Here is a 112,147-nt window from a genome sequence, read left to right as displayed (position 1 = left end):
TTGGTGGCCGACGAGTGGAACCGTGGCGCGCAGACGCAGCAGCCCTCCGTCCTGCTCCTGCACGGCGGCGGGCAGAACCGCTACTCGTGGAAGCAGACCGGACACGTCCTGGCGGGCCTGGGTCTGCATGTGGTCGCGCTGGACAGCCGGGGACACGGCGACAGCGACCGGGCGCCCAACGCCAACTACACCGTCGACGCATTGAGTGCGGACACGCTTGCGGTCATCGAGCAGATCGGACGCCCGGTCGCGTTGATCGGCGCGAGCATGGGCGGGATGACGGGCATGCTGGCTTCGGCCGCTGCCGGACCGGAGAAGGTCACCAAGCTCGTGCTCGTCGACGTGGTGCCGCGGTACGAGAAGGACGGTAGCGCCCGCATCCGCGAGTTCATGTCCAGCGGCATAGATGGATTCGAGACCCTCGACGAGGCGGCCGACGCGGTCGCTGCGTATCTGCCGTACCGCAAGCGCCCGCGCAACCCCGAAGGTTTGAAGAAGAACCTGCGGTTGCGCGACGGGCGATGGTTCTGGCATTGGGATCCAGCGTTTCTCACCGCACCGATCGACGACCGGTTCGTCCGCGAGGAGAAGCTCGAGCAGGCGGTGATGAGCTTGACCATCCCGATCCTGTTGATCCGCGGGAAACTCTCCGACGTCGTGAGCACCGCGGGGGTCAAGGACTTCCTGGAGAAGGTGCCTTCCGCGGAATTCGTCGAGCTCTCCGAGGCCGGGCACACCGCCGCCGGTGACGACAACGACGCGTTCTCCGAAGTCGTGGTGCAGTTCGTCAGCCGGTGACCGCGAGCCGCCACCCGCGGCGAAACTGCACCTCTGTGTCAAAGACTGTCGAAACTTGGTGCAGAAGTTCAGTTTCGATCACGGCGAGGCCTGCAGTCACGCCAGCAGCGGCACCGACTCCTGGCGGTCGCCCGTCAGGATCTCGAACATCGCGCGCCGGTCAGCCGTCAACTCGGTGCGCTCGAAAGCCTTGCCTGCCACCTGGATTCGGCAGCTGGCGATCGCGGAGTTGTAGCAATACTTCGCCGCGCCGTCGGTATCGGTGTACGTCAGCCCGATGACGTCGGACGGTTCGGTCACGATTTCGCCCTCGATCATCTGCTCCCCCACCCGACCGCCGAACGTCCATGAGAACGGCCGGTAGCGGCCGTGGGTCTGCAGGCTGCCGCGAATCGAGCGCACCGCGAACTCCTGGCCGGCGTGCCGGAACACGAACAGCGTCACACCGGGCAACAACACCGGCCCGAACGCCGCTCGGGCGGTGACGATCTCGAGCGTCGTATCCGGAGCGTCGTCGAAGCCGCAGACCTGTCCGAACGCATACGACGGCGTGTGCCGGGTGCCCCAGTTGTGGTTGACGCTGCCGGTCCAGCCGTCGAGAACGAGGCGGACGTCGTCGAGTTCGAGCATCCCGTCGAAGCGTGCAAGCGGATGGCGCACCGTCGTCTTGGCGGTCGGGAATCGCGCCGCGTAGGCACGGTCGGACAGCAGGCGAACCGGCGCCTCATCGCCCGGGGTGATGCGCAGGTCCCACCGCGCCGAGCGGTGCCCGCCGGTGACCACGCCCTCGGCCGACCGGTCGTCGAGGACGGTCGCGGCGATGCGTGCGGTCCAGTCCTCGTAGCCGTACTCGGCCGACTCGATGGGGTAGGGCTCCTTCAGCGCACGGTTGCCCGCACCGTCGGGGTCGAAGACCATCACCCATACATCGGCGGTCGGTTGCCCTGCCGTCGGGAGCAGCAGCGTTTCCCGGAGCCACAGCGCCTGGGGCAGGTCAGGGTGGTTGGCGCGGATGTATCGACTCTCGTAGTACGGGGGCTCCGCGAACGTCACCGGTTCAGCATCCAATACTTGTGGGGTGACCGGTGCCCAGATCGTGGCGTACGTATTGGCGATTGTGGCGGTGGCCGAAGCCGTCGCGCTCGCAGTGCTGTGGATCCGCTACACGCGCCAGCGCGAGGAACTCGACGAGATCCGGCGGCGTCTCGACACCAGGAACATGCTGTTCACCGGCGGCCGCGAAGCGGTGAAACAGGTGTGGCAGACCGCCAACATCCTGCGCAAGGACGGCCTCGGCGCGGCGGTGCGATCCTCGATCGAGGATCTCGCGGACTGGGCGGAGGTGGAGCGACCGGACCTGGCCCGTCTTGCACCGAGCGGCAAGATGGTGATCCTGTTCTCCGACATCGAGGACTCGACCGCGCTCAACGAACGCATCGGCGACCGCGCCTTCGTCCGGTTGCTGGGCCGCCACGACAAGATGCTGCGTCGACACGTGAAGAAGCACTCGGGCTACGTGGTCAAAAGCCAGGGTGACGGGTTCATGGTGGCCTTCGCCCAGCCGGAGGAAGCGGTGCGCTGCAGCATGGACGTGCAACGGTCACTTCGTAGAACCCCCAACGGTATTCGCGTTCGCATGGGTATCCACATGGGCAAGTCGGTACGCCGCGGCGACGACCTGTTCGGGCGTAACGTCGCGATGGCCGCACGGGTGGCGAGCGCAGCCAACGGCGGCGAGGTCCTGGTGAGCGAGGTGGTACGCGACGCTCTCGCCGATGTCGAGGACATCGAGTTCGGCGACGGCCGCGACGCCGAACTCAAGGGCTTCAGCGGATCACACCGGCTCTATGCCGTCGCGTCCTGACCGCCGGCGTTGGCCTCGGCCACCCGCTGGTGCAGCCGCGCTCTGATGTCGTCGGGGGTGTACGCGTTACGCCGCCGCTGATCGCGCGCGACCAGCGCCCCGCCCGCCACCACACCCGCGACGCTCGCCAGCCCGACCCACTTCCAGATACCGCGCATGACGCTCAGTCTGCCTAAGCTGCGGTGGTGAAACCAACCATCGTGTCGCTGGAGCAGGCGCTCGACGCGACCCGTACGGGCGATCTGTGGCTGTTTCGCGGACGGTCGGGGCCCGATCGGGCGATCCAGTCGCTGACCAACAGCCCGGTCAACCACGTCGGGATGACGATCGCGATCGAAGACCTGCCGCCGCTGATCTGGCACGCCGAACTCGGCGACAAGCTGACCGACATGTGGACCGGGCGCAACCAGCGGGGCGTGCAGCTCAACGACGCTCGCCAGGTGGTGCAGCGGTGGATCACCAACTATCACCAGCGCTGCTGGCTGCGCCAGCTCACGCCGTATGCCAACCGCGAGCAGGAAGACCGCGCGTTGAAGGTGGTCGCCCGCATGGACGGCACCCCGTTCCCGAGCACCGCGCGGCTCACCGGGCGGTGGTTCCGCGGTCGCCTGGCCGTCACCGACTTCACCCGCGGAATTCCGTTCGTGCACAGAAAGGTTCGCGATGCGACGCTACGCAGAAAACGGGAGAGGCTCCAAGTGGGGCTGCAGACCGCGTACTGCGCCGAGACCGTCGCCATCACCTACGAGGAGATGGGCCTGCTGACCTCCGAGAAGCACTACAACTGGTTCGATCCCGGATCGTTCTGGAGCGGCGACACCCTGCCGCTCGCGCCCGGCTATCAGCTCAGCCCCGAAATCGCCGTGGTACTGGACTCATAACGTTCCCCGGGAGCGGCGCTGCCAAGGCAAGGGAAACCCCTGCTTCTATTTCATTCCGGCCGCCATACCGTCATGGGCATGTTGACGTGGATGAAATTGACAGTGACACTCCTACTCGCTGCACTCACGATGCTGTTGTCGGGGTGCGTCTTTGCCACCGGCACAGTCATCAGTACGGTCCCGATTCTGTAGCGCTAGAGGCGGGCGAAGCAGGGGTTGGCGTCCTCCTTGGGGATGGCGGCGTCGCGACTCGAGAATGTGCCGACCACACCGGAGTCGGTGACCTCGACGCTGTCGGCTCGGATCCCGAGCGGGTAGTTGTCGTTGAGCTTCTTGGTCAGGTCGTTGAGCGCCGTTTGCACAGCGTCCTTGGGCAGCGGGCCGGTGACGTCGAGGACCTGCAGGTTGAGGTCGCCGTCGGTCACGACCGGCTTGGCGCTGACGCTGTTGTCGCCGGCCTCCAGAATCACCGTTCCCGCCGCGGGGTCCGTGCGCACGCCTGTGACAAGATTGCCGACACCGGGCAGGTTCGCCGCAACAGTGTCCTTGATACCGGCCGACTTCCACGTGAGGGTCGCATCGAGTGAGCCGATGGTGCCCTTGGAATCTCCGGTGTCCTGCAACCGCACATCGGCGAGGGTGACCTCCGCGGTCATACCGTCGGCGCTCTGCACCCGGTTGCCGTCAGTGGTGACCGAGATGTTCGTGTAATGCCCCGTCATGTGTTGCCACAGGAATGGCGGGTTCACACCGAAGGAGATCTTGACGCCATCCTCGGTCACGCACTCGGCGACCTCGGTCAGGATGTTGTCCGCACGCTGGCGCGCATAGAGCTCACCCGCGGCCAGGCCACCCGCCAACAAGGCGACCACGATCACGGCGATCAGCACGATCGATGTTTTGTTGAAGCCCCGCCGGCGGCGCGCTTTCTCGCCCGCGCCCGGCGCCGGCCGGAACGATGGCGGTGGCGGCGGCGGGAGTGTTTCCGGACGTTCGATCTGCTGGGTCGGCCGCATGTCGGCCGGTGAGGGTGGCCGTGGAAAGCGTTGTGTCGGACCGGCATCCGCAGAGCCTCGTGGCGTGCGGAGCTGCTCGGTCGGCTGCTCGCGGTGCGCCGGCGCCGGTTGCGTGGGTGGCTCCGGCGGTCGCGGCGGGCGCCGCTGCGCTGGGTTGGGTGGCGGCGCGCCACGACGACGCCAGTCAGGCGGGCCCGGGCGGTGCGGCGGCTGCGTCACGTGCGCGATTCTGCCCTATCAGTGCTCGAGAAGCCCCCGCCAGGTGACCGAGCGCGCAGCTCTTGCTGTCAGCGGCCTACTGCTCGGCGCGGAACACGGTCTGGCGGCGCGCGAGGTAGGCCGCGAGGTTCTCCAGCGAGGAGTTCATCCCGTCCGCGTGGTCGGCCGCCGAGATCCCGACCGGCACGTCGTCCGCACGGAACTCGACCCGCGTGCCGCCGTCGACCCGCGTCACCGTCCACGTCATGGTCATCGTTCCGCCGAAAGTCGCGTCAGCAGAAGCGAAGTCGACGATCTGGACAACGCGGTCGTCGGGCTCTATCTCGACGAAGCGCCCCTCAACGGCATCGGAGTCGGCGTCGCTCTTACCACCATGCGCGGGCGGGTCGACGTACGTCAGGATCATTCGGTAGGCGCCGCCGGGGCGGGGATCGAAGTGTTCGAACCGGCCGGTCATCCCCGACGGCGGCAGCCACTCGACAAGCGCCTCGGGGTCGACGAGCGCCTCGAAGACGCGGCTCAGCGGGGCCTTGACCACCAACGATGCGGTATCCGTGCGTGTCATCAACAATATTGAACCCGATTCGCGATCGCCATTCTTGGGATCGGTAGCGCGCCCGCAGTTCTGTACTCATCGCATCGGCGACGCGACTCCCCGCGGAGCCTTCCCGAAAGGAACCACGCAGCCATGAGCACAGGACGCTTCAACAAAATGCTGATCGGGGCGCTGCTGTCGGGCGGTATCGCCTTCACCGCAGGGCTCACCGCGGGTACCGCCAACGCAACCCCGGCACCCCATCCGCAGCTGACCTTCGAACATTCCGACGTCACCGCCCCCGGCGACGGTTCGGTGCGGCCCGCCAGTCCTCAATCGCGGCTGTGCGACGGCTCCGTGCGCGTCACCGGTGCGACCCTTCAGACGTGCGACGGCTCGGTGCGCGTCGCCCTCCCCTGAGCGCGTACTTCGTCAGCGCGGCAGGGGCCGCCTGGCCTGCCACATGACCCCCGGCCCCCGAACATCTTTGTACTACCGAGCGTAGTACTCATACGTCACGACGGTCGTCGTCTGTCCGGATGGGGTCGTCTCGTCTCGGGGACCACCCGTCTGCACGAAGCCGGCTCGTTCCAGCACCCGACGAGATCCGATGTTCTCCGGGGCGGTCCGTGCCGTCAGCCGGGTCAGCCCGGCCTCGGCGGCCAGGCCGGCGACTGCGGACAGGCCTTGACGGGCCGCGCCGCGGTCGCGTCCCTGCGGAGCCAACCAGAAGCCGACCTCTGCACCGGACTCGTGGATGTCGAAAAGAACGATGCTGCCGAGGAAGTCGTCGGACGACGCGTCCGCGATGGCCAGCACGGCAAGCGTGTCGTCGGCCAGGCCGCGAGCGATGACGCCGTCGATCTGCTCACGCACGATCTCTGCCGAGTATTCACGCAGCGGTAGGTGTCCGAACCGTCGTACCGCGGCATCGTCGGCACCCGCGGCGAATGCGTGCGCATCCCCGTGACGCAGCCGCCGAACCGTCACGTTGCCTTCGCCGCGGGGCAACCGGTCGGCGATCCTCACTTGCGGCGCTTCGACGCCTTGTTGGCGCGGTTGACCTCGACCGCCGTGTTGATCAGCGCCTTGAACGCCTCTGGATCCAGTTCGTCGTCTTCGCGTAGATCGATCGATCGCCCGACGGGTGCCTGCAGGCTCGCATTGAACAGCTTGTTCGGATCACTGATGGAGGAACCCTTGGCGAAGTTCACCTTGACCTTGCCCTTGTACATCTCCAGCGTGCAGATGAGGCCGTCCAACGAGAACGCCGGTACGCCATCGGGGTTCGACGGCTTTCGCCATTTGATTTCTTCGACGACATCGGGCTCGGCCTGCTTGATCAAAGACCGGATCTCCTCGACCCGGTCGATGCGCCAATCGTCAGCCATACCTCGAATGTAACGTCTCGCCGCTACCACCCCGGCGGGACTACGTGCAGCAGTTTGGGTCCAGAACGGCGCACAACGCACCCAATGCATCGCGGTGCGGTCGGTGGTACACATTCATTCCGCGCCGATCGGACTCGACCAGCCCAGCGCGTCGAAGCTGCGTCAGGTGATGACTGACGGTCGATTCGGTCAACCCAAGCGCTGTCGCAAGTTCACCACTGTTCTGCTCGCCCGCCGACGAGCTGAACAACATCGACATGATCTTCACCCTGGCCGGGTCGGCGAGGGCCTTCAGCCGCAGCGCGACATGGAGTGCGTCGTCGTCGCTCATGGGGCCGGCGGCAACCGGCGCGCAACACACCGGCGCGGACATGTCGATCACGGGCAGGGCTTTGGGCATGCAATGAAGTCTGCCATGGGTCTTGACATATATCAAAAAGGTGAGGAAGGTGGTCGACAGCCGGCTACTTCGATATATGTCACACAAGTATGGAGGAAGATCATGTCCCGCGTTCAGCTCGCCCTCAACGTCGATGACCTCGACGAAGCAATCACCTTTTACTCGAAGCTGTTCAACACTGCGCCCGCCAAGATCAAGGAGGGCTACGCGAACTTCGCAGTCGCGGAACCGCCGCTGAAGCTGGTTCTACTGGAAAATCCCGGCAAGGGCGGCACGATCAATCACCTCGGAGTCGAGGTCGCGACGAGCGAGACCGTCCACGCCGAAATCGTCCGCCTGACCGGCGAAGGGCTGTTCACCGACGAAGAGATAGGCACCACCTGTTGCTTTGCCAAGCAGGACAAGGTTTGGGTCACGGGCCCGGCGGGCGAGAAGTGGGAGGTGTACACGGTGCTCGAAGACTCCGACACCTTCGGCTCCAGCCCGCAGCACGCCGGCGACGGTGACGCCGGAGGCGGCCTCTGCTGCGGAGGTCCGGTCGCTGGCAGTGACGACAAGGTGGCGGTGACGTCTGCCTGTTGCTAGATGCAATGCGGCCCGCCGCGACCTCGGGGAGACCCGGTCGCGGCGGGCTTCACCCGTAAGGGTGGTCAGCGCCCAGCGACTTTAACGCCAGACGGTCAGACGTTGAACCGGAACTCGACCACGTCGCCGTCGGCCATGACGTAGTCCTTGCCTTCCATCCGCACCTTGCCCGCGGCCTTCGCTGCGGCCATCGAGCCGGCCTCGATCAGGTCGTCGTAGGAGACGATCTCGGCCTTGATGAAGCCTTTCTCGAAGTCGGTGTGGATCACACCCGCGGCCTTGGGCGCGGTATCGCCCTGGTGAATCGTCCACGCGCGCGCCTCTTTCGGGCCGGCGGTCAAGAACGTCTGCAGCTTCAGCGTGTGAAAACCGGCGCGCGCCAACGCATCAAGCCCACGTTCGGTCTGGCCGATCGACTCCAGGAGCTCGGCGGCCGACTCGTCGTCGAGCTCCTGCAGCTCGGCCTCGATCTTCGCGTCGAGGAAGACCGCGTCGGCGGGTGCGACCAACTCACGCAGCTCCGCCTTGCGCTCCTCGTCGGTCAGCACCGTCTCGTCGGCGTTGAACACGTACAGGAACGGTTTGGTGGTCAGCAGATTCAGCTCTCGCAGCGGCGCGACGTCGGCTCCGGCGGCGAACAACGTGGTCCCTTCGTTGAGAACTTCTTGCGCAGCCACGGCGGCCTCGTACGCAGGCCGACGTTCCTTGTGCGTCCTGGCCTCCTTCTCCAGTCGCGGCAGCGCCTTCTCCAGCGTCTGCATGTCCGCGAGGATCAACTCGGTCTCGATGACCTCGATGTCGGATTTCGGATCGATGCGGCCGTCGACGTGCGCCACATCGTCGTCGCTGAACACCCGGACCACCTGACAGATCGCGTCGCTCTCGCGGATGTTGGCGAGGAACTTGTTTCCCAGCCCGGCGCCTTCGGAGGCGCCCTTGACGATCCCGGCGATATCAACGAAGGTGACCGGCGCATGAACGATCTTTTCCGAGGCGAACATCTTCGCGAGCTCCGCCAGTCGCGGATCGGGCAGCGGAACGACACCCTCGTTGGGTTCGATCGTCGCGAACGGGTAGTTGGCCGCGAGGACGTCGTTCCGCGTCAACGCGTTGAACAGCGTCGATTTCCCGACGTTGGGCAGACCGACGATTCCCAGGTTCAAGCTCACAGGGACCAGAGTCTAGGAGACCGAGACGGGCACGCCAGAACCGCGCTGACAGCCACACAGAGCCGGAGCCGGTACGGTCTACCTGTGTCAGCACAGCGCGCACGGTCGGCCGTCGGCGCCGACCACCGCTCCGCGCATCCCAACTTTCCCGGTGTGCCCGGGTGGGGTGGCGTGCTGATCGCGGTCACCTTGACGACCATCGGGTTCGCGTTCGACGCTGGATCGGGCAGCAGGGAACTCAGCTCGGTGTTCGCTGCGTGCTATGTCATCGGCTGCCTTGCGGCCGTTCTGGCGGTCCGCCAGCAAGCGGTGTTCACCGCGGTGATTCAGCCGCCACTGCTGTTGTTCGTCAGCGTGCCGGGGGCCTATTTCCTGTTCACCGGCGGCCAGTTCACCGGGGTGAAGGACCTGGCCATCAACTGTGGCTATCCGCTGATCGAGCGGTTCCCCCTGATGTTCTTCACCTCGGCCGTCGTGCTGCTGATCGGAATGTGCCGCTGGTACGTCGGGATGTCGACCCGTCGCGCCGCTCCAGCCGCCACCGAGGACAGTGAGGCCGAAAAGCCCGCGTGGGCGGCGACCGTCGCGACCGCGGTGGCGGCATCGGTGACCAAGATCTCGTCGCTGTTCGCGCGCCACCCCAGTGACGACGACGACGAGGTCGCTGCCCGGCCACGGCGCAAACGCCCCGACACCGCGCGCCGCGCCGCCCGCGCGGAGCGTACGGCGTCGCGAACCAGCAGAGCGGCCGCCGATCGCGGCGGTCGGCCTGCCAGACGCAGCACCACGTCGCGGTCCCGTCATGTGCGACCTCCGGCCACCGAGATCATCGAGCCGATCGCCGAGCGTCCGCGCCGCACCCGTTCCGGCCGGCACGCCGAGCCGCCATCCGCACCCGAGCCCCGGCGCCGACCGCGCCCGTCGAACCCGCGGCAGCCCGGTCCTGCGCCGTCCGAACGCCGCACGGGCTACGACCGCAGGAGTCAGGACCGGACCGCAGACCGGCCCGAGCGTCGCCGTCGCTTCGACGACTACCAGCCTCGGGAGCCGCACGGCCGAAACGGCAGCAATGGCAACGGGTCGGGCAACGGCACCCACCATCCGATCTCCCGGGTGCGCTACCGCGGTGAGGAGGCCGACGACCGCGCCGAGTACCGCACCCGTCGCCGCGCTCCCCGCGGCTGGGAGGCCGATTCCTGGGAGTACGACATCTAGCCGGGGACGTGCAGCGATCGCACGCCGGAGGGCGTTACGCGCGGGCGGGACGGATCTCCCGGGGCAACGCGAACACGAGCGTCTCGTTGGCCGTCGTCACCGGCTGCACCATGTCGTAGCCGTACTCGGCCAGCCGCTCCAACACACCGCGCACCAGGATCTCGGGCACCGACGCGCCGGAGGTGACGCCGACCGTCGTCACGCCCTCGAGCCATGCGGGGTCGATGTCGTCGGCGTAGTCGACCAGGTGGGCCGCGTCGGATCCGGCGCCCAAGGCGACCTCGACCAGACGCACGGAGTTCGACGAGTTCCGCGAGCCGACGACGATCACCAGCTCGCACTCGGGGGCCATCGCCTTGACGGCAACCTGGCGGTTCTGGGTCGCGTAACAGATGTCGTCGCTGGGCGGGTCCTGCAGGGTCGGGAACTTCTCCCGCAGCCGACGCACCGTCTCCATCGTCTCGTCGACGCTCAGCGTGGTCTGCGACAGCCAGATGACCTTGCTCTCGTCGCGCACGGTGACGTTGTCGACCGAATCCGGTCCGTCGACGAGCTGGACGTGGTCGGGCGCCTCGCCGGCGGTCCCGATGACCTCCTCGTGGCCCTCGTGCCCGATCAGCAGGATGTCGAAGTCGTCGCGCGCGAACCGCTTCGCCTCGTTGTGGACCTTGGTGACCAGCGGGCAGGTCGCGTCGATGACCTTGAGGTCGCGCTCCTTGGCGGTCTGATGCACGGTCGGGGCGACGCCGTGGGCGGAGAACACCACGATCGCGCCCTCGGGCACCTCGTCGGTCTCGTCGACGAAGACGGCACCGGCCTTGGCCAACGTGTCGACGACGTGCCGGTTGTGCACGATCTCGTGGCGCACGTAGACCGGAGCGCCGTGCTTCTCCAGCGCACGCTCCACGGTCTCGACGGCGCGATCCACTCCCGCGCAGTACCCGCGCGGTTCGGCCAGCAGTACGCGCTTCCCGGTCACGCCACCGGCGACCGAGCTCGAGGCGCCCGGAATCCCCATATTGATAGTCGGCGGCATGGCTACCAGGGTACGCACAGTGCCGTTCCAAGGCCGTTCGTCCCAGCCGAGAAGCCGCCCGTAGTCTGTGACCATGGCAACCGCACCGTATGGGGTCCGTCTGCTGGTTGGCGCGGCGGTAACCGCCATCGAGGAAACCCGCAAGCTGCCCCAGACCATCCTGATGTACCCGATGACCATCGTCAGTTCGCTCGCGCATCTGGTGATGAAGGTCCAGCAGGACGTCGCCGACCTGGTCAACAAGGGTGACGAGACGCTGGAGACCATCTTCCCGCCCAAGGACGAGCAGCCCGAGTGGGCCACCTTCGACGACGATGTCGAGGACTCCGAGGCGCAGAGCCCGGCCGTTCCGAGCGACGGCGAACGAATGACGGAGGGCCGCTTCGCGCTGTTCAGCAATGGTGAGCCCCAGTCGTCCCAGCAGAACGGCAGCGAGGACGACGGCGAAGCTGCCGACCTGGCGATCGGCGAGGCGCCCGAGATCGTCACCGAGCTCGACTACGAGTCACTGACGCTGGCTCAGCTGCGTGCGCGGCTGAACACGCTGCGCGTTGCCGACCTCGAGGCGTTGCTGGCCTACGAGGAAGCCACCAAGGGCCGTGCCCCGTTCCAGACGCTGCTCGCCAACAGGATCACCCGCGCGTCCGCCAAGTGAGCACCCCGGCGGGGCTGCGAAGATGACCGACGCCGAGCAGGGCCAGTCACCGGAGAACCCGTTTCCGGTCCGCTCCGTGTCGATGAAGATCAAGGACTGGATCGAGCGACTGGGCACGGTCTGGGTCGAAGGACAGGTCGCCCAACTCTCGACGCGACCGAACTCCAGCACCGCCTACATCACGTTGCGCGACCCGTCGGTCGACATGTCGTTGTCGATCACCTGCCCACGCGAGCTGGTGCTCAACGCGCCGGTGAAACTCACCGAGGGAACCCGGGTCGTCATGCTGGGACGGCCGAACTTTTTCGTCGGCCGCGGTTCGTTCTCGTTGCGGGTCAACCAGATTCGCGCGGTGGGCGTCGGTGAGCTGCTGGCGCGGATCGAACGCCTACGCCAGTTGTTGCACGCCGAGGGGCTCTTCGACCCCCGTCTCAAGCGGCCGATTCCGTTCCTGCCCAACACAATCGGGCTCATCACCAGCCGCGGCAGCCATGCCGAGCACGACGTGATCTCGGTGGCCACCGGCCGCTGGCCCGCCGTGCGGTTCGCGGTTCGCAACACCGCCGTGCAGGGCCCCAACACCGTCCCGCAGGTGGTCGCAGCGCTGCGTGAACTCGATGCCGACCCCGACGTCGAGGTGATCGTCATCGCGCGTGGCGGTGGCAGCGTCGAGGACCTGCTGCCCTTCTACGACGAGACGCTGTGCCGCGAGATCGCCAAGTGCACAACACCTGTGGTCAGCGCGATCGGACACGAACCCGACAACCCGCTGTGCGACCTGGTCGCCGATCTGCGCGCCGCGACGCCGACCGACGCGGCCAAGCGCATCGTTCCCGACGCGGCAGCCGAGCAGGCCTACATCACCGATCTGTGCCGTCGGGGTGGCCGCGCGCTGCGCAACTGGGTGCACCGCGAGCAGCATGCCCTGGATCAGCTGCGCAGCAGGCCGGTGCTGGCCCAGCCGCTGGCGGCGATCACCGCGCGCGCCGACGAGGTCACCCGGCTGCGGACGACCGCCCGCCGCGACGTCACCCGGCTGGTGGCCACCGAGACCGATCGCATCGGGCATCTGTCGGCGCGGCTGAGCACCCTGGGCCCGGCGGCGACGCTGGCCCGCGGCTACGCCGTGGTGCAGACGATGCCCGACGCCCAGGTTTTGCGCACCACCGCCGACGCCGCCACGGGTGTGCGACTGCGCGTCCGGGTGGCAGACGGGGCGATCAGCGCGATCAGCGAGGGGCCGGAAGGGGCAGAAAATGAAGCCCATTAGTGAGTTGGGGTATGAGGAAGCGCGGGAAGAGCTGGTCGCGGTCGTCCAGCAGCTCGAGCAGGGTGGACTCGACCTGGATACATCGCTCAAGCTATGGGAACGAGGCGAAGAGCTGGCTAAACGATGTGAAGAGCACTTAGCTGGCGCCCGTAAGCGCATCGAGGACGCCCTGGCCGCCAAAGACGGCGACGAAAGTTGACAGTGCAATGATTTCCGACCTGAAGGGTCGAAACTGTAACACGTTTCAGTTAGTCTGCTCGCCATGGGTGACTCAACGCTGACCACCGAACTGGGCCGGGTCCTCGTCACGGGAGGCTCGGGATTCGTCGGTGCCAACCTGGTGGCCGAACTGCTCAAGCGCGGACATGAGGTCCGCTCGTTCGACCGGGCCCCGTCGCCGCTTCCGGCGCAGCCCGGACTCGAGGTCGTCGAAGGCGACATCTGCGACTCCGATCAGGTGGCCGCCGCGGTGGCCGGCATCGACACGGTCTTCCACACCGCCGCGATCATCGATCTCATGGGCGGGGCGTCGGTCACCGACGAGTACCGCAAGCGCAGCTTCGCGATCAACGTCACCGGCACCGAAATCCTCGTGCGCGCCGCCCGCGCCGCCGGCGCCAAGCGCTTCGTCTACACCGCGTCCAACAGCGTGGTGATGGGCGGCAAGGCCATCTCCGGCGGCGACGAGACCCTGCCCTACACGGAGCGATTCAACGACCTGTACACCGAGACGAAGGTCGCCGCCGAGAAGTTCGTGCTGGCCGCCAACGGGGTCGACGGCCTGCTCACCTGTTCGATACGCCCCAGCGGCATCTGGGGCCGCGGGGACCAGACGATGTTCCGCAAGGTGTTCGAATCCGTGCTGGCCGGGCACGTCAAGGTCCTGGTCGGAAGCAAGAACGTCAAGCTCGACAATTCCTACGTGCACAACCTGATTCACGGTTTCATCCTCGCCGCCCAGCACCTCGTGCCGGGTGGCACCGCTCCCGGGCAGGCGTACTTCATCAACGACGGCGACCCGATAAACATGTTCGAGTTCTCCAGGCCCGTCATCGAGGCGTGCGGCGAGCGCTACCCGAAGATCCGCGTGCCGGGCCGGCTGGTGTGGTTCGCGATGACCGCATGGCAGTGGTTGCATTTCCGGTTCGGCATACCCAAACCGATGATCGAACCCCTTGGGGTGGAACGCCTTTACCTCGACAACTACTTCTCGATCGCCAAGGCCGAATGCGACCTGGGGTACCGGCCGCTGTTCACCACGCAGCAGGCGATGGCCGAGTGCCTTCCGTATTACGTCGACCTCTTCCACCAGATGAAGAGCGCGTCGAAAGAGCCCACGGTCAGGGTCGTAGCGTCCGCCCCGCCCGAAGGCTGAGTCGCGCGCCGAGCGGCTGGTCAAGTGGTCGCGAGCGCACGGCTACGTACGCTGCTCATCGACTTTTGCGGACATAACCGAGCGCTGAGGTGATGACACCGGGCATGGTGTTGGTGATGGTCGAATCACGGTTCACAACCAATGCCGGTGCTCGCCTGCACTTTCTCGACTCGGGAGGGTCCGACCGCGGAGCCCCGATCGTCTTCGTCCCCGGCTTCACCGACGTCGCCGACGACTACGTCGAAGTGCTGCCGCTGTTCGGCCGACGTACGGTGGTCGTCGACCTACGGGGGCACGGACGCAGCAGCGCACCCGAGGGCGGTTACGACTCAACGGTTCTCGGAGCTGACGTGGGCGCGGTCATCGACGCGGTCACCGACGGTCCCGTCCACCTGATGACGTTCTCCCGGGGTACCCCCTACGCGCTGACATGGGCGCTCGCGCATCGTCATCGGGTCCGCTCGATCTCGATCGGCGACTACGTGCCCGAGGAGATCACGCTGCCGAAAGAGGTCTCCACCTTCCTGCTGGACGGCCGGTGGCGCGGCACCCCAGTGCACGAACGGCTGAACCGGGCCGCCGGCGAGGCGATCTTCGGCGCCGCGCGCAAGCAGTCGTTCTGGGATCCGCTGGCGCGGTGGCAACCACCGCTGCTGGTGGTACGCAGCCCGAACAGCCCATTGATCTCCGACGCCGCCTGGGACCGTTATCGGGAGCTGTTCCCCTCGGCGTCGCTGCATGTGTTCGCCGACTCGCCGCACGACATCTTCCGCCCCGACCGCGAGCGCTATCCGGCGCTGGTGCGCGCGCACATCGACGCCGTCGACACCACCGAGGTCTGAGCCGCCCCACCGGCACGCGTCTAGTGTGCGCTGAGATCGCCGAAACCGTAGTACAGCGGCGATTTGGCGATCTGGTTGCACACTCGACGGGTGTCGGCGTCATCGCGCGACGCGGTCGGATTTCCCGAGGACTCGCTCATCTTCAGATCGCTCACCGGTCGGGCCCGCCGAACCGCTAAGTTGAAACGCGTTCCACTCGCCGTCGAAAGGGCAACTGTATGAGCAACGGGCGACCGGCCAGGACGGCTGTGGTGATCGGCGCGGCGTCGGGCATCGGCTTGGCTACGGCCCGCGCGCTGGCCGCCGAAGGCGACCGCGTCATGCTCGCCGACCGCAACGTCGACGGGGCCCGCGAACATGCCGCCGAACTCGGCGAGCCACACACCGCCGCGCACGTCGAGGTCACCGACGAAGCCTCGGTGCAGGCGTTGTTCGACCAGACCGGACCCTTGGACGTCGTCGTCAACTGTGCGGGGTTCAGCAACGTCGGCATGATCACCGACCTCGCCGTCGAGGACTTCCGCGCGGTCATCGACGTGTGCCTCAACGGGGCGTTCATCGTCGCCAAGCACGCGGGCCGCACCCTGCGCGAAGGCGGCGCGCTGGTATCGATCGGCTCGCTCAACGGGCGCCAGCCGGCCGCGGGGATGAGTGCCTACTGTGCCGCCAAGGCGGGCCTGGCGATGCTCACCCAGGTCGCCGCGCTCGAGTGGGGGCCGCGCGGCATCCGCGTCAACGCCGTGGCTCCGGGCTTCGTGCACACCCCGCTGACCGCGCCGGCCGCGGCCGTTCCCGGCGTCGTCGAGGAGTACGTCGAGAACACCGCGCTGGGCCGCGCGGGCACACCCGAGGACATCGCCGACGCGGTGCTGTACCTGTGCTCGCCGAAAGCGTCCTGGCTGACCGGTGAGGTGCTCGACCTCAACGGCGGCGCCCACATGAAGCGCTACCCCGATGTGATGGGACATGTCATGAAACTTGCTGAGCCGAAATGAGTTTCACTGGGAAGCAGGCCCTCGTCACCGGCGGGGGTTCGGGTATCGGCGCCGCCTTGTGCCGGGCGCTGGTGGCGGCGGGCGCCGAGGTGGTGTGCACCGACGTCGACGGTGATGCGGCCGAACACACCGTGGCCGGCCTCGGCGGAAAGGCCCGCGCCGCGCGCCTGGACGTGACCGATTCCGCGGCGGTACAGGCCGCCGTTGACGATGTGGTGAACCGGGCCGGCCGGCTCGACCTGATGTTCAACAACGCCGGAATCGTCTGGGGCGGCGACACCGAACTGCTGACGCTGGATCAGTGGAACGCGATCATCGACGTCAACATCCGCGGCGTGGTGCACGGGGTTGCGGCCGCCTATCCGTTGATGGTGCGCCAGGGCTACGGCCACATCGTCAACACCGCATCGATGGCGGGGCTGACCGCGGCCGGGCAGGTCACCAGCTATGTGATGACCAAGCATGCGGTGGTCGGACTCAGCCTGGCGCTGCGCTCGGAGGCCGCCGCCCGCGGCGTCAAGGTGCTTGCGGTGTGCCCGGCCGCGGTGGAGACCCCGATCCTCGACAAGGGGTCGATCGGCGGTTTCGTCGGGCGCGATTACTTCCTGCAGGCCCAGGGCGGCAAACCCTACGACGCGGACCGGCTGGCCCGCGACGTGCTGCGCGCGGTGGAGAGGAACAAGCCCATCCTGGTCAAACCGCGCATCGCGCACGCCCAGTGGATGTTTGCCCGGCTCGCGCCGACCCTGATGAACCGGGTGTCGATGCGCTTCATCGCCGACCAACGCGCCAAACAAGCGCAAGCCAGGTCCGACACGCTGTAGACATAGCGGCAATGAGTACCGAGTTCTCGCTGCCGCAACGCCGCGCATTGGCCGTCGCGACCGTCGTCGCCGTCGCGTTCGGCGCATACTTCCTGCGCGGGTTCTTCATCCTGATCGTGGTGGCCGCGGTGGCCGCCTACCTGTTCTCACCGCTGTACACGCGGCTCAACAAGAAGCTGGGCCGGGGGTTGTCGGCGACGCTGACCGTGCTCGCCGCGTTCGCCGCGGTGATCGTGCCGCTGAGCCTGTTCGTGACGTTGGCGGTCGTGCAGATCACGACGATGGTCGAGCGGGTCGCCGAGTGGGTCGGCCGCACCGACCTTTCCGCGCTCGGGGATCGGGCGCTGCAGTTCGTCAACGACCTGTTGCGCCGCGTGCCCTACATCGACACCACCGTCACCCCGGAATCGCTGCGCACTTCGATGGCACGCGTCGCCCAGGAGGCCGGCCAGTGGTTGCTCGGCCTGCTGCAGGGCGCGGCAGGCGGCCTGTTCGGCGCCGTCACCGCCGCGATCCTGTTCGTGTACGTGTTCGTGTCGCTGCTGACGAACCGTGAACGCGTGGTGGCGATGATCCGCCAACTCAACCCGCTCGGGGAGGGGATCACCGACGTCTACATGGCGAAGATGGGCGCGATGGTCAAGGGCACCGTGTTCGGCCAGTTCGTCATCGCGGTCTGCCAGGGCGTCGCGGGCGCCGCGTCGATCTACCTGGCGGGCTTCCATCAGGGTTTCTTCCTGTTCGCCGTGCTGCTGTCGGCGCTGTCGGTCATCCCGTTGGGCAGCGGCATCGTCACGATCCCGTTCGGTGTCGGAATGATCCTGTTCGGCAACATCTTCGGCGGCGTGTTCGTGATCCTGTTCCACTTGATCGTGGTGACCAACATCGACAACTTCCTACGGCCCATCCTGGTGCCGCGCGAGGCGCGTCTGGACGCCGCGCTGATGCTGCTCGCCGTGTTCGCCGGCATCAGCATGTTCGGCGCGTGGGGCATCGTGATCGGACCGGTGCTGATGATCGTCATCGTCACCACGATCAGCGTCTACCTCGAGGAGTACAAGGGCGTGCCGATGCGGCGGCCCGATTCGGCCGACGAAAAACCCAAGCGCCGAAACCCGTTCTGGTGGTTGGGCCGTCGCATCAAACAAGCGCGGGCCACAACGCAAGCCGCAGCCCAGGCCGACGAGAAACCTAAACCAGCCGTTCCTTGAGGAACGCCACCACGCGCTTGAGGGCCGCGTCGGTCGGATGCCCTTGCTGCTGACGCAGTTCCAGCGTCAGCACCGAGTGAGCCATCGCGCTCAGTCCGTGCTCGTTGCCCTTGCCCGAGTCGATCTCGATCACCTCGAACGCGTCGCCGAGCCGGTCCTTGAGCGTCTTGAAGCGTTCCGCGGGCACCAGCGGGTCTTTACTGAAGCGCAATCCCAGCGCGCACAACCCCTCGTCGGCGGCGCGGCGCTCGACGACCTTCAGCTCGGCCTCGGACAAGCCCGGGTCTCGGCGCTGCTTCGGTGTCAGCGGCAACGGCAGCGACGGCTGGCTCAGCACCGGCGCGAGGACGCTGTCGTCGACCGCGGCGGCCAGGGCGAAGCCACCGGTGAAGCACTGGCCGATGACCCCGACCCCCTTGCCAGGGGTCTGCGCGTTGAGGTCGCGGGCCAGCGCACGCAGATAGTGCGCGACGGGGCGGTCGGCGTTGGTGGCGAATGCGGCGAATTCCTTGGCCACGCAACCGCGAACCATGATCGGCACCATGCCCGGCCGCATCGGCGGCGCACCGGGCGTGCCGAACAACGACGGGATCGCGACGGTGAAACCGGCCTCGACGAGGTGGTTGCCCAGCGCCAGCACGCCGGGGTGCGCGCCGGGCATCTCGGGGATGAGTACCACGCCTGGGCCCTCACCCTTGCGGTAGACGTCATGGGTGTACCCGGCGGCGGTGAAGGGGGCGGCGGCCCATCCCGTGAGGTCGGCTACCGGAGCCGCCCCGGCGGCGACATTGGGGTCCGGAGCCGCCCCGGCGGCGACATTGGGGTCCGGTGCGGTCATGGGCGCTCTCCTACGGGACGGGCAGCGGCGTCGCGGTCTGCGTCGCCGCCGCCAGCGTACGAAAATCACCCGCATCCGCGGCGCCGGTCAGCGCGACCTGTGCCGGTCCGGTCGGACCGGCCAGGAGGGTCGTCCACACCGGTTCACCCGGCTTGTCGTCGTCGCCGCCGCCCTCGTAGACCACCCACCTCACGCCGTCGACTTCCTGCACCCCGGTGGGCACGGCATCGGACTCGAGTGACCCGACCAGCTTCTCCTCGTCGGCGTTGCTCTGGGTCAGGCTCACATACATTCCGCTCGGTGCGAGATAACCGACGGTGGAGCTGACGGCACGCGTGGGCTGGCCCGTCGCGGGGTCGGTGCGACCGGCCTCGATGCCGGTGCGGCTGCCCGAGTTCGACTGCCACCCCTCGGGCAGTTGCGGGATCCGGATCGGGATCTTCAGCGCATCGGCGTCGGCGCGTAACGCGGCGGGGGCGTCGAAGGACGGGACCGGGCCGGAACCGGGTCCCGCGCCCTGGAACGAGCACATCCCCAGCATCCCGGCCAGCACGATGCAGGCCACAACCAGCGGCGCCATCGACCAGAACATGTCCCGGCCGTCGTGCAGCAGCCGCGACTTGGCGGGCTTGGGTGCAGGAGCCGGTTGCGAGGTCACCCAGCCAGTATCCCAGCTCCCGGACGCCGACCCGCTAATGGGACAATCTGGCCCATGAGTCCGACCCGTGGTGAAGCCCCAGATCGAAATCTCGCGCTCGAGCTCGTCCGAGTGACCGAGGCAGGCGCCATGGCCGCCGGCCGCTGGGTGGGCCGCGGCGACAAGGAGGGCGGCGACGGTGCGGCCGTCGACGCCATGCGCGAGCTGGTGAACTCGGTCTCGATGCGCGGCGTCGTGGTGATCGGCGAGGGCGAGAAGGACAACGCGCCGATGCTCTACAACGGCGAAGAGGTCGGCAACGGGGACGGACCGGAGTGCGATTTCGCAGTCGACCCGATCGACGGCACCACGTTGATGAGCAAGGGCCTGTCCAACGCCATCTCGGTGCTCGCGGTCTCCGAACGCGGCACCATGTTCGACCCGTCCGCGGTGTTCTACATGAGCAAGATCGCCGTCGGACCCGAGGCGGTCGACGCGATCGACATCACCGCCCCGATCGGGGAGAACATCCGCCGGGTCGCCAAGGCCAAGAACGTGTCGGTCTCCGATCTGACGGTGTGCATCCTGGACCGGCCGCGACATGAGCAGTTGATCGCCGACGTGCGCGACGCCGGTGCCCGGTGCCGGCTGATCACCGACGGCGACGTGGCAGGCGCGATCTCGGCGTGCCGACCCAACACCAGCACCGACATGCTCGCCGGTATCGGCGGCACACCGGAGGGGATCATCGCCGCGGCGGCGATCCGCTGCATGGGTGGCGCCATCCAGTGCCAGTTGGCCCCCAAGGACGACGAGGAACGCCAGAAGGCCATCGACCGCGGCCACGACCTGGACCGCGTGCTGACCACCGAGGACCTGGTCTCCGGCGACAACGTCTTCTTCTGCGCGACCGGGGTCACCGACGGTGACCTGCTCAAGGGCGTGCATTTCTACAGCGGCGGTTGCACCACGCAGTCGATCGTCATGCGCTCCAAGTCGGGCACGGTGCGGATGATCGAGGCCTACCACCGGCTGTCCAAACTCAGCGAATACTCCGCGATCGACTTCACCGGCGACAGCAACGCCGTCTACCCGCTGCCGTAACCATCTGAGAAGTAAGGACATTCATGAGCGTCGACTCCGACAGCGCAACCGGGACCGAGTACCGCATCGAGCACGACACCATGGGCGAGGTCCGGGTGCCGGTCAACGCGCTGTGGCGCGCGCAGACTCAGCGCGCGGTGGAGAACTTCCCGATCTCCGGCCGTGGCCTCGAACGCACCCAGATCCGGGCCCTGGGCCTGTTGAAAGGTGCCTGCGCTCAGGTCAACAAGGACCTCGGCCTGCTCGCCGCCGACAAGGCCGACGCGATCATCGCCGCGGCCGGTGAGATCGCCGACGGTCAGCACGACGACCAGTTCCCGATCGACGTGTTCCAGACGGGTTCGGGCACCAGCTCGAACATGAACACCAACGAGGTGATCGCCGGCATCGCGGCGCGCAACGGCGTGACCGTGCACCCCAACGACGACGTGAACATGTCGCAGTCGTCCAACGACACCTTCCCGACCGCGACCCACATCGCCGCGACGGAAGCCGCTGTGCGCCACCTGATCCCCGCGCTCGAGGTGCTGCACGAGTCGCTGGCCACCAAGGCGCGGCAGTGGCGCACCGTCGTCAAGTCCGGGCGCACCCACTTGATGGACGCCGTGCCGGTGACGCTGGGCCAGGAGTTCAGCGGCTACGCCCGCCAGGTCGAAGCCGGTATCGAGCGGGTGCGCGGGTGTCTTCCAAGGCTCGGGGAACTGGCGATCGGCGGCACCGCGGTGGGCACCGGCCTCAACGCGCCCGACGACTTCGACGAGCGTGTCGTGGCCGTGCTGCGCGAGCAGACCGGCCTGGCCGAATTGCAGGTCGCCGCCAACCATTTCGAGGCCCAGGCGGCCCGCGACGGGCTGGTCGAGGCCTCGGGCGCGCTGCGCACCATCGCCGTGTCGCTGACCAAGATCGCCAACGACATCCGGTGGATGGGCTCAGGCCCGCTGACCGGTCTCGGCGAGCTGCAGCTGCCGGATCTTCAGCCGGGCAGCTCGATCATGCCGGGCAAGGTGAACCCGGTGATTCCCGAGGCGGTGACGCAGGTGGCCGCGCAGGTGATCGGCAACGACGCAGCGATCGCCTGGGGCGGGGGCAACGGTGCGTTCGAGCTGAACGTGTACATCCCGATGATGGCCCGCAACATCCTCGAGTCGTTCAAGATCCTGACCAACTCGTCGAAGTTGTTCGCGCAACGCTGCATCGACGGCCTGGTGGCCAACGAGGACCGGCTGCGTGAGCTGGCCGAGTCCTCCCCGTCGATCGTCACGCCGCTGAACTCGGCGATCGGCTACGAGGAGGCCGCCGCGGTCGCCAAGCAGGCGCTCAAGGAGAAGAAGACCATCCGTCAGACCGTCATCGATCGGGGTCTGATCGGTGACAAGCTGTCCGAGGAGGAACTGGACAAGCGTCTCGACGTGTTGGCGATGGCCAAGGTGAAAGACGACGAGCGCTAAGGATTTTCGCTCCTCGTCCCACTTGGCCGAGCGCCCGGACGAGGAGCAGGCGGTAGCGGACTTCCTCCGATCCGCATCGCAGTCGCCCTCGGCGTTGGTCATCGAGGGCGAGGCCGGGATCGGCAAGACCACTCTGTGGCAGGCGACGTCGGACCGCGCCCGTAACCGTGGCTTCCGCGTGCTGTCGGCCAGGAACCCGAGCGCCGAATCGGTGCTTGCCTACGCGACGTTGACCGAACTGCTCGCCGACGTCGATGCCGCCGAATTCGGCGACCTGCCCGCCGCCCAGCGCAGCGCCATCGAGCGGATCCGCAGCGCCGAGCGCGCCGATGCCGCACCCACCGACCGGCGTGCCGTCGCGGCGGCGTTCCTGTCGGTGGTCGAGGGTCTTGCCTCTCGGCAACCGCTGCTGTTGGCCATCGACGACGTGCAGTGGGTCGACCCGTCCAGCTCGCATGTCTTGTCGTACGCCGCACGTCGGCTGTCGGGGCCCGTCGGCATCCTGGGCACCGTGCGCACCGACGGTACCGGCGCCGACACCTGGCCCCAGCTGCGGCACCCGGACGCCACCCAGCGAATCTTGCTGCGGCCGTTGACGTCCCGAGCGCTGCATGCCGTCGTCACACAGCACCTCGAGCGTCCTGTGTCGCGCGCGAAGATGGCCCGTATCCAGCAGATCTCCGGCGGCAATCCGTTCTATGCGATCGAGCTGGCCAAAGTCTGCGACGACAGACCGGAGGCCCCGCTGCCCGAGACGCTGGCCGCAGTGGTGCAGGCCAGGCTGAGCGGACTGAATCCCGAGACGATGGAGGCACTGCTTGCCGCCGCCTCGGTGGCCAGCCCCTCCGTCGACCTGGTGGCCACCGCGGTCGGCGCCGAACACGAGCGGGCGGTCGAGTTGCTCGAGGCCGCCGAACAGCGCGACGTCGTCGTCATCGAAGGCAGCCGGGTCCGCTTCACCCACCCGCTGTTGGCCACCGGTGTGTATTCCGGCGTTTCCCTCGAGGACCGCAGGCGGATGCACTACAGGTTGGCCGCCGTCGTCGACGAACCCGAGTTGCGGGCACGCCATCTGGCGCTGGCCGCGACCGCGGGCGACGACGCGACCGTCGGCGCGCTCGAGCGGGCGGCCACGACCGCGCACGCGCGCGGCGCCCCCGTCGCCGCGGCGGAGTTGATCGAGCTCGCCATCGCACTCGGCGGTGACACCGCCGAGCGACGAATGCGGTTGGCGGCCTATTGCTTTGACGGTGGAGATCCGGCCAGGGCACGCGCGCTGCTGGAGCGGGCGGTCGACGACCTCAAGCCGGGACCGGTGCGTGCGGAGGCCCGGCAGATGCTCGCGGTCGTGCGGTTCATCGACGACGGCTACACCGAAGCGGTCGAACTGCTCGCGACGGCGCTCGACGACGCGGCCGAGGGCCCGGCCAAAGCGGTGATGCTGACCACGTTGGCGTACGGCCACTATATGACCGGTGACCCTGCCTCGGCCCGACTCCGCGCAGAGGAGTCGGTGGCCTACGCCGAAAAGCTCGGTATCCCCGGCCTGCTCAGCCTGGCACTCGGGGTCCGGGCGACGATCGCGTTCTTCCTCGGCGGCGGCGTGGACGAGGCGAACATGCGCCGCGCGCTCGAACTCGAAGACGTCGAAACCTTCACGCCGATCATGCTGCGGCCCAGCGTCGAACACGCATTGATGCTCGCCTGCACCGGTGACCTCGACACCGCCTATGAGTGCATGCGGCAGATCTCACGCCGCTGCACCGACCGAGGAGAGGAAGGCGAAGTCGTCTTCGTCGACTTCTACGTCGCGTTGACCCGCATCTGGCGCGCGGACTTCGATGAGGCCAAGCGGGTGGCCCGCGGAATCGCCGATCTCGCCAGGCAACTCGGTGGTGAGTTTCCCGCGATGCTCAACCTGGTGCTGCAGGCCTGGCTGGCCGCCTACGACGGCGCCGAGAGCAAGGCCCGGTTGGCAGCGGCAGACGCGATCGACGCCTGCAGGCGCAGCGGCACCGCCTGGCACGAGGACTGGGCGTTGTCGGCGCTCGGCTTCCTCGAGGTTTCGCTCGGAAACTACGGCGCGGCAATGGAAGTCCTCGAAGCACTGCTATCGCGATTCGCGCCGGAGTCCACCGAGATCCAAGCGGCGGCATTCGTGCCCGACGCGGTCGAGGCACTCGTCGAACTGGGCCGCACGGACGAAGCAGAACCGCTGGTGGCCGCGCTGGAACGCAACGGCCGCCGCCTCGACCGCGCGTGGATGCTGGCGGTGGGCGCACGATGCCGCGCCATGCTGCATGCGGCCGGGGGCGATCTGCGCGACGCCGTGAGCTGTGCGCGCCGGGGCCTCGAGCACCACGACCGGTTGGCGATGCCGTTCGAACGCGCGCGAACCCAACTGCTGCTCGGGCAGCTGCAGGCCCGAGCGTACGACCCGCACGCCGGCTCGACGCTGAACGAGGCGCTGGCGACCTTCGAGGCCCTCGGCACGCCGGTGTGGGCGGAGCGCGCCAGGTCCGCGCGGAACGAACTGCGCTCCGCCGCGTCGAGGCCGGCCGCGCTGACCGCCGCAGAGCTCCGCATCGCCGAGCTGGCCGCCGCCGGGCTGACGAACCGCGACGTCGCAGGCGAACTGTTCCTCAGCGCGAAGACCGTCGAGGCCACCCTGGCGCGGGTGTACCGCAAGCTCGGCATCCGATCCCGCATCGAACTGGCCCGCGTGATGGGTCAACCCGGCCGCCAAGGGGTATAGAGAGCTCGCACGCTTGTGGGTCAACTGCAATTCTGGGGGACATGCAGGGGACGTCTTGATCGGTCAGTCGACACATCAGCGCGCCGTCGTTGCCTTCCTGGACGCGATGGCGCTGGGCCCGTCGGCGCTGCTGATCGACGGTGAGCCGGGGATCGGCAAGACGACGCTGTGGCTGGCCGCGGTCGAGCAGGCGCAACAGCGCGGATTTCACGTGCTGTCGACCCGACCGGCCGCCGCGGAGTCGGTGCTCGCATACACCGCGCTGGCCGACCTCCTCGAGGAGGCCGACGCGAGCGCCTGGGCCGATCTTCCGTCGCCGCAGCTGCTCGCGGTCGACCAGGTGCTGCTGCGCGCCGACGACGATGCGGTGACCGATCAGCGTGCCGTGGCCGCCGCGTTTCTCTCGGTGGTCGAACGGCTCAGCGAGGACCGTCCGGTCCTGCTGGCCATCGACGACCTGCAGTGGCTCGATCCGTCGAGCAAGCACGTCATCGCCTTCGCGGTCCGCAGGCTCACCGGGCGTGCCGGATTGCTGGCCAGCGTGCGGACCGAATCCGACGACGGTGCGGTCGAAGCCTGGTTGCAGTTGTCCCGGCCCGACGCCGTGAATCGAATCCAGTTGAGCCCGTTGAGTGTGCAGGATCTGCACCGTGCGGTCTCCGTGCGGCTGCGGCGACCCTTCTCGCGTCCCACCATCGGCCGAATCCACCAGGTGTCGGGTGGAAACCCGTTCTACGCCATCGAATTGGCCCGTTCCCTCGATGAACGAGCGCCGGGCATCGACGCGTCGCTACCCCGCACCCTGGCCGACGTCGTGCGAACCAGGCTGGGCAGCCTCGACACCGATGTCCACGACGCGCTGCTGGCCGCTTCGTGCCTTGCCGTGCCGACGGTTGAGGTGGTGTCGAACGCGACGACGCGCGACGAGGACCGGCTGGTCGAGTTGCTGGAGACCGCCGAGAGCAAGGGCATCATCGCGATCGACGGCAACCGGATCCGATTCGCCCATCCGCTGCTGGCCAGCGGGGTCTACACCGAGGCCTCCCCCGGCCGGCGCCGGTCGATGCACCGCCGACTCGCCGAGATCGTGGACGAACCCGAGCTCCGGGCCCGACATCTGGCGCTGGCCGCCACCAAAGGCGACGAGGTGACTCTGGAGGCCCTGGACATGGCCGCGGAATCGGCGCGGATGCGGGGTGCGCCGGCCGCAGCCGCCGAACTGGTGGACCTGGCCATCGGCCTCGGCGGCGACACCGCCCAGCGGCGGCTGCGCTCGGCGCTGCACCATTTCGACGCCGGGGAGCAGGAGCGCGCGGCGGCCGTCCTCGCGCAGGCCATCGCACAACTGCCCACCGGCGCGTTGCGCGCCGAGGCGTTGAGTCGACTGGCGGTGGTTCGGCTGTACGGGGACGGATTCATCGAGAGCGCGCGGCTGCTGCGCGAGGCACTCGACGAAGTCCACGACAACCACGCGCTGCGCGTTCAGACCTTGATCACCCTGGCGTACACGTTATTTCACGCCAATCAACTGCAGCAGGGTCTGGAGACCGCCGCGCAGGCCGTCACCAACGCCGAACCCCTCGACCAGCCGCATCTGCTCAGCATGGCGCTCGGGATGCTGGTCATACTGCGGTTCGCCGCCGGCGAAGGCTACGACGCGGAGACCTTGCAACGAGCGCTGAGCCTCGAGGATCCCGACGCCTACTCACCGTTGGTCTTTCGGCCCACCATGCAACACGCCCTGCTTCTGGAGTGGACCGGCCGGCTCGAGGAAGCGCGCGGTGTGGTGGACAAGATCCGGGCGCGCTGCCTGGAGAAGGGCGAAGAGGGTGAGCATGTCTTCGTCTCCCAGCACGTGGTGACGAACGCGATCGCGCGCGGCGACTTCGTCACGGCCAACCTGGTCGCCGAAGACGCCGTGGAGAAGGCCCGCCAGCTCGGGGGCAACACCTCGCAGTTCTTGACGCAGAGCTTGCGAGCGCAGCTGGCCGCATTCGCCGGCCACGAGGATCTCGCCCGCCGGGCGATCGAGGAAGCCCTCGAATGTGCAAGGCAGACCGGAACATTGCGCATGGCAGACCGCGTGCGGGCGACCCTGGGCTTTCTCGAGGTCTCACTGGGCAATCACGAAGCCGCCGCGGCCGCGCTTCAACCGATGCTCTCCGAATTCGACCCCGCCACTACGCCGACCGAACTGCCCCACGCCGCCTACTTGCCCGACGCGGTCGAGGCGCTGATCCATCTCGACCGCCTCGACGAGGCCGATCGACTCACCACCGCGCTGGAGAACAACGGTCGGAGGACGAACCGCGACTGGATGCTCGCGGTGGGTGCTCGATCACGTGGCATGCTGCTGGCCGCGCTGGGTGACCTGGATGCCGCACACGACGCCGCGCAGCGGGCGCTCGCCGCGCACCGCCGTCTGCCGATGCCCTTCGAGCGCGCACGAACGCTGTTGACCCTGGGGCAGATCGAACGCCGGCAACGCAAGAAGGAATCGGCCTCGACGCACCTTCAGGAGGCCTTGGAGGTCTTCGAGAGGCTCAATATCCCGCTGTGGGCGGCCAGGGCCCGCGCGGAGTTCTCGCGTGCGAGCGCGGGGCCTCAGCGCAGCGGGGATCTGACACCGTCCGAGCAACGGGTCGCAGAACTCGTCGCGGGCGGAATGAAGAACCGGGACGTCGCGGCCGCACTGTTCATCAGCCCCAAGACCGTCGAGGCCAACCTCGCGCGCATCTACCGCAAGCTGGGCATCAAGTCGCGGGCCGAACTGGGTCGACATGTCGGGCGGCCGAGCGGACCCCAAACAGGGGACCACACATAGGGAAACACCCTATTCCTCCTGTCGGGTCACAGGACTTACCGTCGTAACGCTGTCCTGCCACCTGCCATCGACTGGAGAACCGTGCGTCTCGACGAAGCTCCCGCAACCCCGGCCGACCACGGCGACACCCTGGTCACGACCGCCACCAGCCAGCCGGCCCTGAGCACCGGATTCGCGGTGCTGGGCCTGGTTTCGCTGCTCGACCTGCCGCGCGCCGATCGTGCCGACCTGGTGGTGGCGCTCAGTGGTGCGGCGGCAGCCGGTTGGTACCTCGTCGGTCGCAATCGCCGCCGCTAGCGGGGTTCAGGGCAGGGCGCCGGGGCTGATCTCCTCGAGCATCTCGGTCACCAGCGCGGCGATCGGCGAGCGCTCGCTGCGTAACAGCGTGATGTGGGCGAACAGCGGGTGGCCCTTGAGCTTCTCGATCACCGCCGCGACGCCGTCATGCCTGCCGACCCGCAGATTGTCCCGCTGGGCGACGTCGTGGGTGAGCACCACCCGGGAACCGGCGCCGAGCCGCGACAGCACGGTCAGCAGCACGTTGCGCTCGAGCGACTGGGCCTCATCGACGATGACGAACGAGTCGTGCAGCGAACGCCCGCGGATGTGGGTCAGCGGCAGCACCTCGAGCATGCCGCGCGAGAGCACCTCCTCGAGCACCGCCGGGCTGGCCAGTCCTTCCAGCGTGTCGAAGACCGCCTGCGCCCAGGGGCCCATCTTGTCGCTCTCGCTGCCCGGCAGGTAGCCCAGGTCCTGTCCGCCGACCGCATACAGCGGACGGAACACCACGACCTTGCGTTGGGTGCGACGCTCCAGCACGGCCTCCAGCCCCGCGCACAGCGCCAGCGCCGACTTGCCGGTGCCCGCCTTTCCGCCGAGCGAGACGATGCCGACGGATTCGTCGAGCAGAAGGTCCAGCGCCACCCGCTGTTCGGCGGAGCGACCCCGCAGCCCGAAGGCCTCCCGGTCACCGCGCACCAACTGCACCCGCTTCTCCGGCGTCACCCGTCCCAGCGCGTGCGACGTACCACCGAGAAGACGAATACCGGTGTGGCAGGGAAGATCTCGCGCTGCCTCCAGATCGATCTCGCCCTCGGCGAACAAGGCGTCGATCTCGTCACCGACCACCTCGACCTCGGCCATGCCCGTCCACCCGGACGTGATGACGTCCTGGGCGTGGTACTCATCGGCCGACAATCCGACCGCACCCGCCTTTACCCGCAGCGGGATGTCCTTGCTGACCAACGTGACGTGCTTGCCCTCGGCGGCCAGATTGGCCGCGACCGTCAGGATCCGCGCATCGTTGCTGTCGGTGCGGAAACCGGCGGGAAGCACCGACGGATCGCTGTGGTTCAGTTCGACGTGCAGCGAACCACCCTGTGTGCCAACAGGAATCGGCTGATCGAGCCGGCCGTGTTCGAGCCGCAGATCGTCGAACAGCCGCAGGGCCTGACGCGCGAACCAGCCGAGCTCATGATGGTGTCGCTTGGCTTCGAGTTCGCTGATGACCACCAGCGGGACCACGACCTCATGCTCGGCAAAGCGCGTGCAGGCCCAAGGATCTGACAACAGCACGGAGGTGTCGAGCACGTAGGTCCGGAGAGGCAAATCGATCACGTAGCGCTCCTGGTATCCGCGGGTCCCCCGCGAACCGTCGGCGGACACTGCGGCACCAGGGCCGGGGCCGGCCCTCTCGTGATCGCAACGATCGGGTACCGCCCGGACAGCAAAGCACGTCGCTAGCCATCGAAAACGACGCTACTCCCGTTGCGGGACATGCGCCGTGCAGGCGCGCCGTAGTGTTCGCCGCCGCTCGTTCGCGGTGTCGGCCCTGCGGTTACGCGGAGGTGAACTCGCGCATCTTCGGCTCGTCGGCCAGCCCCCACGCGGAGATCCGGTCGGCGATCACCTGACGCAGTTGTTCTGGCCCGAAGATTCCGGCCTCGGCGACGTTGCGGATCTTGTCGGCATACGCGTCGATGTCGCCGCCGACGACGTCGAGCTCCGCTGCGCGCCGCACGATGGCATCGACGGTTTCGTCACGGCTCGTGGACAGCAGGTGCGAGACCAGGTTGGCGAAGAACTCCTCGTGCCGCTCCTCGTCGCGGGCGATGCGGCCGATGAGGCCCTTGAGCACCGGCTCGGTGATCTTCGCCTCGAGGTTGCGGCAGAAGACGGCGTGAGCGCGCTCGAAGAAGGCCATGAACACCAACCGCTCGATCTGGCTGTAGGTGTCGGCGCGGTAGCCCTTCATCACGTGTTCGACGCGGACGTCCTCGTTGGCGGCCGGGTCGATCTCGCGGGTGACGACGAGGTAGTTGCGCAGGGAGATCGCGTGCAGGTGCTCTTCGGCTGTCCACCGGCCGATCCAGCGGCCCCACTTCTCTTCGAGGATGAAGCTGAAGACGAACTCGCGGTGGAAGCCGGCCAGGTTGTCCTTGGTGATGAGCAGGATCTCGAGCGCGTCGGTGACGTCCTTGGGCAGGGTCACCTGCGACGGGTCCCAGTCCTTACCGCCGAGAAAGGCGAAGTTCTCGCCCTGGTCGAACGGCACGTAGTCGTGCGCGTACCAGAGATCCTCGCTGTCGATGTGACGACGCAGCTCCTGCTGCACGACCGGCTCGAGCTCGAGGATCAGCGCATTCGGTACAGGTTTCTGTGCCATGCAGTTACAGTAACTCAATTCTGTGGGAATCGTAAAATTCCCGCCCAGCGTGGCGCGTGGGTCAGAGCGTCAGGCCCGGATACAGGGGATTGGCGGCCAGCAGCTCGGCCGACGCGGCGTGCACGCGCTCGGCGGTGCCGTCGGCCAGGGTGTACTTCGCCTTCGATACGCCCCCTGCGGCAGCAGGAGAAGGTTGGGTGTTCGACAGGACGTCCACGATCAGCTCGGCGACGCGGTCGAAGTCGTCGGCCCCGAATCCGCGCGTGGTCAGCGCGGGAGTGCCCAACCGGATGCCGCTGGTGTACCAGGCGCCGTTGGGGTCGGCGGGCACGGAGTTGCGGTTGGTGACGATGCCCGCGTCGAGCAGCGCCGACTCGGCCTGGCGGCCGGTCAGGCCGAACGAGGTGACGTCGAGCAGCACGATGTGGTTGTCGGTACCGCCGGTGACCAGCGCGGCGTCCCGCTTGAGGAAACCGTCGGCGAGGGCTTGGGCATTGTCGGCGACGCGCTGCGCGTACGCCTGGAATGCCGGCTGACGAGCCTCGGCCAGCGCGACCGCCTTGGCGGCCATCACGTGTGACAGCGGACCACCCAGCACCATCGGGCAGCCCTTGTCGACGGCGTCGGAGTACTCGGGCTGGGCGAGCACCATCCCGCCGCGCGGCCCGCGCAGCGACTTGTGGGTGGTCGTGGTGGTGATGTGGGCGTGCGGCACCGGATCCTCGTCACCGGTGAACACCTTGCCCGCGACCAGGCCGGCGAAGTGGGCCATGTCGACCATCAACGTGGCGCCGACCTCGTCGGCGATCTCGCGCATGGTCGCGAAGTTCACCCGGCGCGGATAGGCCGAGTATCCGGCCACGATTATCAGCGGCTTGAACTCGCGGGCCGCGTCGGCCACTGCGCCATAGTCGAGGAAACCGGTGTTCGGATCGGTGCCGTAGCTGCGCTGATGGAACATCTTGCCGGAGATGTTGGGCCGAAAGCCGTGCGTGAGGTGCCCGCCCGCGTCCAGCGACATCCCCAGCAGCCGCTGGTTGCCCAGCTTGTTGCGCAGCTTCTCCCAGTCCGCCTCGGACAGGTCGTTGACGTGCTTGAGGCCGGCCTCGGCCAGTTCGGGCGCCTCGACGCGGGTGGCCAGGATCGCCCAGAAGGCAACGAGGTTGGCGTCGATACCGGAGTGCGGCTGCACGTAGGCGTACGGCGCCCCGAACAGCTCACGGGCGTGCTCGGCGGCGATGCTCTCGACGGTGTCGACGTTCTGGCAGCCCGCGTAGAACCGGTGTCCGATCGTGCCTTCGGCGTACTTGTCGGAGAACCAGGAGCCCATGGTCAACAGCACCGCGGGCGAGGCGTAGTTCTCGCTGGCGATGAGCTTGAGCGAATCCCGTTGATCGGCAAGCTCTTTACGCGTCGCCGCCGCGATACGCGGCTCCACCGACTCGATCACCTGCAATGCGGCCCGGTAGGCGGCGCTCGCGGTCTCGGCGTACTCGGCGCCGGGAGCGGCAGCGTGGGAGGTCGCGGGGTCTGCAGTCATGCGGTCCAGCCTACGACGCCGCGATCGTGCACCCACCAGCCCATAGGGGTCGGCTTCACACCCACCCGGGTCGGCCTTGCGCAGCGCCGACCATGCCCGGGACCCGGAGTTGCCCCGGCTGCACCCACGATAGTCACATCAGCCTCGCAGATCACGGCTGCATCATCCGCACCCGGCCGAGATACCTGTGCCGGTGCCCAGCTACGAGCGAAAGATTCGCTGCCAGCGAATAATTCGCTGATAGCTGGGCAGCAACCCGGGTGGTGCCCTGGGGCCCGGCGCGGCGCGGCGCGGCAGGCGGCACACCGTGGTGTCGTGGGCCCCGGCGAGGGCGCGTGATTGTCAGGCGGCCCGCAGCGACGACGGGATCAACGGCTCGTCGAGCAACGTGCCGAACCGCTGGGTCAGGCTGACGTCCTCGGGCCTGGCGTCCAGCCAGCCCCGCAGCAGCCGGTACCCCTCGACGTAGGTGCTGGTGTAGGCGCGCCACAGCGGCGACGACAGGAACCGCAGCATCTGGCGGGCGCGCTGATCGTTGACCAGCAGCCACTGTTTGAGGAAGGCGACGACCTCATCGACGTCACGGTGCTCGTCATGCAGCATCAGAGCCGCGTCCTGACGCACTTCGGCCAGGGCTGCCGTCGCCTCCGACAACGCCTGAGCGCGCTCGCCGTCGAAGCGCAGCCCCAGGTCGGCGTAGATCTCGCCGGCCCACACCCCCCATTCGGGGCCGATCGCCGCGTACAGCGCGAGATCGGCAAGGCCCTCGGCCATCAGGCACTGCGGGGTGTTGACCAGAAAGATGGTCTGCTCGGCCTGTCCCCTGCCCTCGACCAGGCCGGCCTCCTTGCGGCAGTGCTCGGTGTGGTGACCCGGATACGACTCGTGCGCGACCAGCCGGGGCAGGTTCGACATCTGCTGCTTGAGGTCGGCGTTGACGGCCACCGTCGACTTGTAATCCCCGTGGTAGTAGTTGAAACCCGACCACGGCTTGTCCGTGACGACCTCATAAGTGATGGTCTCCGTGTCCGGCAGCGGATACTCGGCGCGCACGCGGTCGCGGAGCGCGCTGGAGAACGCCTGGATGCACTCTTCGAGGCGCGTGGGCGGAATCTCCTCGGCCGCGCGGTAGGCCTGCATCCGGTCGGCGAGCGAACCGGGCCCGCCCAGCACCTCGTCGAGCTGGCGATGGGCCTGCCGGTACCGCTCCGGATCGCTCCTGCTGATGTGCACGTCGAAATACGCCTCGACCTCGTCGACGAATCCGACCTGCTCGCCCGCGAACTTGCGGCCCGCGCACACCAGCGCCCGCAGGTGCGCGCCGATGTAGTCCTTGCGCGCCCCGTCCAGCCCGTCGACCGAGGTCAACTCCCCCAGCAGCCGCTCGGCCTGCCTGGCCAGGTCCGCTGGATCGGGCTGCGGTTCGGCGGCGACGGCACGGCGCAGCGCCGGGTCCCCGGTGTACGAGTCGACGTAACCCTCCTCCACCCGGTCGAAGCGCAGACCGAGCAGCAGATACTCGCGGACGAACGGATCTGAGGTGCTGGCGTCCATGATCTCAACCGTAAATGCAAGACTGGGCGCATGGCGCGGCTGAGTGAACCCAGCCCATATGTGGAGTTCGACCGGAGTCAGTGGCGGAACCTGCGTATGTCGACGCCGCTGAAGCTCAGCGAGGACGAGCTGACAAAGCTGCGCGGTATCGGCGAGAAGATCGACCTGCTCGAAGTCGAAGAGGTCTATCTGCCGTTGGCCCGGCTGATCCACCTCCAGGTCGCAGCGCGCCAGCGGTTGTTCGCGACCACCGCCGAGTTCCTTGGTGACTCGAACGGCGAGTCAGCGCAGAATCCCGACCGGCCTGTGCCGTTCGTGATCGGCGTCGCGGGCAGCGTTGCCGTCGGCAAGTCCACGACCGCCCGTGTGCTGCAGGCACTTCTGGCGCGCTGGGAGCACCACCCGCGCGTCGACCTGGTGACCACCGACGGGTTCCTCTACCCCAATGCCGAGTTGGTGCGCCGGAACCTGATGGGCCGCAAGGGTTTTCCGGAAAGCTACGATCGTCGTGCGCTGATGCGGTTCGTGACCACGGTCAAGTCCGGCGCGGAGTACGCCTGCGCGCCGGTGTACTCGCATCTGCTCTACGACATCGTGCCCGGCGAGAAGCAGATCGTCCGCCATCCCGACATCCTGATCCTCGAGGGCCTCAACGTGCTGCAGACCGGGCCGACGTTGATGGTGTCGGACCTGTTCGATTTCTCGGTCTACGTCGACGCTCGCATCGACGATATCGAGAAGTGGTACATCGATCGGTTCCTCGGCTTGCGCACGACGGCGTTCGCCGACCCGGCCTCGCACTTTCACCATTACGCCACGCTCACCGACGAGCAGGCCGTGTTCGCCGCCCGCGACATCTGGCACTCGATCAACCGGCCCAACCTGATCGAGAACATCCTGCCGACCCGGCCGCGGGCGACGCTGGTCCTGCGCAAGGACGCCGACCATTCGATCAACCGGCTGCGCCTGCGCAAGCTGTAACCGGCTACCGGTTGATCCGGCGGAGGCCCTGATACTGCAGTTCGGCCATGATCAATGTGTAGACGCCGGTGGCCAACGTGAGCACGACACCCGCGGTGGTCAACGGGAAGACATCGGCCAAGACGAACAGGACGGTGGCGACGGTGTACGCCACGTTTCCGACCGCGATCACGATGCCGGTGGCCCTGACCGACGGCATGGCGGCGAATGCCAGTACACCGATCGCGAAGGCGATGAAGAACGCGCCCACCGCATACTCGAATGCGATCGACGTCCCTGAAATCTCGGCCAGCCACCCCGCTAGCAACACACCGGCCAGGCCCATGAGCCCGCTGGCGATCGCGTCGGCCCGCAAGGCGAAACGCAGGAACGAGTCGTTGGACTCGCGCAGTTTTGGCGTGGAGATAGCGGTCATCGTATTTCCTTTCTGGTGGGGGTGAGGGACCGTTCCGGAGCCGACGCCGCAACCTCTGACGACGGCGGCTCCGGACCAGTCATATGGGGATCACGTCAGGCGACGGATCCCGAGGTACTGGGCCCACGCGAACGCGACGGTCGCGATGGTGAACGCGGCGATGCAAACGACGCCGAATTCGGTCAGCGGCAGCAGCCCGGTCGCCAGCACCGCGCTCACGACGACCGCGAACGCGACGTTGCCGGCGAGCACGCCGACGCCGACGCGCCGGACGTCGGGCACCCCGGCGGCCAAGAAGAGCGCGAGACCGTAGCCGACGAGCGCTGCGCCGGCGATCCACTCGCTGGTGGCCGACAGACCGCTCACTCGGGAGAGCGCGTCGGCGGCCATCACGATGATCAGCCCGAGGCCACCGCACAGGGTCGCGTCGGCGCGCAATGCGAAACGCAGTAGGGAGTCGCTTCCGGTGTCGCCGTCGCCGGCGGTGTCCCGTACCGGGTGGGTGGTTGCGGTGGTCATGGCACCGACACTGCTCAGATGCCGCTGCCAGATCGACGCAGGATGCTGCCAGCTACTGCCAACCGCAGGTCACGGGGCGTTGAACTCCCCGCGTTCTGGAACTCAGGGACTCAGGCGTCAGTCCCCAGCGGCCACCAGGTTGCCGCGAAGGTCGGCGGCGATGAGCCGCGCGGCGGCGTTCTGCCAGTTGTGCAGCGATCGCTGCGGCACCTCGGTGACGAACCACTGCCAGGCCTGGCGGGCCACGGGGTCGAGTCCGGCGGCGGTGGCGTTCTGCGCATAGGCGCGCACGCCGACGACGTACGGGAAGTACAGCGAGTTGTAGTGGCGCCACTCCTCAGTGGTGCCGAACTCGCCGCCGTCGCGCGGTTTGAGCCGGGCGATGCGCTCGGCGAGCAGCGCCTTGAGCTCGGTCGCCCGCTCCAGTGGCTGGTCGGGGGCGCCCCGCGCCGCCAACCGCTCGTCGATGATCGGCAGGTTGGTCAGGGGGCTGGCGATCAGCTTGGACAGGTCACCGTAGTGCCCGAGCGCGCGACGGGTGAGGCGGGCGAACGTCTGCTCGTCGACGCCGTCGAGCGGGTTGTCCTTGCGCAGCGGCAGCGCGGCCTCGGTCCTGCGCAGTGCGGCGCGGTCGGCGCGCAGGGCGGGTGAGCGCGAGAACGCCAACCGGTCGAGCGCACCGGCCAGCGGGTCGGCCAGCACGTTGATCGCGATCGCGATCGCCAAGCTGGTGAACAGCAGCACGGTCAGCGCGGTGTCGTGGCCGGTGACCGCCAGACCAATCAACGCCTGACCGCCGAACAGCACCGCCACCACCGTCGTCGCCGCGAACGAGCGCAGCATGTCGGCGCGCAGCGCCTGCCCCTCGTCGAACGCGTCCCCGATCGCCACCGCGACTCCGAGCAGCGCGACGTCGAACCCGGTGCCCGACAACGCCAACCAGCTCGGCACCAGCCCCAGCGGAATGATCAGGATGGCGTTGCCCAACGCGAAGAACAACGTCGCCACCACCACGAAGCCGACCACCGGTCCCGGCTGCGACCGGCGCAGCACCGCGTACACCATGGCGCCGAGCGAGGACAGCGAGACCGCCGCGAACATCACCCAATGGCCGAGGCGCAGCGGTCCGTCGACACTTCCGGCCATCGCGGCGCCGACGAAGGCGGTCACGGCCACCACTGCGACCAACCCCAGCTCGCCCGCACGGCTACGCCAGGTGTCACGGGGCCGGGACAGCTCCAGGAGCACCGCGAACCAGGCGATGCCCGGTACGACGACGAGGTAGACCTCGATGCGGCTGAGCAGGTCGGCTCCGCTGACGGTCCGCACGGCGTCCAGCGCGACCACCGCCGCGAAACTGGTCAATCCGATCGCTGCCAACACGAGCACGGGCTTACGCGGGTCGCGGGCCAGCAGGTACAGCCCCAACCACCAGCTGAGCGAAAAGACCACCGCCGACAGCGCAGCCATCACTTCAGTGTTCCATCAACTACGGCGGCGTCCCATCAACTACGGCGGTGCATCACATTCCGTACCGGCGATGGCGCACGGTGTAGTCGCGCAGCGCGCGCAGGAAGTCGACCCGCCGGAACGCCGGCCAGTAGGCGTCGGTGAACCACATCTCGGAATAGGCGCTCTGCCACAGCAGGAAGCCCGACAGCCGCTGCTCCCCGGAGGTGCGGATGACCAGGTCGGGGTCGGGTTGTCCGGAGGTGTAGAGGTTCTCCGATATCGCGTCGATGGTGACGGCCTCGATCAGCTGTTCACCGGTGCTGCCGTTGGCCAGCTCCTTGCTCAGCAGTTGGCGTACCGCGTCGACGATCTCCTGGCGCCCGCCGTAGCCGACGGCGAGATTGACGTGAAAACATCCGGGGCCCGCGTCGGTCGACCCGACGGCGTCGCGCAGCCTTCGCGCGGGCTCCTCGCCGATCAGCTCCAGATCGCCGACCGTGCGCACGCTCCAGTGGTTCGCGGGCGCACAGATCTCCTCGACGACGTCGGTGATGATCTCGATCAGGGGGGACAGTTCGTCGGGGGCACGCTGCAGGTTCTCGGTGGACAGCAGATACACCGTGGCCATCTCGATGCCGGTTTCCTGACACCAGCGCAACATGTCGGCGATTTTGCGGGCGCCCATCCGGTACCCGACGCTGACGTCGTCGTGTCCAAGGTCACGTGCCCACCGGCGGTTGCCGTCACACAGAACGGCAATATGGCGCGGCAGTTGGGATTTGGACCGTGCCAGCTCCTGGCGCAGCCGCATCTCGTACAGCCGGTAAGCCGGCTCTTTGAGGCGCGGGGGAATGAGCTCCACGAAGATCCAGACTACTGTGAGGTTCGAAAACCCCCATGGCATTAGTGGAGGTGACATGACCCGATCCATCGACACCACCGATTCCGATGAGTCCCGCGACCCACAACACACCGCGGAGGACTTCCCGGAAGCCGTTGTCGACGGTCTCGCCAATTTCATCGGCAAGCCGCGCGCGCGGGGCTGGATCCACGTCTACGCGGCGGGCATCGCAGCCGTCTGCGGCGCCACGCTGGTGTCGGTGTCGTGGTCGGTGCAATCCACCCGCGCGGGCGTCGCGACGCTGATCTACACGCTCACCATCGTGGCGATGTTCGCGGTCAGCGGGGCGTACCACCGGGTCAACTGGCGGTCCCCCACCGCACGCAAGTGGATGAAGCGCCTCGACCACTCGATGATCTTCGTGTTCATCGCGGGCAGCTACACGCCGTTCGCCCTGCTCGCGCTGCCGCAGACCGACGGCATGGTGCTGTTCTGGATCGTGTGGGGCGGGGCGATCGCGGGCGTGCTGCTCAAATGCTTCTGGCCCTCGGCGCCACGTTGGGTGGGTGTGCCGCTGTACATCCTGCTCGGCTGGGTGGCGGCGTGGTTCGTCGGGCCGATCACGCACGGTGCGGGCGTGGCCGCGCTGGTGCTGCTGATCGTCGGTGGCGCGCTCTACAGCATCGGCGGCGTGCTCTACGCGCTCAAGTGGCCCAATCCGTGGCCGACCGTGTTCGGCCACCATGAGTTCTTCCACGCGTGCACGGCGGTCGCAGCGATCTGCCACTACATCGCGATGTGGTTCGCCGTCTTCTAGCCCGCCACCTGCCCCGAGCGACCGCGTCTGCTCGATGACACGCCGCAGAACAGTGGCATTCTGCGGTCTCTCGCGCTACAGGGACGTGACGTTCTCGGGGGTCCAGTAGGCCTTCATCGACGCGATCTTGCCCTCCTCGTTGAAGGTCATCACGCTGATGATCTCGATGCGCATCTTGTTTTCGCCGAGGTCGACGGTCAGCGACCAGAAGAACGCCACCTCGTTGCCCAGGGCCCGCAGCGTGACGACGTCGGCCTGGGCGCCGGTGGTGGGGAGCGCATCGTAGAAACCGCGGATCGACTTGCGGCCGATGTGCACCTCGCCGCCGACCGGATCCTCGACGGTGCCGTCGTCGGCGTACAGCTCGGCGATGTCGTCGGCCTTGCCCTGTGCGGCCAGTTCGAGGTAACGAGCGACGGTCTTGGCGTTGTCTTCCGGCGTCGGCATGCGCCGAACGCTACACGGGCGCGCCCAGTGCGGCAGCGAGTTCCGGTGCCGTGGTGACCGGCAGGTCACACGTCCTGCCGCGACATACGTAGGCCGCGTCGGCGCCGCCGACCCGGTCGCGGTCGATCAACAGCTCCGACGAATTCGCCGCGCCACCCACGACGACCGCTCCCCCCGGCGCGAGCCGCCGCGCGGCCGACAGCAGTTCCGATCGAGCGGGGTCGTCGCACGCCACCGCGATCTGAATCGGCCCACGCACGGCCGCCTCCGCGGCGGCGAGCCAGTGCCCACCCGAGCGCGGCAGCCGGGTCAGGATCGGCGTGGCCGCCGCCAGCGTGGCTTCGGCCGCCGCGGCGTAGCGATCGGCCCGTTCGGCCGGGGCGAGGTGCGCGGCGGTGAGCAGCGCTTCGGCGATCAGGGACGCGCCCGACGGCGTCGCACCGTCGAGCGGGTCGGCCGGTCGCACCATCAACGCCTCGGCGTCGTCGGCGGTGTCGAACCAACGGCCGGGCCGATCCGGGTCGGCGAAGTGCTCGAGCGCGATGTCGAGCAGCGTCATCGCAGCCTCCAGCCACTGCCGGTCACCGGTTAGCTGGTGGATGGTGAGCAGCCCGGTGGCCAGCGCGCCGTGGTCTTCGAGGATCGCGGCGCTCTCGCCCACCGCACCGCCGAGGCTCGCCCGCCGCAGTCTGCGGTCGACCATGTGCAGATCCCAGATCGCCTTCGCGCATCGCGTTGCGGCGTCGAGGAATTCGGGCCGGTCGAGCGCGACGCCGGCTTCCACCAGTGCGGTGATCGCCAGCCCATTCCATGCGGTGACGATCTTGTCGTCGCGACCGGGTTGCGGCCGGGTGAGCCGGGCCGCCAGCAGCGCGGCCCGCACCCTGGCGAACCGTTCGGCGTCGTCGGGGTCGCGCGGCAGCTGCAGCACGGACGCACCCTGCTCGAATGTTCCCGCCTCGGTAACCGCGAAAATCTCTGCGGCCCAATCGCCGTCGTCGTCATCGAGAACCTCGCGCAGCTGGGCGGGGGTGAAGACGTACGTCGAGCCTTCGACCCCGTCCGCGTCGGCGTCCAACGACGAGGTGAACATGCCGTCGGCACCGAGCTCGTTGACGATGAACGCGGCGGTCTCACCGGCGACCTTGTGCGCCAGCGGGTTTGCGGTACGCCGCGCCCAATGCGCGTACACCCGCAGCAGCAGGGCGTTGTCGTACAACATCTTCTCGAAGTGCGGGACCACCCAGGCGGCGTCGACGCTGTAGCGGGCGAAGCCCCCCGCCAACTGGTCGTAGATACCGCCGCGGGCCATCGCCGTGCAGGTCCGCTCGACGGTTTCCATGGGCATGATGTCGCCGGTGCGCTCGTCGTTGCGCAGCAGCCCTTCGAGCAACGCCGATGGCGGAAACTTGGGCGCACCAGCGGGATTGGCGGCGAATCCACCGCGGGCGACGTCCTCGTCCTGCAGCACCGCGGCAACGGCGTGATCGCACAGCGCGGGTTGCAAGGGCGGTCCCCCACCGGGCAGCCCGGAAGCCATCGACCGAAGTTCCTCGGTGATCTTCTCGGACGCCTCCTCGACCTCACCGCGGCGGGTGCGCCAGGTGTCGGTGACGGCGGCCAACAACTGGAGGAAGGTCGCCTTGGGGTAGTACGTCCCGCAGAAGAACGGTTTGCCGTCCGGGGTGAGGAAGCAGGTCATCGGCCAGCCGCCCTGCCCGGTGAGCGCAACGGTCGCGTTCATGTACACCGCATCGAGGTCGGGCCGCTCCTCGCGGTCGACCTTGATACAGACGAAGCCCGAGTTGGCGGCGGCAGCCACTTCGGCGTCGTCGAACGACTCATGGGCCATGACATGGCACCAGTGGCAGGCCGCGTATCCAATCGACAGCAGGATCGGCACGTCGCGGTCGGCCGCCTCGGCCAGCGCCTCCGGCGTCCATTCGCGCCAATGCACCGGGTTGTCGGCGTGCTGACGCAGATACGGGCTGGTGGCCCGCGCGAGGGTGTTAGCCCCCTGGCTCACGTTTCGTCCCGTCGGGCGGCGCGTCGGATTCGATCGGCGCCTGCGACTCGTCGGACCGTTCGGTGGTCTGCTCTGCGTCCGAATCCTGCGGGTCGAACGTCTTCGGCACCTTGCGCAGATGCCGGTTCATCGACCGGACCAGCAGGAACGTGCCGATCAAGAGCAGCACCACGATCAGCAGGCCCAGCGGGCTGGCCTTGCCGAAGTCCGGTCCGGTGTCCCTGGGCGGGTCCTGGGCCAGCAGGTCGACGGCGAGCAGCAGATTCATCGTCCCTCGATCCCGGCGAAGAGGTCGTCCTCGGGCAGCGATACGGGCACGCGCGAGCGGGCCAGCTCGAACTCCTCGGTCGGCCACAGCCGTTGCTGCCATTCGATCGGGGCACGGAAGAAGTCCCCGTTTGGATCGATCTGGGTGGCGTGCGCGCGCAACGCGTCGTCCCGCAGGGCGAAGTACTTGGCGCACTCGACGCGGGTGGTGACGCGCTTGGCGAAGATGTCGTGGTCGGGATCCCAGTGCTTGAGCCACTTCTCGAACGGGCCGACCTCGCCGTGCTTGGCGAACTCGTCCTGCAGCAGCTGCATACGTTGGCGCACGAAGCCGTGCGTGTAGTAGAGCTTCTGGACGTCCCACGGCTCGCCGGCGTCGGCGAACAGGCGGTGGTCACCGGCCGCCTCGTAAGCGCCCATCGACACCTGGTGGCAGCGGATGTGGTCCGGATGCGGATAGCCGCCGTTCTCGTCGTAGGTGGTCATCACGTGTGGCCGGAACTCGCGCACGACGCGCACCAGCGCCTCGACCGGTTGCTCGAGCGGCACCACCCCGAGGCAGCCTTCGGGCAGCGGCGGAAGCGGGTCGCCTTCGGGCAGGCCGGAGTCGACGAAGCCGAGCCAGCGGTGCTCGACGCCCAGGATCTCGGCGGCCTTGGCCATCTCGTCGCGGCGGATCTCGGCCATCCGGCCGTGTACCTCGGGCAGGTCCATCGCCGGGTTGAGGATGTCGCCGCGCTCGCCGCCGGTGAGCGTCACCACGAGCACGCGGACACCCTCGTCCACGTATCGGGCCATCGTGGCGGCACCCTTGCTGGACTCATCGTCCGGGTGGGCGTGCACCGCCATCAACCGCAGTTCGCTCAACCTGTTCTGCCTTATCATCGCGCTGTCGTCTCCGGCGATACCAACCCGCGGAGACCTCTCAATAGTCCCTATAGTTCCAGTTCTGTAGATCTGTCCGAACCTGAGCCTAGGAAAAGGGCGTCAAAACCAGATGATTGATCGCCCCGCCGCACGCTATGGCCGCCAGCGGCGCTCCGGTGGCCGCCGCCGTTGGCTCGCCGTCGCGCTAACGTTGCTCGCGCTGGCGGTGGGGGTGACGGTCGCCGTGGTGGCGTTCGGGCGGTTCGAGAGCGAACCCGTGACGGGCGAACTGGGCGCCTACGAACTGGTCGACGCCGAGACGGTGTCGGTGACCATCAGCGTGACCCGCGAGGACCCGTCCCAGCCGGTCGTCTGCATCGTGCGGGCCCGCTCCATCGACGGCGCCGAGACGGGCCGCAGGGAGGTGCTGGTCCCGCCGTCGTCGCAACAGACCGTGCAAGTGACCGCGCCCGTCAAAGCGACCCGCCAGCCCGTGATCGGCGATATTTACGGATGCGGAACCGATGTGCCGTCGTATCTGGTGACTTCCTGAGATCACGGTGATTCGTCGGTCCGGCAAACGGCGAACTGCGAATTCGTGAAAATTGGTCGCCCCCTCGGTGCTACCATGGTCCGGTACACGGTTCCTGCTGGAGCCGTGTATTGCTGCATTTGGTGCTGTGATCGAGCGCGCCGATCGCGGCAATACACGTCAAGCCCCGGCGCCGTACCACGAGACGTCTTACGCGAGAAGAGCGCGAGAACGCCCCGCAAGACCAAGACAGACAGGAGCGCGACGACATGACCGATACGCAGGTCACCTGGCTCACCCAGGAGGCATTCGACCGGTTGAAGGCGGAGCTCGACCAGCTGATCGCCAACCGGCCCGTCATCGCCGCCGAGATCAACGACCGCCGCGAAGAGGGTGACCTCCGCGAGAACGGCGGATACCACGCCGCCCGCGAGGAGCAGGGCCAGCAGGAAGCCCGAATCCGTCAGCTGCAGGAACTGCTGAACAACGCCAAGGTCGGCGAGGCGCCCAAGCAGTCGGGCGTCGCGCTGCCGGGTTCGGTGGTCAAGGTGCAGTACGGCGACGATGAGGACGACACCGAGACCTTCCTGATCGCCACCCGCCAAGAAGGCATCAGCGACGGCAAGCTCGAGGTGTACTCGCCGAAGTCGCCGCTGGGCGAGGCACTCCTCGACGCGAAGGTCGGCGACGTGCGCACCTACACGGTGCCCAGCGGCAGCACGGTCAAGGTGAAGCTGCTCGAGGCCGAGCCGTACCACGCCTGACGGCGACCCCACAGCCGAATTCGGGTCGCGGGCGGGGTGCGGTTTAGCATCCGCTCATGGCGCAGATCGCCGAGGACCTGTTCTTGCTGCTGCTCGACAACGCGTCGGCGCAACCGGTTCTCGACCGTCAGCGCCGGGAGCGGGTGCTGGCTGCGGCGGTGCTGCTCGACCTGGCCCTGGCCTGCCGAATCCGGCCGTCGGTCGACGGTGAGGCGGTCGAACCGGGCCGCCTGGTCGCGTTGTCGGCGGCCGGCGCGATGGACCCGGTCACAGAACCCGCGTTCCGGCTGTTGCAGCGACGCCCGTTGCGGCCCCGCACGGCGGTCAAGCGACTGGCCAAGGACACCGAGGCTCATATCGTCGGGCATCTGGAGCGAACCGGTCAGATCCGACGTATTCCTCTGCCGGACAGGCGGTTCGGACACGAATTCGCGTGGCCGCTGATCAACCGCAACCGCGTCGGCCAGGCGCGTTCGGCACTGTTGTCGGCGTTGTTCGATCGCAGGCCACCGGGCCCGACAACAGCGGCGATCATCTCGCTGCTGCACGCGATCGACGGGCTGGGCGCACTGCTCAGCCTCAACGACCGGGGCTGGCGGTGGGTGCACGCTCGGGCGGGCGAGATCGCACTGGGCAGCTGGATCGACGAGTCACCGACCGCGTTGCCCGAGATGAACCTGGCGGTCACGGCTTCGGCGCTGCGTCCGGCGCTGTCCTAACCGCTAGCCCAGCGCCTGCTCGAGGTCGGCCAGCAGATCCGCGACGTCTTCGATACCGACCGACAGCCGCACCAGGTCATCGGGGACCTCCAGTTGGGAACCGGCGGTCGACGCGTGGGTCATCGCTCCGGGGTGCTCGATCAGCGACTCGACGCCGCCCAACGACTCGGCGAGGATGAAAACTTCTGTCCGCGAACAGAATTTGCGCGCGGCCTCCGCTCCCCCGCGCAGTCGCACGGAGATCATGCCGCCGAATCCGCTCATCTGCCTGGCCGCGATCTCGTGGCCCGGATGTCCGGGCAGGCCCGGATAGAGGACGGTCTCGATCGCGGGATGTCCGTCGAGGAACTCGGCGATGACGGCGGCGTTGTCGCTGTGCCGCTGCATACGGACCACCAGGGTTTTCAGGCCGCGCAGGGTGAGGTACGCGTCGAACGGCCCGGGCACCGCACCCGCACCGTTCTGCAGGAATGCGAAAGCGGCGTCGAGTTCCTCGTCGTTGGTCAGCAGCGCGCCACCCACCACGTCGGAGTGTCCGCCGATGTACTTGGTGGTGGAGTGCAGCACGATGTCGGCGCCCAGCAGTAGCGGCTGCTGCAGCGCGGGCGAGGCGAACGTGTTGTCCACCAACACTTTGACGTTCGATGCCGACCCGATCTGCGCGATCGCGCTGATGTCGGCGATCGACAGCAACGGGTTGGTGGGCGTCTCCACCAGGATCAGTCGGGTGTTCGGTGTGACCGCCGCGCGCACCGCGTCGAGATCGGCGAGTGAGACGGCCGTGTAATCGATCCCCCAGTTGGTGAACACCTTGTCGATCAACCGGAACGTGCCGCCGTACGCGTCGTCGGGCATCACGACGTGGTCGCCCGGGCGCAGGATCGCGCGCAGCGCGCAGTCGGTGGCGGCCATGCCCGACGAGAACGCCCTGCCGTACGCGGCGGCCTCCACCGCGGCGAGGGAGGCCTCCAGCGCCGCCCGGGTCGGGTTGCCGGTCCTGGCGTATTCGTAGCCGCCGCGGAGCCCGCCGACGCCGTCCTGGGCGAACGTCGAGCTGGCATAGATCGGTGCGTTGACGGCGCCGGTGGTCAGGTCAGGCCGGACGGCGTGGATGGCCCTGGTGGATAAACCCTGCGTGGACGGGCCGTGCGTTTGCTTCTTCGACATCACCGCTCAGCCTAGCCACGACTGTGGTGCACGCCGACCGGGTAGACATGTCCCATGAGCGCTGCGACCCGCCTCGAGGACATGCTCGAGCTGGATTCCCTGCTGTCACCCGAGGACATCGAACTTCGCCAGACCGTGCGCCGGTTCGGCGAACAGCGGCTGCGACCGTTCATCGCCGACTGGTTCGAAACCGGTCAGGTGCCGGTCCGCGAACTGGCCGCAGACTTCGGCAAGCTCGGCCTTCTGGGCATGCACCTGAAGGGCTACGGCTGCGGCGGATCGACCGCGACGGCCTACGGCCTGGTGTGCCAGGAGCTCGAAGCCGTGGACAGCGGGCTGCGCAGCCTGGTCTCGGTGCAGGGCTCGCTGGCGATGTTCGCGATCCACCGCTGGGGCAGCGAGGAGCAACGCAACCGGTGGCTGCCCGCGATGGCGGCCGGTGAGGCCATCGGATGCTTCGGGCTGACCGAACCCGACTTCGGGTCCAATCCGGGCGGGATGCGCACCACCGCGAAGCGCGACGGGTCCGACTGGATCCTGAACGGGTCGAAGATGTGGATCACCAACGGTTCGGTCGCCGATGTCGCGGTGGTGTGGGCCCGGGCCGACGACGGAGTGGCCGGCTTCCTGGTGCCCGCCGGCACGCCGGGATTCTCGGCGACCGACATGACGCACAAGTTGTCGCTGCGGGCCTCGGTGACCTCGGAGCTGCACCTCGACGATGTCCGGCTGCCCGCCGACGCGAAACTGCCCGAGGCTCGCGGATTGTCGGGGCCTCTGAGCTGCCTGTCGGAAGCCCGGTTCGGCATCGTGTTCGGCAGCGTCGGCGCCGCCCGGGACTGCCTGCAGACCGCGCTGGACTACGTCGGCACACGCGAGGTGTTCGACAAGCCGTTAGCGGGCTACCAGCTGACTCAGGCCAAGATCGCCGACATGGCAGTCGAACTCGGCAAGGCTCAACTCCTCGCTCTGCACCTCGGCAAGCTCAAGGACGAGGGCAGGATCAAGCCCGAGCAGGTCAGCCTCGGAAAGCTGAACAACGTCCGGGAGGCCATCCAGATCGCGCGCCAGTGTCGAACCTTGTTGGGCGCCAACGGGATCACACTGGAGTATCCGGTCATTCGGCACGCCAACAACCTGGAGTCGGTGCTGACGTACGAGGGCACCTCGGAGGTGCACCAACTGGTCATCGGAGAGGCGCTGACCGGCGTCAGCGCCTTCCGATGATCCGTTACTGCTGCGGAGTCGCCTGAGGTGGCGGACCGGGCGGCAAGGGTTGCGGGTTGAGGTCGGCGACCTGGCCACCGCTGAGCTTGCGATAGGCGTACACCTCGATGAGCGCGGCGACCGGAAGGGCGACGAGCAGGCCCACACCGCAGAGCAACGCCCCGACCAGTATCACGGCGAAGACCGCCAGGAAGGTCAGTAGGACCTGACCGAAGTTGTTCTTCGCGATGTCGAAGCTGGTCTTGATCGCATCGATCGGCGAGAGGTTGCGGTCCAACAGGGCGATCACGGTGAACATCGTGAAGATGACCACGACGAGCCCGGGAAGGACGCACAGCGCAAAGCCGATCGAGGTCAACAGCCCGACGATCACACTCGCGATGATGACGGCGCCGACGTTACGCGGCTTGAAGAACGACCCGATGGTCACCGGCCGGCCGTTGGCGACGTCCAACATGCCGTTGTAGTAGGCGGATTGGACGATCCCCCCGACGACCAGCGCGACGATCCAGCCGAGGATGGTGATCGCAAGACCGAGGGGACCGGAGACGTTGTACGAGAACGAGAACCCGTCGCCGTCGGACGAATAACTCGTCGACTCCGGATCAACCACCGCCGAAAGCGCGCTGAACACACCCTGCACCGCGAAGACGATGATGCCGAAGACCAGCGTCGGAACGATCAGTGCGGCGGCGTTGGACGTGAACTTCCCCCACGCCCACGAGAACGCCTCACCGACGCTATACCTCGGAGCGCCAGGGAATCCCGGCCCACCCGGCGGTGGATATCCACCTACGGGCGGGTAACCGCCCTGCCCCGGTGGCGGATAGCCGGCCCCCGGCGGGGGTGGCGGATAACCGCCCGGCGACGGAGGAGGTGGGTAACCCCCGGGCGGCGGCGGGGGCGGGTAACCCCCGGCCGGCGGCGGTGGCGGGTAACCCCCGGGAGGTGGAGGCGGGTTGTTTCCCGGTGGCTGGGGCGGTTGTTCAGTCATGTGACCTTCCCGGTTGACTACAACGGTACGCAGACGGTGCTGATGAGTTTATCCGCAATGGTCTGCCGTTTGGCGTCCCACAGCGGGAACAGATAACCGATATAGCAGATCGCGGCGTCGATGATGTGCGCCAGCTGCCGCACGACGGACATGCCGAAACCGATTGGCTGCCAGGTCTTTTCGCTGACGACTTTGAACTTCAGGACCGACTTGCCGATGCTGGAACCGGTGGTCCCCTGGCGGTAGCCGTAGTTCCAGATCACGTATGCCAGAACGAGTATCGACGAAATCGTGACGGCCAGCTGGCCGATCGTAGAGGCGCCCGTCGCGCAGAATTCGCCGAGTTGGTACTCGGAACTGTCGGTGATGCAAGCCGTTTCCTGTGTGCCGAGCAGCACCGCGTAACCGATACCCTGCAGGATGAAGATCGGGATCGAGTCCACCAGCCACGCCAACACGCGGGTGAACCACGACGTGTAAGCCTCTTTCGGAAGCGTCTGAAGCGGTTGCGCCGGAGGTGGATAACCGGTGGCGGCCGCCGGCGGCGGATTGCCGCCCCCCGGCGGGGGCGGTGGATGACCTCCCGGCGGTGGTGGCGGATAGTTCGCGGGCGGTGGCGGCTGATCGGTCATCGGACGACTCCAGTCTGCTTCTTAGCTGGGATCAAGCGTGCCTACACTACCGGAAAAGCGCCTTTGCGCAGGGTTTTCTACACGGAAACCGAATCGCTGGGATTCGGCGTGTCGCCCCGACCGACGAGCGATGGTGCGAGGGTTTTTGCCAGGCGTCGCGGGCCCGATGACGGTGAGGCGCTAGCGAACCCGGCGTTTACTCCCGTCGGACAGGAAACCGAGCAGGTCGTGGCGGGTCAGCACGCCGACGGGCTTTCCCTCCTCGACCACCATCACCGCGTCACATTCGCGAAGTTCCTTCGCCGCCGCGCTGACCAGTTCGCCGGCGCCGATCAGCGGCAGCGGTGGGCTCATGTGCTCGGCCACCGCATCGGCGAGCTTGGCCCGTCCCTCGAACACCGCGGAGAGCAGCTCGCGTTCGGACACGCTGCCCGCGACCTCCCCTGCCATCACCGGTGGTTCGGCACCGACGACGGGCATCTGCGAGACGCCGTATTCGCGCAGGATCCCGATGGCGTCGCGAACGGTCTCCGACGGGTGCGTGTGCACCAGGTCGGGTAGCGCCCCCGACTTGCCGCGCAGCACTTCGCCGACCGTCGACTCCTCCACCGACCCGTCCATGCGGCTACGCAGAAAGCCGTACGACGACATCCAGTCGTCGTTGAAAACCTTTGCCAGATAGCCTCTTCCGCCGTCGGGCAACAGCACGACGACCAACGCGTCCGGACCGGCCGCCTCGGCCACCTTGTTGGCGGCCACCACCGCCATACCGCAGGACCCGCCGACGAGCAGTGCTTCTTCGCGCGCCAGCCTCCGCGTCATCTCGAACGAATCGGCATCTGAGACCGCGATGATCTCGTCTGGCACCGCGGGATCGTAGGCCTTGGGCCAGAAGTCCTCGCCCACGCCCTCCACCAGATACGGCCGTCCGGAGCCGCCGGAGTACACCGAACCCTCCGGATCGGCGCCGATGACCCGGACCTTGCCGCCAGACACTTCCTTCAGGTAGCGACCGGCGCCGGTGATGGTGCCGCCGGTGCCCACGCCCGCCACGAAATGGGTGACCTTGCCGTCAGTGTCTGCCCAGATCTCGGGGCCCGTGGTCTCGTAGTGCGACTCGGGCCCCATCGGGTTGGAGTACTGGTCGGGTTTCCACGCACCGTCGATCTCGCCGACCAGCCGGTCGGAGACGCTGTAGTAGCTGTCGGGATGGTCGGGTGGCACCGCGGTCGGGCACACCACGACGTCGGCGCCGTAGGCCCGCAGCACGTTGCGCTTGTCCTCGCCGACCTTGTCCGGGCAGACGAAGATGCACTTGTAGCCGCGCTGCTGGGCGATCAGCGCCAGCCCCACCCCGGTGTTTCCCGACGTCGGCTCGACGATCGTGCCGCCGGGCTTGAGCTCGCCGCTGGCCTCGGCGGCGTCGATCATCTTGATCGCGATGCGGTCCTTGGAGCTGCCGCCGGGGTTGAGGTACTCGATCTTGGCCGCGACCGTGCCCGCACCCGGGGGAACAACAGAGTTCAGCTGTACCAGGGGGGTATTGCCGATGAGCTCACTGATGTGCCGGGCGATCCGCATGACTCCATCGTGTCAGGCGGCCTCCGCCGTCACCAGGTGGGCTACCAGGTCGCCTCGCGGATGTAGTCGCCGATCTGGCGCAGCGAGCGCTTCGCCTCGGGCACGATCGGCGCCGCGATCTGGAACACGTGCATCTGCCCCGGCCAGACCCGAACTTCGACCGGCACGCCCGCGGCGGCCAGCCGCCGTGCGGCCTTGCGCGCATCGCTCACCAGCACCTCGGAACCCGAGACGTGGATCAGCGTGCGGGGCAGCCCGGGTTCGATGTGGTCGAGCGGCTCGTAGATCTCTTCGGGCTTTCCGTCCTTGCGACCACGCCGCGCCGCATCCTCGATCAGGTCGACGAGCGCGTGGAACGCTCGCGGCGGGAACATCGCGTCGGTGCGGATGTTCGGGTGGTTGGCCCGAGCTTCGTTGTCGATCTCGAAGAGCGGCGACATCGTCACCATCGCGGCGGGCACCTCACCTTCGAGGCCTTCGCGCTGCAGGCGTTCGGCCAGGGCGAGCGCCAGGTAGCCACCCGCGGAGTCGCCGGCCAGCACGATCTGGTCGGGCTCATAGCCGTGCAGACGCAGCCACTTGTAGGCGTCGTGGCAGTCGTCGATCGCCATGCCGACGGAGTGCTTCGGGATCATCCGGTAGTTGACCACCAGCACCGGACAGTCCGCGTAGCCCGACAGCGCCTGCACCAGGCGGCCGTGCGAGTTGACGCCGCAGGTCAAGAATGCGCCGCCGTGCATGTACAGGATGACGCCGCGTTTGCCGTCGGCGGGCAGCACGCCGGGCGCCCTGACGAGTTGCGCGGTGCATTTCGGCAAAGAGATCGTGGCTCGCACGGTGCCGGGCGCCGGCCGCGCGATCCGGGAGACGAAGTCGACCAGACCCCAGGGCCACGGGAGGCGAGGCGCATAGCTACCGATAGCCAGCGTGGGCCGAACAGTTAGCAGAGCCGCGAGCGACGCCACCCGACCGCCGAGGCTCGGGCCGTCTTCGACGACTTCGACCGGCGCTCCGTCGCTGACTGGGAACTTACGCGGTTTACGCGTGTGAACAGGCGATACTCCTGGCCGGCGAACATGGCCGACCTTGCTTGGTGCGGTCATGACAACCACCCCCTCCGACGTTTCAAGCCGCCGTAGTGCTGAGTACGCCTAATTTTCTGGACGTGACTCGAGTCTTAGCTTGACACTCTACGTTCGTTTCAACAATCAGTGAGTCATATTCGATACCGGAGTTGATACCGCAATGTGACCGCTTATCGCTTCCCGCCACGCGGGTAGCCCCGGAAAACCCACTTAAACTTGCCTGCGTGGGCACACCGCGACGGACGAGCACCATCGCCTTTGCGGCCGCGGCCACGCTCGGCTCGGTTGGTTCGGCCTATATCGGGGCGCGCAACCTGCTGATCGGGCAGGCCGACCAGGCTCGCCGCGTCATTCCGCACGCGTGGGACATCCCGCCCCGCGCCGACGGCGTCTATGCACCCGGTGGCGGCCCCGTCGAGCGCTGGCGCCGTGGCGTGCCGTTCGACCTGCACCTGATGGTCTTCGGCGACTCGACCGCAACCGGTTACGGCGCCGCGTCCGCCGAGGAGGTGCCAGGCGTTCTGCTCGCGCGTGGTCTGGCCGAGGTCTCCGGAAAGCGGATCCGACTGAGCACCAAGGCGATCGTCGGGGCGACGTCGAAGGGACTGTCGGGCCAGATCGACGCCATGTTCGTGGCAGGTCCCCCACCCGACGCCGCGGTAATCATGATCGGCGCCAACGACATCACCCGGCCGAACGGCATCCGACCGTCGGCGAATCGTTTGGGAAAGGCGGTGCGCCGGTTGCGGGCCGCGGGCGCCGTCGTGGTGGTGGGCACCTGCCCCGATTTCGGCGTCATCACCGCGATTCCGCAACCCCTGCGGGCGGTGGCACGCAGCCGCGGCCTGCGGTTGGCCCGCGCTCAAACGGCCGCGGTGCGAGCCGAGGGCGGCGTCCCCGTGCCGCTGGCCGACCTGCTGGCGCCCCACTTCCGCTCCACCCCCGACGTGCTGTTCTCTCCGGACATGTTCCATCCGTCCGGCGCCGGCTATGCGTTGGCAGCCAACCAATTGTTACCCGCGCTGTGTAATGCGTTGAGCGACTGGCTCGGTGGCGCGGCGCCGGAGTTGCCGTGGCGGACACGGTCGGGTGAAGGCTTCGCGCTGTTGGCCCGGGTCGGCGGGCTGAGCCGGCTGTGGCGGCGGTCGACCGGGGTGCCCGCACCCATCGTGGCGACCGCGAGCTAGGTTCTCTTCATAGCCGTCAATGCGAGGAGACACCATGCCTGAAGCCGTCATTGTCGCGACCGCGCGGTCGCCGATCGGCCGCGCCGCGAAGGGTTCACTGGTCGACATCCGGCCCGACGACCTGGCCGCCCAGATGGTGCGCGCGGTGCTGGACAAGGTGCCCGCACTGGATCCGCGGGAGATCGACGACCTGATCATGGGCTGCGGCCAGCCCGCAGGCGAGGCCGGCTTCAACATCGGCAGGGCGGTGGCCGTCCAGCTCGGTTACGACTTCCTGCCCGGGACGACCGTGAACCGCTACTGCTCGTCGTCGCTGCAGACCACGCGCATGGCGTTCCACGCGATCAAAGCCGGCGAGGGACATGCGTTCATTTCGGCTGGCGTGGAGACGGTTTCGCGGTTCCCGAAGGGCACGGCAGATGGTTGGCCGGACAGCAAGAACCCGTTGTTCGCCGATGCGATGAGCCGCTCGGATCAGGCGGCCGCCGGCGCCGAGGAGTGGCACGACCCGCGCGAGGACGGCTTGCTGCCGGATGTCTACATCGCGATGGGTCAGACGGCGGAGAACGTCGCGCTGCACACCGGCATCAGCCGTGAGGACCAGGACCACTGGGGTGTTCGGTCGCAGAACCGCGCCGAGGAGGCCATCAAGAACGGCTTCTTCGAGCGCGAGATCGTTCCGGTGACACTGCCCGACGGGACCGTGGTGTCCAAGGACGACGGTCCGCGCGCGGGCACCACCTACGAGAAGATCAGCCAACTCAAGCCGGTGTTCCGGCCGAACGGCACCATCACCGCCGGCAATGCGTGCCCGTTGAACGACGGCGCCGCGGCGGTGGTCATCATGTCGGACACCAAGGCTCGCGAACTGGGGCTCACGCCGCTGGCGCGTGTGGTCTCGACGGGCGTGAGCGGGTTGTCGCCGGAGATCATGGGGTTGGGCCCGATCGAGGCGACGAAGAAGGCGCTGGCCAACGCCGGCATGTCGATCGGCGATATCGACCTCTACGAGATCAACGAGGCGTTCGCCGTCCAGGTGCTCGGCTCGGCGCGCGAACTCGGGATGGACGAGGACAAGCTCAACGTCTCGGGCGGCGCGATCGCCCTGGGCCATCCGTTCGGCATGACCGGCGCGCGGATCACGGCCACGCTGCTGAACAACCTGACGACACACGACAAGACGTTCGGCCTCGAGACGATGTGCGTCGGCGGGGGCCAGGGCATGGCGATGGTGCTCGAGCGGCTGTCCTAACCTCGCCACCGACCGGCCGACCAGCCCGCCGGCCGCAGCCCGTCGGCCGCAGCCCGCGGCGTCTAGTGTGCAACCAGATCGCGAATTCGACCGTTACGAGGCGATTTCGCGATCTGAGTGCACACTAGCGGCCCAGGCGCGCCGCACCCGGTTGACGATGTCGGCCGGATGGACGCCCGCGACGACGCGAATGTGTGTCCAGCCCCGGTGGGCGATGAACTCCGAGCGCACGATGTCGGCTCCCAGCCGCGACGGCAGCCGGTGCAATTCGCCGTCGTACTCCACCGCGATCATCACCTCGTCCCCCCAACCCATGTCCAAGCGGTAGCGGGCTCGCCCGAAGTCGTCATAGACGGGAATCTGCGTCCGCGGACGCGGAAAACCGGCTCGTATGAGCAGCAGACGCAACCAGGTTTCGCGTGGCGACTCCGCGCCGGCGTCGTACAGGTCGAGAACAGGCAACACTCGTGGCACACCCGGAGATCCGCGGTGCCGTTCGAGAAGCCCGGCGACGAGTTCACGGTCGAAACGAGTTGCATTGCCGAGCGCGTCGAGACGGGCCACCGCCTTTTCACCGCGGGTCAGCCGGGCGAGGTCGAACGCCGTGCGCTCCGGCGTCGTCACGGGCACGCCGGCCACAAGTTCCCATTCGTCGCGAGCCAGTCGATCTCGTCGCGTCACGATCCCCCGCGGCGCACGCGGGTTCGACCAGATGAGCTCGATCGGGACATCGTCGGCGATGTACTGGGAACCGTGTAGCGCCGCGGCCGCGAGGCCGGCAACCACTGCGCGCCGGCGAGTCCACAACCAGGCGGCCATCGTTCGTTGCGCCAAGTTCGGGGCCACGCCGTCGTCGATGTACACGCCGGGGAATAGAACCTGATAGCGGGTCCGCAGTTGATGCTTGTTGGCGACCTGGCCATAACGCAACGCTTCGCTTCCGAGGAACGGCACTTCCATGGCCCGCAGTGAAGATCGATGCTCGGACAGAAACCCGTTAACGGGCGCAGTGACGGCCGCGGTTGGGGATAACCAACGCAAACGATCGCGGTTGGGGATGACCAACACAACAGAAAAGGCCCGGCACGTTTCGTGCCGGGCCTTCTCGTCGGATTGCTAGTCGCTGTTGAAGTAGGACAGCAGTCGCAGGATCTCGATGTACAGCCAGACCAGCGTGACGGTCAGGCCGAGCGCGACGCCCCACGCCGCCTTCTCCGGCGCACCCGCGCGAATCATCTGGTCGGCCGCGTCGAAGTCGATCAGGAAGCTGAACGCCGCCAAGCCGATGCACAGCAGCGAGAAGCCGATCGCGAGCATGCCGCCGTCGCGCAGGCCAAGGCCGGCGCCGCCGTTCAAGCCGAAGATCGCCGCCAGGAAGTTGACGAGCATCAGGGCCAACACACCGAACAGGCCGGCGACGATCATCCGCGTGAACTTCGGGGTCACCCGGATCGCGCCGGTCTTGTAGACCACGAGCATGCCGAAGAACACCCCGAGGGTGCCGACGATCGCCTGCGTGATCATCGCGTAGCCACCGTTGGAGATGACGTTGGCGAACAAGAACGAGATCGCACCCAGGAACAGGCCCTCGAGCGCGGCGTAGCTGAGCACGATCGCCGGGTTGTCCTGCTTACGGCCGAACGTGGCGACCAACACGAGAACCAGGCCGCCGAGCGCGCCGACCATCGCCAGCGGCATGGCCAGGCCCAGGTTGACCGACGCGATGAAGTACGAGACGACGCCGACCGCGGTCAACACCGCCAGCGTGACGCCGGTCTTGGTGACGACATCGTCGATGGTCATCGGGCGGGCAACGCCTGCCTGGCGTTGCTCCGGGTACTGCGTCACATAGGGGTCGGCGTGAACCGCCTGCGTACCGTAGCCGGCGGCCCCTGTACCGAACTGCGCATATCCGCCCTGCGACTTTGGCAGGGATCGAAATACGGGGTTGCTGGATTCCCGCACCGTGGGTTCCTCTCCTGATGATGTCGATCGTCAATCGGCGAACACACCGACAACGAATCATGTCCCTGGTCGGTTCCCGGCTGCGCCGATCAACTTTCCCAGCTGTTTCACAGGAAACCCTACCCAAAGCAATCGCAGGTCGGGCAACGTTCTACATTGCATACTCGTGGGCGAAAACGAGGATGTCCTAGTAAGCGTTGACCGCGGCGTCGGCCTGATCACCCTCAACCGGCCCAAGGCCATCAACTCGCTGAACCACCCCATGGTTTCGACCATGGCGCGCGTGCTCGCCGAGTGGTCCAGCGACGACGCCGTCACCGCCGTCGTCGTCGACGGCGCAGGCGAACGCGGTCTGTGCGCGGGCGGCGACATCGTCGCGCTCTATCACAGCGCCCGGGCGGAAGGCTCCGAGAAGGGCCGCGAAGCGCGGGAGTTCTGGTACGACGAATATCTGCTCAACGCCCAGATCGGCCGGTTCGGGAAACCGTATGTCGCCCTGATGGACGGCATCGTGATGGGTGGCGGCGTCGGTGTCAGCGCCCACGGCAACGTGCGCGTCGTCACCGATACCACCAAGATGGCCATGCCCGAGGTCGGTATCGGCTTCGTCCCCGACGTCGGCGGCACCCTGATCCTGTCGCGCGCACCCGGCCAGCTCGGCTGCCACGCCGCGCTCACGGGCGCCAACTTCGACGGCGCCGACGCCATCGCGATGGGCTTCGCCGACCACTTCGTGCCCCACGACAAGCTCGAAGACTTCAAGGCCGCGATCCTCGCCGACGGCATCGATGCCGCACTGGCCGCCCACGCCATCGAGTCACCGCCGAGTAACCTTCTGCAGCAACGCGAATGGATCGACAGCTGCTACGCCGGTGCGACCGTCCCCGACATCGTCGCCGCGCTGCGCGCCCACGGTGACACCGCTGCCGGCGCGGCGGCCGACCTCATCGAGACCCGCTCCCCCGTCTCGGTTTCCGTTGCGCTGGAAGCGCTGCGCCGCGCGGCGAAACTCGACACACTCGAGGACGTGCTGCGCCAGGAGTACCGGACGTCGTGCGGGGCCCTGCGCTCCCACGACTTCGTCGAGGGCATCCGCGCCCAGGTTGTCGACAAGGACCGCAATCCGAAATGGTCGCCCGCCTCGTTGGCGGCGGTCACCACAGCCGACGTCGAGGACTACTTCGCGCCGGCCGATCGCGAACTGGAGTTTCAAGAATGAGTGACGAAACCAGCTTCTCCACCATCGTTGTCACGCGCGACGACCGGGTCGCGACCATCACGCTGAACCGGCCCAAAGCGCTCAACGCGCTCAACAGTCAGGTGATGGACGAAGTCACCACCGCGGCAGCCGAATTGGACAACGACCCGGCGATCGGCGCCATCATCATCACCGGTAACGAGAAGGCGTTCGCCGCCGGAGCCGACATCAAGGAGATGGCGAGCCTGTCGTTCGCCGACGTCTTCGCCAGCGACTTCTTCGCCGCCTGGGGCAAGTTCGCGGCCACCCGCACCCCGACGATCGCGGCCGTGGCCGGATACGCGCTCGGCGGGGGGTGCGAGTTGGCGATGATGTGCGATCTGCTGATCGCCGCCGACACCGCGAAATTCGGTCAGCCCGAGATCAAGCTCGGCGTGCTGCCCGGTATGGGCGGCTCGCAGCGGCTCACCCGCGCCATCGGCAAGGCCAAGGCGATGGACCTGATCCTCACCGGGCGCAACATGGACGCCGCGGAAGCCGAACGGGCGGGCCTGGTGTCGCGGGTGGTGCCCGCCGACACACTTCTCGACGAGGCCAACGCGGTCGCCAAGACCATCGCCGGGATGTCGTTGTCGGCCTCGCGGATGGCCAAGGAGGCCGTCAACCGCGCCTTCGAATCGACGCTGGCCGAGGGCCTTCTCTACGAGCGCAGGCTGTTCCACTCGGCGTTTGCGACCGAGGACCAGACCGAGGGCATGAGCGCGTTCACCGAGAAGCGCCCACCGACCTTCCGCCACCGTTAATCTGCGGGGGTGACCGAGACCCGCGACGACACCGCCACCACGGTCGACGAACCGAGGCGAGACCCGGTCAAGACGGACACTCCGTGGTGGGTGCGCCGATACACGTTCGCCGGCACGGCGCTCGGGCTGATTTTCATCTGGCTCTCGCTGACGCCGTCGCTACTGCCGCGGGGACCGCTGTTCCAGGGCCTCGTCAGCGGTGCCGCAGGCGCTTTCGGATACATGCTCGGCGTGTTCGTGGTGTGGCTGGTGCGCTACATGCTGTCGAAGGACGACAGCCCGCGCCCACCGCGACAGGCCTGGATCGCGCTCTTGGTCATCGGTGTCATCGGTCAGATCCTGATGATCATCTACTTCCACATCTGGCAGGACGAGGTGCGCGATCTCAACGGCGTACCGCGCATGGGCTTCTGGGATCACCCGCTGACGGCGGTGCTGTCGGTCGTCACGCTGTTCGTGCTCGTCGAGATAGGTCAGTTGATCGGCAGGCTCGTGCGGTTCCTGGTCCGCCAGCTCGAACGCGTTGCCCCACCGAGGGTTTCGTCGGTCGTGGTGGTGGTCCTGCTGCTCGCGCTCGCCATCGCCCTGCTCAACGGCATCGTGGTGCGTTTCGCCATGAGCACCATCAACAACACGTTCGAGGCCGTCAACGACGAGACCGATCCCGACTTCGCAGCGCCCACCACACCGCTGCGCTCCGGCGGCCCCGAGTCGTTGGTCAGCTGGGAGTCACTGGGACACCAGGGCCGGGTGTTCGTGGCGGCGGGGCCGACGGTCGAGGAGTTGACGGCGTTCAACGGGCGGCCGGCCGTCGAACCGATCCGCACTTACGCGGGGCTGAATTCGGCCGACGGCATCAAGGCGACCGCCGCGCTGGCGGCCCGGGAGCTGCTGCGTACCGGGGGGCTGGACCGCGAAGTCGTCGCCGTGGCCACCACCACCGGCACTGGCTGGATCAACGAAGCGGAAGCCTCGACGCTGGAATACATGTACAACGGCGACACGGCGATCGTGTCGATGCAGTACTCGTTCCTGCCGAGTTGGCTGTCGTTCCTTGTGGACAAGGAGAACGCGCGGCAGGCGGGCCAGGCATTGTTCGAGGCCATCGACGGGCTGATCCGGGAGATGCCCGAGGCGCAGCGACCGCGCCTGGTCGTCTTCGGCGAGAGCCTCGGATCGTTCGGCGGCGAAGCGCCGTTCCTCGCGCTCAACAACCTCATCGCCCGCACCGACGGCGCGCTGTTCAGCGGCCCGACGTTCAACAACACGATCTGGACCCAGCTGACCCACGATCGCGACCCCGGCTCGCCGATGTGGCTGCCGATCTACGACGACGGCCAGAACGTGCATTTCGCCGCGCGCGCCGAGGATCTGGCCCGCCCCGACGCACCGTGGGAAAACCCCCGGGTGGTGTACCTGCAGCACGCGTCGGACCCGATCGCGTGGTTCAACCCGGATCTGCTGTTCGCCGAACCGGATTGGCTCAAGGAGCCGCGCGGATACGACGTCTCCGGCCGGATGCAGTGGATTCCGGTGGTGACCTTCCTCCAGGTGTCGGCGGACATGGCGGTGGCCGTGGATGTGCCCGACGGGCACGGACACGTCTACGTCAAGGACGTGGCCAACGCGTGGGCGGCGATACTGCAGCCGCCGGGCTGGACACCGGAGAAGACCGAACGTCTGCGGCCGCTGTTGAGTAGCGACGAGAAAGACTAGGCGAGAACACTTTTCAAGGAGTGGTACCCGCCGATGACGTCGGTCGCGCGGTGCAGCCCCAGGTCGAGCAGGGCCGCCGCCGCCAGGCTCGAGGTGTAGCCCTCCGAGCACAGCACCACCCATTCGACGTCGTCGTCGACGGCCTGCGGCAGCCGTGCCTCGCTGGTCGGATCGCAACGCCATTCGAGCACGTTGCGTTCGATCACCAACGCCGCGGCGACCTCCCCCTCGCGTGCGCGCTGAGCCTGGGGGCGGATGTCGACCAGGATCGCGCCGCGCTCCAGCGCTGCGGGTACCTCGGCCGCCGGCAACCTGTGCAGGCGGGCGCGGGCGTCGTCAAGGATTCGGTCGATACGACTGGCCATGATCACTCCGGTGCGTCGGTCAGCTCGGTCCGGTTGCGGCGCAGCGTGTTTTGGTGCGTCACCTCGTAATACGACATCGCGGTCAACGGCGGCGAGTAGGCGTGCACGCTCAGCGTGGGCGCGACGGGGGCCGAGGTGTCGCGTTCGGGTGCCCACACCACGTCGTGCACCCATCCCAGCGGGAAGGCGGCCTGATCCCCGGCGTGTAGCCGGCGACGCCGCAATGCTCCACCATCCCAACGAGTCTCGCGCAGCGCACCGGAGATCACGGTCAGCGCGCCCAGCGAGCCACCGTGGTCGTGCATCTCGGTCGACCGATCGGGCACCCAGCTGATCAACCAGATGTCGAGCTCGTCATCGCCGTGCAGACGGGTGAACCACCGTTCGTCTCGGGGTGGCCCGCCGGCGGGCAGCATGTGGTCGTAGCGACCGCTGAGCACGTCGTCGGCGCAGCGGTCGGTGGCGAGCAAGAGATCGGGCAGCCGCAGCCGGGTCGGCGCGGACACCGCGGGTGCGGCAGAGGGCAGAACTGCAGGGGAGGCCATACAAGCTCCAAGAGAACCGGAAACGGGCAGGGTTGGGCGCTAGGGCCTACAACACTGCTGGCGTCCGGTCGTCATGAGGGCAAGTCTGCATGACCGCGCCGGCCCAACCCGGCGCGAGGCGACCGCCCCACCCGCCCCAAATTCCGTCGTTGCAGGCCAGAAGCCTGTTTGCGGGTTCTGCAGATACATTCAGCGTGAGTGCAACCTCGTCGGTCCGTGCGGCCGGTGTCCGCCACCGGTGAGCCGTTGCCTAGATTGACGGGCATGCGCATGCGTCACAGCGTCGCTACGGCCGCGGTGTTGGTGAGTGTCGTGGCGGGATGCTCTTCGGGTACCGAAGACACCTCCGAACCGCCGGCCGATTCGACCTCCGCGGAAACCAGCTCGCAAACACCAACCGCGGCACCGGGTTCGGTCGCGGTCTCCCCCGGCGGTGTCACCACGGCGGTCGGCGCTCCCGCCGATTCGACCGAGGACGAGTACTTCAAGGCCTGCACCTCGGCTCGCCAGTGGATGGTCGATCAGGGCGGCGACCCGAAATCGCAGATCGAGCCCTACCTGGGCATGTTGCAGACCTCGGATTCGGCGGGGCCGGGAACGTACGACACCCCGTGGACGCAGTTGCCGCCGCCACGTCAGGCCGCGGTCATCGTCGCCGTGCAGGCGGCGGCCGACGGCCTCTGCGGCTGAACCGGCGGCCCGAACCGGCGGCCCGAACCAGCGCAGCCGCGCGACAATGGCGGCATGGCTGGCAAGCGGGTGGCGCTGGCGCTGGGCAGCGGCGGTGCCCGCGGCTACGCCCACATCGGGGTGATCGAGGAACTTCAGGACCGCGGCTACCAGATCGTCGGCATCGCCGGATCGTCCATGGGCGCTCTCGTCGGGGGCCTGTATGCGGCGGGCAAGCTCGACGAGTTCTCCGACTGGGCGAAGTCGCTGACCCAGGGCGCCGTGCTGCGGCTGCTCGATCCCTCGATCACCGCCGCGGGGGTGCTGCGCGCGACCAAGATCCTCGACGCGGTTCGCGACATCCTCGGTGAGGCGCGGATCGAGGACCTGCCGATCCCCTACACCGCGGTCTCGACCGATCTCATCGCCGGTAAGTCGGTATGGCTGCAACGGGGCCCGGTGGACGCGGCGATCCGCGCGTCGATCGCGATCCCCGGGGTGATCGCACCGCACGTGCTCGACGGCCGACTGCTCGCCGACGGCGGCATCCTCGAACCGCTGCCGATGGCGCCGATCGCTGCCGTCAACGCCGACCTCACCATCGCGGTGTCGTTGGCCGGCAGCGAGTCCGGCGGCGTCGAAGAACCCGCAGAACAGGGTCCGCGCGCCACCACCGAGTGGCTGGCCCGGGTGTGGCGCAGCACCACGTCGCTGTTCGAGTCGAATGCGATGTTGAACCGCTTCGGCTCCGGACCGGAGGGTTTCCCGGCGGGCGGGGAGAGCGAGGAGGAGCTCGTCGACGCGACGAAGGAAGCGTCCGTGGTGCCCAAGCTCGGCAGCTTCGAGGTGATGAACCGCACGATCGACATCGCGCAGGCCGCGCTCGCGCGCCACCAGCTCGCCGGCTATCCGCCCGACATGCTCATCGAGGTACCCCGTTCGGCCTGCCGGAGCCTGGAATTCCATCGTGCCGCCGAAGTCATCGACATCGGTATCGAGTTGGCGGCCGCGGCACTGGACGCGTTCGACACCAAACCCGAAACGTCCGCCGCGACCGAAGATTAGAGGCCGAGGTGCGCCGCGATCTGGGCGGCGACGCTGCGGCCCTGCCTGCGTCCGGCCTGCGCCGACGGGGTCCGGCACGCGGGATCGAGCGGATTGGCGCCGAACGCCGCCAGTGACTCGTCGTCGGCGAACACGCCGAAAGCGTTGCGCGCGGCGACCTCGTCCCTGGCGCCCGTCCCGAACGGTGAAGGCGACGACAGTCCCTGAGGGATCAGGGCGACCACGGCATCGCAGTCGTCGGCCACCACCAGGTTGACGGTGCTGCCGACCCCGCCGTCCATGAAGCGGCGCGACCCGATGGTGACGGCCGGCCACACGCCGGGCACCGCGCAGCTGGCCGCCACCGCGTCGACCAGCGAGACACCCGAGGTGCGGTCGAAGGCCACCAGTTCCCCGGTCTCGGTGTCGATGGCGGTGATGCGCAGGTCGCGGTCGGGCCAGTCGTGAGACGGCAGGCGCTGTTCGATCACCCTTCGCCGCACTTCTTCGGTGACCGTGTCGGCGGCCAGCGCGATCGCACCGATGCGCTGCAGTTTCTCGGATTTCGAGCCGGGAGCGCTCATCGCGTCGAGAAACATCTGGGTGATGGTCTCGATCCCCGCGCCGGGGTTGATCTCCGAGGATGTCGCCGTGGTCTGCCGGTCGAACAACGCGGGCAGGCCGAGACCGCTCCCGAGTTGTGCGGCGACCGTGGAACCCGCAGATGTGCCGACCAGTACGTCGGAGGCCAACAAAGCGGCGGCGGTGGCGGGCGACTCGTCGGCGATGCCCGTCAGGATCCCGGTCTCCCACGCGATACCCGCCACGCCGCCACCGGCCAGCACCAGTGCACGTCTCGTCACACCCGGTGAGTGTGCCAGGCGAGCGGTATCGCCCGCGCGGCCCCCGGCGCTACGCGAGTTCTCGCGCCGCCTTGCCGCTGATCAACGGCAGGTCGAGATACGTTGCGATGCCGGCTTCTGCGGCGCACACGGCGGGCACCGAGTTCACGCAGTGCGCCGCGGTTCCGACGATGCCGTACTCGGGGCCCTCTCCACCGACCACCGACTGGAAGCCCTTGACGACGATGTTGACATCCGGGTTGCCGCGGACCTCCATCTCGTACCGCTGACCTTCGGAACCGAATATCCAAGGGGGATCCAGGTTTTCCTCGCCCATCAGCCAGTTCACAGTGACCCGCACGACCGGCTCTTCGTCGACGAGGGCCTCCCAGTGGAATTTGCGGCCCGCGACCTGTCCGGGCTCGATGACCCCGATCGGGGACTCGATCGGCGCTGTGGCGACCGCGATCTCCTGCGCGGAGCGGACTTTCGGATCGGCGCGAAAACCCATCTTGTCGACGATCATCTTCACCGCCTGGATGAAGCCGCCGTCGAGCAGCTTCTGCATGGGCCCGCTGAGCGCCTTGTCCGGAACCTCGCCGAAGCCCATCACGTGCCGCACGACGTCGGGGGCTTCATAGGTGCGAAGATCGGAATACTCCTCCGCCCGAACGAAAGTCACGCCCGTCGAGAAGGCGGAGAACAGGAGCGGAAACTTCTCGCTGATCCCGCCGGGTGCGATTCCGGTGCCGTGCAGCGTGGCGTTTCCGGCGATCGCCGCCTCCTGCAGAGGGGCGCCCTGCCGGTCGCTGGGATACACCCATCCGACCGGGGTGACGACGTTCTTACCGGACCGCAACAGCGCCGCCACCTCATCCGGATTGGGCAGCAGCGGTGCGTAGATCACCGCGTCGGCGTCGAGGGCGAGGATGTCGTCGAGGCTGTTGGTCGCCGTCACACCCACCGGCTCGGTGCCGATGATCTCGCCGACGTCCTTGCCCGCCTTGCCCGGTGAGTGCACCCAGCATCCGACGAGTTCGAGGTCCGGATGTTCGAGCACGCCCTTGATCGCAGCGACCCCGACGCCACCGGTCGCCCACTGCACCACCCGCAGGCTCATAACCGACTCCTTCACGGCGGAACTAGAACACGTTCTACTCTTGCAGGTCTACACCACAACCCCACCCGCGCGGGTCACAATGGCGGCGATGACCGCGATCAAGATCGGGTTCGGTGTGTTGGGACCGCTGCAGATGACGGTCGACGCCGCACCGGTCGCGCTGGGCACCCCCAAACAACGGGCGGTGCTGGCGGTGCTGGTGATGAATCGCAGTCGGGCGGTCTCCACCGACGCGTTGATCACCGCGGCCTGGGAGCAGTGGCCGCCGGCCGAGGCCAGGGCCAGCCTGCATTCCTACATCTCGAACATACGGAAGGTGCTGAGCAACGCGGGCGCGGATCCGAGGTCGGTGTTGGTGAACGCTCCACCGGGGTACCGGCTCGACGTCGACGAGTCCGCGTGCGACCTCGGGCGGTTTGTCGCCGAGAAGGCCGCGGGCGTCCAAGCCGCGGCCGCCGGTCAGTTCGAGCAGGCCAGCCGGCATCTGCGCACCGCAATCGCCGAGTGGCGCGGACCCGTACTCGACGACCTACGCGACTTCCAGTTCGTCGACGCGTACGCGACCGCCCTCACCGAAGACAAGGTGACGGCCCACACCGCGCATGCTGAAGCCGAGATCGCCTGCGGGCGAGCATATTCCGTCATCACCGAGCTCGAGGGCCTGGTCGTCGCACATCCTTACCGCGAGCCGCTGTGGGCCCAGCTGATCACCGCGTACTACCTTGCCGAGCGGCAGTCCGATGCCCTCGATGCCTATCAGCGGCTCAAGTCCACCCTCGCCGACGATCTCGGCATCGACCCCGGCCCGGCGATGCGCGCGCTGCACGAACGGATCCTGCGCCAACAGCCCCTCGATGTCCGAAAGGCCGCCCAGACCACCGCCGTCCACACCATCGGCGACATCGAGGCCAGGACCTCCACCGCCCCATCGTCGGCGATGGCGGCTCTGCACGCGGCGAGCGGCCGGATCCATCGGCTCACGGCCACGGCCACGCGAATCGGGCGGCTGGCCGACAACGACATCGTGCTCACCGGCGGCAGCGTGAGCCGCCACCACGCCGTCATCATCGATACCGGAACCAGCTTCGTGATCACCGACCTGCGCTCGGCGAACGGGGTCGACGTACGCGGTGAGCGAATCCGCGGCACCGCGATGCTCGGCGACGGCGACTCCGTGCGCATCTGCGACCACGAGTTCACGTTTCGGATAGAGCCGCATCCGGCCTGATGCCGCATTAGGGTGTTTTCGCCGGCTACCGAACCGCCCGAGGAGCATCCGATGACCGACCCCGAACGGGGGGAATCGCGTGTGGGTTCCCAGATCGGCCCGTATCGGCTGCGCCGGTTGCTGGGCAAGGGTGGCATGGGTGAGGTCTACGAAGCCGAGGACACCGTCAGGGACCGAATCGTCGCGCTGAAGCTGTTACCCGAGTCGGCCTCCAACGATCCCGTCTTCCGCAAGCGGCTACGACGCGAAGCACACTCGGCGGGCCGGCTGCAGGAACCTCACGTGGTACCGATCCACGACTACGGCGAGGTCGACGGCCTGCTCTACGTCGACATGCGCATGATTGACGGCACCGATCTGCGCAAGGTGCTCAAGAACTACGGCCCGATGACGCCCGCGCGTGCGGTGGCCATCATCAAGCAGATCGCCTCGGCACTGGACGCCGCGCACGAGAGCGGCATCATGCACCGCGATGTCAAGCCGGAGAACATCATTCTGACCCGCGACGACTTCGCCTATCTGGTCGACTTCGGCATCGCCAACGCCGCCACCGACGAGAAGCTCACCGAATTGGGCACCGCGGTCGGCACGTACGCGTACATGGCGCCGGAACGCTTCACCAACGACGAGGTCACCTATCGCGCGGATATCTATGCGTTGACGTGCGTGCTGCACGAATGCCTCACCGGATCGCAGCCGTTTCCGGGCGACAGCGTCACCGTCGTCATCACCGCACATTTGATGCAGCCCGTGCCCAAACCCAGCCGGCAGCGGCCCGGCATTCCGGCAGCGTTCGACGCGGTGATCGCCCGCGGCATGGCCAAGAAACCCGAAGACCGGTATGCCAGCGCCGGCGATCTCGCGGCAGCAGCGAATGATGCACTGACACAACGAGATCAGGATCAGGCCGCCACCATCCTGCAGCGCAGTGAGGCCGCGGGTACGGCTCCACCACCACCGCCGCCCGTCTGGTATCAGACGCCGCCGCCGACACCGCCGCCCACGCCACCCGGTGCCCATCCGGCCGCATTTCACACGCCGCCGCCGCCCGGGGGTGGCCCGCCGAGCGGGCCGATGTACGCGAGCGGGCCCTCGAGCGGGCCCATGTGGGCCACACCCCCGCCGACAGGGCCCCGGCCGCCGGGTGCACCGCGCAAAGGCACGCCGTGGCTGCCGGTCGCCGCGGCGATCGCCGTGTTCGTCTTGGTGCTCGGTGGGGTCGGGATCTGGTTCCTGGTCAAGCCCGACGACACACCGTCGGCATCGACAACCACGACGACCACGCCGTCACCGACCAGCGAGCGCACCACCAGGCGGACTCCGCGCACGACGACACCTCCACCGAATCCGGGCTCGCCCGACGCCAAGCTGCTCGGGATGCTGCCGCGCGGCTACGACGACGGCGTGTGCCAGCCGGTGCAACCGCCGGCCACCGGCGCGCTGGCCACCGTGGACTGCGGGCCGGCCTCGCCACAGGGCGGACCGGCGAACGCGCGCTACTCGCTGTTCGCCGACCAGCCGGCTCTGGACAAGGCCTTCGACGACTCCGTCGCGGCCAATCAGGAGCTGGCACCGTGTCCGAACGGCGGCGCGGACTCGCCCACCACGTGGCATTACACCGAGACTCCCGACAAGGTCGAGGGCCGCATCGCCTGCGGCGTCTTCAACGGCAACCAGGACATCGCCTGGACCATCAACGACGGTCTGCTGCTGGGGGACGCGCAGGGCGACAACCTCGTCGACCTGCACAACTGGTGGTTGAAATACGCCTGACGGCCCGCCAGGACCGCTTCAAGAATCCTTCAAGGGCGCTGTCGGACTCTGATGTCAGCCCGGGACCACCCGGAACCGACATTCACAGGAGTCACGATGTCAGCTCAGCACCGTTTCACCAAGGCCGACAGCGCTTCCCGCGCGCGCCGGTGGGCCGTCACCGCGGTCGCCACCGCAGCACTGGGACTGGCCGCCGTCGCGGGTGCAGGCACCGCCGCCGCGCTCAGCTCGGAAGATGACATGTTCCTGTCCGAGATCAGCGCCGACGGCATCGCCTACGACACCCCCAAGGCCGCGATCGGCACCGCCCACGATGTGTGCTCGAGGCTCGACGCGGGAGCGGACCCGGTCGACCTCGGTCTGGAGATCCTCGACAACAGCGACTTGACGGTCGAACAGGTCGCGACGTTCGTCGTCGCCTCGGTCGACCACTACTGCCCTCGGCACGTCGTGCTTTTCGGGTGACCTCCCGAGGCTTTCGTCGGCCCCTGGACAGGTGGCGCGCTGTATGTTTCTGTCAACCGCAGCGCAGCGAAAGGATCGAAGAATGTCGACCGCCGGAAGCAACAGGGTCTTCGTCGTCGGTGTCGGAATGACGAAGTTCGAGAAGCCGGGCCGCCGTGAGGGATGGGACTACCCCCAGATGGCCAAGGAGTCGGGCACCAAGGCGCTCGACGATGCCGGCATCGACTACTCCGAAGTCCAGCAGGGGTTCGTCGGCTACGTCGCCGGCGATTCGACGTCGGGCAACCGGGCGCTCTACGAACTCGGCCTCACAGGCATTCCGATCGCGAATGTCAACAACAACTGCTCGACCGGGTCCACGGCGCTCTTCCTTGCCGCGCAGACGATCCGCGGCGGGCTCGCCGACTGCGTCATCGCCCTCGGTTTCGAGAAGATGCAGCCCGGCTCCCTCAAGGGCGGCCACGACGACCGTGAATCCCCAATGGCCAAGCACGTCGCGGCGATGGCCGAGATCGACGAGTTCGGCTTCCCCGTCGCGCCGTGGATGTTCGGCGCCGCGGGCCGCGAGCACATGCGCCAACATGGAAGCACCGCAGAGCATTTCGCGAAGATCGGGTACAAGAACCACAAGCATTCGGTGAACAATCCGTACGCGCAGTTCCAGCAGGAGTACACCCTCGACGACATTCTGGCCGCGAAGATGATCTCCGACCCGCTGACCAAGCTGCAGTGCTCGCCCACCTCGGACGGCTCGGGTGCGGCGATCGTGGCAAGTGAGGACTTCGTCGACAGGCACGGCCTGGCGAGCCAAGCGGTGGAGATCGTCGGCCAGGCGATGACCACCGACTTCGAGTCCAGCTTCGACGGCAGCGCCAAGAACCTCATCGGCTACGACATGAATGTCAAAGCCGCGCAGCAGGTTTACGACCAGTCCGGTTTGGGTCCGGCCGATTTCCAGGTGATCGAGCTGCACGACTGCTTCTCGGCCAACGAGCTACTGCTCTACGAGGCGCTCGGGCTGTGCAGCGAGGGCGAGGCCCCCAAGCTCATCGACAACAACGACACCACCTACGGCGGGCGTTGGGTGGTCAATCCCTCCGGCGGACTGATCTCCAAGGGGCACCCCCTCGGTGCGACGGGTCTTGCTCAGTGCGCGGAGCTGACGTGGCAGTTGCGCGGGACGGCCGACAAGCGCCAGGTCGAGAACGTCACCGCCGCCCTGCAGCACAACATCGGGCTGGGCGGCGCCGCGGTTGTGACCGCTTACCAGCGCGCTGAGCGCTGATAGGGGATCATGGAGGGCATGCGCACCACAGGGATCCTCGCCGGAGTCGCCACCGTCGTGTGCGCGACGATCGCACTGCCCGCGGGCGTCGCATCGGCCGACGACCAGGAGTCGGCCCAGGAGGTCATCAGCAAGCTGCAGGACCAGGGCTACAACGTGACCATCGACAAGATCGGCACGGCCCCGCTGTCCGACTGCGTGGTCACCAGCGTGCGAAACCCCCAGGAATTCACCCAGCTGGTCCCGCTGCTCGGCGGTAACCAGGACGGAGTGCTGTTCCCCGTGACCATCAGCAAGCCGATCTCGGTGTCGCTGGACTGCAGCGGTCGGTAGAGACTTCGGTGTGGTCGATCGCAATCGCGGTCGACCACACCGAATCCACCGCATCAGCGTGAGCAGTCCGCGGTGACGGTGATCGTGCGCTGGGCCACCACCTGAATCAGATCGTCGCCGCGTCGCACCAATTCCGTTCGCTCACGGGCATTTCCGACATCGGTGATGACGCATTCGTCGAGGGGCGCACTCCCGATCCGGTTGACCTTGACGTCGAAGCCTTGCGCCTCGAGTGTGGCGATGGTCAACTCCGCCGAGTCGGCCGCCGACGCGACGGCCGCAGGCGCGATGATCGCACCGCATGCCATCGCGGCCAGCCCGACCATTGTCAACAGTATTGCGCGCATGCCGCGCTCCCTTCGTGACCCGAAGACCCCGGTGGTCTTTCAGGTGGTACGACGGGACAGCCGCGACGAAGGTTCAACACAATCCGGTGAAGCGACGATGTGAACGCGGTCGCCGAATGGTTCGCTCACACCTCGAAGGCGTGATGCGTGACGCCGAACTGCTCCACCAGCAGCCGGAACCTAAGCGGTGACCGGCTCCAGTGCACGCGCATCGAGGGCGACGATCGGATCCGTCGCGACGAACTCCGAGTACAGCAGCGGCATCGACGCGTCCACGGCGAACGTCGCCACCCCGCCCGCGTAGTCGGCCACGTAGAGCAGGCCACCGTGCGAATCCACCGCGACGCAGGACGGTCGGCCGTCGACGGTGATGGTGTCGACGATCTGCAGGGTCAGCGTGCACAGCACCGCGACGTGGTCATAGTCGACGATGTAGGCCCGGCTCTTGTCCTCGCCCATCGCGAGCTGCGTTGGGGCGCCACCGATCTCGATCACATCGGTGACAAGTCCCGAGGAGGACTCGATCACGTGGACCACCCCGCCGCGGGTCCGGTCCGAGCTGAGAACGAACGCCGCGCCGTCGGCGAGCGCGATGTCGCGAATCGGCGCACCGATCCGCACGGCGCCGCCGACACGCCCGGTCTCCAGTTCGACGGTGAGGACCGCGCTGCCACGCGCATCGGTGGTCGCGACGTAGAGCTTGGTCCCCGTCGGGTCGACGGCGAGGGCATCGATGCCGATGCCGGCGCCCGTTGCGATGTCGATGGTGCCCACGCGGTCCGCGGGGATGTCGATCACCGCGACGTCGATGTGCCCGTCACCGGTGCGGCCGGCATAGACGCGCTTGCCGTCCGGGCTCACGACCAGCGCCGTGACGTTGTATGCCAGGGGGTACGACGCAATCACCGAATTGGTGGCGGTGTCGAGAACGGTCACCTCGTCCTTGTGGGTCCAGGACGACGTGCTCACGTACGCGCGGTCGTCGTGGACTGCCACCGCGAACGGCTCGCCGGGAACCGCGACGATCGCTTCGGCGGCCAGGGTGCGGGCATTGAGCACCGCGACGCTGTCGTCGCCCGGGTGCGTCACCACGGTCGTGCCGGTGCCGGTTGCGGCGATATCGCCGATGGGCCCCCGGTTCAGCTTTACCGCACCCAAAGCTGTGGGCGCATGTTCAGGCATCAAAAAGTCAACCATCTAAATCGGTACCTCCGCCGGCATCGCCTGCACCGGCCCTAGATTCCAAGTCGTAACGCGCCGAAGCGGCGCGATCTGAACCGAGTCTAGCGACGAAATCCGGCCTCCCACGGCCGCGCCGAAATCGACGCCTGAGACAACCTGTGAACCTCTCAGACACCGCTTAGAAAATTGCGCGTTACCCGATTGTTACCAAATTCCGGGGCCCGAAAGACAGCCTATGACCTGTGTAAATGTCGCTGGCGCAAGACTTTCCGAATAATGTGGTCGATCGCATGCATAACGGTTTCTTACCTTTGTACGGTCAAAGTGAGCGGTAAATCACAAGGCGACACGCAGCAAATTTGCACCACGGGCCACGGCGGTCACACAAACCCGATGCGCCTTAGCCCACCAGCCGCAGCGTGGGCCTGCGGGGCGGCGTCGGCGGGTTCACGCGGACCAGGGGAATCAGCTCCTCGGGATCACACAGTGCCAGGACCCTCGACACGGCGGCACCGGGTAGCACGCGCCAGGGCACACCTGCCCGCAGCAGCCGGGCGTTGAGGGCGTGAAGGGCGGCGACCCCGTCGAAGGCGAAGAAGAAGATGCCCGACAGATCCAGCGTCACGTGTTGTGCGTCCGCGATCGCCTCGGTGACGACGGCCGCGAACTCCTTGGCGTTGGCGGCGTCGACTTCACCGGTCACCGAGACAACGAGGTGGCCAGGTGCACCGATTGCACTCGTGCTGGAGGCGACGGACAGCGCGCGCCTGGTCTGAAGTGACGGGCGTGGGATCGCCGCGACGGACATTTCTGGATTCCCGACCGCGTCCGGATTACCGCTGCCTGGCTCCGCGCTCGGCGCAGATACCGGGTGGGGCGCCCGCGACGCCCGGGAAGTTTCCGCCCATGCCTGCGCTCGCTTTCTGCGATGGAAGTCAGCGATGCGTCCTGTACCCGCCTCGTCGGCCGGTCAAACACGAATCAGGCAGAAGTGGCGAAAGGCTCTTGAGAGGCGAGCGGGCAATCGTCGAACTCGAGCTGCACGCGGGTGCCCGACGCCGTGCTGTCGATGGTGGCCCGATCGGACAGGGCGCGCATCAACTCGATGCCGCGACCGCGGGTGTTCGGCTTGCCGTCGGGTTCTTTCTCCAGCCAGGCTCCGTGGTCGGAGATGGTGGCGACCAGACGCCGATCCCCGGCATCGTAACGAGCCGTCACCGACATGGTTCCGGCTCGTCCAGCCTGGACATATGCGAATTCAGCGGCGTTGGTCAGAGCTTCGTTCACAGCCAGCAAGATGTCGCTGAGGCGGTCGGCGTCGAGTGCGAAATGGGTCCCCAGCCAATGCTTGAAGGCACCGCGGAACTCGGCAACGGTGTGCGCGTCTGCGGGGCCGTTGCTCGAGAAGCCAAGTTCTGACGGAGCGTTCATGGTCCTGTCTGATTACCCCGTCCGGTCCGAGCTCACGCAGTGAGGTTGTCGAGCGCCGCGTCCAACGAGGAGAACAGGTCGATGAGATCGGCGATCCCCGTGATCTTCAAGGGCCGGCTGGTGGCCGAACCGTCCGCGACGACGGCGAACCGCGTCGCGGTGCCATCGGTCTGGTTGTGGGTCTCCATCAGCACCTGCATACCCGCGGACCCCAGGAAATCGACGCTGGTCAAGTCGACGATCAAGCCCACCGGATCCTTTCCCAACGCCGCCTGCACGGCGTCGCGCAGTTGCGGCGCCGTGAGCATGTCGAGATCACCGGAGGCGGCGACGACAGCGACGCGTCCCACCCAGTTCTCGGTGCAAAGTTGTCCGTCCAAGCCTCACCTCTTGTTTGGCAACCACCGTAGCGGTCATATCCGATCCCCGAGGCTGCAGTCTTAACCCGCCACAGGGTAGCGACTCGAGGGGACCGATGTACAAAGGGGACCCGTCCGCGCAGGTCATCAGCTCAAAAGCTCGATTGTGGCCTACTCCGGTGGGTGTGCTGCGTCCACCAGTTGCGCCGCGATCAGATGCAACGCAGTGTTCTTCTCCTGGGAGAGCCTGACCAGGAGGTCGAACGCAGCGGACGCATCGACGCCGAAGCGCTCCATGATCATGCCTTTGGCCTGACCGATGATGTCGCGCGATGCGAGAGCGGTGTGGAACTGGTCGTCACGGCGCGCGGTCGCCAGACCGATCGCTGCGTGCGCCGCCACCGCCAGCGCCAGGTCCTCGAGGTGGGGTGTGAACGCGCGGGCGCGGTCTGAGTAGAGGTTGAGCGCGCCGATCTCCGAATCGTGCGTGTAGAGCTGGATGGACAAGCTGGACCGCACCGGGGTTGTTCCGAGGGCGCGTCCGATGAACTCGAGCCACCGGTCCTCGGTTTCGAAGTCGTCGATCCGCACCGTCACGTGCTCGTGGATGGCATCGATGCAGGGGCCCTGCTGGAGTTCCTCCTGCACGTTGTCGAGGTTCTTGGGCACCGGGCCCGTGGCCGCGACCGAGCGCACACGCCGGCTTTTGGGATCCACCAGCGAAATTCCCGCGTGGTGCACATTCGGCAGGATGCGCACCGCCGTCGCGGTCACCTCGTCGACCAGATTGTCGACGTCAATGTCCGCGCTCTTCTGGCTGTGCAGGCTGCGTGCCAACCGTGCGATCTCGTCGTGGAGACCCCCGTGCGTGTCCGTCATGTCTCACCCCACACAATCGGTTCCCGGCCATCGTATGACCGAACCCTGTCAGGGGCGGGCGCCTCCGAGGATGCGCACCAGGTCGGGCTTCATCGCTTGAAGCTGTGAACCCCAGTACGCCCACGTGTGCGTCCCGTCGGTTGGGAAGTTGAACACCGCGTTTCGTCCGCCGGCCGCCAGGTACTTGCGCTGGAACTCTTTGTTCGTCGACAGCGTGATGTTCTCGAGGAACTGCGCGCTGTACTGCGCACCGAAGTTCGCGCCGTCGTCGAGTTCAGAGGTCGCGCCGTTTCCGCAGTAAACCCACAGCGCGGTGTTGTTGGCGACCAGCGTGTTGACGTTGACCATCGGATCGTTGCGGCGCCACGCCGGGTCCGACGTCGGCCCCCACATGTGGGCTGCGCTGTAACCGCCCGCATCTTTCATCGAGAAGCCGATCAGAGTGGGCCACAGACCGTTTGACGGGTTGAGGTAGCCCGACAGTGAGCCGGCGAAGATGAATTGTCGCGGATGCCATACCGCCAGAGTCAGCGCCGCGCTACCCGACATCGAAAGGCCCACAACGGCGTTGCCGATCGGCGCCTGCCCCCGGTTGGCCGCCAACCACGCGGGTAGTTCCTGGGTCAGGAAGGTCTCCCATTTGTAGGTCACGGTGCCCGCGCTTCCCGCCGCGGGCTGATACCAGTCGGTGTAGAAGCTGGACTGTCCGCCCACCGGCATGACGACCGAGACACCGGACTCGTAGAACCATTCGAACGCACCGGTGTTGATGTCCCAGCCGTTGGCATCTTCCTGTGCGCGGAGTCCGTCGAGCAGGTACACCGAATGCGGGCCGCCGCCCTGGAACTGCACCCGGATGTTGCGGCCCATCGACGGGGACGGCACCTCGAGCGTCTCCACCGGCAACCCGTCACGCGAATACGCAGCGGCCGTCGGCGTTTGGATTCCAGCCCAGACAACCAGCATCGCGAACAGCGCAGCCCCGAGTCTGCCCACAGACGATTTCACGCCGGGAAGCTAGCAACTCAGCATCGACATGCTCGGCGTGCCACGCACCGCTTGACCAGCTTGTTACCAAACCTCAGCCATTGCGTCGGCGGCGGATCAACAGCCCAGTTCGCTGACCGAGAGGCTGACGATGTCCACTGCGGCGGCAACGGAGACGCCCAGGTCCTCGCGCACCATCAGCATCGAGTCGGCAGCGGGCACACCGCGCGCCGCGTTGGCGCAGACCTTGTTGCCCGCTGCGATGAGTTGGTCCGCGGACAGGAAGACGTACTGCTCTTGGAGCTTGCGCACAAACTCCGCCTGATCGGCCGCTGCGGGCGCGGCGAAGACGACTGCGGCGGCGGTGGCGCCGATCAGAAGGCCGATGAGGCGTCGCACGAGATTCCCTCCGGATGGTCATTTGTGTCCGCGGCGCAGTCGGAATCGGCAGACGCCCAAGAGCGCGAAACCCCGACACGCCCGCGTCCTGGATGGCACTCCATCCACATTGACGGATGCGTCATAACGTACCCGTTGTTAGGCCGACGAACCATTTACGCCATCGATAGATCACGGTTCGATAACGGCTTGATCAAGTGATCGCCGTCTCAGACCCGGGCATCCGCGCAGGTAACTCCCCGCGCACGGGCGCACCCCGGCGGTGTGCGTGACCAGTCGAAACTTGCCTGTCATTTTTTGCTGGCATACGGTCATAACGCCGATGACGTAACTGATGTGATTCGATGATTTTGTTCGGTGGTGACAACGCAAGTGACCATTCGCGACCGGGACCCAGTCCCGGCCCAGCGGGCAGCTGGTCTGAAAGCGCCAGCAGTGCAGCCCGATTCGTGGACGAACCATCTCCGCTCGCCGAATGAGGGCGATGCCATCGCGATGCATCGTCTCGTGGCCGAGACCAAAGTGCTCGATCTGAACTCCACGTACACGTACCTGTTGATGGCCACAGACTTTGCCAGTACCTCCATCGTCGCGGAGAAGGACGACGAGATCTGCGGCCTGATCACTGGCTACCATCCGCCGGAACGCCCCGAGATCCTCTTCGTCTGGCAGGTGGCCGTCTCGGCGTCAGCGCGCGGAACTGGCTTGGCCAGCGCGATGCTCGACGGCCTTGTTGACCGTGTTCGCGCCAATCGCCGAGGTCATCCCGTCACCGTGGAGGCCACGGTCGCACCGAGCAATTCGGCTTCGCGCGCGTTCTTCGGCGCGTTCGCTCGGCGACACGGGGTGCCGCTCATCGAGGAGCCCCGGTTCACCGCCGCACACCTGGCCGCCGATCAATCCCACGAGGACGAGCCGATTCTCCGAATCGGACCCATCACCACACCTTTGGCCGACTGACCCCTCAGAAAGGACACATGTCTACGCCAGCAACTCTCCCCCGTCCCGACGAATCAGACCTTCCCGAGGTCTATAGCTCCGTCGAATCGGAAGTGCGCAGTTACTGCCGCGGGTGGCCGACCACCATGGCCGTGGCCCAGGGATCGTGGCTGACCGACACCTCCGGTCGGCGCTACCTCGACTTCTTCGCGGGAGCAGGCGCCCTGAACTACGGCCACAACAACTCGGAGCTGAAGCGGCCGTTGATCGAATACCTGACCAACGACAACATCGTGCACTCGCTCGATATGGCGACGGCTGCCAAGACGGAGTTCCTGCAGAATTTCGAGCAGCTCATCCTCAAACCCCGCGATCTCGACTACAAGGTGCAGTTCCCCGGGCCGACCGGCGCGAACGCCGTCGAGGCAGCGCTCAAGCTGGCCCGCAAAGTCACCGGTCGCGAGTCGATCATCAACTTCACCAACGCATTTCACGGCATGACCCTGGGCGCGTTGTCGGTCACCGGTAACTCGATGAAGCGGGCCGGCGCCGGTATTCCGCTGGTGCACGCCACACCGATGCCTTACGACAACTACTTCGGCGGCGCCACCGAGGACTTTCACTGGTTCGAGCGCGTGCTCGACGACTCGGGCGGCGGGCTCAACCATCCGGCCGCGGTGATCGTCGAAACCGTGCAGGGTGAGGGCGGTCTCAACGTCGCGCGCATGGAGTGGTTGCAGGCGCTCGCCGAGTTGTGCAGCCGCCGCGAGATCCTGTTGATCGTCGACGATGTGCAGATGGGCTGCGGGCGAACCGGCCGGTTCTTCAGCTTCGAGGAGGCCGGCATCGTCCCCGACATCGTCACGCTGTCCAAGTCGATCAGTGGGTACGGCCTTCCCATGGCACTGACCCTGTTCCGCAGGGACCTGGACGTGTGGACGCCCGGCGAACACAACGGCACCTTCCGAGGCCACAACCCGGCATTCGTCACCGCCAGCAAGGCGCTCGAGATCTTCTGGCAGACCGAGACATTCAGCGACGACACGATCGCCAAGGGCCAGCAGATCCGGGACCGGCTGGAAACCATCGCCGGAAAGTATCCGGGCGTCACCGCGCGCGGACGCGGGATGGCGCAGGGACTCAAGTTCGAGGATGCGCCGATGGCATCGGCGGTGTGCCGCGCGGCGTTCGACCGCGGGGTACTCATGGAGACCAGCGGGCCCTCCGACGAGGTCGTCAAACTGCTTCCCCCGCTGACCACTTCCGAGTCGGATCTCGACGCGGGCATCGACATCCTGGCCGATTCGGTGGCCGCCACCCTTTCCTGACCACATCACGCCGAAAGGAGCACGACGTGATCGTGCGCACCACTGACGAGATCACCGGGACCGAACGCGACGTGTCGGCCAAGGACTGGAGGTCCAAGCGCATCATCTTGGCCGGTGACGGCGTCGGTTTCTCCTTCCACGAGACCACGATCAACGCGAACTCCGTCAACGAGTTCCACTACCGCCACCATGTCGAGGCGGTGTGGGTGGTCGAGGGCACCGGCACCCTCACCAACCACGAGACCGGCGAGGAACACCCGCTTGCGCCCGGCACCATGTATCTGCTCGACGGCCATGAACGCCACCGCGTCACGTGCCATACTCAGCTGCGGATGCTGTGTGTATTCAACCCTCCCGTGACCGGTCAAGAGGTCCACGACGAGACCGGTGCCTACCCTCCTCCGGCGGTGCAAGCAAGTTGAGCGACAACAGGTTTACCGACACCAGGGACCGATATCCCACTCGGCTGGCGGAACCGAGTGATCCGATCCCGCGTGCCGAGCCCACGGTGTGGGGCCGGGAGTCGGCCGGTCCGCTGTTCGAGACCGACCTGCAGTCGATCGAGGCCAACGGTTACCTGGTGCAGCGTTCGGCAGTGGACGACAACTGGCTGTCGACATTGCGCGGCGAGCTCGACAACATCGGCGCCAAGGCCGACCCGGAAGATCCGCGGATCATCCGCGAGCCCGGGGGCAGCATCCGGTCGGTGTTCCAGCCTCACCTGTTCAGCGATGTCATCGCCGAGGTGGTCACCCTCGACACCGTTTTGCCCGTGGCCCGTCAACTGCTGGGCAGTGACGTCTACCTGCACCAGGCACGGATCAACCTGATGCCGGGATTCACCGGGACCGGGTTCTACTGGCACTCCGATTTCGAAACCTGGCACGCCGAGGACGGCATGCCCGCCATGCGGGCCGTGTCGTGTTCGATCTCGCTGACCGAGAACTTCCCCTACAACGGCTCCCTGATGGTGATGCCGGGTTCGCACAAGACGTTCTACCCCTGCGTCGGGGCGACCCCGCGCAACAACCACACCTCTTCCCTGGTCAAGCAGGAGATCGGCGTCCCGAGCCGGGCGACGCTCACCGAGGCCGCCGCCCGCTACGGCATCGACCAGATCACCGGGCCCGCCGGCACCGCGCTGTGGTTCGACTCGAACGTGATGCACGGGTCGGGCTCGAACATCACGCCGTTCCCGCGTTCGAACGTCTTCCTGGTCTTCAACTCGGTGGAGAACCAGCTCGTGGCGCCCTACCGAGCCGAGACTCCGAGGCCCGAATATCTGGCTGCCAGGGACAGCCAACCCTTCAGCACCCCGTCACTGGTGCAGTGAGCGTGACGCCGGCCGCCCGGTAGCGGTGGCCGCGTCGCCTCCTCGATGGCGCCACACATCCGGCGTCACCCGTTTGCTCACCTACCTCGTGGCACCTCGGCCCGCCCCAGCTGGTCGCGCAAGCCCCCAGCTCGGAGCGCCGGCCGCCCGCCGCTCTTCGCAAACTGGACAGCGGCGCGACGCTGCTCCATCGACCATCCGACCGAAGCGGCGCGCGCGCTCCTCACGACTCATCAGCGGAAAGTGTCAGCAACCCCGCAGCCCACGCGGGATCTATTTGCCAAACCGCTTGCTTCGCAGGCGCTTGCCTGAAGGACGCCTACGTGCCAGCGAAGGTCTCACAGCGCTTTCATGATCACTTTCAAGCCCTTCAAAGCCGTTTTAGCAGGTAGTTGCCCCGGCATCGGCGGCCCAGCCGGCCGATAGCAGCAATCCGTCTGGGTAGGAAACTTGGGGCGACTTGCCTTCGGTATCGACGCGGGCGTAGGTTGCTATCCGTAACACGCGCGCAAACCAGGGAGGGGCTCATGAAGGGCAGCGCCAAGAAATACGTGACGACCGGGGTGGCACTTGTGGGGGCAGGCGTCATCGCCGCCGGTCCGATCGCACCGGCACCAGCGACCATGCAGGCGGAGAGCCGATCGCACGACGTGGCGCTGATGGCCGCGAACACCAGCGAAATCCAGCGTCAGTTCGAAGCGCAGCAGGCTTTGCTGGAGATATTCGCACCCGGCGCGGTGCTGGAGGACTTCATCGAGGGCACCCTCGCCGCGTTCAACCGGCCGGGCGGGGAAGCCGTCAACGACTACGACCCGGTCACCGGGTTTGAGAGTGTTGGCCGCATCGGCCAGGGATTCGCCGCATCGGCGCTGCGGATCGGGTCCACCGCGCTCGCGCCCCTACGCCTGATCGAACTCGCGCAGGCCATCAGCGAGGGCGACGGCACCGAGGCCTTCGAGGCGTTCGTGAAGAACATCGTCGACGCGCCGCTGTGGGCGATCGACCCCGCGCTGTTCGCCTTGCGTGACGCGCTGCCTGCACCGCTCGGCGGGCCGGACGGGCTGGTCGCAACGATTCGCGACCAGCTGTACAAGCTCACCCTCGAGATCAACGAGGGCTTGCAGGACCCGGGCGCGTTGGTGCAGCGCTTCGTCGACGGAACCATCGAGGCGTTCGAACGGCCCGGACCGGTCGCGTATGTGCCGGTGGACGGACCGATCGATGCGTTCTCTCGCGTGACGCAGGGTGCTATTGCGTCGACATTGCGTCTCGCTGCCGCCACCGTGCTCGGTCCGGTGGGCGTCGTCCAGGTGGCGGCCGCGGTCGCCCAGGGCGACACCGAAGCGGCGCTCGCCGCGGTGGAGAACATCGTCGACGGCCCGCTGTGGGTGGCCGACCCGGCGCTCTACGGACTGCGCGATGCGCTTCCGGCGCCGCTGGGCGGACCGGGCAACCTGGTCGAGAACTTCCGCAACGGAGTGTGGAGCGCGACCGAGCGGATCAACGGCGCGATCGAAGACGTCGTCGTCCGCACTGAAGCCCCGACAGGCCCGGAGGTCACCCCCGGGGTGACGGGCAATCAGCGCATGGCCCTCTCAGCGGATGCACCGGAAGTCTCGCTGCAGACAGCGCCGGAGGCGAAGAATGAAACCGGTCCGAAGCCGGCCTCAGAGCAGCCGAAGCCCGTCAAGCAGGAGAGCCGGCGTCTCACCGGCCTGCTGCCAAAGAACTTGCTCCCGAAGAGGCAGCCGTCGGCTCGCGACCTGGTGAGGAATTCGTTGAACTTCTCCCCTGGCGCCAAGACCGGTACGCAGGCCGCGACGGGTGAAGGCGCGAAAGTGGACGTGGACATCGACGTTTCGAAGAAGACCGATCCGGCGGGCGGCGCGCCGACTGGCACGACACAGGGCACCACACCCGGTGACAACGGCGCCGGCGGCAACGACGGCGGAAACAAGCCGAACTCGGACAACAACAAGTAACACTTCACCCAATCGGCAGCCCCGGGGCGATGACGCGCCGGGGCTGTCGACCGTTTTCACTGAACCAACGGAAACGTCGCTCCGGCTCAATTACTTTGGCTGATGTGGAACCACCCCACAGCTACGTACGGGACACTTCGGCGTCGGTGGTGCACCACGGGGACTACCTCAATCGCGACGTCCACCAGGCGCTCTGCGGTCTCGCGCTCACCAGCGCCACGTTGCTTGGCGATGCCGCGGGCGACGGGGCGATCTGCCCTGAGTGTGAAGCCAAGCTGGCGCAGTACCACGCCGCTTGGTGGCGTGAGCGGGCCCTGGCCGTCGAGGCCGAGCTCGAAGAGCTCCGCGTCAAGTACGGCCAGCTGACCGGACATGCCGAGGAAACGCAGGAGCCCAGCCCCCCACCCACGCAGACAACGGAGAGCCCCACCGCCGAAGAGGAGCCGACGTCCCTGCTGGGGCGCGCGCGAGTCGAGCTTGTAGGACTCTGCAGGCAGTGCGACGGGGTCGTGCCGTATTGGCGGCTGAAAACCACCATGCAGGCGTTCAGCGACGAGCTCAGCCCCGACGACCGTGTCCTGCTCGCCCAGGAGATCGGCGCTGACGGATCGCTGATCCGTTGGTGCACAACGGAAGTCGCAAACCTCGGATGGCAGGTGACCAACAGCCCCGTCCAAGAGGGAGCCGAGGCCATGTGGGACGCCTGGACCCATGACGCGTACCAGACACCCAAGAAGAACAAGTGGCGCCTGGGTCGGTCCCGGTCCCGGGACGCCAGTTGACGTCGGCTCCCCAGAGCAACCTGAGGCCGCTCTATCTCCTGGCGGACAGTCAGCTGCTGTTCTGGAAGCGACACGAGCGCCTGCTGCTCGAGCGAGCGGTTGACGACTTGGCTCGAGACGCACCGCTGAGCGCCGCCTACATCGGCGCGTCAAACGGCGATCGTCGCGCGTTCTACGACATATTCCAAGCGGCGATGGACGCCGTGGGAATCGCCGATATCCACATGGTCGGCTCGTCTTTCGGCCAGGACGACCGCGCCTTTCTCGAGCGAGCCCGCGTGATCGTCCTCGCGGGCGGCGACGTGCGGACCGGCTGGAACGTGTTCGAGAGCACCGGCATGGCGGATGTGATCCGGGCTCGCTATACCCACGGTGCGGTCCTGGTCGGCATTTCGGCAGGCGCGATCCAACTCGGGCGCTACGGAATCGTCGACAGAGCGGAGTCGGTCGCGCCGGCGCTGCTCGACGTGTTCGGGCTCGTCCCCGCTGTCATCGACACGCACGACGAGCATTCGGGCTGGGCCCGGTTGTCAGGAGCGATCGATGCGCTGCAGGGAGCCGCTACCGGGATCGGCGTCCCGTCGGGGGGTGGAATCATCGTGCACGACGACGCCACCTTCGAGCCCCTGCGGCGTCCTGCGCACGAACTCCGTTACCAGGATGCAGGTGTCGTGCACTCCCTGTTGTGCCCCGCTGAAGATTGACCGCTACTTGAAGTAGGGATCGAGCAACGTCGACCAGGCTTGGTCGAGTTGTTCCCACTCGGCTTGGCATCCCGATGCCCGCTCCTCGGGCAGTCCCCCAGTCGTGACCAGGTCCGCGTTGGCCTTGGGGTCAGAGCCGTAGATCCAGCACTCAAGGTTGTACATGCGGGTCTCGTCCAACGAGTGTTCGTCGGCGAGGTCGTCCGCGCTCAGTACCGTCTTCTCCGCACCGGAGGCGCCGAACGCGCGGGCGAAGTCCTTCACGGCCTGAACCGACTCGGGATCGGCGCGCCCGTCCTCACCCGGCGCCAGGAGTACGAACGCCGCAAGTTGGTCCGCGACATCCTCCTCACGCCCGGTGACGGGAAGGTCGTAGATGCTGATCGCCATGTGTCCGACCTCGTGATAGAACGTCGCGTACTCGGAATTGAGCGCCGACGCAGTCGGATCGGCGTCACCCGCCTCGGTGAAGACCCGCTGCGCCCAGTCCGCATCCTCGTAACAAAGGGTGATCGTGTTGTCGTCCGCGCTCCAGAAGGCGTTGGGCTGATCGCACTGCGATCCGCGCAGCGAGATGTCGTGGGGCAACCTGAGCGTCTCGTTGATATCGTTCGCCAGCTCTTCGAGCAATTGACCGTTCTGCATGATGTTGCGCCCATTGGTCGCTTCGGGCGTGGTCGCCATGTCGTAGAAGACGATCATCTCTCCGTCGGCGGGCGCGTCGGGGTCCGGTGCGGGATCGGGGTTCTGCGCAGCCGACGACGCTTGAGCGGTAGGCGATTTCGCGTTCTGGGTCTTCGCCTCCTCACCTCCAGAGCTTCCGCATCCTGCCGCCAGCAATCCCGCGGCAACCAGCGGCAGGACTCGCGACGGCGTCGCCCGACGCACGGGTTCTCGCGATGATTCGTGTGTAGTCAAGCGCGGATCTCCTCTCTCGGCCGTCGAGCGTGGGACGGCTGCGCTGATCGTATGACCGGCGCGTGGGCATTGGCGGCCAGTCGGCCGCAATGCAGGTCAGCCCTCGGTGACCTTCGCCTCGTACTCGGGGCAGAACGCCGCCGTCGCCGCGCCGACGAGCACACCAGCATCATGTGGATCGAGATGCTCTGCGAGCCCGGCGATCTCGCCCTCCAGGGTCGCACCGTTAGCCCAGTCCGTGCACACGCCCTTGCCTGCGGCGATCATGTTGTCGGGAGTGGCACCCGGCCACGTCACACCCGCCTCGTCGAGCACATTGAGGTAGGCGTCTTCGGGGCTGGCGGCCGCCAGCGGCGCGAGGAAAAAGGCGGCGGCTGTTAAACCGGCGAAAATGGTGCCGGCCGATATTGCTTTCATGTCATTTCTTCCGGTCGTCGGGGTGAACACGGCGAATCGTGGCACGGCGAGGCAGACGACGGGGTGATTTCGCTAAATGGCTACTCAGGAAATGGAATTTTTACGCGCAGCCGTTTTCCTCGGGCGACTATCCGCGCCGATACCCGCTGGATAGGGGCCATATCTCGAGCGATCAAGCTGGCCCAACCATACCGGATGGCACGGTCGTGACTGCCACCGCGCTGACATTTTTGGAAGGCCGCGAGTCGCCTGAAATCCCAAGTTCAATTCCACGTATTCGCGCGGCTTTCCGGTGCCACCGGCCGGCGCTTCACGTGAGGTCGGACAATGCGTGGGCGATGGGGATATCGCCGTTGTTGAACTCGACGGTGCGCCCAACGGTGCTGTCGTCCGTCAGGCACGCAGCGGCAACAAGCGCAACGTCTTCACGCGAGACTTCGCCGCCGACGGCATCGGGACCGACGGCGATCCGGCCGGTGGACGACTCCAGGGTGAGGCGGCCCGGACCCAGTATCGTCCACCGCAGACCGCTGGCTCGCAGATGCGCATCGGCAGCGGCCTTGGCCTCGGCGTAGTGAAAGAACGAATTGTCTTTGGGCACACCGTGGTCGGGATTAGCGCCGAAGTACGACACCATGATGAATCGGCGGACCCCGGCACGTTCGGCGGCATCGATGACACGGATGGCGGCGTCGCGGTCCACCGCGTAGGTGCGCGTCGGGTTGCCGCCGCCGGCACCGGCGGCGAACACCACCGCGTCGTGTCCCGCGATGATTTCGGTCAGGGCTTCGACGTCCAGGGCCTCGATATCGCCCACCAGTGGCTGGGCCCCGGTCACCATCACCTCTTCGGAGTGATCCGGGTTGCGGAACACCGAGGTCACCTCGTCTCCACGCTCACTGAGGATCCGGGACAGGTGCAGGGCCACCTTGCCGTGGCCACCGAAGATCAGGACGCGAGCCATACCTCCAACGTAGCCTCTCCGGACATATTCCTTGACAGGAATATGTCATGGGTCCTAGTGTCGAACCGTGCAGTCGACGGTCTTCGGAGCTCTCGCCGAACCAAGCCGCCTGAAGATCGTCGAATTGTTGCGCGCCGGGCCGCTTTCGGTCGGCGAGATCGCCGAGGCACTCGAAATCCGCCAGCCGCAGGTCAGTAAGCACCTTCGGGTGCTGGGTGATTCGGGGATCGTCGCCGGCCAGGCCCTGGCTCGGCGGCGGATCTACCACCTGGAGTCCGCACCGTTCGAGGACATCGGCCGCTGGGCCGAATCCTTCGCACAACTCTGGGAGACCCGCCTCGATTCGCTGGGCAGGTATCTCGAGTCCATCGGTGAACGCTCCGAGGGACGCGCCGATGACTGACCGCTGCACCGCCTGACCGTCTGTCGACACAAGGAGGATTCGCCATGTTGATGCAGATTTTCAAGAAGACCAAGAAGCTGAACCTCGAACGCTCGTACCGGGCCCCGATTGAAACCGTTTGGCAGGCTTGGACTGATCCAGACATGGTGCGGGAGTGGTGGGGTCCCGAGAAGACGTTCGTGCCGGAATGTGAGATCGATCCGGTGGTCGGCGGGAAGATCCACATCGTCATGGAGGCCGGTGAGGCCATGGGCAAGTACCAAGGCACCCGCTGGCCGATGACGGGGACGTTCACCCGCGTCGAAAAACCCTCGCGCCTCACCTATGACGCGCGGTCGTGGACCGAGGGCGAGGAAGACGGATCGACGATCGAGCACGTCAACGACGTCATCCTCACGGAGAAGGACGGGATGACGGTCGTCCGGCTCGACGTCACGATTACCAACATCGGTGCGAAGGCCAAGATGGCCGCGTTCGGCATGAAGTGGGGTTACAAGGCAGCGCTGGACAAGCTCGACAAGTACCTGTCAGGGCGGTGACGGCGCCGCCACGTGGCAGCCTCACACGGTGAAGTGTGATTTGTAGATCTGGCCATGAACGCCGACCGTGCGGTCGACGACCTGGGAGACAACGAAATCCGATGCAGCCGAGAGGTAGGCGTACGCGGTGGCACGATCCATCCCCTTGTCGTTCTGCAGAAAGTCCAGGGCGTTGACAACAGCCCGCCGCATCGCAATGTTCAGATCGCTGCTGTTGCCCCCGACCGCCCCGTCGGGATCGGACAACCCTATTGGCACCCAGGCGGATTCGGTCTCGGCGAACGGATAGTCGTATGCGACCGAAGGCGCGTCACCGGATCCCGGCTTGCAGACTGTCAGGCGGTAGGTGCCCCGCAGCGAGCCCTCCATTGCGGTGAGCGCCACTTCACCGTCACCCATCGCCATGTGCGGATCGCCGACGTAGAACAGGGCACCCTCTGCGAAAACCGGAAGGTAAAGGGTGGAACCCTCACCCAGCAGCCGGATGTCGATATTGCCGCCCGCGACCGTAGGCGGGATCGAATTCGCGGTTGGCGCAGTGACATCGCGGTCTTGGGAGAAGGCGACACCCATCAGGCCCATGAACGGTGACAACGGGAACCGCACCCGCGCGTCACCGTAGGACATGACGCCGTGACCGTCCTCCACGGCGGTGAAGGTGGAGACGTTGCCGTACTCGAGCGGGTTGTCGGTGGGCCTGCGGTCGGTGGCGACGGGCGGCATCACTTCTTCGATGCTGATGCCGTCCGGCGCGGATCCGTCGGCCTTGCGAGCGAGTGCACCTTTACCGTGGCGACTCGAGACCACTCCATACGGCACCCGCGGAATAGCCTGCAGCGTCTCGATTTTCAACACGTCGCCGGGCTGAGCGCCTTCGACGAAGACTGGGCCGGTCACCACATGCGGGCCGTCCTTGTCGAAGTCGCGCGGTGTGCGGTTGTATTCGGACGCGACCGCGATGGCGTCCTGCAGAACATCGGATTCCCTGACGCCCTTGCCGCCGAAGTACTCGACGGGGTTGCGGCCCTGGTCCTCGAGGATGCCTTCGTGGGAGACGGTGTCCACCGTGATCGTCTGCTCCGAGCGCATCCGAATGACCGGCGCGGCATGAACGGTGGGCACATAACCCCAGAGCACTTGATCGGGTGCCGACTGCAGATAGTGGTCGCCGGCGATGTCGCCGTGGTCGGGTTGGAGGATCTCGAAGCGGCCGGGCGTGGCGCCGGTCGCCGCCGGGGTTTCGTCCGTCGCACAGGCGGCCGCGACGGCGGTGATGCCCGCCCCGGCCCCCACCGCTGCCACCGCGCGCACGAAATCGCGTCGGCCGATCCCCCTCGTGAGGGTTTCGGCAGCGGCTTCGGCGAACGACTCATTCATTTAGATAACCTCCGGGTTGTCGGTCGCCCGAAGTTATCCACGCGGTGTTGCGGGGATGTTGCGGTCAGGTTCGAAGCCGTTGACGTCCAGACGCGGGGTGTCGAGCGCCGCTCCCAACTGATCCGAAACGAAACCGGCCGATCCCGAACGGGCTAACGTCACAGAGGTCGGGGCAGAGAAGGAGGTGTCGGATGCGCGGTCAGCGTTTCATCCTCTCGGTGGCGGGCGCGGTTACCGCGGCGACCATTGGGGCGCCGGCCGCCGTCCACGCCGCCCCTCCTCCCCCGAGCCCGGATCAGGCCAGTGCGGAGTGGACGATCACCGACGGTTATCTCGTGAAGCAGATCGGATGCACGCCCGATACACCGGGCGACCCGGTCTCGATCTCATGGGACCCACCGGGCTTCGTCCCGGCCGTCGGCGGGACAGGAATGATTCACGACGCCGATCCCGCCCTCGGCGGACAGTTCTCGGCCCGCTGGATTCCTTCGCCCGGCTTCTGGGACGTCGAGTACCAGTTCTGCTGAACCGTCTCGGCTCGGAACAGTCCCACTGGGATCACCCCTTGCCGCTCGGGGCCTCGGCGTTCGTTTGCGTTTCAATCAGTAGAGTTATGGGCAACCGTCCGCATGACGTGCGAACGCTCGCCGTTCCACGAGATCGATTTGGCTCAAACCGAACTCGCGGGCGGCGTGGCGATGCTTTCATAAGCAAATAACTGCAGCGGCGTCTGCACGACATAGGGGGTCAGCGGCATGCCACCGCCGGACGACGAGGAGCGTTCGACGTCGGTCGTGGTTGTCGGCAATCAGCGAGTCGTCTACGCGGGCATCGAGTCGTGGTTGAGGCGCAGCCACCCGCGCACCGAGATCATCGGCCATTTCACAAGTCCAGCGGGGTTCGCGGCGGCATATCGGACGGCCACTCCGGGACTGGTCGTGTTGTTCGACCTGCCCTGCGACAGCGGTGGACCAGACCTCGATGCGCTCCGCCAGATCTGCGACGCGGGCCATCGCGTCGTCGTCTACACCTGCTCGGTCAACGACGACATCGTCGCCGCCACGCGGGATGCGGGGGCCGTCAGCTGTATCGCCAAACACGAACCCGAACACGTGCTGGCGGCCGCTATCGACGCCGCAAGCAACGGCCACTCGCGCGTGGCCACGAGGTCGGCGCCGACGCTGCACAGCGGGCGGCGCAAGGCCCGGCCACAGCTGACTCACCGAGAGCAGCAGGTGCTGATCGCCTGGTTCCAAACCGAGAACAAGAATGCGGTGGCCGAGCGGTTGTACATCGAGCCCTCCACGGTCGCGACCCACCTGCAAAGGGTGCGGGCGAAGTACGCGGCGGTCGGCCGACCGGCGCCGACCAAGGCGGCTCTGGTGGCCCGCGCGATCCAGGACGACATCCTGTCCGTCGACGATCTCTGAAGTCTTTGCCCTGACAAATGTCATCTGAACAGATGAACTAATAACTTTTTGCTGGCACCTCTATAACGGTTGCGTTAATAATTCCCAATCCGCAGTGCACGGCAGATGCCGGCAAATAATGCGCGGCGGTCGAATCCAGCAACGGGAGGGCACGAACATGAAGAAAGTGATCGCCGCGGCAACGCTGGCGCTGGGAGGGTTGTTCACCCTTGGTGTCGGTATGGCGCACGCCGACGAAGTACAGGTCGAGGGCGCGTACTCGACGCTCGAGGCCTGCAATGTCGACGGCCCGAACGTCGAGATCGCCGAGGGCGACGGCAACTACGGCCACTGGGATTGCCGTCAGGGCGGCGACGGCCTCTGGTACGTCTGGCTGAGCAGCTGATGCCCTCTCAGATCAGCGGTCCGGCGGAGGTGTCGGACCGCTGATGAATTCGGCACGGGTGGCGTTACGGGTCGGGGCCGTCGCCTTCTCGCTCGGTGTAGCGGGTTTGGTGGGCACCTGCGGTATGGGAACGGCGTTCGCCGACGACGGCGGACAGTCGTCCTCGAGTTCGTCGTCGGGGTCTTCCAGCTCATCAGGGTCGACGAGCACGGCATCAGGGACGGCGGGCTCGTCATCGGGGTCGACGAGCACCTCTTCCGAAACGGCGAATTCCTCCTCGTCCACGGATCCGGGTCCGGAGTCGTCGACCGGTTCGCCGACGTCAACAATCTCGGGCACAAAGCCGAGAACGTCTGTCGGCGCGGGGCGGTCGACCATCAAGTCCAGCCCCGACGCCTCCGAGACACGGTCCACGAAAAAGTCGACAACCGAGCGGCAGTCCCCCGATTCGTCGGCCACAAAGTCGACCGAGTCGTCGAGCGGGACCGCCACGGCTGAGACCGCCTCGACGTCAATCGGCGACGTAGGCAGCCCGTCGACCGGTACGCCTGTGGTGGTTGACGATTCGGCCCCACCGGCCGATCCGGTCGTTGTCGAGGCCCCGATCGAGCGGGAGCAGAAAAAGAATCGTTCCGACCGATTGGGCACCGAGTCCTCGCTGACCCCGCAGAAGCCCAACGCGACCACCATCGGAACAACCGGCACGAGCCGGCCCGAAAGCACCATCAGTGCTCGATCCCTCGCACACGTAACCGACTCGGCCGCAGCCGATGTCGCAGCATCGGCTGAGATCACCGGTGCGGAAGCCGTCGCCGAAGCCGGCACGGGCACGCTGGTGATCGAGGCGCCGCTGGTGTCGTCGGGAAGGTCCGGTGGCGAGAACCACAACACCGTGGTGGCTCAAGCGCCCGATCCCGCACCTTCCACGACGCCGGTCGGTGTCGTGTCGGGCCTGTTGTCGGCGGTCGGTGTCGGCTCGCCGCTGTCCACAGTGGACGGTCCGGTGGAGCCGCTGCCGGGAGTGATACTGGTGGGCTCGCTGGACTTGGTTCGCCGTGATCTGGAGCGGATGAACGATGACCAATTGGCCGTCGACACCCAGCACGTCGCCAATACTCTGACGGCCGAAACCCCCTCGGAGGAACTGCTTCCCGGCACCGTGAGCACGACGTCGGACTCTGACCCCGGTCCTGAACACCCTTCGTGGTCGGTACCAGACCAACTGACCGTCGAACCCACCGCAGCCGAACGGGCCACGGCGTACCAGAAAGCGCAAACCCAGCGACTCGACGCGTTCAATCAAGCGCAGGCTGCGCGCACAGCCGCGTTCAACGAGCAACTAGCGCAGCACGCGGAGAATCCGCTGGGGGCGCTCGTCGCCAGTGCAGCGTTCGTGGTCTCCGAACTCGCCAACACCGCAGCGGTGGTGGTGACCGAATTCGTCAACTACATCTCGTACGCGATCACCGAGTTCGTCCACGGCCTGACGGACTGGTTCACCGCCCCGGCCGTCTTCACCGGCCTCTACGGCGAGCCGGATACGAATGCGCAGTACTGGCGGGTCCAGACGGCCGAAAACTGCGTTTTGCAGTCGGCGGCGATGATCGTCGGCCAACTCACCGGAACCACGCCGGAGGAAGCGGACATCGCCGCGAAGGCCATGGAGGCCGATAGCGTTGCCAACCCGGGTGAGAAGATGTACGAGGGTCTGCACACGCAGGATCGTGTCGACATCAGAGATGCAATTGCTCTTCTGGAAAGCGAATACGGCATCACGGCGACCCTCACGAAATATGACAAGACGGAGGGCAACCTCGCGTTGAGAGCCTTGGCGTTCGCATTGGAGGACAGCAGCAAGGCCGTGTCGGTCGGCGTTCAGGGCGGCACCATCTGGAGCGCTGTCGAAGGCGACCCGCTGCCCGGCATCTCCTCCGCGGACCATCAGGTGGTTGTCACCGGGATCGACTTCGACGAGAGAGTCGTCTACCTCAACGACAGCGGATTCCCCGAGCAGGGGAAGAAACTGAAGGTTCCGCTCGACGCCTTCATGAGGGCGTGGCAGACCGACAACTACGAGACGATGATCGCGCAGCTCAAGCAGCCGAACACGACTGCGTCCGAACCCGGTTCGCATCGGATCTCCAGTCCGGATTCCGGGGTGCTGCTAGAGGTGGCGTAGCAGCGTTACCAGCGGTAGTCGAGGAACTTCCCGTCGAACGTGACCACCACCCGGTCTCCGTCGGGATCCTCGCGGCGCCGGACGTCGACCTTGAAGTTGATCGCGCTCATGATGCCGTCGCCGAACTCCTCGTGGATGAGCTCCTTGATGGCGGGTCCGTATACGGCGAGCGCTTCCTGGAACCGGTAGATGGTCGGATCGGACAGCAGCGTCGGATCGATCCCCCGGGCGGGTTGGAGCTGCAGGCTCTCGCTCACCGCGGCATCGAGATCCAGTAGGGCACAGACTCGCTCCGCCTGCGCTTCGGGCACCGGGTGTTGGCCGAGCAACGCGGCGACACACCAGACGCGCGGCGCATCCAGAGCGTCGGCGATCTCGGTCCAGCTCAGCCCTTTTCGGGTCTTGGCGGCGATCACCAGTGCAGCGGCATCGGACTTCGGCATGATCGGGGTCATGCGCTGACCTTATTCGCCTCGACGTCGGCCGTCGGCGCGAGGGCGGGCAGTTCGAACCGCGGCGCTCCGGTACGCGCGTGGGTCGCGAACAACGTCAGCCCGACGAACGTCAAACCGCCCACGAGATTGCCTACCACCGTGGGGATTTCGTTCCAGATGAAATAGTCGGCGATCGAGAAGTCACCGCCGAGCATCAGCCCGGAGGGGAACAGGAACATGTTCACCACCGAGTGCTCGAATCCCATGTAGAAGAACAGCATGATGGGCATCCACATGGCGATGACCTTGCCCGACACGCTTGTGGACATCATCGCGGCGACCACACCGGTGGACACCATCCAGTTGCACAGCACGCCGCGGATGAACAGGGTGAGCATGCCCGGGGCGCCGTGTTCGGCGTAGCCGACGGTGCGGCTGTGTCCGATCTCGCCCAGTCGTTGTCCGACTTCGTTGGGGTCGACACTGAACCCGTAGGTGAAAACGATGGCCATCATGAAGGCGACGGTGAGCGCACCGGCGAAGTTGCCGACGAACACCCAGCCCCAGTTGCGCAGCATCGTACGCACGTTGACGCCGCGGCGTTTGTCCAGCAGCGCGAGCGGCACGAGCGTGAAGACGCCGGTGAGGAGGTCGAAACCGAGAAGGTAGAGCAGGCAGAAGCCCACCGGGAACAGCACGGCTCCGAGCAGCACGTTACCCGTCTGCACGGTGATCGTGACGGCGAAGGCGGCTGCGATCGCCAGGATCGCGCCGGCCATGTAGGCCCGGATCAGGGTGTCGCGTGTGGACATGTGCGCCTTGGACTCTCCGGCATCGATCATCTTTGCGACGAACTCGGACGGGCTGACGTAGGACATCGGTACAAACCCTTCTGGTGGACGGTCGTGCGTCAACGCTTTCGCACGGCGGTTGCGAAAACGCGACTTCGCGTATGCGTCCGTGTTGCCGAATGCGCACAACTGCAGGGCCGCTTGTGTGAGATTCGGCCTGTTGTCACCGCCCGGCACGCTTCATGGGCGCGGAGCTGGGTAATACGGTTGCGATGATGAGCTCGCAACGACCCAAAGTCCTTATCATCGGCGGTGGCTTCGGCGGCTTGTTCTGTGCGCGTCGGTTGGCGAAGGCAGATGTCGAGGTCACCCTGCTCGACCGCTCCGCCGACCACCTGTTCCAACCGCTGCTCTACCAGTGCGCGACCGGGAAGCTGAGCATCGGCCACATCAGCCGTCCGTTGCGCGAGGAGTTCGCCCGATACGACAACATCAAGACCCTGCTGGGTGAGGCGATCGAGCTCGACCCGTCGGCGCGCACCGTCACCGCGCTCCGGCCTGACGAAACGACGTTCGTCGTCGAGTACGACATCCTCATCCTGGCGGCAGGCATGCGGCAGTCGTACATGGGCAATGAGCAGTTCGCGCACTGGGCGCCGGGTATGAAAACCCTCGACGACGCGTTGGAGATCAGGCAGCGCATCTTCACCGCATTCGAGATCGCCGAAACTCTGCCACCCGGACCGGAGCGCAAGGACTGGCTGACCTTCGCCGTGGCCGGAGGCGGGCCCACCGGAGTGGAACTGGCCGGCCAGATCCGGGAGATGGCCACCCGCACCCTGACCAACGAATTCCACAGCATCCAGCCGCAAGAGGCGCGGGTGCTGCTGTTCGACGGTGGCCAGCGCGTCTTGAAGAAGTTCGCGCCGGACCTTTCGGCGAAGGCCACCCAGACTTTGGCGGAACTCGGCGTCGAGATGCATTTCGGTGTGCACGTGACCGATGTCGGGCGCGACGGCGTCACCGTCACCCCGAAGAACGGCGGGCCCGACCGTCCGTTCGCAGCGCGGACCGTGCTGTGGACGGCAGGCGTCGAGGCCGTGCCGTTCGCCCGCCATGTTGCCGAAATCCTCGGAGCGCCAACCGATCGCGCCGGTCGAATACAGGTCGAGCCGGATCTGAGCGTCGCGGGGCACCCCGAGATCTTCGTCATCGGTGATCTCGCTGGGCGTGACAAGCTGCCCGGCGTCGCGGAGAACGCCATGCAGGGCGGCCTGCACGCGGCAGCCTGCATTCGCCGTGATCTCGCCGGGCGCCCGCGCCGCCCGTACCGTTACCGCGACCTCGGATCGGCGGCCTACATCAGCCATGGCAACGCGCTGCTTCAAGTGGGGCGAATCCGCGTGTCGGGTTATCTCGGCTGGGTGGCGTGGGGGCTGATCCACATCGCGTTCCTCACCGGCGTGCGCAACCGCGTCAGCACAGTCGCGACCTGGCTGGCTTCGATCGCGCGCGCAGGTCGCTATCACCGCGCGTTCATGCTCGGCGCGGCGGATCGTCCCGAACAGCGCTACACGTATTCGACCTGGGACCTTCCGGAACCCGCACCCCCACACCACCGCGCTTCTCGTTCATGACCGCCCACCTGAACGAGGGTTGATCGACGATCCCCTCACCTTGACTGTGATGCCGATCACAGTAATATGACCAGTGGTCATTGCTGGAGGTGTTGATGCCGACTGTGACGTGGGCGCGGGTCGATCCGAGCCGGCGTGCCGCTGTGATCGAAGCGGCAGAAGCGGAGTTCGGGGCGCACGGCTACTCGCAGGGCAGCTTGAACGTCATCGCGCGTCGGGCGGGTGTCGCGAAGGGCAGCCTGTTCCAGTATTTCGCCGACAAGCGCGACCTCTACGCCTACATCGCCGACCTCGGCAGCCAGCGGGTGCGCTCATACATCGAAGACCGCATCCGGGAGCTCGACCCGGGTCGGCCCTTCTTCGAGTTTCTCACCGATCTGCTCGACACCTGGGTGGCCTACTTCGCCGACCATCCGCAGGACCGTGCCCTGCACGCCGCGTCGACCTTCGAAATCGACACCGAGGCAAGGGTTTCCGTCCACACCGTGATTCACCGCCACTATCTGGAGGTCCTGCGGCCGCTGGTGCGCGATGCGCATGCGCGCGGCGACCTGCGGGCCGATTGCGACACCGACGCGCTGTTGTCGTTGCTGCTGATGATCTTCCCGCACATGGCGCTGGCGCCCTATGTGCGCGGCATGGATCCGGTGCTCGGTCTCGACGACCCGACGCCGGATCAGCCCGCACTCGCGGTGCGCAGGCTCGTATCCGTGTTGGCCGACGCTTTCTCCAGCCGCAACCCAGCCCGAACGACGACCAAGGAGGTCCAACAATGACACGTAAGAATTCCGCGACACTCGATGCCGGTGGCCTCAACTGGGACAGCCTGCCGTTGAAGTTGTTCGCGGGGGGCAATGCGAAGTTCTGGAATCCCGCCGACATCGACTTCTCCCGCGACCGGGAGGACTGGGAGTCGCTGACCGAACTCGAGCGGGACTGGGCCGCTCGGCTGTGTGCCGAGTTCATCGCGGGCGAGGAAGCGGTCACCCAGGACATCCAGCCGTTCATGGCGGCGATGCGGGCCGAAGGACGTCTCGGCGATGAGATGTATCTGACCCAGTTCGCGTTCGAGGAGGCCAAGCACACCCAGGTGTTTCGGATGTGGCTGGACGCCGTCGGACTCACCGAGGACCTGCACCATTATCTCGACGAACTTCCTGCGTACCGCCAGATGTTCTACGAGGAGTTGCCCAGTTCGCTGGATGCGTTGACCGCCGACCCCTCCCCGGCCGCACAGGTGCGTGCATCGGTGACGTACAACCACGTCATCGAGGGCATGATGGCGCTGACGGGATACTATGCGTGGCACCGTATTTGCGTGGACCGCGGCATTCTGCCCGGGATGCAGGAGTTGGTGCGACGTATCGGCGACGACGAACGCCGCCACATGGCCTGGGGCACGTTCACCTGCCGACGGCACGTCGCGGCCGACGACTCGAATTGGCAGGTGTTCGAGGAGCGGATGAATGAACTGATTCCGCTGGCGCTGAAGAACACCGAAGACGCATTCGCGCTGTACGAAGAGATCCCGTTCGATCTGACGATGGACGAGTTCCAGCAGTACGCGAGCGACAAGGGAATGCGGCGATTCGGCACCATCAGCAGTGCCAGGGGTCGCCCGGTCGGTGAGATCGACCTGGACTACTCGCCGCTGACGCTGGAGGACACCTTCGCGGACGAGGACGAAAAGGCTTTGGCTGCCTCGGCGTAAACCAGGCCCACCGCCTGTCGGAACCGATGCCGGTGTCGGACGGATTCATTGGCGCGTCATGACGTAGTGCAGGCTGTGGTACACCTCGCGCAGCAGCATCGGGATCTGCGTGTGCAGGGTTCTGAAGCGGCTGCTGGGCGTGGGCGACGGGTGCGCGTCGAGTCCCAGGTCGGTGGCGATACGGGTGGCACGGCGCATGTGCAGCGGATCGCTGACGATGAGCATTCGGTCGACATCGTGCTCGGCGAGCAGCGGCATGGCGAAGGCGAAGTTCTGCTTGGTGGTGCGCGATCTGTTCTCGATGAGCAGACGGTCCGCCGGGACCCCGGAGGCGACCAGCCAGGCGCGGCCCGCCTCGGATTCCGAAAGTGTGTCTCCTTGTCCGACACCGCCCGTCAGGATGATCCGATCGATCTGTCCCGATTCGTACAGGGCGGCCGCGTGCCGCAGTCGCTCCTCGAGTACCGGCGACGGTCTGTCGTCGTCGACGGCCGCGCCGAGGACGATGGCCGCATCCGCCGCCGCTGAGTCCGACCGTACGCTGAAGGCACTGATATCGATGGCAAGGCTCACGACACCTGCTACCAACAGCGCCAGGGCTATCGCGATTCGTCGCAATCCTCCGACGAGCCGTCTGCGTCGGACCGGCCCGACTAACCGCACGAGGTCACGATACTGGGCCTCGACCAGCGGGCGCACACGGTTTACATGTGTGATGCGGCGGCAAACCTGATGCATCAGCGGCCGGCAACAGGGAGAAGACGATGACCGCCTCGTTAAGTGCAGCCAAGGCCGTCCTCGGCGGATTGAGCGGTATTCGTTCGTGGCAGGAGGACTGCTACCGCGACCTGCACCGTCATCCCGAACTGTCCCACCGCGAGCACCGGACCGCCCAGCGGGTCACCGAGGTACTCGCCGAATCCGGTTACCGCGTGCACGAGGGCGTCGGAGGCACCGGCGTGGTCGGGATCCTGGAAAACGGCGCCGGCCCAACGGTGTTGCTGCGCGCCGACATGGACGCCTTACCAGTGCACGAGGAAACCGGGCTGGACTACGCCTCCACAGTTCATGACATCGACCGGGACGGACATGAGGTCCCGGTGATGCACGCCTGCGGCCACGATATGCACGTCACTGCGCTGCTCGGGGCCGCGCGCCTGCTGGCCGACGGGCGCGAACACTGGCACGGCACGGCCGTGGCGCTGTTCCAGCCCGCCGAAGAAACCGGTGACGGGGCGCAGACCATGGTCGACGACGACCTGGCGCAGCTACTTCCCCGCGTCGACGTATGCCTGGGCCAGCATGTGCTGCCCATACCCGCCGGCACGGTCGGCATTCACGCGGGCCCGTTCCTGGCGTCTGCCGACAGCATGCGGATCACCGTATTCGGCCGCGGCAGTCACGGTTCGATGCCGCAATCATCGGTCGATCCTGTGGTGCTCGCCGCCATGATCGTGGTGCGGTTGCAGACCGTGATCTCCCGGGAGATCAGCCCCGTCGAATCCGCGGTGCTGACCGTTGGCAGCATCACCGCCGGCAGCAAGAGCAACGTGATCCCGGACCGCGCCGTACTGCAGCTCAACATCCGCACCTACAACGACCGCACACGCAACGCCGTCATCGACGCGGTGCGCCGGATCGTCAATGCCGAATGCGCCGCCTCGCGGTCCCCCAAGGAACCCGAGTTCGAGCTGTTCGACCGATTCCCGTTGACCGACAACGACGTTCCTACTACCGACCGGGTTCGAGACTCGTTCACCGCTGAGTTCGGTGATCAGTGTCTGGACCTGCCGCCGGGCGCGGCCAGCGAGGACTTCAGCGCCATCCCCACGGCACTCGGCGCGCCGTACACGTATTGGGGAGTCGGCGGCATCGATCCGGCCGTCTACCGGCACGCCGTCGAAGCCGGCCGGGTGGACCAGGACATCGCCGTCAACCATTCACCGCACTTCGCGCCCGCCATCCAACCCACGCTCGACGTCGCCACCAAGGCACTGGTAGTTGCCGCGATGCCCTGGCTCGCCAGCGGGTGAGTTCGATGCAGCCTGAGCAACCCGCGCGCCGTCAGTTCAACGGGTGCTGAGCCGACGCCACCGGCGGGCTGAGGTCCGCACGCGCGAGGGGGTGCGCGGGCGGGTCGGGCAGCACCGTGCGCCGGGTGATCTTCAGCTCGGCGTTCACGTGGACCAGCTCACCCGAGGCCAGTGGGTGCCACTTCTCGTGGTCCATCACCTCGCTGGCGAACACCACCGAGGGCGCGGCGTCCAAGTGCGCGCTGGACGCGCTGATCCGCTTGCTGCGCAAGCTGAAACGGCCGCGGCTGGGATCGGTACGGTCCAGCAGCCAGAGCTCGTGCGTGTCGGGGTAGCGCAATGCCCACAGGTCGGTGGCCGTGGCCAGCAGCACATTCACCGCGTAGATCGGCACGTTGGCGCGCAACCATCGCATCGCCTCCACCAGCCCGGCTTCGACGTCGCCGCCGCGGCCGCGGATGGATGCGGTGATCAACGCGAAGACCCGTTCGGAATCGGTGTCGCCGCGCACCAGGTCCTCGACGCCGAGTTCGCCGAGCCGCTCGTCGAGCGCGTCGGGATCACCCACCACTCCGTTGTGCGCGAAGATTCGCCGGTCCTGCAGGAAGGGGTGAGTGTTGTCGTCGTCCGCGGCGCCGGTGGTCGCGTACCGGACATGACCGATGAAGGTCGTGCCCGTCAGCTCGCGGGCCTCGGTCGCGAAGTCGCGGTCCTGCCACGCCGCGATCGGCTGCTTGAGCACCACCGGGGTGCCGTCGGCCTCGAACACCCCCAGGCCGGTGCCGTCCGGGTTGCGCCGGCTCTGCTCGGCCAGGCTGTCGGGGGCGTCCAGCAACCAGAACGTCGCGGTCACCGCGTCCCCGGCGTGCAGTCCGAACAGGCGACACATCAGTTCACCACCGCGAACTCACCATGCTGCCGGTCTACCCTCTCGCCGTCCGCCGGGACGGGTATCTCGCCACTTCCGATCTTCGGCGATAGCCCCCTGGCCTGTGAGCGGCGACCCGAGCTCCGCTCGTGCCGTCGGCGGTCATCGGTGCGACGATGCGGGGGTGATACGTGGGCGTGCGGTGGGGGTGGTGGCGGGAGTCGTCGTCGCGGCGGTCGCACGGCACTGGCACACCGGATGGGGCGCGACCGAATCAGAGAAGAGCGAGCGGCTCCCGGGTGACGAATATCCGGTGTCGCGCTTCGGGATGCGCGCGACGCGTGCCCTGACGATCGACGCCTCCCCCGAGCAGGTGTGGCCGTGGATCGTCCAGTTGGGGTTCGGCAAGGCCGGCTGGTACTCCTATGACCTTCTGGACAATCTCGGCCGCCCGAGCGCGCGCAGAATACTGCCGCAGTGGCAGCAGGTCAGCGTCGGCGATCCCGCGGCACCAATGAATCCGCTTCAGGGCGTGGACAAGTCGCCGTGGCGGGTCGCGCAGGTCGCCGCGCCCCGTGTGCTGGTGTGGCGGCACCCGAAGTCCGGGACGTGGGCGTGGTTCCTTCGCCCGCTGCCCTCGGGTGGTATTCGGCTGGTCACGAGGCTGCGGGTTTCCTACGCCTATCCAGGCGGGCTGGCCTTCGCCCCGATCCTCGAACTCGCCGACTTCCCGATGTACCGCAAGATGCTGCTCGGTATCCGCGAGCGCGCCGAAAACCACTACTGAGCCCGCTTCGGCTACCGTGGCCCCAGTCGGACTCGAACCGACACTGGACGGATTTTAAGTCGGGTCGAGCCGCGTTTCGCGACCTTCGGAGAGGGTCCGCCGAGAGGGCTATTTCTGTTGTTAGACACCGTTTTCGCGCGTCACCGGTACGTCTACGATCCGGCTCGAAGTCGCCCTAGATTCGCCCCCGGTCGCCGCGTTCGCGCCGCGACAGGATTTGCGCGGCGATGCTAGCTAGGCGTGCCGAGGCGGCGTGGCGCTAATGCTTCGCAGAGTGTCTCACTAAGCTGGAGCGCTATGGAGGGGTTTCCGTCTGAAGGGGGCGATGACGCGCCTGAGGAGGTCGACCCCCAAATTTCGGTACTCGTCGAGCAATTCCAAATAGCGCTGGAATCTGAGCCGGACGATACAGCTGTTGTGCAGCGGTTCCTAATGCATGGCCGATCCTATGCCGTGGATGATTCGCAAGAATTTGAGATCAAGCGTTCGATAGCGCAAGAATTTAGCTTAAATGTGTCGACGGACTTATTCATCGTAGGGTCCGCAAAACTTGGCTTCAGCATAGCGCCAAACCAGCGATGGAAACCGTTTGGCAATGACTCCGATATCGATATTGCGATCATAAGTCACGACCTATATCAGACGGTATGGCACGAGGTCTATGACTACAGCACATCGGGAGCGGATTGGCCTGATAAGCGCCAGTTCCAAAAATACTTGTTCCGCGGTTGGATTCGACCTGACTTACTACCGTCAGGTCCGACCTTCGATTTTGTCGATCGCTGGTGGGCATTCTTCCAGCAGCTTAAAGCAAGAGAAATTGCCGGACCTTTTAAAATCGCCGGAGCCCTATATCACGATACCGAGTTCTTACGAAAATACCACGCCTTCAATGTCGCAAGGTGTCGCAGGATAGGGGAAGAGTGACATGCAGACTAGCGCAACTAACCGGAAGCTCCGCGTACTCCTAACCGGCATTCGGGATAAGACGCTGATCCCTAACCCTCATTTCCAACGACGACTGGTTTGGTCAAATATGCATAAAAATGCATTCTTGCAAACGGTCCTTGACGGCCTTCCTTTCCCGGAGATATTCATCTCTGCTGGAGATGTCAACCCCAATACGGGGGACGGAACAGAATTGATTGTCGACGGCCAGCAGCGCATCACTACCCTCTACCAGTACTTCGTCGATTCCAAGGACCTTATTCTCGGAAATGATCTTCCGAAATACTCCGAGCTTGAACAAACTGATAAGCTGGCATTCCTTGAGTATGCCGTCGTAATTCGCGATCTCGGCCCACTTACTGAAGAGCAGACACGCGAAATATTCCACCGCATTAACAGCACGAACTACTCGTTGAACGCTATGGAGGTGAACAATTCCCGCTTCGACGGCGCCCTTAAACGTTGCGCTGAGGATATTGTGGCCAATGCTGCCGATGGATTCTTCCAGGCGCCGGGTCACCCCATTTTCTCAAGTCTAGACGGTAGGCGGATGAACGATACCCGATTTGCCCTCACTCTGATAATCACGATGATGAGTGGCTACTTCAACAGAGATGATGAACACGAGCTCTACCTTCAGAAGTATAATGACAGCTTCCCAGAAGAGGCCGCCATCAGGGAAAGGATCGAGCACGTTTGTCAGTTGATCGACTTTGCGCATTTCTCTAGCAAGTCGCGCATATGGCAAAAAGCCGATCTGCTGACTGCAATGGTCGAACTCGATCGTTTTTTACATCGCGACGGGGACCGGATCGATCCTGACCTCCTTCGCGATCGCGCACAGAGCTTCTACGAAGCTGTAGAGGCTGTTACACGATCCGTGAGCCCGGACCCGCTGGCAGCGCAGTACTACCGCCGTGTCAGATCGGGAATTAATGACCGCGTGAGCCGCTATGAACGCGGGCAAGCTTTCAGAACGAGAGTGCTGCAGGCGGGGGACGAGAACCCGCAGCTGTTCGAGCTTCAGGACTAGATCCGCCGCCGTAGCAGTACGACTTTGTTCGCCATCTCCGCAGAGCGAACTGGTGCGGGCGGCTCGGGCAGCGTATTGAGCGCGCCGCCGTCTTGCTCGGGGATGTAGTCGCCGTAGGTGTCGAGCCTAAGCGTGAACGTGCTGTGGCCCAGCCACTTCGACACTTGCATGAAGTGGGTACGGGCCGATAATTGAAGCACCGCGAAGGTGTGCCGAAGGTCGTTCGACTGCGGCCGCTTAGCCAACTCGCGGCGGATGATTCGTCGCCATGACCCGCCGTAAGTTGTGCACGCGTCCACAACTTCGTCGCGGGTCTCGTACCGTTCGGCGAGTTGCATTCGGCGCATTGTCTCCGACGCCTCTAAACCAAATTCCTCGGTGATTCTGGCGCGCAAGCCCTTTGGCAATTGCTTACCAACGCGAAGCTGGACCAAGGCGCGGCCGAACTCCTACCGTTCGGTGATGCTGTCGGTCTCGCTTTGCTTGATCTTGTCGTTGATCGGGCGCAGCTTCTCGATGTGAACTGCGTTGTCGTCGTTCATTTCTTGTTTCCTTCCGGGGTGATCCGGGGAAACAAAAAGCACCCCGGGAAACACCCTGCAGTGGTCGCAGGTTGTTTCCGGGGCACCCCGATTAACGATCGTGTCTAGTTCAAGTCCTTGGGTGGTTAGCGCCACAGCGTCAGGTCAGTTTGTCTTCTACGGCTAGTACGGCTGTCCACTCCCAGTCACGCCTTGCAGCCATCAGACATGCTCCCTGGCTTAACAAGACGCGCACTTGGTGGCCCCAGCGATCTACCCGGTTGCCCTTTCGCAGTCTGTTGAGACTCCTGTGTGAAGTTGTGCAGTTGATGCTATCGGCCTCCATCCAGTCCCAACAGTGTCCGGGCACAGCGAGTCAACTCGCCAGACCCGAGTCCGCTACCCCGGCGAGCGCGTCGACTGAGGCAACGCCCCAGCCCGGGCTTCCCCGTCGCTGGTCTCCTCTGATCTGGCGTGGAGTCAGCTTTTTTAGTCCTTGCCTGCGGGGCAACCAGCCCGTACAGTCATACCTCCAACTCAGTCCGCGACGTCGGTTAGGAGCCTTAACTCAAATGTCCGCTTTCACTCTGCCGCTGGTTCGAGGGAGAAGTCGTGCTCCCGCCAGTGTCTCGAGGAAGGCGGGCATCGATGTCGCTCATGCTGCTGTGGACTGTCCTTATTGGCGCAATCTTTCTGGGCGCGACTAGAGTCCTATCGATCGCCATAGTTGTTCGTGGTGCTGAGTCAAGGCACCGAGCGGACATTCTGCGGGGTCTCGCAGAATGCATGAAATGGTGGAAGCGGTGACGGCGTTGCACGCGCGCGCATCCCCGTTCGCAGATGGGAGTCGGACGCGCTACTTCGGTTCCAGGGAAGCGAAGTAGCCGGTTTCAACCTTCACATCTTCAACAACGCGCTCGGTGGTGGCGACGCCGATGGCGTTCTCCTTCAACAAATCACACAACCGGTCACCGTCGATCAAGTCGATGGGCGGCGCACCATCACGGTTGGCCTCGGTGCGAGCATCGTTCGTGAAAGTCCCGGTTGTGATCAAGAGACCCTTCTCGCCGCGACCGGCCATCGCTCCACGGAAGTCCCGAACGGCTGAGCTACCGACGCTGCCCTTGTACCGTTTGCACTGAAAAAACACTGGGAAGCTCAACAACGAGATTTGGTAGACCCCAAGACCGTCGATGCCGCCGTCGCCAGTTCGTCCCGTGACCACCGCGCTGCTGAATCCCGACTCCCTCAGCAGCCGCTGTGCCAGGCGCTCGAACGCTGTCGGGGACATCTTGAGCAGCGTTTCCAGAAGTGCATCTTTCCAATCCGCCTCGGCTTCGGCCTCGACCTGGTCCAGCTCGCCGGAGACGTTCGACTTCGAAGTCTTCTTTTTGCCCTTCTTCTTGGATATGTTCACGAATTGCTGATGCAGCGGGGCGATGTCTTCCTGCTTCGCGGCCTGGCCGGCCTCGGTCACCGTCCACACCCCGCGCTTGCTGTTTGTGAGCAGACCCATACCCTTGAGGTAGGTCCGCGCCCAGCCCAGGCGGTACTGGATCTCGGTGAGTGGGCCGTCGCCGTGCAATACGTTCTGTTGTTCTGCCGAGAACTGCTCACGGTCAATTACCGCCGCGTCCAACTCCGCAATTGACGCAGACCCGCCGAGGGCGATCGCGGCCTGCAGCGTGGGCCAGAGCATGTCCGTATAGGGCGGCACCGTAGCGGTCACGGTGAACAGCATCGCAGAGGTCAGCGGCAGTTAGCTAGCGCGCCGACCCAACCGCCGCGATCCCCCCGAGCGCCGCGACGGCGCCGCGATGAACGGGGTTCCGAGCCGACCCATTCGCCTCAATAGCGCTTCTAGCAGGCCTTTTCCGGTGCCCCCCAGTCGGACTCGAACGACACCGGGCGGATTTTAAGTCCGCTACGGCTGTCCGATCAGGTATCTGCTGCCGACCTCAGTCCTGGAGATCCATGTCGACCAGCACGCGCCGCAGTAGCTTTCCGGTGGTGTTTCGCGGTAGCTCGTCGATGAAGACCACATCGCGAGGGACCTTGTGGCGCGCCAGGTTGTCTTTCACGTACTGCTTGATCTCTGCCGCGTCTTGTTCGGCGCCGGGCTCGGCAACGATGAAGGCGCGCAACCGCTTTCCGAACTCGACGTCATCGACCCCGACCACCGCGACCTCGGCGATATCGGAGCGCGCCTCGAGGAGATTCTCGACTTCCTGCGGAAAGACGTTCTCGCCGCCGGACACGATCATGTCGTCGTCGCGGCCGTCGACGAACAGCAGTCCGTTCTCGTCGAAATGACCCATGTCGCCGCTGGACATGTAGCCGTCGATGATCTGTTTGCTGCGACCATCGGTGTATCCGGAGAACGGCGCGCCGTTGCGGACGAAGATCCTGCCGCGGCGGTTCGCGCCCTCAATCCGTCGATCGTTCTCGTCGTACAACACCACCTCGCAGGTCACCGGAGCACGCCCCGCGGTGCCGGGTGCGGCACGTAACTCGGCGGGGGTGGCGACGCTGGCGATGGCGCATTCGGTGGAGCCGTACATGTTGTACAGAACATCGCCGAAGGTGTCTTGCACCCGGTTGGACAGCTCCGGGCTCAGCGCCGAGCCGGCGATCAGGATGACCTTCAGTGACGACGTGTCGTACTTGGCGATGACGTCGGGCGCAAGCTCGACCATCCGGTGCAGCATTGTCGGGACCGCTACCAGCATGTCGGCCTTATGGTCGGCGATGAGCTTCAACGTGCCCTCCGCCTTGAACCGCCTGGTCGTCACGATTTTGTTGCCGAACGCTGCGCCGACGGTGTAAGTGGCCCAGCCGGTGCTGTGGAAGATGGGCGATACGATGACCATGGTTCCCTTGCGCGGGAACGGAATTCGGTCAACGATCTGCGCCGTGGCGAGTGGAGATACCGTTTCCCGCGGCGCCCCCTTGGGCAGCCCGGTCGTACCGCTGGTGAGGATCACCGAACCACCGGCTTTAGCCGGCGGGGGCAGCGGCTCGGTTGAGTTGGTCGCGAGGATGTCGTCGAGAGTCTGTGCGCCGGCGGGCAATTCTGCCCCCTCGTCGACCCATGTCAGCACCCGCGGCAGGTCGGCAGGCAGCGCGTCGAGCAGACCGAGGAACTCGCTGTCGTGGAGCACCACGGTCACCTTCTCGCGCTCGCAGACCTCGGCGAACTGAGGTTTGGCGAAACCGGTGTTCATCAACACCATTCGGGCACCGGCCTTTCCGCAGGCGGCCATGGTGATGACCAGACCGAGGTGGTCGCGGCACAGCACGCCGACGACCGAGCCCGCTGAGACCCCGAGGCTGTGCAAGCCGTGCGCCAATGCCCACGACTGGTCATCGACCTGTTTGTAGGTCAACGTCCCGCGCTCGTCGACGACCGCAGGCAGGTCCGCATACTTGCGCCCACCTTGAATCGCCATCGTGGCCTGCGGGCCGTAGGTGCGCGCAAGCTTGGCGGTCTGAACACCTGAACCCAGGTCCTTGAGGTCGATGATTCCGGTGTCGACGAGTCGTTTAGCAGCGCGCGCCGCCTCGGTGGCATGCTGCAACTTCTGCCGAACTCCGGCCAGCACGTCAGCCATCGGGCCTCCCCTCGCCACGGAAATTTGCGTGCACAGTAGCAGTCGCAAAGTGAATGGTGATTCCGAACGGACCCCGTCGGCGACGCCGCCCCTAAAGCCTCGGCGTTGTCGGTGAGCCCCCGGGACTCTCACCCAGTGCCAAAGGGCATCGATAGTGCCAGGACAGATGCCACGAGCCTTGCGGTCATCGATCCAGCGACTGGTCAACGAGGCGTCCTCGAGCAAGGGTGCCCCGGCTGCGGCTCGACACCTGGATGGACCAACCGATACCTCTGGAACTGGACACGAATACAGCACCACCAGACAACGCGCTGGACAACCTGAGGTTGTTGTGCCCTAACTGCCACCCACTCACGCCGACCTTCAGAGGCAAGATCACGAGGTCCGAGCACACGCTAAACTCAGCTACCTAGAAGGGGACGTAGCCTAATTGGCATCGGCGGGGCGCTTAAAACGCCCGACATTTGTGGGTTCGAGTCCCACCGTCCCCACAATCGTCAAGGAGTACGTCGGCTGTGCCTCTCGCACCTCTATTTCGTACCCGCGCAGTACAGACGCATTCGTGGTGATCGTCAAATCTTCACCTTCTCGGATTGCATCCCGACTTCGAGTGCAGCCACTCGGGAGATCATCCGCTGTGCAGGCTCCCCGCACCTGCCAACGCTCATGGTGTCGTTCTCACTGAGCACGATTTGCAGCACTACCGTCGGTCTCCGAGGGAGTGCTCGCGAAGCCGCTGGGCGACCTGCCCGAGCCACTCTTTGTACGTGTATTCGGGTAAAGGGTAATAACTCGTACCTAAAGTGCGCGTCACTAAATGTTCCGCGTCGGTTTCGGCGCACTCCCCAATCAGATCATTGATTTCTTGAATCAACGCGCGAAGCAACTCTGGAGAGGGCTGCTCGTCCTGAACGTAATTGTCGACAACCCCTTGCCAGTCAGCGGCTTCCAGATCCCAGTCCTCGTGGAAGTACGCCCCGAGGAAGTATCGCAATGGGCGTGATACCGGAAAGGAGCTCACGAGTTGATCATTCCTGTCTGCACGTGACGTCACAGCCCGCCACCACACCCGAGGCCTCATTGCATGGCATGCGAATCAGCCCGTATGTACGCCTCGAACATGCCGGGGGCCGTCCGCCTTGTATCCGAAGTTTCGTGACTTAGCCCGGCGCTATCTGTACCTTTCGAATGCTGCTTGGATTCCACGAAATTCAACCGGCTGAATGCGGCAGCGGACTGTAACGATCTGCTGTGGAAGTAGATCTCAGCACCACATCCCGGACAGTGGATCCAGTACTCAAACCGTGCATCGTCTGTGTCACTTCCCTGTTCACGGACATCGATCAACACATCGGCATCAGCGTTCTTGGGGCAAACGATGCCGTCCCACGAGCCTGAGGCGACTCTCTTAGTAACCTCGACCCAGTTCTTCGCTAGTGGTGTGTAGTCGGACACCTCAGGCACCCTGCCGCTTTCAGAAGCCGCACTTATTCATCGGACGACGCAATACGACCGTCAATCTCGTTGGCATGCTTGCGCAGCCGTGCGGTGATTTGAGCGAGCCACTCATTGAATGTGACCTTCGGACGGGGGTCGTAGCAGACGCCGATTCCACGTATTAGGAACTGCGCCAGGTCAGGTTCAGAGCGAGCCGTGCGCAGGTCGTCGATCTCTTGGGCAATCTGCCGCTGGGCTTCGGCCGTGGGGTTCGCCCTAGCGAAGTTGTCGACTATTCCTTGCCAGTCGTCAGCTTCCAGGTCCCAGTCCTGGTGAAAGTACGCACCGAAAAATTGGTCCAACTCAGTCGAAATCGAACCATCGTTCATGGTGTGGGATATCCCGTCAGCACGTACCAGCCACCTTTTCCGTCGCCTTTGAGAACCACCCTCACGCCGTTACCCGGTGTCAACTCGCCGCCACGTTCCAGCACGGTGCCACCACTAAAAGGCGCATCCAACTTGAGAGTACCGTTGGCGCCATTTGCCAGCCAGGCATCGATTGCGGCCCGGTTCTGCTGAAACGTGCCACCGACAGCGGAGGCCGTCTCATCGACAGAGCCGGCACCGCCTCCACCGTATGGACCAGCTGCGCCTGGCGTTTGGTCGACATGGGGAGCCGTGGCGCGTCGGGTAGATGATGTGCCCCCGCACTGCCGACGTCCAGGGCGTCGTCGACGTGGCGGGTGGCGTTGAAGACGTCAACTCCCACGCTAAATCCCGCTCTACAGCAGAGCAAGTCGGTGACGCCGCAGCGCGTCAGGGGTGGCTTGCTCGACCCACCGATGTTGTAGAGGTGGATACCGGAGGCGCTGCGCAGATTGGATCCCCGCACTCTGTGGCACAACCCAGTGATGTTCGTCGTCGAAGTCGGCGCGGTGTGGAGCACCATCCTCGCAATCGCCGAACCGTCGTGGTTCGCCTGGCTGGTCGTGTTCTGGCTCTCGCTGACCAATGATCTTCGCCAACCTTTGCCGAGGCCGTCGTCGAGGACCAGGACGAGGCCGGTCATTGAGACCTCGTCGTTCACCGTCGATCTCGCCGCGAAGAAGGTGACCAAGTACGGCTCCGAGGTCCATCTGACGCCGACGGAGTGCGGCATACGCGAGATGCTGGTCCGCAACCGGGGCAAGCTGGTCGGCCGGGAGGAACTTCTCAACGAGGTCTGGGGCACGGCTTACGCGAAGGAAACCCATTATCTGCGGGTGTATTTGGCGGAGTTGCGTCGCAAGCTCGAGGACGACCGTCGCATCCGGTGCATCTGATCACCGAAGCGGGAATGGGTTACCGCTTCCAGCAGTGACGTCACGTGTGCACGCCCCGCAGGTCATTGTCGCCAACTGCGCTGGCGCGCGATAGTGTCGATGTTCAGGGTCCACTGACGAAAGCGCAAAGATGTCAACGGTGAGGAAAGTCCGTATCGGAGGCCGGCTGACGATCGCCGGTGCGTTTGCGATCGCGGTGGCGGCGGCGCCGCTGACTGCCGCCTTCGTCGCCACCTCCCCCAGCCCGCCTGGCCAACTCGCCGCCTGCCCACCCGGCGAGGACAGCGACCTCTACAGCGGACATTGTGTGCCGTACCTGGTGCCCAATACCGCCTCGGCCGTCAACAACGCCTGCCCGCCCGGGGTCAGCGGCGCCGAATGCACCGGGTCGACCGGCAATCAAGTGCCGCCCCACGCACCGCCCGGGCCGTCGCCCGAGTTGCAGGAACTCGAAGACGTCGTCACGCCGGGCTACTAGCCGCCCGCACGTCCAGCAGGTCGTTGTCGCGCACGGCGTCGACGTCCAGAGTCCGGTATCCGTAGAGGTCGAACAGCACGGTGATCCGATCCGCGTCTCCGCCGAGCACAGTGCCCGCGCCCCATTCGCGATGTTCGACGGCCGTGCCCATGGCGATGGCCGGCACACCGCGGTCGGTGGCCGTGTGGTCGCGGCAGCGGTCGCAGTTGCCGCAGGGCTCGGGGAGATAGTCGCCGAAGTAGGCCAACAGGAACTGCCTTCGGCAGTCCGGTGTCTCGGCGTATGAGCGCATCATCTCGACGCGCGTCCGGTCGACCCGCTCCCCGATCTCGGCCATCTCCACGGCCTTGCGGACCGCGTCGTCGGCGGGCATGCCGGTGTTGGTGAAGCCCGACCTGGCCGATTCCACCGCACCCGCCTGCTCGAGCAGGTTGATCGACGACGTGAGCCGACGGCCCCGCTCACCGAGTTCTTCACGAAGGCCCTTGAGCCGCTTCGGCTTCCGGGCATCCAGAACGCTGTAAACCCGCCGCAGCAACTCCTCGTCCGGATTGCGGGTTGCGAAGAAGTTCCCGAGCGTGAGGTCCTCTGCGCGGTAGAACAGGATCGCCTCGGCAGGAGCGTCGTCTCGGCCGGCGCGCCCCACCTGCTGGTAATACGCGTCGACGGAGTCCGGCACGGATGCGTGCACCACGAACCGGACGTTGGGTTTGTCGATGCCCATGCCGAACGCCGAAGTGGCCACGACGACGCCGACCTCGTCGTCCCGGAACCGATCATGAACTTCGGTGCGCTGCTTGGTGTTCAGCCCCGCGTGGTACCCGACGGCCGACACACCACGCTGTGTGAGCTGCTCGGCATAGAACTCGGTGTCCCTGCGGGTCGCGCAGTACAACAGGCCCGGCTTGGCAAGCTGCTGCACCAGATCGACGACGTCCTGGCGTTTGTGGCCGTCATCGGTGTGGTGGCGAACTTCGAGTGAGATGTTCGGCCGGTCGAACCCGCCGGAGATCACCGTCGGCTCGCGCAGGCCGAGGATGTCGACGATCTCGCGGCGCACCACCGCCGACGCCGTCGCGGTCAGCGCGACGACCGGCGGCCTGCCCAACCGCTCGATCGCGTCGCCGACCCGAAGGTACGTGGGACGAAACTCGTGTCCCCACGCCGACACACAGTGCGCCTCGTCGACGACGACGAGCGACGGCCTCACCGCGGCCAGTCGTTTCATGACGTCGTCCTTGATGAGCTGCTCCGGACCCAGAAACGCATACCGTGCTTCACCGCGCTCGACGGACTCCCACGCCCGGTCGAGGGACGTTGCACTCTGGCGTGAGTTGATCGCCACCGCATCGGGAGCGTCGGACTCCTCGAGCGCGGCGATCTGGTCGTGCTGCAACGCAATCAACGGCGATATGACGATCACCGTCCGCGGCAGTAACACCGCCGGCACCTGATAGATCGCCGACTTGCCCGAGCCCGTTGGCATCACCGCGAGCGCGTCGCGACCATCCAGGATCGCGGTCATCGCCTCGAGTTGTTCTGGCCGCACCGTCTGCCATCCGAAAACCTTCTTGGCGACGTCGCGTAACCGTGTGGAGCCGCTCACCGGCTCATCGCGTCATCAGCGACAGGATCGCGCGGTTGAGCTGTCGGCGCGGCCAGCCCAGTCGACCGGCATTGGACAGCGCGGCACGCGCCGCGTTGCGGCCGCAGACACCGTGCACACCCCCGCCTGGTGACGCGCCCGCGCTGCCGAGGAAGACGTTCTCGACCGGCGTCTCCGCGCCGCCGAAACCCGGGAACGGCCGGAAGATCAACTGCTGGAACAGTTGTGACGTTCCACCGTTCACCGCACCGGCATGCAGGTTCGCGTCGCTGGCCTCCAGGTCCGACGGCCGCTGAATCGACTTGCCGACGATGTGGTCGCTGAACCCCGGCGCGTGCTTCTCCAACACCACGTCCACCGCCGCCGAGAGCTGATCGGCGGAGGCGTCGTCGGCGACGTCGCGGGGCAGATGCGTGTACGCCCAGGCACTTTCGGTGCCGGCGGGCGATCGGGTGGGATCGGAAGTGGTCATCTGGCCGAACAGCAGGAACGGATGCAGCGGCACGGTGCCGGTGTTGAGGTCGGCCATCCACCGGATCAGGCCGTCGTGGTCGGCGCCGAGGTGGACCGTCCCCGCATCACTCAGGCTCTCAGATCGCCACGGGATCGGGGCGTCGAGCGCGTAGTTGATCTTCAACACCGGTGTGTCCCAGACGAACCGGTCGATGCTCTGGACTACCGACTCGGGCAGGGCGTCGGCCGGGAGAAGGTCGCGGTACAACATCGGCGCCGAGGTATCGGCGATCACCGCCCGACGCACTTTCACGGTCTCACCGCCGGCGGTGTGCACGGACACCGCGCGTCGGCCGCGGACGTCGATCCGATCGACCTGCTGCCCGCACTGGATGCGGGCGCCCGCCGACGTCGCCCGGTTCACCAGCGCCGCCGTCAGTTGACCGGCCCCGCCTACCGGAACCGGAAAGCCGCCGTCCTGGGCCATCATGATCAGCATGTAGCCCATGACGCCGCTGCCGGGTGCGTCGATGGGAACATCGGCGTGCATCGCGTTGCCCAACAGAAGGAGTCGCGCGGCCTCGCCCTCGAACAACTGCTCGGCCATCACCCCAGCCGGTAGTAGAAGAAGATGCGCCAGCCGAAGCGCCTCGGCGGTGCCCAGCTCACGCAACAGTCCGACCGCTCCACGCATCGGCGGGAACGGCGCGAACAACGTCTCCAGCAGCGGTTCCTTGATGCGCTGCCACTGGGCGAACAAGTCGCGCCAGCGTGCTCCGTCGCGGGGCGTGCGGCGCTCGAGATCCTCGGCGGTGCGGTCGAGTTCGCGCCAGATCAGCGGTGCGTCATCGTCATCGGCAGAACTCGCATGACCCACGACCGCCGGCGAGTGCGACCAGCGCAGGCCGTGATCCTCGAGGTGCAGCGCTTTGAGCGCCGGTGAGGTGACCGAAAGCGGATAGAACGCGCTGTACAGATCGCTGACATAGCCGGGGAACAGTTCGGCGCTCTTGACCGCGCCGCCGGGTTGTTCCTGCGCTTCCAGGACCAGCACATCCCAGCCCTCGTCGGCGAGCATGGCTGCGGCGACCAAACCGTTGTGGCCGGCTCCGATCACCACGGCATCGGCGGAGCCTGACACGGTCACCTCGAGATCAGCCTGTTGGAGGCGGCCTTCACCGAGTCGGGCAGGAACCGGTTCATCAGGCCGAGCCCTTTCGAAAGCGGCGACGACGCAACGATTTTCTTCCTTCCCTCCATCAACGCGTCGTAACCCTGCTTGGCGACCTTTCCGGCATCGTCCTTCGGCATGCGTCCCACCAGGGTGTCGAGCATGCCCGCGCGCTTGAAGAAGTTGGTGTCCGTCGGCCCGGGCATCAGCGAGGTGATGGTGACGTCGGTATCGCGCAGTTCGTCCTGCAGGGCCTCGGCGAGCGACTGCACAAACGATTTTGAGGCGTTGTAAACGGTCTGATACGAGCCGGGCATCATCGCCACGATCGACGATGTGAACAGCAGCTTGCCCGAGTTGGCGCTCACCATGTCGGCGAGCACCAGCTTGGCCAAATGCGTCGTTCCCCGAACGTTGAGGTCGATGATGTTGAAATCCTCTTCGAGCCCGCGGTCGACGAATCGGCCGCCGCCTCCCGTACCGGCGTTGAGGGCGACGGCGTCCAAGCGGCGGCCGTTCTCGGTGGCGCTGCTGTAGAGCCGATCGACTTCGTCCTCTTGGCGGAGATCGACCTGAACCGCGCGGACCTGTGTCCCGCCTGCCGCGAGTTTGTCGGCGCTGGCGTGAATGCCGTCGTCGTCGGCGGCCACGATGAGGTCGTAGCCGTCGTCGGCGAACAGCTTCGCCAACTCGAAACCGATCCCGCTCGAAGCGCCCGTCACAAGCGCGAGTGGTCGTCCTTCAGCCATGGTGGCGGGCTACCCGACGGGGCCTTCACCAAACGCACGCTGCACACCGCGGCGTTAGCCGTCGCGATCATCACCGCCGTCGTCGGGACACTCTGCGCCGTCCTCGTCGTCTCCCTCGTCGGGGATGAGGTAGCGGTTGGGGTGGTGGTAGTTGTTGACGCGGGCTTGGCCGGTGTCGAGCTGCGGCGGGGGAAGCCATGCGGTGCGCCCGTCTTTGCGTATGTAGGTGCGCCAGCCGCCGGGTTTGACCCGCCGATTGTCGGGGCTACACGCCAGGGTCAGCTCATCGATGTTGGTCTGACCGCCAGCGGCCCAATCGTTGTCCCCGTGATGCACCTGGCACTGGTAAGCCGAGGCGGTGCAGCCGGGTCGGGTGCAGCCGTGATCGCGAGCAAACAGTGCCAGCCGTTGGGCTTTGGACGCCAAGCGTTTGGCCCGCCCCAAATACAGGATCTCGTCGGTGTGGTCGGCGAAGATCGCCAGATAGTGATGGGCCTCGGCGCCCTGGCGGATCACCTCGCT

At 66.4% G+C, this 112,147-nt stretch carries 119 protein-coding genes, 1 tRNA gene and 1 pseudogene (1 of these 121 cut by a window edge); 60 read left to right on the top strand and 61 right to left on the bottom strand.

Annotated features, from left to right (window positions below; all coding sequences use genetic code 11):
- A protein-coding gene (locus AU197_RS25300; RefSeq protein ID WP_064406772.1) for an alpha/beta fold hydrolase crosses the window boundary here: on the top strand, positions 1-798 show its 3' portion. Its footprint begins 60 nt before the window's first position; only the last 798 of its 858 coding nucleotides appear in the window; its start codon lies beyond the left edge, outside the window; it ends in the stop codon at positions 796-798.
- A 96-nt stretch (positions 799-894) separates the two neighbouring features.
- Here the strand turns inward: AU197_RS25300 and AU197_RS25295 are convergent, their stop codons facing one another.
- On the bottom strand, positions 895-1,851 hold the full coding sequence (locus tag AU197_RS25295) for a hypothetical protein (RefSeq protein WP_197415657.1): 957 nt from the start codon (positions 1,849-1,851) through the stop codon (positions 895-897).
- Between the two features lie 25 nt (positions 1,852-1,876).
- Here AU197_RS25295 and AU197_RS25290 point away from each other — a divergent pair, with 25 nt between their 5' ends.
- Positions 1,877-2,662, top strand: a complete 786-nt coding sequence (locus AU197_RS25290) for an adenylate/guanylate cyclase domain-containing protein (protein ID WP_064406625.1) — start codon at positions 1,877-1,879, stop codon at positions 2,660-2,662.
- Here AU197_RS25290 and AU197_RS26370 read toward each other — a convergent pair.
- The gene (locus tag AU197_RS26370; protein ID WP_156434564.1) at positions 2,644-2,820 is read right to left on the bottom strand and encodes a hypothetical protein; all 177 of its coding nucleotides are present in this window, start codon (positions 2,818-2,820) and stop codon (positions 2,644-2,646) included. The genes AU197_RS25290 and AU197_RS26370 overlap by 19 nt on opposite strands.
- Before the next feature lie 42 nt (positions 2,821-2,862).
- Between AU197_RS26370 and AU197_RS25285 the strand changes: the two genes are divergently transcribed.
- The gene (locus tag AU197_RS25285; protein WP_064406771.1) at positions 2,863-3,543 is read left to right on the top strand and encodes a hypothetical protein; all 681 of its coding nucleotides are present in this window, start codon (positions 2,863-2,865) and stop codon (positions 3,541-3,543) included.
- A 194-nt stretch (positions 3,544-3,737) separates the two neighbouring features.
- Here the strand turns inward: AU197_RS25285 and AU197_RS25280 are convergent, their stop codons facing one another.
- Positions 3,738-4,559: an LmeA family phospholipid-binding protein gene (locus AU197_RS25280; protein ID WP_082696846.1), complete on the bottom strand. Its 822-nt coding sequence runs from the start codon at positions 4,557-4,559 to the stop codon at positions 3,738-3,740.
- A gap of 295 nt (positions 4,560-4,854) precedes the next feature.
- Positions 4,855-5,343 carry an SRPBCC family protein gene (locus AU197_RS25275; RefSeq protein ID WP_064406622.1) on the bottom strand — a complete coding sequence of 163 codons (489 nt, stop codon included), beginning with the start codon at positions 5,341-5,343 and terminating at the stop codon, positions 4,855-4,857.
- A gap of 123 nt (positions 5,344-5,466) precedes the next feature.
- Here AU197_RS25275 and AU197_RS25270 point away from each other — a divergent pair, with 123 nt between their 5' ends.
- Complete coding sequence (locus AU197_RS25270; protein ID WP_064406621.1) at positions 5,467-5,733, top strand: hypothetical protein; 267 nt, start codon at positions 5,467-5,469, stop codon at positions 5,731-5,733.
- A gap of 72 nt (positions 5,734-5,805) precedes the next feature.
- Here AU197_RS25270 and AU197_RS25265 read toward each other — a convergent pair whose 3' ends face one another.
- Genes AU197_RS25265 through AU197_RS25255 form a run of 3 tightly spaced genes read right to left on the bottom strand, consistent with a single transcriptional unit; the run spans position 5,806 to position 7,104 of the window.
- Positions 5,806-6,342, bottom strand: a complete 537-nt coding sequence (locus AU197_RS25265; RefSeq protein WP_064406619.1) for a GNAT family N-acetyltransferase — start codon at positions 6,340-6,342, stop codon at positions 5,806-5,808.
- Positions 6,339-6,704 carry a DUF1801 domain-containing protein gene (locus tag AU197_RS25260; protein WP_064406617.1) on the bottom strand — a complete coding sequence of 122 codons (366 nt, stop codon included), beginning with the start codon at positions 6,702-6,704 and terminating at the stop codon, positions 6,339-6,341. The genes AU197_RS25265 and AU197_RS25260 overlap by 4 nt, the downstream gene beginning before the upstream one ends.
- A 40-nt stretch (positions 6,705-6,744) precedes the next feature.
- Entirely contained in the window at positions 6,745-7,104 is a 360-nt protein-coding gene (locus tag AU197_RS25255) for an Rv2640c family ArsR-like transcriptional regulator (RefSeq protein ID WP_064406615.1), read from the bottom strand.
- A 102-nt stretch (positions 7,105-7,206) separates the two neighbouring features.
- On the opposite strand from AU197_RS25255, the gene AU197_RS25250 reads away from it, so the two are divergent.
- Entirely contained in the window at positions 7,207-7,689 is a 483-nt protein-coding gene (locus tag AU197_RS25250; protein ID WP_064406612.1) for an ArsI/CadI family heavy metal resistance metalloenzyme, read from the top strand.
- A 95-nt stretch (positions 7,690-7,784) separates the two neighbouring features.
- On the opposite strand, the gene ychF is transcribed toward AU197_RS25250, so the two are convergent.
- Entirely contained in the window at positions 7,785-8,858 is a 1,074-nt protein-coding gene (ychF, locus tag AU197_RS25245; protein WP_064406611.1) for a redox-regulated ATPase YchF, read from the bottom strand.
- An 84-nt stretch (positions 8,859-8,942) separates the two neighbouring features.
- On the opposite strand from ychF, the gene AU197_RS25240 reads away from it, so the two are divergent.
- Positions 8,943-10,073: a DUF6542 domain-containing protein gene (locus tag AU197_RS25240; RefSeq protein WP_064406607.1), complete on the top strand. Its 1,131-nt coding sequence runs from the start codon at positions 8,943-8,945 to the stop codon at positions 10,071-10,073.
- 34 nt (positions 10,074-10,107) lie between these two features.
- Here AU197_RS25240 and AU197_RS25235 read toward each other — a convergent pair whose 3' ends face one another.
- Positions 10,108-11,109 (bottom strand): 4-hydroxy-3-methylbut-2-enyl diphosphate reductase, encoded by a 1,002-nt coding sequence (locus AU197_RS25235; protein WP_064406605.1) that lies wholly within the window; start codon positions 11,107-11,109, stop codon positions 10,108-10,110.
- A gap of 73 nt (positions 11,110-11,182) precedes the next feature.
- Here AU197_RS25235 and AU197_RS25230 point away from each other — a divergent pair, with 73 nt between their 5' ends.
- From AU197_RS25230 to AU197_RS25195, 8 genes are all read left to right on the top strand, one after another.
- Positions 11,183-11,764: a lipid droplet-associated protein gene (locus AU197_RS25230; RefSeq protein WP_064406603.1), complete on the top strand. Its 582-nt coding sequence runs from the start codon at positions 11,183-11,185 to the stop codon at positions 11,762-11,764.
- Between the two features lie 22 nt (positions 11,765-11,786).
- Positions 11,787-13,034, top strand: coding sequence for an exodeoxyribonuclease VII large subunit (xseA, locus tag AU197_RS25225; protein WP_064406601.1), 1,248 nt, complete (start codon positions 11,787-11,789; stop codon positions 13,032-13,034).
- On the top strand, positions 13,021-13,233 hold the full coding sequence (locus AU197_RS25220) for an exodeoxyribonuclease VII small subunit (RefSeq protein WP_064406600.1): 213 nt from the start codon (positions 13,021-13,023) through the stop codon (positions 13,231-13,233). Before xseA ends, AU197_RS25220 begins: the two co-directional genes overlap by 14 nt.
- A 63-nt stretch (positions 13,234-13,296) precedes the next feature.
- Positions 13,297-14,409, top strand: coding sequence for a 3-beta-hydroxysteroid dehydrogenase (locus AU197_RS25215; protein ID WP_064406597.1), 1,113 nt, complete (start codon positions 13,297-13,299; stop codon positions 14,407-14,409).
- Positions 14,410-14,525: 116 nt separating this feature from the next.
- Positions 14,526-15,251: an alpha/beta fold hydrolase gene (locus AU197_RS25210; protein ID WP_064406770.1), complete on the top strand. Its 726-nt coding sequence runs from the start codon at positions 14,526-14,528 to the stop codon at positions 15,249-15,251.
- A gap of 218 nt (positions 15,252-15,469) precedes the next feature.
- A complete protein-coding gene (locus tag AU197_RS25205) occupies positions 15,470-16,246 on the top strand; it encodes an SDR family NAD(P)-dependent oxidoreductase (protein WP_064406596.1) in 777 nt (258 codons plus the stop codon).
- Positions 16,243-17,070: an SDR family oxidoreductase gene (locus tag AU197_RS25200; protein WP_064406594.1), complete on the top strand. Its 828-nt coding sequence runs from the start codon at positions 16,243-16,245 to the stop codon at positions 17,068-17,070. The genes AU197_RS25205 and AU197_RS25200 overlap by 4 nt, the downstream gene beginning before the upstream one ends.
- 11 nt (positions 17,071-17,081) lie before the next feature.
- On the top strand, positions 17,082-18,281 hold the full coding sequence (locus AU197_RS25195; protein ID WP_064406592.1) for an AI-2E family transporter: 1,200 nt from the start codon (positions 17,082-17,084) through the stop codon (positions 18,279-18,281).
- Here the strand turns inward: AU197_RS25195 and AU197_RS25190 are convergent.
- Positions 18,262-19,119, bottom strand: a complete 858-nt coding sequence (locus tag AU197_RS25190; RefSeq protein ID WP_064406591.1) for a dienelactone hydrolase family protein — start codon at positions 19,117-19,119, stop codon at positions 18,262-18,264. The two genes, AU197_RS25195 and AU197_RS25190, sit on opposite strands and share 20 nt — an antisense overlap.
- A gap of 10 nt (positions 19,120-19,129) precedes the next feature.
- Positions 19,130-19,777 (bottom strand): DUF4245 domain-containing protein, encoded by a 648-nt coding sequence (locus AU197_RS25185; protein WP_064406588.1) that lies wholly within the window; start codon positions 19,775-19,777, stop codon positions 19,130-19,132.
- A gap of 54 nt (positions 19,778-19,831) precedes the next feature.
- Between AU197_RS25185 and glpX the strand changes: the two genes are divergently transcribed.
- The 5 genes from glpX (at position 19,832) to AU197_RS25160 (ending at position 28,184) form a co-directional block, all read left to right on the top strand.
- A complete protein-coding gene (glpX, locus tag AU197_RS25180) occupies positions 19,832-20,860 on the top strand; it encodes a class II fructose-bisphosphatase (protein WP_064406586.1) in 1,029 nt (342 codons plus the stop codon).
- A gap of 23 nt (positions 20,861-20,883) precedes the next feature.
- Positions 20,884-22,308 carry a class II fumarate hydratase gene (locus AU197_RS25175; protein WP_064406584.1) on the top strand — a complete coding sequence of 475 codons (1,425 nt, stop codon included), beginning with the start codon at positions 20,884-20,886 and terminating at the stop codon, positions 22,306-22,308.
- Positions 22,309-22,330: 22 nt separating this feature from the next.
- Entirely contained in the window at positions 22,331-25,063 is a 2,733-nt protein-coding gene (locus AU197_RS25170; protein ID WP_064406581.1) for an ATP-binding protein, read from the top strand.
- Positions 25,064-25,118: 55 nt separating this feature from the next.
- The gene (locus AU197_RS25165; RefSeq protein ID WP_064406578.1) at positions 25,119-27,887 is read left to right on the top strand and encodes a helix-turn-helix transcriptional regulator; all 2,769 of its coding nucleotides are present in this window, start codon (positions 25,119-25,121) and stop codon (positions 27,885-27,887) included.
- Positions 27,888-27,968: 81 nt separating this feature from the next.
- Positions 27,969-28,184: a hypothetical protein gene (locus AU197_RS25160; protein ID WP_064406576.1), complete on the top strand. Its 216-nt coding sequence runs from the start codon at positions 27,969-27,971 to the stop codon at positions 28,182-28,184.
- A gap of 6 nt (positions 28,185-28,190) precedes the next feature.
- Here the strand turns inward: AU197_RS25160 and phoH2 are convergent, their stop codons facing one another.
- From phoH2 to AU197_RS25140, 4 genes are all read right to left on the bottom strand, one after another.
- Positions 28,191-29,495: an RNA 5'-3' helicase PhoH2 gene (phoH2, locus tag AU197_RS25155; protein ID WP_502687907.1), complete on the bottom strand. Its 1,305-nt coding sequence runs from the start codon at positions 29,493-29,495 to the stop codon at positions 28,191-28,193.
- Positions 29,496-29,724: 229 nt separating this feature from the next.
- Positions 29,725-30,552, bottom strand: coding sequence for an acyl-ACP desaturase (locus AU197_RS25150; RefSeq protein WP_064406574.1), 828 nt, complete (start codon positions 30,550-30,552; stop codon positions 29,725-29,727).
- 61 nt (positions 30,553-30,613) lie between these two features.
- Positions 30,614-32,092: a glycine hydroxymethyltransferase gene (locus AU197_RS25145; protein ID WP_064406573.1), complete on the bottom strand. Its 1,479-nt coding sequence runs from the start codon at positions 32,090-32,092 to the stop codon at positions 30,614-30,616.
- 342 nt (positions 32,093-32,434) lie between these two features.
- Positions 32,435-33,646, bottom strand: a complete 1,212-nt coding sequence (locus tag AU197_RS25140; protein ID WP_064406571.1) for a hypothetical protein — start codon at positions 33,644-33,646, stop codon at positions 32,435-32,437.
- 30 nt (positions 33,647-33,676) lie between these two features.
- Here AU197_RS25140 and coaA point away from each other — a divergent pair, with 30 nt between their 5' ends.
- A complete protein-coding gene (gene coaA, locus AU197_RS25135; protein ID WP_064406569.1) occupies positions 33,677-34,627 on the top strand; it encodes a type I pantothenate kinase in 951 nt (316 codons plus the stop codon).
- Positions 34,628-34,631: 4 nt separating this feature from the next.
- Here the strand turns inward: coaA and AU197_RS25130 are convergent, their stop codons facing one another.
- The 4 genes from AU197_RS25130 to AU197_RS25115 all read right to left on the bottom strand — a co-directional run bounded on the left by AU197_RS25130 (position 34,632) and on the right by AU197_RS25115 (position 37,875).
- Positions 34,632-35,042, bottom strand: a complete 411-nt coding sequence (locus tag AU197_RS25130; RefSeq protein WP_197415656.1) for a hypothetical protein — start codon at positions 35,040-35,042, stop codon at positions 34,632-34,634.
- Between the two features lie 90 nt (positions 35,043-35,132).
- Positions 35,133-35,561 (bottom strand): hypothetical protein, encoded by a 429-nt coding sequence (locus AU197_RS25125; RefSeq protein WP_064406566.1) that lies wholly within the window; start codon positions 35,559-35,561, stop codon positions 35,133-35,135.
- Between the two features lie 117 nt (positions 35,562-35,678).
- Positions 35,679-37,031: a hypothetical protein gene (locus AU197_RS25120; protein ID WP_064406564.1), complete on the bottom strand. Its 1,353-nt coding sequence runs from the start codon at positions 37,029-37,031 to the stop codon at positions 35,679-35,681.
- Between the two features lie 52 nt (positions 37,032-37,083).
- Positions 37,084-37,875, bottom strand: a complete 792-nt coding sequence (locus AU197_RS25115; RefSeq protein ID WP_064395000.1) for a (2Z,6E)-farnesyl diphosphate synthase — start codon at positions 37,873-37,875, stop codon at positions 37,084-37,086.
- A gap of 55 nt (positions 37,876-37,930) precedes the next feature.
- Between AU197_RS25115 and trhA the strand changes: the two genes are divergently transcribed.
- Positions 37,931-38,671 carry a PAQR family membrane homeostasis protein TrhA gene (trhA, locus tag AU197_RS25110; RefSeq protein ID WP_064406562.1) on the top strand — a complete coding sequence of 247 codons (741 nt, stop codon included), beginning with the start codon at positions 37,931-37,933 and terminating at the stop codon, positions 38,669-38,671.
- A gap of 75 nt (positions 38,672-38,746) precedes the next feature.
- Here the strand turns inward: trhA and AU197_RS25105 are convergent, their stop codons facing one another.
- The 4 genes from AU197_RS25105 to mca are packed head-to-tail and all read right to left on the bottom strand — an operon-like array spanning position 38,747 to position 42,278.
- Positions 38,747-39,118, bottom strand: a complete 372-nt coding sequence (locus AU197_RS25105; protein ID WP_064406560.1) for a nuclear transport factor 2 family protein — start codon at positions 39,116-39,118, stop codon at positions 38,747-38,749.
- A 10-nt stretch (positions 39,119-39,128) separates the two neighbouring features.
- Positions 39,129-41,144, bottom strand: coding sequence for a thioredoxin domain-containing protein (locus AU197_RS25100; protein ID WP_064406558.1), 2,016 nt, complete (start codon positions 41,142-41,144; stop codon positions 39,129-39,131).
- Complete coding sequence (locus tag AU197_RS25095; protein WP_064406556.1) at positions 41,128-41,412, bottom strand: hypothetical protein; 285 nt, start codon at positions 41,410-41,412, stop codon at positions 41,128-41,130. The genes AU197_RS25100 and AU197_RS25095 overlap by 17 nt, the downstream gene beginning before the upstream one ends.
- Complete coding sequence (mca, locus tag AU197_RS25090) at positions 41,409-42,278, bottom strand: mycothiol conjugate amidase Mca (RefSeq protein WP_064406555.1); 870 nt, start codon at positions 42,276-42,278, stop codon at positions 41,409-41,411. Before mca ends, AU197_RS25095 begins: the two co-directional genes overlap by 4 nt.
- Positions 42,279-42,408: 130 nt before the next feature.
- On the opposite strand from mca, the gene AU197_RS25085 reads away from it, so the two are divergent.
- From AU197_RS25085 to AU197_RS25075, 3 genes are all read left to right on the top strand, one after another.
- The gene (locus AU197_RS25085) at positions 42,409-42,831 is read left to right on the top strand and encodes a DUF4307 domain-containing protein (protein ID WP_064406554.1); all 423 of its coding nucleotides are present in this window, start codon (positions 42,409-42,411) and stop codon (positions 42,829-42,831) included.
- A 248-nt stretch (positions 42,832-43,079) separates the two neighbouring features.
- On the top strand, positions 43,080-43,574 hold the full coding sequence (gene greA, locus AU197_RS25080) for a transcription elongation factor GreA (protein ID WP_064406551.1): 495 nt from the start codon (positions 43,080-43,082) through the stop codon (positions 43,572-43,574).
- 56 nt (positions 43,575-43,630) lie between these two features.
- Complete coding sequence (locus AU197_RS25075; RefSeq protein WP_064406549.1) at positions 43,631-44,293, top strand: GOLPH3/VPS74 family protein; 663 nt, start codon at positions 43,631-43,633, stop codon at positions 44,291-44,293.
- A gap of 3 nt (positions 44,294-44,296) precedes the next feature.
- On the opposite strand, the gene AU197_RS25070 is transcribed toward AU197_RS25075, so the two are convergent.
- The gene (locus AU197_RS25070; protein ID WP_064406547.1) at positions 44,297-45,460 is read right to left on the bottom strand and encodes a cystathionine gamma-synthase; all 1,164 of its coding nucleotides are present in this window, start codon (positions 45,458-45,460) and stop codon (positions 44,297-44,299) included.
- Between the two features lie 54 nt (positions 45,461-45,514).
- Between AU197_RS25070 and AU197_RS25065 the strand changes: the two genes are divergently transcribed.
- The gene (locus AU197_RS25065; RefSeq protein ID WP_156434563.1) at positions 45,515-46,687 is read left to right on the top strand and encodes an acyl-CoA dehydrogenase family protein; all 1,173 of its coding nucleotides are present in this window, start codon (positions 45,515-45,517) and stop codon (positions 46,685-46,687) included.
- Positions 46,688-46,691: 4 nt separating this feature from the next.
- Here AU197_RS25065 and AU197_RS26920 read toward each other — a convergent pair whose 3' ends face one another.
- The 4 genes from AU197_RS26920 to AU197_RS25045 form a co-directional block, all read right to left on the bottom strand.
- Positions 46,692-47,681 (bottom strand): DUF2189 domain-containing protein, encoded by a 990-nt coding sequence (locus AU197_RS26920; RefSeq protein WP_064406545.1) that lies wholly within the window; start codon positions 47,679-47,681, stop codon positions 46,692-46,694.
- A gap of 17 nt (positions 47,682-47,698) precedes the next feature.
- Positions 47,699-48,313, bottom strand: a complete 615-nt coding sequence (locus tag AU197_RS25055; RefSeq protein WP_064406542.1) for an RDD family protein — start codon at positions 48,311-48,313, stop codon at positions 47,699-47,701.
- Positions 48,314-48,493: 180 nt separating this feature from the next.
- Positions 48,494-49,894: a cystathionine beta-synthase gene (locus AU197_RS25050; RefSeq protein ID WP_064406540.1), complete on the bottom strand. Its 1,401-nt coding sequence runs from the start codon at positions 49,892-49,894 to the stop codon at positions 48,494-48,496.
- A gap of 41 nt (positions 49,895-49,935) precedes the next feature.
- Positions 49,936-50,997, bottom strand: coding sequence for an alpha/beta hydrolase (locus tag AU197_RS25045; RefSeq protein ID WP_064406537.1), 1,062 nt, complete (start codon positions 50,995-50,997; stop codon positions 49,936-49,938).
- A gap of 206 nt (positions 50,998-51,203) precedes the next feature.
- Here AU197_RS25045 and AU197_RS25040 point away from each other — a divergent pair, with 206 nt between their 5' ends.
- Together AU197_RS25040 and AU197_RS25035 are read left to right on the top strand one after the other, a co-directional pair.
- Positions 51,204-52,166 (top strand): SGNH/GDSL hydrolase family protein, encoded by a 963-nt coding sequence (locus AU197_RS25040; RefSeq protein WP_064406536.1) that lies wholly within the window; start codon positions 51,204-51,206, stop codon positions 52,164-52,166.
- A gap of 34 nt (positions 52,167-52,200) precedes the next feature.
- The gene (locus AU197_RS25035) at positions 52,201-53,418 is read left to right on the top strand and encodes an acetyl-CoA C-acetyltransferase (RefSeq protein WP_064406534.1); all 1,218 of its coding nucleotides are present in this window, start codon (positions 52,201-52,203) and stop codon (positions 53,416-53,418) included.
- 93 nt (positions 53,419-53,511) lie between these two features.
- Here the strand turns inward: AU197_RS25035 and AU197_RS25030 are convergent, their stop codons facing one another.
- The gene (locus AU197_RS25030) at positions 53,512-54,378 is read right to left on the bottom strand and encodes a type IV toxin-antitoxin system AbiEi family antitoxin (RefSeq protein WP_064406531.1); all 867 of its coding nucleotides are present in this window, start codon (positions 54,376-54,378) and stop codon (positions 53,512-53,514) included.
- Between the two features lie 156 nt (positions 54,379-54,534).
- The gene (locus AU197_RS25025) at positions 54,535-55,383 is read right to left on the bottom strand and encodes a Bax inhibitor-1/YccA family protein (RefSeq protein ID WP_064406529.1); all 849 of its coding nucleotides are present in this window, start codon (positions 55,381-55,383) and stop codon (positions 54,535-54,537) included.
- Between the two features lie 166 nt (positions 55,384-55,549).
- On the opposite strand from AU197_RS25025, the gene AU197_RS25020 reads away from it, so the two are divergent.
- The 3 genes from AU197_RS25020 to AU197_RS25010 are packed head-to-tail and all read left to right on the top strand — an operon-like array spanning position 55,550 to position 59,100.
- Positions 55,550-56,602, top strand: a complete 1,053-nt coding sequence (locus tag AU197_RS25020) for an enoyl-CoA hydratase/isomerase family protein (protein ID WP_064406527.1) — start codon at positions 55,550-55,552, stop codon at positions 56,600-56,602.
- Positions 56,599-57,384, top strand: a complete 786-nt coding sequence (locus AU197_RS25015; RefSeq protein ID WP_064406525.1) for an enoyl-CoA hydratase — start codon at positions 56,599-56,601, stop codon at positions 57,382-57,384. Before AU197_RS25020 ends, AU197_RS25015 begins: the two co-directional genes overlap by 4 nt.
- 9 nt (positions 57,385-57,393) lie before the next feature.
- The gene (locus AU197_RS25010) at positions 57,394-59,100 is read left to right on the top strand and encodes an alpha/beta hydrolase (protein ID WP_064406524.1); all 1,707 of its coding nucleotides are present in this window, start codon (positions 57,394-57,396) and stop codon (positions 59,098-59,100) included.
- On the opposite strand, the gene AU197_RS25005 is transcribed toward AU197_RS25010, so the two are convergent.
- Both AU197_RS25005 and AU197_RS25000 read right to left on the bottom strand, forming a co-directional pair.
- Positions 59,097-59,465: a rhodanese-like domain-containing protein gene (locus AU197_RS25005; protein ID WP_064406522.1), complete on the bottom strand. Its 369-nt coding sequence runs from the start codon at positions 59,463-59,465 to the stop codon at positions 59,097-59,099. The two genes, AU197_RS25010 and AU197_RS25005, sit on opposite strands and share 4 nt — an antisense overlap.
- 2 nt (positions 59,466-59,467) lie before the next feature.
- Positions 59,468-60,010: a cysteine dioxygenase gene (locus AU197_RS25000; protein ID WP_064406520.1), complete on the bottom strand. Its 543-nt coding sequence runs from the start codon at positions 60,008-60,010 to the stop codon at positions 59,468-59,470.
- A 264-nt stretch (positions 60,011-60,274) separates the two neighbouring features.
- Between AU197_RS25000 and lpqV the strand changes: the two genes are divergently transcribed.
- Both lpqV and AU197_RS24990 read left to right on the top strand, forming a co-directional pair.
- Positions 60,275-60,700 carry a lipoprotein LpqV gene (gene lpqV / locus AU197_RS24995; RefSeq protein WP_064406518.1) on the top strand — a complete coding sequence of 142 codons (426 nt, stop codon included), beginning with the start codon at positions 60,275-60,277 and terminating at the stop codon, positions 60,698-60,700.
- Positions 60,701-60,754: 54 nt separating this feature from the next.
- Positions 60,755-61,744, top strand: a complete 990-nt coding sequence (locus AU197_RS24990; RefSeq protein WP_197415655.1) for a patatin-like phospholipase family protein — start codon at positions 60,755-60,757, stop codon at positions 61,742-61,744.
- Here the strand turns inward: AU197_RS24990 and AU197_RS24985 are convergent.
- Together AU197_RS24985 and AU197_RS24980 are read right to left on the bottom strand one after the other, a co-directional pair.
- Complete coding sequence (locus tag AU197_RS24985) at positions 61,741-62,586, bottom strand: patatin-like phospholipase family protein (RefSeq protein ID WP_197415654.1); 846 nt, start codon at positions 62,584-62,586, stop codon at positions 61,741-61,743. The two genes, AU197_RS24990 and AU197_RS24985, sit on opposite strands and share 4 nt — an antisense overlap.
- A 49-nt stretch (positions 62,587-62,635) precedes the next feature.
- Positions 62,636-63,685, bottom strand: coding sequence for an NAD(P)H-dependent amine dehydrogenase family protein (locus tag AU197_RS24980; protein WP_064406514.1), 1,050 nt, complete (start codon positions 63,683-63,685; stop codon positions 62,636-62,638).
- Between the two features lie 88 nt (positions 63,686-63,773).
- On the opposite strand from AU197_RS24980, the gene AU197_RS24975 reads away from it, so the two are divergent.
- From AU197_RS24975 to AU197_RS24955, 5 genes are all read left to right on the top strand, one after another.
- Complete coding sequence (locus AU197_RS24975) at positions 63,774-64,913, top strand: BTAD domain-containing putative transcriptional regulator (protein ID WP_156434562.1); 1,140 nt, start codon at positions 63,774-63,776, stop codon at positions 64,911-64,913.
- 51 nt (positions 64,914-64,964) lie between these two features.
- On the top strand, positions 64,965-66,686 hold the full coding sequence (locus AU197_RS24970; protein ID WP_064406764.1) for a serine/threonine-protein kinase: 1,722 nt from the start codon (positions 64,965-64,967) through the stop codon (positions 66,684-66,686).
- A 96-nt stretch (positions 66,687-66,782) separates the two neighbouring features.
- A complete protein-coding gene (locus AU197_RS24965; RefSeq protein WP_064406512.1) occupies positions 66,783-67,151 on the top strand; it encodes a DUF732 domain-containing protein in 369 nt (122 codons plus the stop codon).
- Between the two features lie 82 nt (positions 67,152-67,233).
- Entirely contained in the window at positions 67,234-68,436 is a 1,203-nt protein-coding gene (locus AU197_RS24960; protein ID WP_064406510.1) for a lipid-transfer protein, read from the top strand.
- Between the two features lie 18 nt (positions 68,437-68,454).
- On the top strand, positions 68,455-68,769 hold the full coding sequence (locus tag AU197_RS24955) for a hypothetical protein (protein ID WP_064406763.1): 315 nt from the start codon (positions 68,455-68,457) through the stop codon (positions 68,767-68,769).
- A 53-nt stretch (positions 68,770-68,822) separates the two neighbouring features.
- On the opposite strand, the gene AU197_RS24950 is transcribed toward AU197_RS24955, so the two are convergent.
- The 8 genes from AU197_RS24950 to AU197_RS24915 form a co-directional block, all read right to left on the bottom strand.
- Positions 68,823-69,116 (bottom strand): hypothetical protein, encoded by a 294-nt coding sequence (locus tag AU197_RS24950; protein ID WP_064406509.1) that lies wholly within the window; start codon positions 69,114-69,116, stop codon positions 68,823-68,825.
- A gap of 180 nt (positions 69,117-69,296) precedes the next feature.
- The gene (locus AU197_RS24945; RefSeq protein WP_231745186.1) at positions 69,297-70,298 is read right to left on the bottom strand and encodes an MmpL3/TtfA transport complex stabilizer; all 1,002 of its coding nucleotides are present in this window, start codon (positions 70,296-70,298) and stop codon (positions 69,297-69,299) included.
- Between the two features lie 400 nt (positions 70,299-70,698).
- Complete coding sequence (locus tag AU197_RS24940; RefSeq protein WP_064406506.1) at positions 70,699-71,106, bottom strand: STAS domain-containing protein; 408 nt, start codon at positions 71,104-71,106, stop codon at positions 70,699-70,701.
- A 173-nt stretch (positions 71,107-71,279) separates the two neighbouring features.
- Positions 71,280-71,729: an ATP-binding protein gene (locus tag AU197_RS24935; protein ID WP_064406504.1), complete on the bottom strand. Its 450-nt coding sequence runs from the start codon at positions 71,727-71,729 to the stop codon at positions 71,280-71,282.
- A 32-nt stretch (positions 71,730-71,761) separates the two neighbouring features.
- On the bottom strand, positions 71,762-72,109 hold the full coding sequence (locus AU197_RS24930; protein ID WP_064406502.1) for an STAS domain-containing protein: 348 nt from the start codon (positions 72,107-72,109) through the stop codon (positions 71,762-71,764).
- Between the two features lie 150 nt (positions 72,110-72,259).
- Positions 72,260-72,967, bottom strand: coding sequence for a GAF and ANTAR domain-containing protein (locus tag AU197_RS24925; protein WP_082696845.1), 708 nt, complete (start codon positions 72,965-72,967; stop codon positions 72,260-72,262).
- Between the two features lie 48 nt (positions 72,968-73,015).
- On the bottom strand, positions 73,016-73,933 hold the full coding sequence (locus tag AU197_RS24920; protein WP_064406761.1) for an esterase family protein: 918 nt from the start codon (positions 73,931-73,933) through the stop codon (positions 73,016-73,018).
- Between the two features lie 138 nt (positions 73,934-74,071).
- Positions 74,072-74,353 carry a DUF732 domain-containing protein gene (locus AU197_RS24915; RefSeq protein WP_064406500.1) on the bottom strand — a complete coding sequence of 94 codons (282 nt, stop codon included), beginning with the start codon at positions 74,351-74,353 and terminating at the stop codon, positions 74,072-74,074.
- A gap of 420 nt (positions 74,354-74,773) precedes the next feature.
- Between AU197_RS24915 and ectA the strand changes: the two genes are divergently transcribed.
- The 7 genes from ectA (at position 74,774) to AU197_RS24880 (ending at position 81,421) form a co-directional block, all read left to right on the top strand.
- Entirely contained in the window at positions 74,774-75,313 is a 540-nt protein-coding gene (gene ectA, locus AU197_RS24910) for a diaminobutyrate acetyltransferase (protein WP_064406760.1), read from the top strand.
- 17 nt (positions 75,314-75,330) lie between these two features.
- Positions 75,331-76,620, top strand: coding sequence for a diaminobutyrate--2-oxoglutarate transaminase (gene ectB, locus AU197_RS24905; RefSeq protein WP_064406498.1), 1,290 nt, complete (start codon positions 75,331-75,333; stop codon positions 76,618-76,620).
- 26 nt (positions 76,621-76,646) lie between these two features.
- Positions 76,647-77,042: an ectoine synthase gene (locus tag AU197_RS24900; RefSeq protein ID WP_064406496.1), complete on the top strand. Its 396-nt coding sequence runs from the start codon at positions 76,647-76,649 to the stop codon at positions 77,040-77,042.
- Entirely contained in the window at positions 77,039-77,953 is a 915-nt protein-coding gene (gene thpD, locus AU197_RS24895; RefSeq protein ID WP_064406493.1) for an ectoine hydroxylase, read from the top strand. Before AU197_RS24900 ends, thpD begins: the two co-directional genes overlap by 4 nt.
- Before the next feature lie 527 nt (positions 77,954-78,480).
- A complete protein-coding gene (locus tag AU197_RS24890) occupies positions 78,481-79,935 on the top strand; it encodes a hypothetical protein (protein ID WP_064406491.1) in 1,455 nt (484 codons plus the stop codon).
- Positions 79,936-80,039: 104 nt separating this feature from the next.
- Complete coding sequence (locus AU197_RS24885) at positions 80,040-80,717, top strand: hypothetical protein (protein ID WP_231745185.1); 678 nt, start codon at positions 80,040-80,042, stop codon at positions 80,715-80,717.
- Entirely contained in the window at positions 80,714-81,421 is a 708-nt protein-coding gene (locus AU197_RS24880; RefSeq protein WP_064406489.1) for a Type 1 glutamine amidotransferase-like domain-containing protein, read from the top strand. The genes AU197_RS24885 and AU197_RS24880 overlap by 4 nt, the downstream gene beginning before the upstream one ends.
- A 3-nt stretch (positions 81,422-81,424) precedes the next feature.
- Here AU197_RS24880 and AU197_RS24875 read toward each other — a convergent pair whose 3' ends face one another.
- The 3 genes from AU197_RS24875 to AU197_RS24865 form a co-directional block, all read right to left on the bottom strand.
- Positions 81,425-82,309, bottom strand: a complete 885-nt coding sequence (locus AU197_RS24875; protein WP_082696844.1) for a DUF4344 domain-containing metallopeptidase — start codon at positions 82,307-82,309, stop codon at positions 81,425-81,427.
- Between the two features lie 126 nt (positions 82,310-82,435).
- Positions 82,436-82,756, bottom strand: coding sequence for a DUF732 domain-containing protein (locus tag AU197_RS24870; RefSeq protein ID WP_064406757.1), 321 nt, complete (start codon positions 82,754-82,756; stop codon positions 82,436-82,438).
- A gap of 310 nt (positions 82,757-83,066) precedes the next feature.
- The gene (locus tag AU197_RS24865; RefSeq protein WP_064406487.1) at positions 83,067-83,720 is read right to left on the bottom strand and encodes an SDR family oxidoreductase; all 654 of its coding nucleotides are present in this window, start codon (positions 83,718-83,720) and stop codon (positions 83,067-83,069) included.
- 67 nt (positions 83,721-83,787) lie between these two features.
- Between AU197_RS24865 and AU197_RS24860 the strand changes: the two genes are divergently transcribed.
- Entirely contained in the window at positions 83,788-84,123 is a 336-nt protein-coding gene (locus AU197_RS24860; protein ID WP_064406486.1) for an ArsR/SmtB family transcription factor, read from the top strand.
- A gap of 44 nt (positions 84,124-84,167) precedes the next feature.
- A complete protein-coding gene (locus tag AU197_RS24855; protein WP_064406484.1) occupies positions 84,168-84,662 on the top strand; it encodes an SRPBCC family protein in 495 nt (164 codons plus the stop codon).
- A gap of 21 nt (positions 84,663-84,683) precedes the next feature.
- Here the strand turns inward: AU197_RS24855 and AU197_RS24850 are convergent, their stop codons facing one another.
- Positions 84,684-86,039 (bottom strand): acetamidase/formamidase family protein, encoded by a 1,356-nt coding sequence (locus AU197_RS24850; protein ID WP_064406483.1) that lies wholly within the window; start codon positions 86,037-86,039, stop codon positions 84,684-84,686.
- A 191-nt stretch (positions 86,040-86,230) separates the two neighbouring features.
- On the opposite strand from AU197_RS24850, the gene AU197_RS24845 reads away from it, so the two are divergent.
- From AU197_RS24845 to AU197_RS24835, 3 genes are all read left to right on the top strand, one after another.
- A complete protein-coding gene (locus AU197_RS24845; RefSeq protein WP_064406481.1) occupies positions 86,231-86,566 on the top strand; it encodes a hypothetical protein in 336 nt (111 codons plus the stop codon).
- A 228-nt stretch (positions 86,567-86,794) separates the two neighbouring features.
- Positions 86,795-87,469, top strand: coding sequence for a LuxR C-terminal-related transcriptional regulator (locus AU197_RS24840; RefSeq protein ID WP_064406478.1), 675 nt, complete (start codon positions 86,795-86,797; stop codon positions 87,467-87,469).
- Positions 87,470-87,626: 157 nt separating this feature from the next.
- Positions 87,627-87,854, top strand: a complete 228-nt coding sequence (locus tag AU197_RS24835; RefSeq protein ID WP_064406476.1) for a hypothetical protein — start codon at positions 87,627-87,629, stop codon at positions 87,852-87,854.
- A 12-nt stretch (positions 87,855-87,866) separates the two neighbouring features.
- Here the strand turns inward: AU197_RS24835 and AU197_RS24830 are convergent, their stop codons facing one another.
- Complete coding sequence (locus AU197_RS24830; RefSeq protein ID WP_064406475.1) at positions 87,867-88,346, bottom strand: hypothetical protein; 480 nt, start codon at positions 88,344-88,346, stop codon at positions 87,867-87,869.
- A gap of 58 nt (positions 88,347-88,404) precedes the next feature.
- On the opposite strand from AU197_RS24830, the gene AU197_RS24825 reads away from it, so the two are divergent.
- Positions 88,405-90,033 carry a C39 family peptidase gene (locus tag AU197_RS24825; protein ID WP_064406474.1) on the top strand — a complete coding sequence of 543 codons (1,629 nt, stop codon included), beginning with the start codon at positions 88,405-88,407 and terminating at the stop codon, positions 90,031-90,033.
- A gap of 5 nt (positions 90,034-90,038) precedes the next feature.
- On the opposite strand, the gene cynS is transcribed toward AU197_RS24825, so the two are convergent.
- Both cynS and AU197_RS24815 read right to left on the bottom strand, forming a co-directional pair.
- Complete coding sequence (gene cynS / locus AU197_RS24820) at positions 90,039-90,488, bottom strand: cyanase (protein ID WP_064406472.1); 450 nt, start codon at positions 90,486-90,488, stop codon at positions 90,039-90,041.
- Positions 90,485-91,345, bottom strand: a complete 861-nt coding sequence (locus AU197_RS24815) for a formate/nitrite transporter family protein (RefSeq protein ID WP_064406471.1) — start codon at positions 91,343-91,345, stop codon at positions 90,485-90,487. The genes cynS and AU197_RS24815 overlap by 4 nt, the downstream gene beginning before the upstream one ends.
- A gap of 188 nt (positions 91,346-91,533) precedes the next feature.
- Here AU197_RS24815 and AU197_RS24810 point away from each other — a divergent pair, with 188 nt between their 5' ends.
- The 3 genes from AU197_RS24810 to AU197_RS24800 all read left to right on the top strand — a co-directional run bounded on the left by AU197_RS24810 (position 91,534) and on the right by AU197_RS24800 (position 94,606).
- On the top strand, positions 91,534-92,895 hold the full coding sequence (locus AU197_RS24810) for an NAD(P)/FAD-dependent oxidoreductase (protein WP_064406756.1): 1,362 nt from the start codon (positions 91,534-91,536) through the stop codon (positions 92,893-92,895).
- Positions 92,896-92,990: 95 nt separating this feature from the next.
- Positions 92,991-93,671, top strand: a complete 681-nt coding sequence (locus AU197_RS24805) for a TetR/AcrR family transcriptional regulator (RefSeq protein WP_064406755.1) — start codon at positions 92,991-92,993, stop codon at positions 93,669-93,671.
- Positions 93,668-94,606 carry a R2-like ligand-binding oxidase gene (locus AU197_RS24800; protein WP_064406468.1) on the top strand — a complete coding sequence of 313 codons (939 nt, stop codon included), beginning with the start codon at positions 93,668-93,670 and terminating at the stop codon, positions 94,604-94,606. The genes AU197_RS24805 and AU197_RS24800 overlap by 4 nt, the downstream gene beginning before the upstream one ends.
- Positions 94,607-94,651: 45 nt before the next feature.
- Here AU197_RS24800 and AU197_RS24795 read toward each other — a convergent pair whose 3' ends face one another.
- A complete protein-coding gene (locus AU197_RS24795; protein ID WP_231745184.1) occupies positions 94,652-95,179 on the bottom strand; it encodes a YdcF family protein in 528 nt (175 codons plus the stop codon).
- A gap of 191 nt (positions 95,180-95,370) precedes the next feature.
- Here AU197_RS24795 and AU197_RS24790 point away from each other — a divergent pair, with 191 nt between their 5' ends.
- Positions 95,371-96,639: an amidohydrolase gene (locus AU197_RS24790; RefSeq protein WP_064406466.1), complete on the top strand. Its 1,269-nt coding sequence runs from the start codon at positions 95,371-95,373 to the stop codon at positions 96,637-96,639.
- Positions 96,640-96,670: 31 nt separating this feature from the next.
- Here the strand turns inward: AU197_RS24790 and AU197_RS24785 are convergent, their stop codons facing one another.
- Positions 96,671-97,528 carry a class II glutamine amidotransferase gene (locus AU197_RS24785; RefSeq protein ID WP_064406465.1) on the bottom strand — a complete coding sequence of 286 codons (858 nt, stop codon included), beginning with the start codon at positions 97,526-97,528 and terminating at the stop codon, positions 96,671-96,673.
- Between the two features lie 163 nt (positions 97,529-97,691).
- Here AU197_RS24785 and AU197_RS24780 point away from each other — a divergent pair, with 163 nt between their 5' ends.
- The 3 genes from AU197_RS24780 to AU197_RS24770 all read left to right on the top strand — a co-directional run bounded on the left by AU197_RS24780 (position 97,692) and on the right by AU197_RS24770 (position 100,275).
- On the top strand, positions 97,692-98,294 hold the full coding sequence (locus AU197_RS24780; protein ID WP_064406753.1) for a hypothetical protein: 603 nt from the start codon (positions 97,692-97,694) through the stop codon (positions 98,292-98,294).
- Positions 98,295-98,591: 297 nt separating this feature from the next.
- On the top strand, positions 98,592-99,221 hold the full coding sequence (locus tag AU197_RS24775) for a hypothetical protein (RefSeq protein WP_064406463.1): 630 nt from the start codon (positions 98,592-98,594) through the stop codon (positions 99,219-99,221).
- Position 99,222: 1 nt separating this feature from the next.
- A complete protein-coding gene (locus AU197_RS24770) occupies positions 99,223-100,275 on the top strand; it encodes a GmrSD restriction endonuclease domain-containing protein (RefSeq protein WP_082696842.1) in 1,053 nt (350 codons plus the stop codon).
- Here the strand turns inward: AU197_RS24770 and AU197_RS24765 are convergent.
- The 3 genes from AU197_RS24765 to AU197_RS24755 all read right to left on the bottom strand — a co-directional run bounded on the left by AU197_RS24765 (position 100,272) and on the right by AU197_RS24755 (position 104,407).
- Positions 100,272-100,613 (bottom strand): site-specific integrase, encoded by a 342-nt coding sequence (locus AU197_RS24765; protein ID WP_502687906.1) that lies wholly within the window; start codon positions 100,611-100,613, stop codon positions 100,272-100,274. The two genes, AU197_RS24770 and AU197_RS24765, sit on opposite strands and share 4 nt — an antisense overlap.
- Positions 100,614-101,652: 1,039 nt before the next feature.
- Positions 101,653-102,537, bottom strand: a complete 885-nt coding sequence (locus tag AU197_RS24760) for a restriction endonuclease (protein ID WP_064406461.1) — start codon at positions 102,535-102,537, stop codon at positions 101,653-101,655.
- Positions 102,538-102,754: 217 nt separating this feature from the next.
- The gene (locus tag AU197_RS24755; RefSeq protein ID WP_064406460.1) at positions 102,755-104,407 is read right to left on the bottom strand and encodes an acyl-CoA synthetase; all 1,653 of its coding nucleotides are present in this window, start codon (positions 104,405-104,407) and stop codon (positions 102,755-102,757) included.
- A 415-nt stretch (positions 104,408-104,822) separates the two neighbouring features.
- Here AU197_RS24755 and AU197_RS24750 point away from each other — a divergent pair.
- Positions 104,823-104,898 (top strand) — tRNA-Leu (locus AU197_RS24750).
- Positions 104,899-105,107: 209 nt separating this feature from the next.
- Here AU197_RS24750 and AU197_RS24745 read toward each other — a convergent pair.
- From AU197_RS24745 to AU197_RS26735, 3 genes are all read right to left on the bottom strand, one after another.
- Complete coding sequence (locus AU197_RS24745) at positions 105,108-105,428, bottom strand: contact-dependent growth inhibition system immunity protein (RefSeq protein ID WP_064406458.1); 321 nt, start codon at positions 105,426-105,428, stop codon at positions 105,108-105,110.
- A 466-nt stretch (positions 105,429-105,894) separates the two neighbouring features.
- A complete protein-coding gene (locus AU197_RS24740; protein ID WP_064406455.1) occupies positions 105,895-106,233 on the bottom strand; it encodes a contact-dependent growth inhibition system immunity protein in 339 nt (112 codons plus the stop codon).
- Positions 106,230-106,406, bottom strand: coding sequence for an RNase A-like domain-containing protein (locus tag AU197_RS26735; RefSeq protein ID WP_231745190.1), 177 nt, complete (start codon positions 106,404-106,406; stop codon positions 106,230-106,232). The genes AU197_RS24740 and AU197_RS26735 overlap by 4 nt, the downstream gene beginning before the upstream one ends.
- Positions 106,407-106,904: 498 nt before the next feature.
- Between AU197_RS26735 and AU197_RS26365 the strand changes: the two are divergent.
- Positions 106,905-107,206: pseudogene (locus AU197_RS26365) on the top strand (winged helix-turn-helix domain-containing protein); the annotation flags it as partial.
- A 101-nt stretch (positions 107,207-107,307) separates the two neighbouring features.
- Positions 107,308-107,646 (top strand): hypothetical protein, encoded by a 339-nt coding sequence (locus tag AU197_RS24730; protein WP_231745183.1) that lies wholly within the window; start codon positions 107,308-107,310, stop codon positions 107,644-107,646.
- Here AU197_RS24730 and AU197_RS24725 read toward each other — a convergent pair.
- The 4 genes from AU197_RS24725 to AU197_RS24710 all read right to left on the bottom strand — a co-directional run.
- A complete protein-coding gene (locus tag AU197_RS24725; RefSeq protein ID WP_064406451.1) occupies positions 107,630-109,252 on the bottom strand; it encodes a RecQ family ATP-dependent DNA helicase in 1,623 nt (540 codons plus the stop codon). The two genes, AU197_RS24730 and AU197_RS24725, sit on opposite strands and share 17 nt — an antisense overlap.
- A 4-nt stretch (positions 109,253-109,256) precedes the next feature.
- Positions 109,257-110,852 carry a phytoene desaturase family protein gene (locus tag AU197_RS24720; RefSeq protein ID WP_064406449.1) on the bottom strand — a complete coding sequence of 532 codons (1,596 nt, stop codon included), beginning with the start codon at positions 110,850-110,852 and terminating at the stop codon, positions 109,257-109,259.
- Positions 110,849-111,625, bottom strand: coding sequence for an SDR family NAD(P)-dependent oxidoreductase (locus tag AU197_RS24715; RefSeq protein ID WP_064406447.1), 777 nt, complete (start codon positions 111,623-111,625; stop codon positions 110,849-110,851). The genes AU197_RS24720 and AU197_RS24715 overlap by 4 nt, the downstream gene beginning before the upstream one ends.
- A gap of 54 nt (positions 111,626-111,679) precedes the next feature.
- The coding region (locus AU197_RS24710) for an HNH endonuclease signature motif containing protein (protein ID WP_156434561.1) at positions 111,680-112,147 on the bottom strand (468 nt) is incomplete at its 5' end.

The organism is Mycobacterium sp. IS-1590 (assembly GCF_001500025.1).
Lineage (GTDB): Bacteria > Actinomycetota > Actinomycetes > Mycobacteriales > Mycobacteriaceae > Mycobacterium.
The sequence above is the reverse complement of the archived record's forward strand: the minus strand, read 5'-3'. Positions and strand labels throughout refer to the sequence as shown.

Excerpts from the sequence above, each read along its gene's own strand:
- AU197_RS26370 (WP_156434564.1), bottom strand. The coding sequence starts at position 2,820 with ATGCGCGGTATCTGGAAGTGGGTCGGGCTGGCGAGCGTCGCGGGTGTG.
- AU197_RS25280 (WP_082696846.1), bottom strand. The coding sequence starts at position 4,559 with ATGCGGCCGACCCAGCAGATCGAACGTCCGGAAACACTCCCGCCGCCG.
- AU197_RS25275 (WP_064406622.1), bottom strand. The coding sequence starts at position 5,343 with ATGACACGCACGGATACCGCATCGTTGGTGGTCAAGGCCCCGCTGAGC.
- AU197_RS25270 (WP_064406621.1), top strand. The coding sequence starts at position 5,467 with ATGAGCACAGGACGCTTCAACAAAATGCTGATCGGGGCGCTGCTGTCG.
- AU197_RS25260 (WP_064406617.1), bottom strand. The coding sequence starts at position 6,704 with ATGGCTGACGATTGGCGCATCGACCGGGTCGAGGAGATCCGGTCTTTG.
- AU197_RS25255 (WP_064406615.1), bottom strand. The coding sequence starts at position 7,104 with ATGCCCAAAGCCCTGCCCGTGATCGACATGTCCGCGCCGGTGTGTTGC.
- AU197_RS25250 (WP_064406612.1), top strand. The coding sequence starts at position 7,207 with ATGTCCCGCGTTCAGCTCGCCCTCAACGTCGATGACCTCGACGAAGCA.
- AU197_RS25235 (WP_064406605.1), bottom strand. The coding sequence starts at position 11,109 with ATGCCGCCGACTATCAATATGGGGATTCCGGGCGCCTCGAGCTCGGTC.
- AU197_RS25230 (WP_064406603.1), top strand. The coding sequence starts at position 11,183 with ATGGCAACCGCACCGTATGGGGTCCGTCTGCTGGTTGGCGCGGCGGTA.
- xseA (WP_064406601.1), top strand. The coding sequence starts at position 11,787 with ATGACCGACGCCGAGCAGGGCCAGTCACCGGAGAACCCGTTTCCGGTC.
- AU197_RS25220 (WP_064406600.1), top strand. The coding sequence starts at position 13,021 with ATGAAGCCCATTAGTGAGTTGGGGTATGAGGAAGCGCGGGAAGAGCTG.
- AU197_RS25215 (WP_064406597.1), top strand. The coding sequence starts at position 13,297 with ATGGGTGACTCAACGCTGACCACCGAACTGGGCCGGGTCCTCGTCACG.
- AU197_RS25210 (WP_064406770.1), top strand. The coding sequence starts at position 14,526 with ATGGTCGAATCACGGTTCACAACCAATGCCGGTGCTCGCCTGCACTTT.
- AU197_RS25205 (WP_064406596.1), top strand. The coding sequence starts at position 15,470 with ATGAGCAACGGGCGACCGGCCAGGACGGCTGTGGTGATCGGCGCGGCG.
- AU197_RS25200 (WP_064406594.1), top strand. The coding sequence starts at position 16,243 with ATGAGTTTCACTGGGAAGCAGGCCCTCGTCACCGGCGGGGGTTCGGGT.
- AU197_RS25195 (WP_064406592.1), top strand. The coding sequence starts at position 17,082 with ATGAGTACCGAGTTCTCGCTGCCGCAACGCCGCGCATTGGCCGTCGCG.
- AU197_RS25190 (WP_064406591.1), bottom strand. The coding sequence starts at position 19,119 with ATGACCGCACCGGACCCCAATGTCGCCGCCGGGGCGGCTCCGGACCCC.
- glpX (WP_064406586.1), top strand. The coding sequence starts at position 19,832 with ATGAGTCCGACCCGTGGTGAAGCCCCAGATCGAAATCTCGCGCTCGAG.
- AU197_RS25175 (WP_064406584.1), top strand. The coding sequence starts at position 20,884 with ATGAGCGTCGACTCCGACAGCGCAACCGGGACCGAGTACCGCATCGAG.
- AU197_RS25150 (WP_064406574.1), bottom strand. The coding sequence starts at position 30,552 with ATGGCACAGAAACCTGTACCGAATGCGCTGATCCTCGAGCTCGAGCCG.
- AU197_RS25145 (WP_064406573.1), bottom strand. The coding sequence starts at position 32,092 with ATGACTGCAGACCCCGCGACCTCCCACGCTGCCGCTCCCGGCGCCGAG.
- AU197_RS25140 (WP_064406571.1), bottom strand. The coding sequence starts at position 33,646 with ATGGACGCCAGCACCTCAGATCCGTTCGTCCGCGAGTATCTGCTGCTC.
- coaA (WP_064406569.1), top strand. The coding sequence starts at position 33,677 with ATGGCGCGGCTGAGTGAACCCAGCCCATATGTGGAGTTCGACCGGAGT.
- AU197_RS25130 (WP_197415656.1), bottom strand. The coding sequence starts at position 35,042 with ATGACCGCTATCTCCACGCCAAAACTGCGCGAGTCCAACGACTCGTTC.
- AU197_RS25125 (WP_064406566.1), bottom strand. The coding sequence starts at position 35,561 with ATGACCACCGCAACCACCCACCCGGTACGGGACACCGCCGGCGACGGC.
- AU197_RS25120 (WP_064406564.1), bottom strand. The coding sequence starts at position 37,031 with ATGGCTGCGCTGTCGGCGGTGGTCTTTTCGCTCAGCTGGTGGTTGGGG.
- trhA (WP_064406562.1), top strand. The coding sequence starts at position 37,931 with ATGACCCGATCCATCGACACCACCGATTCCGATGAGTCCCGCGACCCA.
- AU197_RS25105 (WP_064406560.1), bottom strand. The coding sequence starts at position 39,118 with ATGCCGACGCCGGAAGACAACGCCAAGACCGTCGCTCGTTACCTCGAA.
- AU197_RS25095 (WP_064406556.1), bottom strand. The coding sequence starts at position 41,412 with ATGAATCTGCTGCTCGCCGTCGACCTGCTGGCCCAGGACCCGCCCAGG.
- AU197_RS25085 (WP_064406554.1), top strand. The coding sequence starts at position 42,409 with ATGATTGATCGCCCCGCCGCACGCTATGGCCGCCAGCGGCGCTCCGGT.
- greA (WP_064406551.1), top strand. The coding sequence starts at position 43,080 with ATGACCGATACGCAGGTCACCTGGCTCACCCAGGAGGCATTCGACCGG.
- AU197_RS25075 (WP_064406549.1), top strand. The coding sequence starts at position 43,631 with ATGGCGCAGATCGCCGAGGACCTGTTCTTGCTGCTGCTCGACAACGCG.
- AU197_RS25070 (WP_064406547.1), bottom strand. The coding sequence starts at position 45,460 with ATGTCGAAGAAGCAAACGCACGGCCCGTCCACGCAGGGTTTATCCACC.
- AU197_RS25065 (WP_156434563.1), top strand. The coding sequence starts at position 45,515 with ATGAGCGCTGCGACCCGCCTCGAGGACATGCTCGAGCTGGATTCCCTG.
- AU197_RS26920 (WP_064406545.1), bottom strand. The coding sequence starts at position 47,681 with ATGACTGAACAACCGCCCCAGCCACCGGGAAACAACCCGCCTCCACCT.
- AU197_RS25055 (WP_064406542.1), bottom strand. The coding sequence starts at position 48,313 with ATGACCGATCAGCCGCCACCGCCCGCGAACTATCCGCCACCACCGCCG.
- AU197_RS25050 (WP_064406540.1), bottom strand. The coding sequence starts at position 49,894 with ATGCGGATCGCCCGGCACATCAGTGAGCTCATCGGCAATACCCCCCTG.
- AU197_RS25045 (WP_064406537.1), bottom strand. The coding sequence starts at position 50,997 with ATGACCGCACCAAGCAAGGTCGGCCATGTTCGCCGGCCAGGAGTATCG.
- AU197_RS25035 (WP_064406534.1), top strand. The coding sequence starts at position 52,201 with ATGCCTGAAGCCGTCATTGTCGCGACCGCGCGGTCGCCGATCGGCCGC.
- AU197_RS25030 (WP_064406531.1), bottom strand. The coding sequence starts at position 54,378 with ATGGAAGTGCCGTTCCTCGGAAGCGAAGCGTTGCGTTATGGCCAGGTC.
- AU197_RS25015 (WP_064406525.1), top strand. The coding sequence starts at position 56,599 with ATGAGTGACGAAACCAGCTTCTCCACCATCGTTGTCACGCGCGACGAC.
- AU197_RS25005 (WP_064406522.1), bottom strand. The coding sequence starts at position 59,465 with ATGGCCAGTCGTATCGACCGAATCCTTGACGACGCCCGCGCCCGCCTG.
- AU197_RS25000 (WP_064406520.1), bottom strand. The coding sequence starts at position 60,010 with ATGGCCTCCCCTGCAGTTCTGCCCTCTGCCGCACCCGCGGTGTCCGCG.
- lpqV (WP_064406518.1), top strand. The coding sequence starts at position 60,275 with ATGCGCATGCGTCACAGCGTCGCTACGGCCGCGGTGTTGGTGAGTGTC.
- AU197_RS24990 (WP_197415655.1), top strand. The coding sequence starts at position 60,755 with ATGGCTGGCAAGCGGGTGGCGCTGGCGCTGGGCAGCGGCGGTGCCCGC.
- AU197_RS24980 (WP_064406514.1), bottom strand. The coding sequence starts at position 63,685 with ATGAGCCTGCGGGTGGTGCAGTGGGCGACCGGTGGCGTCGGGGTCGCT.
- AU197_RS24975 (WP_156434562.1), top strand. The coding sequence starts at position 63,774 with ATGACCGCGATCAAGATCGGGTTCGGTGTGTTGGGACCGCTGCAGATG.
- AU197_RS24970 (WP_064406764.1), top strand. The coding sequence starts at position 64,965 with ATGACCGACCCCGAACGGGGGGAATCGCGTGTGGGTTCCCAGATCGGC.
- AU197_RS24965 (WP_064406512.1), top strand. The coding sequence starts at position 66,783 with ATGTCAGCTCAGCACCGTTTCACCAAGGCCGACAGCGCTTCCCGCGCG.
- AU197_RS24960 (WP_064406510.1), top strand. The coding sequence starts at position 67,234 with ATGTCGACCGCCGGAAGCAACAGGGTCTTCGTCGTCGGTGTCGGAATG.
- AU197_RS24955 (WP_064406763.1), top strand. The coding sequence starts at position 68,455 with ATGCGCACCACAGGGATCCTCGCCGGAGTCGCCACCGTCGTGTGCGCG.
- AU197_RS24950 (WP_064406509.1), bottom strand. The coding sequence starts at position 69,116 with ATGCGCGCAATACTGTTGACAATGGTCGGGCTGGCCGCGATGGCATGC.
- AU197_RS24945 (WP_231745186.1), bottom strand. The coding sequence starts at position 70,298 with ATGCCTGAACATGCGCCCACAGCTTTGGGTGCGGTAAAGCTGAACCGG.
- AU197_RS24940 (WP_064406506.1), bottom strand. The coding sequence starts at position 71,106 with ATGTCCGTCGCGGCGATCCCACGCCCGTCACTTCAGACCAGGCGCGCG.
- AU197_RS24935 (WP_064406504.1), bottom strand. The coding sequence starts at position 71,729 with ATGAACGCTCCGTCAGAACTTGGCTTCTCGAGCAACGGCCCCGCAGAC.
- AU197_RS24925 (WP_082696845.1), bottom strand. The coding sequence starts at position 72,967 with ATGACGGACACGCACGGGGGTCTCCACGACGAGATCGCACGGTTGGCA.
- AU197_RS24920 (WP_064406761.1), bottom strand. The coding sequence starts at position 73,933 with ATGCTGGTTGTCTGGGCTGGAATCCAAACGCCGACGGCCGCTGCGTAT.
- ectB (WP_064406498.1), top strand. The coding sequence starts at position 75,331 with ATGTCTACGCCAGCAACTCTCCCCCGTCCCGACGAATCAGACCTTCCC.
- AU197_RS24890 (WP_064406491.1), top strand. The coding sequence starts at position 78,481 with ATGAAGGGCAGCGCCAAGAAATACGTGACGACCGGGGTGGCACTTGTG.
- AU197_RS24870 (WP_064406757.1), bottom strand. The coding sequence starts at position 82,756 with ATGAAAGCAATATCGGCCGGCACCATTTTCGCCGGTTTAACAGCCGCC.
- AU197_RS24865 (WP_064406487.1), bottom strand. The coding sequence starts at position 83,720 with ATGGCTCGCGTCCTGATCTTCGGTGGCCACGGCAAGGTGGCCCTGCAC.
- AU197_RS24855 (WP_064406484.1), top strand. The coding sequence starts at position 84,168 with ATGTTGATGCAGATTTTCAAGAAGACCAAGAAGCTGAACCTCGAACGC.
- AU197_RS24850 (WP_064406483.1), bottom strand. The coding sequence starts at position 86,039 with ATGAATGAGTCGTTCGCCGAAGCCGCTGCCGAAACCCTCACGAGGGGG.
- AU197_RS24845 (WP_064406481.1), top strand. The coding sequence starts at position 86,231 with ATGCGCGGTCAGCGTTTCATCCTCTCGGTGGCGGGCGCGGTTACCGCG.
- AU197_RS24840 (WP_064406478.1), top strand. The coding sequence starts at position 86,795 with ATGCCACCGCCGGACGACGAGGAGCGTTCGACGTCGGTCGTGGTTGTC.
- AU197_RS24835 (WP_064406476.1), top strand. The coding sequence starts at position 87,627 with ATGAAGAAAGTGATCGCCGCGGCAACGCTGGCGCTGGGAGGGTTGTTC.
- cynS (WP_064406472.1), bottom strand. The coding sequence starts at position 90,488 with ATGACCCCGATCATGCCGAAGTCCGATGCCGCTGCACTGGTGATCGCC.
- AU197_RS24815 (WP_064406471.1), bottom strand. The coding sequence starts at position 91,345 with ATGTCCTACGTCAGCCCGTCCGAGTTCGTCGCAAAGATGATCGATGCC.
- AU197_RS24810 (WP_064406756.1), top strand. The coding sequence starts at position 91,534 with ATGAGCTCGCAACGACCCAAAGTCCTTATCATCGGCGGTGGCTTCGGC.
- AU197_RS24805 (WP_064406755.1), top strand. The coding sequence starts at position 92,991 with ATGCCGACTGTGACGTGGGCGCGGGTCGATCCGAGCCGGCGTGCCGCT.
- AU197_RS24800 (WP_064406468.1), top strand. The coding sequence starts at position 93,668 with ATGACACGTAAGAATTCCGCGACACTCGATGCCGGTGGCCTCAACTGG.
- AU197_RS24790 (WP_064406466.1), top strand. The coding sequence starts at position 95,371 with ATGACCGCCTCGTTAAGTGCAGCCAAGGCCGTCCTCGGCGGATTGAGC.
- AU197_RS24785 (WP_064406465.1), bottom strand. The coding sequence starts at position 97,528 with ATGTGTCGCCTGTTCGGACTGCACGCCGGGGACGCGGTGACCGCGACG.
- AU197_RS24775 (WP_064406463.1), top strand. The coding sequence starts at position 98,592 with ATGGAGGGGTTTCCGTCTGAAGGGGGCGATGACGCGCCTGAGGAGGTC.
- AU197_RS24770 (WP_082696842.1), top strand. The coding sequence starts at position 99,223 with ATGCAGACTAGCGCAACTAACCGGAAGCTCCGCGTACTCCTAACCGGC.
- AU197_RS24765 (WP_502687906.1), bottom strand. The coding sequence starts at position 100,613 with ATGCAACTCGCCGAACGGTACGAGACCCGCGACGAAGTTGTGGACGCG.
- AU197_RS24760 (WP_064406461.1), bottom strand. The coding sequence starts at position 102,537 with ATGCTGTTCACCGTGACCGCTACGGTGCCGCCCTATACGGACATGCTC.
- AU197_RS24755 (WP_064406460.1), bottom strand. The coding sequence starts at position 104,407 with ATGGCTGACGTGCTGGCCGGAGTTCGGCAGAAGTTGCAGCATGCCACC.
- AU197_RS24740 (WP_064406455.1), bottom strand. The coding sequence starts at position 106,233 with ATGAACGATGGTTCGATTTCGACTGAGTTGGACCAATTTTTCGGTGCG.
- AU197_RS24715 (WP_064406447.1), bottom strand. The coding sequence starts at position 111,625 with ATGGCTGAAGGACGACCACTCGCGCTTGTGACGGGCGCTTCGAGCGGG.